This window comes from Shewanella sedimentimangrovi (assembly GCF_017354965.1).
Classification (GTDB): domain Bacteria; phylum Pseudomonadota; class Gammaproteobacteria; order Enterobacterales; family Shewanellaceae; genus Shewanella; species Shewanella cyperi.
Genome location: NZ_CP071502.1, coordinates 2,177,016 through 2,292,358, shown reverse-complemented (window position 1 = coordinate 2,292,358; position 115,343 = coordinate 2,177,016). Strand labels below are relative to the sequence as shown.

Here is a 115,343-nt window from a genome sequence, read left to right as displayed (position 1 = left end):
CACCTGGTACAGTTGGAATCGACCGGCCTTGACCGCCTCTATGACCTTGGGATCCAGATTCAGTTGCAACAGGTTGGCCTTGGGAATGATCACCCCTTGTTCACCGGTAAGACCACGGCGTTCACAGAGGCTGAAGAAGCCTTCAATCTTTTCATTGACTCCGCCAATGGCCTGCACATTGCCGAACTGGTCGAGGGCGCCGGTCACCGCCAGGGATTGGCGTATGGGCTGTTCGGCAATCGCCGACATCAGGGCGCAGTACTCGGCCAGGGAGGCGCTGTCGCCGTCGATTTCCTGGTAAGACTGCTCGAACACTATGTTGGCGTTGAGGTGCAGTGGTGCATCGCGGCCAAAAATGCGGTACAGACAGGCGGACAAAATCATCATGCCCTTGGCGTGTATGTTGCCACCGAGTTCTGACTTGCGCTCGATGTCAGCCACTTCACCGTCACCGTAATGCACGGTCGCTGTAATCCGCGCCGGCTCGCCGTAACTGTAATCTATGCTGTCAATCACGGTCAGGCCGTTAATCTGACCCACCTTTTCGCCGTCCGTCAGCAGATTGATAAAGCTGTCGTCGAAACTTTGGGCGGAAAAGCGTTCCGAGATGTTGTGTCTGTGTTCGGCCTGCTGCAATGCTTTGGTAATGGCCTTGCCATCAAGGTGGCTGGTGCCGCGATAGGCGGCGGCCTGAGCGAACAGCTGTACCATATCCTGTCCCGCCAGGGCCAGACGCTGCTGATGTTCACTGAGGCGTGAGCCATGTAAAAACAATGGCAGCAGTGCCGACTCGTCCAGCGTCACACCCGCTTCCTGCGCCAGAGCCACCAACCAGGAACCGTATTCCAGCTCATGGTGGCGGGTTAAATCCATTTCGTTGTTAACTTCGCCCAGCAGGGGGAAGCATTCATTGAACTGGGGTTCGTGCGCCTTGAGTTCGCTATAGATGCCGGCATGGCCCACCAGCACCAGAGTGGTGTGCAGCGGGACCTTGGGCAATTCATCGCTGACCCGGTAAAACCCCTGACTCAGCACCTGCAGCAGAAAATCCCACAGGCTTTCGCGGCGGCACAGGCTATCGGCGCTGAGAAACAGCCAATTATGTTTGGCGAGCAGGCCGGGTTGATATTGGCGCTTGCCGCCGACTGTGGTCATCTTGCCTATCAGATCCGCCCGGCGCAGGGGGCCATTAATGTAGGCATAGGCGGACTCCTGTTTGGCCAGGGATCCCACGTTGTCTCCGCTTGGCTCGCGCCATTGCAGCTCGGGTTCACCTTCCTGCTTCAGGGCAACCAGGTTCCTGGGTTGCCACCCTTGGGCATCACACAGGGCTTTGAACAGCGGTTCCCGGGCGACACCGGGGTAATCGGCAATAAACAAGTGCTGATCACGGATGCGGCTCGCCAGCTGAAAGGCATCCTGCAGCCTTTCCTGGGCAAGCAACAAGGCCCGGGATCCCGGGGTGAGTTTATCAATAGCAGGTAAGGTAAAACTGGGTGCCAATGCTGACACAGGAATATGGGATAGAGTCATGACGATTGCTGAATGCATTGAATAAGCCGATTCTAGCATAAGCCGCAGCCAGTTCTTCAATCCCGGATGCTTTTCATGACAAAGGACAGATTTGTTTATCGTCAATAATAAAAAGAAGCAGTTGCCGCAGGCGACCAGACATTGAGCAGTTGCACCGGCCGAGAGCGAAAAGGAGTTTACAGCGGACCCAGGGGGCGCTAGTATCCGCACTGTTCGGAGGGGTGGCAGAGTGGTTTAATGCACCGGTCTTGAAAACCGGCGTGGGTTTATAGCCCACCCAGGGTTCAAATCCCTGCTCCTCCGCCATATTCAAAAAGCCCGCTTATATAAGCGGGCTTTTTACTTTAACGGCATCGAAAAGTCGTTGATTGCAGCACAAATGAGCAATCGAGCCCGCAGTGTAAAAATTCAGTTTACAGTGACGTGACAGGCCGTTATTATGTCGCTCGTTCCGGAGGGGTGGCAGAGTGGTTTAATGCACCGGTCTTGAAAACCGGCGTGGGTTTATAGCCCACCCAGGGTTCAAATCCCTGCTCCTCCGCCATATTCGAAAAGCCCGCTTATCTAAGCGGGCTTTTTACTTTTCAGCCTTGAATAACCTTTTGATTTCCGTGCTTTTTTCTTACACTAGGCGACAAAATTTTGTCATTTGGCCGGCTTGGATCCGCGCTATTTCCCGGGGAAAGGTCAGAAGTTATCTCTTTTTATAAGTAAATTAGTTGTTTAGTATCAATGCAATCATTATGGCCACAATGATTTAGTGCTTTGCATGCATTGGTAGATGGGCTAAATTAGCTCACATGGGCGACAAGGGATTGGCGCCGAATGCTGCCTATCCCCGCAAAGCAAGATCAAATAGGGTGGAAAGACGTTGATTTCAGTATATTTGGTTGACGATCATGAGTTGGTGCGTACCGGTATCCGGCGGATCCTGGAAGATGAGCGTGGTATCAAGGTCGTGGGCGAGGCCGCCGACGGTGAGTCAGCGGTGCAGTGGGCCAGGCAAAACGAAGCCGATGTGATCCTGATGGACATGAATATGCCCGGGATCGGTGGTCTGGAAGCCACCCGTAAAATCCTGCGCTATCAACCCCATGCCAGAATTATCGTCCTGACGGTGCACACCGAAGATCCTTTCCCCACCAAGGTGATGCAGGCGGGAGCCTTTGGCTATCTGACCAAGGGGGCCAAGCCGCCCGAGGTCTTGCAGGCCATTCGTCAGGTGGCGGCAGGGCAGCGATACCTTTCGCCGGAAATCGCCCAGCAGATGGCGCTCAATCAGTTTAACCAGAGCGAAGAAAGCCCGTTCAAGTCCCTGTCAGAGCGCGAATTGCAGATCATGATGATGATCACCAATGGCGACAAGGTGAACGACATTTCCGAGCAGCTCAACCTCAGCCCCAAGACGGTTAACAGTTACAGATACCGCTTGTTTGCCAAGCTGGGGATCAATGGTGATGTGGAGCTGACCCGTCTGGCAATCCGTTATAAGATGCTCGATACCGGTCAGTTTTAATGGCGTAAACGCCTTTTCCGAATGACAAGCCCGTTTAATTCCAAGCAGTTTCTCAAAACCGTTTCATCCGGCGCCGGCGTGTATCGTATGTACGATGCCGGCGGTGCCGTTATCTATGTGGGTAAGGCCAAAGATCTCAAGAAGCGCCTGTCATCCTATTTCCGCAGCAATCTGCCCAACGTCAAGACCCAGGCGCTGGTGTCCCATATCGCCAACATAGATGTCACCCTGACCCACAGCGAGACCGAGGCGCTGATCCTCGAGAACGATTACATCAAGCAGTACATGCCCAAATACAATGTGCTGCTGCGGGATGACAAGTCCTACCCCTATATTTTCTTAAGTGGCCACAAACATCCCAGACTGGCCTATCACAGGGGCGCCCAGCGGGAAAAGGGCCAGTATTTCGGGCCTTACCCCAATGGCGGTGCGGTGCGCGAAAGCCTGAACCTGATGCAAAGGCTGTTTCCCATCCGCCAGTGCGAAGATTTGTATTACAAGTCCCGCTCCCGTCCTTGCCTGCAATACCAGATAGGTCGTTGCAGCGCTCCCTGTGTCGGCAAGGTCAGCGATGAGGATTATCAGGAGCAGGTACGCCTGGCGACCTTGTTTCTCAAGGGCAAGGATCAGCAAGTGATTGCTGCCCTGGTGGACAAGATGGAGCAGGCCGCCATCGCCATGAAATATGAGCTGGCGGCCCGTTACCGGGATCAGATCCAGGCGCTGCGCAAGGTCGCCGAGCAGCAGGAGGTATCCGGTCACAAGGGCGATATGGACGTGATTGGTGCCCATTACGCCTCGGGGCTGGCCTGTTTCCATATCCTGTTTATCCGCAACGGCAAAATCTTCGGCAGCCGCAGTTATTTCCCGACCGTGCCGGCGGAAACCGAACTGCCGGAGTTGCTGCGCGCCTTTATGTTGCAGTTCTATCTCAACGAGGATGCCAAGCGCACCTTGCCCAAGGAAGTGATCATCGGCGAGGAGTTTGAGGATCTGCACGAGCTGGAGCTGGCGCTGCTGCAATCCCTCGGCACCCGGGTGGAGATAAAAATGCGGGTGAGGGGGGACAGGGCGGGTTTCCTGCGTCTTGCCACCACCAACGCCAGCAACGCAGTCAGCAGCCGTCTGGCCCATAAGAGCACCATAGAGCAGCGCTTTGAGCTGCTGGAGGATGTGCTGGCGCTGAACTTCCCCATAGGTCGGATGGAGTGTTATGACATCAGCCACACCATGGGCGAGAGCACAGTGGCTTCCTGCGTGGTGTTCAACCGCGAAGGGCCGCAAAAGTCCGAATATCGCCGCTATAACATCACAGGTATCACGCCGGGCGATGACTATGCCGCCATGGCCCAGGCCCTTAGCCGTCGTTTTGACAAGATTGAACGGGGCGGAAAGGTGCCGGATCTGCTGTTTATCGACGGTGGTCTGGGGCAGCTGCGGGCGGCCATGAAGATAGTCATGCCCAAGGTCGCCGAACTCGACAAGCAACCGATACTTATAGGTATTGCCAAGGGCGAGAGCCGCAAACCCGGTCTGGAAACCCTGATCATGGGCGACACGGAGCAAGCCTTTGCACTGGAAGGGGATAACCCGGCGCTGCATCTTATCCAGCACATTCGCGACGAGTCGCACAGATTTGCCATCACAGGCCACAGGGCCAAACGGCAGAAGACCCGCAACAGTTCAACCCTGGAGTCCATTCCCGGCATAGGGCCCAAAAGACGCAAGGCGCTGCTGCAGTACCTTGGTGGCTTGCAACAGGTAAAAAGCGCCAGCGCAGCAGAACTTGCCAAAGTGCCGGGGATCAGCCCAGAAATGGCGCAAACGATCTTCGACTCATTGCGGGGGTGATAAAAATCAGGCAAGATTGGCGCTGCTTTTTGACTATCCGGTTGCCTTTACATGCCATTTAACTTGCCAATAGCATTGACCTTTTTCCGGCTGTTCCTGTTGCCGGTATTCGTGGTGATGTTTTATTTACCCTATAGCTGGGCAGCCTTTGCCGCAGCCTTTGTCTATTGGCTGGCTGCCATTACCGATGCGCTGGATGGTTATGCGGCGCGCAAACTCAAACAATCCACCCGCTTTGGTGCCTTCCTCGATCCTGTTGCCGACAAGGTCATGGTAGTTACGGCCCTGGTGTTGCTGGTGGCCGACTACGACAATGTCTGGTTGACACTGCCGGCACTGCTGATGATAGGTCGGGAAATCGTTATTTCGGCTCTGCGGGAGTGGATGGCGGAAATCGGCAAGCGCGGCGCCGTGGCCGTGTCCTGGATGGGCAAGTTCAAGACTGCAGTGCAGATGGTGGCCATCATTGGCCTTATCTGGAAGCCCAATGACTTGTTGATTGGTCTTGCCTGGGTGCTGTTCTACATTGCCGCAGTGCTGACCTTCTGGTCGATGATGAGCTATATACTGGCCGCCTGGAAAGATCTCACTGCCGAATAGCACATTAAAAGATCAATGAGTTTAATTAGTGTGCAAGCAGTTCACAGGCTCACAATAAGCAATTGACACTCAGGGTTAAATAGGTAGAATGCCAATCCGCAGTCAGGGCAAACCTGCTGCAAATGTTGAACAGGAAATTCCTGTGAAGACAATGCGACATTAGCTCAGTTCATAAAATGCGGGATACCTCGCAGATGTTATAGAAAAGCGCTGATTAGCAAACAGTGATGCGACATTAGCTCAGTTGGTAGAGCGATACCTTGCCAAGGTATAGGTCATCGGTTCGAACCCGATATGTCGCTCCAATCACTGCCCCGGCAGTGACAATTCTTAAGATGGCGCGATGGCAGAATGGCTATGCTGCGGATTGCAAATCCGTCGATCTCGGTTCGACTCCGGGTCGCGCCTCCATCTTAAATGAGAACCCGTCTGGGTAATCATGCTAAGCCCGAGTGGTGGAATCGGTAGACACAAGGGATTTAAAATCCCTCGCTGGTAACAGCGTGACGGTTCAAGTCCGTCCTCGGGTACCATTCAAATCAAACAGTTACACTCCAAGCAAATCTATATCAAGCATATATAACACCCCCCAATCTGATTAGTCTCGGGCATTTGTGTCATAAATTAATTGGCATTATTTGTGGCCGAGATCCACTTTAACATCAGCCCACTTTAACATCAGGCAACTGAGCCTCAGCCAACCAAGCATCGGTTAACTCAGCAAATTAAAGTAAATCCGGCATGTGCATTGTGGCCATGGTCTGTGTGGTGTGCACCCAAGGTTTGCGCTGGCCTGATGTAAGGTCCACTATCAGGTGAAAACGGAGGGAGAGCAAAATGTCAGAGATAGTCTTGGATTCTGAAATGACTTGCCCAGCATGTGGATTTAAAAAAGCGGAAATCATGCCCACCGACTGCTGCGTGTATTTTTACGAGTGCACTTCATGTCATCAGCTGTTAAAGCCAAATCCCGGGGATTGTTGTGTTTTTTGCTCATTCGGTTCGGTGAAATGCCCGCCGGTTCAGCAGGGGAATGAATGCTGTGGCTGAATAACAGACCAAGCTGAGCGTGGCAAAGCCACGTATGGGAAGCTGTTGGGGGAAAAGGTTAAATCTGAGGTTTAAGATTTTGCTCGCACAGCATCCTTGCCGTGTAAATCAATAAGATAAAAATCTGTCGCCAGCCAAACTATGTTTCAATCCTTCAAGTCTTTTCTACAGTATTCCACTGCTCGTTTATGGATTGAGTCGATGTCACAGCCGGCCAGCTCAGGCATGGCCCCGGATCAGCGGTTAAGGGCGTTTTTCAATGCCGGCGACGGTCTGAAACTCGGCTGGTTGTAACCGGCTATCTCTATGGGTTCGCCGGTTTGGGGATGACGGCCGTTTTTGGGCAGAAAGTATCTGAGTTCAAAGGTGCCCAGCGGCGGCAGGTAGACTTTTTCGCCCTCCATCAGGGCACCGCGGATCGCGCCGAGCAGCTGCTTGATGATCTCGTTGGCATCATTAGGGGATAGTTGCAGTTCAAGGGCAAGGCGTTTGCTTATATCGCTTTGTTTCATGGGAACTTCATTTGGAAATTGAGCCCGGCTTTATAACAATTTCTGTTTTCCAATGACACCCAAACGCCCGCGTTTGCTCGATTTAAGCACTATTCCCGTGCCGGTTGCAGACTTTTCCAACAGTCTCAGGGGGATGGCGTTTAACCGCGCCGCAGAGGGTGAATTAGGGCCCCAAGGGCGCGCACCGATGCCATAATCAAAGTCAGGCGAGTCGAGGGAGCAGGCGAATGAGCTTGAGGTTACTGTCTCCGGGAATAGGGTTGGCGGGGGCATTTTTTCTGGGGTATTTGTGCCTGTCCGCAGAAATTGTGTGGGCCGACAGCAATACCGTGGCTGCGGGAAAGGTATTGGCCGAGCATGCGCGGCTGCTGGCTCTGGCCAGTCAGGACCCAAGCCTTGAGCGCTATGCCAGGGAACTGGAGTCGGATTCCCTGTCAGCCCAACTGGAATACTTTGATGTGGCGGCCGAAGCCATTGCCGATTTCTGGCGTGCCAGGCAGGTTGGACTCCCGGTCGATGTGGCGGGCGGGGATAAACTTAGCCAGGCAGCAGGGTTGGAGCCTTTCCCCAACCAATTTATGCTGACGGTAAACCGGGTAAGGCAACTGCTTTGGCTCGACAGCCATGCAGATTGGCCACTGATATCCCCCCGTGGGTTGCTGAGACCCGGCGACAGCCATGGCAGTATTCCGCTGATTGGCCAACGTTTGTGGCTGCTGGGGGACTTGAAAACCGAGCCCGATAACAGCACATTCTATGATGACAGGCTTAAGCTGGCGGTTCAGCAATTTCAGGCCCGGCATGGCCTTAAGCAGGATGCGATTATCGGACCGCTGACGCTGCAATGGCTGAATCGCTCACCGCTGGAGCGGGCGCAAATTCTTGCCCGCAACTTCGTGCAGTTCGTGATGGACAGCAGTGCGCTGGGGGAGCGTTATCTGTTGGTCAACATCCCGGCTTTTGAGCTGGTGCTGGTGGATGGCGGTGAAGAAGTCCTGCGCTCGCGGGTCATAGTGGGGCGCACCTACCGCCAGACGCCCTTGCTGAGCGGTGAGATCTCCAACGTGGTGCTCAATCCCAGCTGGCGGGTGCCAAAAAAACTGATGCGCAAGGATGTGCTTCCCAAGGTCCGCAAGGACGGCAGCTACCTGCGCGAGAAACAATTTGATGTCTTTGATAGCCAAGGGCAGTTGGTTGAGCACTCAGATGCGGAATGGCAGCAGCTTGCCTCCAGTCAGTTTCCTTTCAATCTGGAGCAGCGACCCGGTACCCACAATGCCCTGGGGCAATTCAAGTTTCACTTTGCCAACGAAGCCAGTGTCTATTTGCACGACACCCCGGAAAAAGAGCTGTTTGAACACAGCGACAGGGCCCTGTCTTCGGGATGCATTCGGGTGGATAAGGTGCATGAACTGGCCAATTGGTTTGCCGACAACCTGATCAGGGACAGACGCATGTGGGACAGCATGTTGGGGGGCCGGGAGCGAACCCAATGGTTTTCCCTGACAGAAAAAGTACCTGTGCATCTGGTGTATTGGACGGCCTGGATGGACGGCGAGCAACAGGCACAATTTCGTAATGACATTTACCACTTACGCCAAAATACCCCCATGCTGACGGCGGCACACCCCTGAAGTCCTGACGCAGCGCGGCTCACAGCAGTAGCACAGAAAGCTTGATCCTGCCGCCAAATCAGGATACTTTGCGGTCGAAGTGTTCAAAAATAGTACTATGGTGGTATGAGTGTCTGATTTCTGTCCTGCCCGTCGGCAGTTGTTATTAGGGTTGGGGGGAGCTGCATTGGCTTCCATGGTGCCATCAAAAGCGATGGCCAGCCGCTCAACCAAGGGCAGCAGGATGCTGAGTTTGTACAATCGTCACACCGGGGAAACCCATAAGGGTGTGTATTGGATTGATGGCAAGTACCAAAAGGAAGCTTTAGAGGACTTCAGTTACCTTTTGCGTGATCACAGGCAAAATGTGGCTGCACCCATGGATAAGCGGGTGTTTGACTTGTTGTTTCAGTTACAGAATCGACTGGATACCAGCAAAACCATTCACGTGATTTCCGGTTACCGCTCACCCCAGACCAATGCCCTGCTGGCATCCAAGAGCAATGGGGTGGCCAAGAAGAGTTTGCACATGAAGGGCATGGCCATAGATATTGCCATACCCGGCGTACCGCTGAACAAATTGCGTGATGCCGCCTGTGCGCTCAAGCTGGGTGGCGTGGGTTATTATCCCGAATCGGGTTTTGTTCATGTGGACTGCGGCGCGGTGCGTCGTTGGTAAGAGCCTGATTTTCCAGTATCGCCGTGAGCTTGTGGCGAAAGTCCACAATCTCCCGGCGTTGCTGCCAATCGGCCAGCAAGGCTGACAGTTGTTGGTAGAACTGTCCCACACCGTTGGGACAGGCAATGGCCTGCATGGGGGCCTGCTTCGACAGCTTTTGCTCCAGGCGGAATTTTTCTTCACACAGCGCCATCAATTCAGCCAGGCGCACGTCCATCTGCAGGGGATCAATCCCCAGGCTGTCGAGGTTATTGGCAGTATCACGCAGAAGTTGATGCAGCAGTTTAAGGTTGCCATGCCATTGGCAGCACAGTTCAGCCGTTAGCCGCGGAAATTGCTTGTCCATGCGATACCTTCCTTAGTTGATTCCGCACAGCATACCAGTGTGGCAGTGACGAAATTGTGATCCCGCTCTTGCCGGCATCAACACAGATCAAAGGCGCAACCATTGGTCACAATTGGATAACACAGGATAGCGCAGCTTGGATGTTGTTAAGGGGCTGGACTTGTGTGCCGGGGCCTCGCGTGCTAGTATTCGCGCTCCCTGATCTCAGGGACCTGCGGCTGGCATTGGTCGAAAATGGCGTCGCAGTTTACTTTAATGACTTAAGTGAGAAAATCATGTCTTACACTATCGAAGCACAAACCCGCACTGAAATAGGGAAAGGTTCGAGCCGCCGCCTGCGTCATGCTGGTAAAGTACCTGCTGTTATCTATGGTGCCGGCAAAGAGCCAGTATCAATCGTTTTCGATCACAAAGATATCATCAACATCCAAACCAACGAAGATTTCTACACCAGCGATCTGACTATCGTTCTGGATGGCAAAGAAGTTAAAGTACGTGCCCAGGCTATGCAGCGTCACGTATTCAAGCCAATGATCGAGCACGTAGACTTCGTTTACGCTTAATCTTTGTGTCACGAAAAAAGCGCCCCGGGGCGCTTTTTTTGTGCCTGCGTTTTGCCTACAGGTCAAAGCTGTAATAGATGTCCAGTGATTGCCCCAGGGTTCCGGACACAGTCTCCAGGTACAGTTGTCGCAGCAGGTAATAACGTACCGTCATTTCATAGCCGGGATTGAACACCCCGACCCCGTACTTGACCATCAGATCCTCGCCAATGTAACCACTGATGGCCACCTTGCCTTCATCGTTGGTGTCCAGGCTGACATTGGAGAAGCCGAATTCCTCCATCAGCGAGGCGGCGGTATTCCCTATATTGCCAATGGCACTGCCGCCCAATTGTGAGCCCAGGGTGAGGGCGGCTCCCATCATCAGGGCATTGGTATCCGTGTTGCCCAGATTGGAGAACCCCTTGCCCTTGAGAATATAGGACAGGATTTCCGCCTGCTCCTTGACCGGGTTGGAAAACAGGGTGACCACAGGGCGGGCAGGGGTGCCGGTGATCTTCACCCCGGCGATCAGTTCTTCTTCCTTGATTTCCCGTATTGCGTCCACATCCAGGTTTGGCAGTTTGGGTGGTCCGGCAAATTGCAACTCACCCTGACGGATTTTCAGGGTCTGCCCCATGAACTTGTAGAAGCCGTTACTGATCCCCACATTACCGAACAGCAGTGGCGGCTTGAATGCCTGTTGTCTCAGCCTCAGGTTGCCCCCCAAACGTCCCATCAGCCCCAAGCCTTCGATACGCACATCCTTGCCGAGATCGATGGCCAAATCGGCCTCGATGGCATAAGGGTTACTGCGTTGCTCGCCAAGGGATACCGAGTCTTCAAACACCACATCATCGGACAGGGGCACACCGCCCTCGCTCAGTTGCACCAGGGTAATTTGCCCCGAGGGGATCTGTACCTGGCCTGTGAGTGCCACCTTGCGGGTATCGAAACGTATTTGCAGATCCGGTGATACATTCAGCAACGCCAAGGGGGGGACTATCACAGCCAGATTGTTCCCGGCCAGTTGCAGATCGCCATTGAACCTGCCGTCCTCCCAGGCCAGCTTACCCTTGAGGCTGGCGGGGCCCTGGCCCATTTTCCATTGTCCCGTCACGTCTGCCTGCTGTCCTTCCAGGGTCAGCAGCAGCTGTATTTCTTCAAGCAAGGTGGGGTTGCTGCTGGTGGCGATGGCGCCTTCGGTCAGAGCAATGCTGCCTGTGATCTCCGGAACGTTCAGGCTGCCGCCCAGTTGCAGTTGACTGTCCAATTTACCTTCCAGCGTTTCCAGCTGTGGCAAAAACTCCTTAATGGCGGTCAGGTTAACCCGGGTCAGACTAATGTTTCCCGACAGGGCCCGATCCGGGCTGACATTGACCCTGAGATCTGCATTCAGGCTGGCCAGTTGCTCTGACTGGAGCCCTAATGTGGCGACCAGCTGCCGGGGATCCAGGCTGGCATCAAGATCCAATGCCCGGTAGCCAAACTCCAGCCATTGGCCCTTGGGCCGCCTGAGCTTAAGCAGTCCCGGCGGCAGCGTTAATTTGAGATCGCCGCTGGGTTTTTGCCCCTTGGTCCAGCCAAGGCGACTGTCCAGGCTGGCCTGCCCCTGCCAGCTAAGATTGGCCGGCAACAGCGGAGCCAGAATTTGCCCGGGATCGCCGCGAAATTGCACTGCAAATCGCCCCTCGGCGCCGAATCGCCCCTCCTCAATCAAACACAGTTTGCCGGCAGCGTGGCCAAGACAGAAGGGATTGAGGCGTCCATCCTCCTTGGCCTGTTGCCAATCAAACACCAGTGGCCGGTCCAATAGCCAGGGCCCCAGAGGCGTGCCCAGGCTGAGTTGGCTTATCTCCAGCCTGTCATTGCCATTCATAGCCGAATACCGGTTGCTTGCCTTGGCGCTGATGGCAAGATCGCCCTCGGTCAGCAGCGCCAGACTTTGTTGTTGCAAATCCCCCTGAAGTTGCAGCTGCAGCTGCTTTTGTCGCATATTGCCAAGGTCCAGATCCTTGCCATGGGCGGAAAGCTCAAACCGCTGGCCACCAAAGGGGTGAGCCTGACCTTCGACAGCCAGGGCCGCCAGTCGCAGGGTTTGATACTTCAGGTTGCTGCCCTCTGCACTGAAGTCGAGCACGGGATCGCGCCGTTCACCCCGCAAATTGAAATCGAGCGCCAGGGTGGCCTCCAGTTCCGGCCATAACAAAGCTGCATCGGCAACCGCCAACTTGCCGGTAAATTGCCAGTTGTTGGTCAGGCCGCCATCCAAATCCAGCTGAGCCCCAAGGGCCTTGAGATGAAAATTTCCGGCCTCGATCTGCCAGTTTTGACTTGCAGAAATGTCCCCACTCAGGCTAAAGGGCAATTCATTGAGCATCCCCTGAACATCGGCCTCAGTCAGCGCCAGGCGCCATTGGCCGTCCATAAGTTGACCTTCGCTGGCAAACTTGCCATTGAGCTCACCCTGTAGCGGCATAGCCGGTATGGCGGGCAGGGACTGGGGCCGCAACTTGGACAGGGCCACCTTGGATTGCCAGGCGAGCCCCCGGGTGTAATCGAGTGTGCCCGAGAGTTTGAGATTGCCCGCCGCGCCATCGGCGTCAAATTCGCTCAGGGAGAGTTTTCCGTCGCTGTGGTTAAGCCGGCTGTCTATGGTGAGGGGCTCGGCGCCCGGCAGCTGCAGCTCGGCCTTGAGCCGGCCCTGCTGCGCCTGTAGATCGCCGCTTAACTGCAGCTGGGCGTGATTGAAACTGTAGTCAGGATTGGCTAGCGGCCAGCCAAAATGCCCATCGCTTATCGTGGCGCTGAATGGCAGCAGCTCCCGGGTTAAATCCACCCGGCCATCGAGTTGCAGCGCCAGATCGCCCACCGATTGCAGCGTCAGCTGCAGCGATTGCAGATCGCCATCAAGATTGGCATCGGCGGTCAACGCCAGCGGTAACCAGCGGGGATGGCGCAGTTCACCACTCAGCTTCAGTTGCAGTGGATAGGCTTGGGTCAGGGCAAATTGGCCGTCGACAGTCAGGTCAACGTCAGGGGCGTGGACGTCAAGCCGATAAACGCTGAACTGGCTGCCGCTGGCTGTGGCCGCCAGCGTCACGCGGTCGAGTCGTTGTTCAAAGCCTGCAATATCCAGTCGACTGTCGCTGAACTCGCCGCTGTCGAGCCGGATGGCCATGGGCAGTATGACTTCGGGGAAGGCTTGTCCCGGCTGCTCCGCAGCCTCAGTGTTTGCCGTCCGGGTGGGTGCCTGGTCGCTTTCCTTGTCACTTTCCTTGTCACTTTCCCTGACCGGGATAAACGCCTTGAGTCCCTGGCTTGAAAGCCTGCGGGTATGGATACCCTGCTTATCCCAGTGCGCCCCCAGTTCAAGTTCGGCGGCCGAGAATTGCATCTCGTTTACCTCAACCAGCACCTGCTTGAGGGTACCCCGCTGCAGTTCGATGGCTAGGGGCAATTGCAGCTCTGTTTGCGGCGCAGCCACCTCGTCGTCATCCTCAAGCGATACCAGAGCCTGCGTGTCCACCTTGACCTCAATGCCCGAGGCGTCGAGGCGATTGACGCACACCCGCCTTGCCAGCAGACAAGTGGGTTGCCAGTCAAGGGTCAGGTCGGTCAGGGAAACATCAACACCGGCCATGGACCAGCGGCTTTCACCCAGTTGCAGTTCACCGTTGAGGGTGCCGGAGCGGTACTCCACGGTGAGCCCGGTTACCAGAGCGTTGGCTATCCAGACGGACAGGGCACTGCCAAGGGGGGTGCCCACCAGCAGGGCCAGCAGTACCAGTGGCACCAGGGGCACATAAAGCAGTAGCCGCAGTGCGAGCTTCAGCCAGCGGAGCCGCCTTGGCGGGCTTTTGTCCGGTTTTGGGCCATCGGCCTTGGGCGCTGCAGTCTGAGACAAGTCTGTCATAACTCGGCCCCCATGGTCAGGTGGATACGCCAAGAGGAGGGAATGGTGTCGGTTTCGCGCACACCGAAGCCCAGATCCAATTTGATCGGACCTATGGGAGATATCCAGTGTACACCGCCGCCGACCGACATGGCGGGCTCAAATTGGCGCAGGTCAAAGGCGTTGCCACCGTCAACAAAGGTAGCCAGACGCCACTCCGGGGTCAGATAATATTGGTATTCCAGGCTGGCTACCGTCAGGAAACGTCCGCCCACCACCTGGCGGGCCGGCACTCCTTCGTCGGTCGTGTAATTGATAAAAGGCCCCAGCTCCTGATAGCCATAACCGCGGATACTTTGATCGCCCCCGGCGAAGTAGCGCAAAGATGGTGGCACCAGGGGTTCGTCTCCCTGTGGTACCCAGTTGGCGCCCAGATCCACCCTGGCCACCAGGCGGTGCTTATCGAAGAAGGTGTCTATCCATTTGAATTTGGCCATGGCCCTTGCCAGACGCACAGTGGAACCCAGCATGGGATCGGCATATTCAAGGCTGTAAAACTGCCGGAAGCCGCCCTTGGGATCCAAACTGGTGTCATTGCGGCGACTGTGCTGGAAGCTTATCCCGCCAAGCAGGTAGCGTGGATCGTATTGGGTGTCCGATTGGGTATAGAACTCACGCATATAGTCCACTGAATAGCTGTAATACCAGCGGTTTTGCAGGCGCTGCTGCCGCCTCACCCCCAGCAGGCGGGTACTGGACTCCAGCTGCCCTGTGTTGTTGTAGCTGTCGTCCGCCACATTGTATTCCTGGGTGACGCCGTATTTGTCCCGCAATAACCCCAGGCGCAGTATCAGCTGATCATTGAGTGGATGGCTGAGCGGCAGGGTATAGGTGGTCAGGAACTTGGGCCGGTCCGGCGACCATTCCACCGACGTTTCCTGGGAGTGCCCAAAACGGTTTATTTGTGGCGTGCGCCAGGTCACCCTGACCCTGGGTTCTATGGCGGCATCGCTGCTGGAGCCGATATCGGCACCCAGACCCAGCTCAATGGTGTGATCGGGTTTGGGCGTCAGTTCCACCCGGATAGGCACATGCTGCTCACTGGCATGGGCCAGTTCCGGCAACACCTTGATGCCGGAAAAATAGCCGGTTTCCTGCAGGGCACCGTTGAACTGGCCCAGCTCGCGGGTGCCGTAGGGGCTGTCACTGTCAAAGGGGACCAGCTGCTCCAACAATTGCGGTTCCAGACTGTGGCCATTGAAGCTGACCTCGCCGAAATGGTATCGGGTTCCGGAATTGAAATGCAGGCTGATAAAGGCCAGGTTAAGGTCGCGGTTGACCTTGATCTCCGCCTTGCTGAAGTCGGCGTCGAAATAGCCCCGTGACAGCGCCAGGGTGGAGAGTTCCGACTTGACCTCTTCATAGCGACCGTGATTCAGCGGATCGCCGGGTTTCAGTGGCTGTCCCTGCAGCCAGCTATCGAAGGCCTTGTCCTGCAGCATGTCGCCGAGAAAGCGGATATCCACCCAGGCAAGGCGTACCGGTTGCCCGGGAGTGAGTTTCAACGACAGGCGCCAGGGCTTTTTGTCTTTTTGTTGCAGCTGCTGTTCAAGCTCACCATGGTAATAGCCCATGGATTGCAGCGCCGCGAAGACAGCGTCTTCCACATTAAACAGAAATGCCCGCCGCTGCACTTCGGTCTGGGGCAGGGTGCCCAGATGGGCCAGGATATTTTTGCCCAGGCGTTCATCTGCGCCCTGAATATCCAACTCAAGATTGGTGTCAGCAGCCATGCCTTGCTGCCACGTTAAAGCGGCAGCCACTCCCAAGCCCAAACCACGCGTGCTGACCCAGCGCAAATTCCCTGTTCCCGTCCAATAGCCCAAGGCCGATATTGTCGCTATTTAGTGTAGGCCAGGCAAGGATATCATTGAATTCCCAGCGGGAAATGGTTACAACAAATGTCCGTTTACCGGAGATACAATAATGAAAATAAACTCAGCACTGTTGGTACTTTCGATGACATTCGCAGCCCTGGCCCAGGGGGCCGACAATCCACCCTTCGGCATCGCCATCCACGGCGGCGCCGGCACCATATCCAAGGCCAAACTGACACCGGAGCAGGAGCAGGCCTATCGCGACAAACTGGAGGAGGCGGTCAATGTTGGCCATAAGATCCTCGCCAAAGGGGGCGACAGCCTCAGCGCGGTGCAGGCGGCCATCAAGGTGCTGGAAGACAGTCCGCTGTTCAACGCCGGCAAGGGCGCCGTTTACACCTTTGATGGCACCCACGAACTGGACGCCGCCATTATGGACGGTGCCAGCCTCAATGCCGGTGCCGTGGCCGGGGTCAGGCACATCAAAAACCCCATTGACCTGGCGCTGGCGGTGATGCAGAAGTCTCCCCATGTGATGCTCTCGGGCCAGGGGGCAGAAGAATTTGCCCTGACCCAGGGTTTCAGCCTGGTTCCTGCTGACTATTTCGATACCGAGGGGCGCTACCAGCAGTTGCTCGATGCCAAGGACAAGATCAAAAAAGCCGAGGCCGAAGCCAAAGACTACCAGGCATCAAACGAGCAGCTGGATCTGGATTACAAATTCGGCACAGTGGGCGCCGTGGCGCTCGACAAGAAAGGTAATCTGGCGGCCGGTACCTCCACCGGCGGCATGACCGCCAAACGTTTTGGCCGTGTCGGCGATTCCCCTGTGATAGGTGCCGGCACCTATGCCGAAAACGGCGCCTGTGCCGTGTCCGCCACCGGTCATGGTGAGTATTTCATCCGCTATCAGGTGGCGGGGGATATCTGCGCCCGGGTGAAGTATCAGAATAAATCCGTGTTGCAGGCGGCCGATGAGGTGATAAACCAGCGCCTGGTCGAAGCCGGTGGCACGGGCGGGGTGATAGCCATTGATCAGCGCGGCAATATCGCCACCCCGTTCAATACCGAGGGTATGTACCGCGCCAGCCGCGCCAACAATGACGCTCCGCTGGTGATGATCTGGCGCGACAAGTAAAGCCAGATTGACACAATCGATTCTTCAGGCAGGCGAAGAACCGTGTTTTTTCCTACACTTGTTAAAGGAACAACCAACTGGGGAATGCTATGGACTCGATTAAAATCAGGGACTACATGGACAGGCATGCCGTGCTGCTGCACGCAGAGATGTCATTGGCCGCCGCCGTGGACAAGTTGCTTGAAAACAAAAAGAATGGCGCTCCTGTAGTGGATGATAAAGGCCATCTGGTGGGGTTTTTGTCACAGCAGGATTGCATGTCGGTAATGCTGAAAAGCAGCTACCACTGCGATATGACGGCCACTGTGGCCGATTGCATGCACACAGATGTGCTTTCCGTGGGGCCGGATGACAGCATGTTGAAGCTGGCGGAGCAGATGCTGGGGCCCAAACCCAAGATCTATCCCGTGGTGGAAGAGGGTAAGGTCATTGGCACCATCAACCGCACCGCTGTGCTCAACGCCATGAATACCTACATGCAGCAGTGTTATCTGAAGCAGGCCTGAGGTAGCAATTGTAGTCAGATAAGAAAGCCAAGCCCCGCATCTTGCGGGGCTTTTGCCAATTTAGGCATACCCAAATGGGCGCCGACTTGCTAGGATCGCTTCTTTTCAAGCGAGTGGGTTCCGGTTTTGGCAACGCAGCAACATCCTCTGTCTCAGGCCTTTCTCAATCAATGTTTTCAAAAAGATGCCGTCAGGATCAGGCGTGGGCTCAAGCAACTGAGCGCCATTAAAGCGCCCGAGGCCCGCGCGGCAGCCGAGGCCGAGTTGGTGCAGGCCGCCGAGGTGGCCTTTGCCAAGGTCAAACAACGGCTGGACAGCAGGCCAAATTGTCAGTTCCCCGAGGCCCTGCCGGTATCGCAAAAGCGCGATGAGATAGCCAGTGCCATCGCCGCCCACCAGGTGGTGATAGTGGCCGGTGAAACCGGTTCGGGCAAAACCACCCAGTTACCCAAGATCTGTCTGGAACTTGGGCGTGGCAGTCGCGGCCTGATAGGCCACACCCAGCCAAGACGACTGGCGGCCCGCAGCGTGGCAACCAGGGTGGCGGAAGAGCTGCAATCGCCGCTGGGTGAGGCCGTCGGCTTCAAGGTGCGTTTTGCCGATGCCATCAATGACAACAGCTATATCAAGCTGATGACCGACGGTATCTTGCTGGCGGAGCTGACCTCGGATCGTTTTCTCAATCAGTACGACACCCTGATCATCGACGAGGCCCACGAGCGCAGCCTCAACATCGACTTTATTCTCGGCTACCTGAAGCAGCTGCTGCCGAAGCGGCCCGATCTCAAGCTTATCATCACCTCGGCCACCATAGACGTGGCCAGATTCTCCAAGCATTTCAACGATGCGCCGGTAATCGAAGTATCGGGGCGGACCTTCCCGGTGGAAACCCGCTACCGGCCGCTGGTGAAGGATGACGAGCCGGATCTGGATCTGATGGACGGCATTTTTGCCGCTGTCGATGAGCTGATAACCGAAGGCCCCGGCGACATACTGATCTTTATGAACGGCGAGCGTGAAATTCGCGATACCGCCGAGCAGCTTAATCGCCGCAACTATCGCGATACCGAGGTCTTGCCCCTGTACGCCCGCCTGTCCTATGGCGAGCAATCCAAGGTGTTCAAGTCCCACACCGGCCGCCGTATTGTGCTGGCCACCAACGTGGCGGAAACCTCACTGACTGTGCCCGGTATCCGTTATGTGATCGATCCAGGTACCGCCCGCATCAGTCGCTACAGTTACCGCACCAAGGTGCAGCGCCTGCCCATAGAGCCGATTTCCCAGGCCAGCGCCAACCAGCGCCAGGGCCGTTGCGGCCGGGTCGGGCCTGGGATCTGTATCCGCCTGTACGAGGAAAGCGATTTCCTGTCGCGGCCCGAGTTTACCGATCCCGAAATTCTGCGTACCAACCTGGCGTCGGTCATATTGCAGATGCTGGCCATCGGCCTTGGTGATATTCAGGGCTTCCCCTTTATCCAGCCCCCCGATGAGCGTCATATCAAGGACGGCTTCCTGCTGCTGGAAGAGTTGCAGGCGGTCAAGTCCCGTAAGGGCGAGCTGGGGCTGACGCCCCTTGGCAAACAACTGGCGCACATACCGCTGGATCCCCGTTTGGCCCGCATGGTGATCGAGGCCAATGGCCGTGGCGCCCTGCATGAAGCCATGGTGATTACCTCGGCACTGTCGATTCAGGACCCCCGCGAGCGGCCGCTGGAGAAAAAGCAGGCCGCCGACGAGGCCCACAAGCGCTTTGCCGACAAGGATTCGGACTTTGTTGCCCTGCTGAACCTGTGGAACTACCTCAAGGAGCAGCAAAAAGCCCTGTCCGCCAGCCAGTTCCGCAAGCAGTGCAAGAGCGAATATCTGGCCTACCTGAGGGTGCGCGAGTGGCAGGATCTCTATGCCCAGCTGCGCCAAAGCGTGCACGAACTAAAGTGGCGCCTGAACGGCACTCCGGCCGACTATGACTCGCTGCACCGCTCCCTGTTGTCCGGCCTGCTCAGTCACATCGGTTTCAAAGACAACAACAATGAATACCTGGGGGCCCGCAACCGCCGCTTCTTCGTATTTCCCGGCTCGCCCTTGGCCAAAAAGGGCCCCAAGTGGATAGTGGCCGCCGAGCTGACCGAAACCAGCCGCCTGTTTGCAAGGGGCTGCGCCAAAATCGAGCCCGAGTGGCTGGAAGAGCTGGCGGCGCACCTTATCAAAAAGCAGCACAACGAACCCCATTTCGAGGCCAACCAGGGCGCGGTTATCGCCTATGAAAACCAGGTGTTGTACGGCCTGACCGTGGTCAACCGCCGCAAGGTGCAGTACGGTGGCATCAACCCGGTGGAAGCGAGGGAGATTTTTATCCGCAGCGCATTGGCCGAGGGCCAGCTCAAGAGTCGCGAGGCCTTTTTCGTCAACAACCAGAAGTTGTTGGAAGAAGTGGAAACCCTGGAGCACAAGTCCCGCCGCCGCGACATTCTGGTGGACGAGCAGGTGCTGTTCGATTTTTACGACGCCCGTCTGCCGGAGGGCATTTACAACGCCCCCAGATTGATGAGCTGGTGGAAAGAGGCCCGCAAAAAGACGCCGCACTTACTCGATTTCAACGAAGAAATGCTGCTGGCCCGCAGCGCCGGTCACGTGTCGGCCCTGGACTTCCCCGACAAGTGGCATCAGGGCAATTTAAGCTTTGCCCTGAGCTATCACTTCGAGCCCGGCAGCGAGGATGACGGTGTCAGCGTCCACATTCCGGTGGCGCTGCTGAACCAGGTAGAAGACGTGGGCTTCGATTATCTGGTGCCTGGGTTGTTGGAAGAGAAATGCACCGCCCTTATCAAGAGCCTGCCCAAGCAGCTTAGACGCAACTTTGTGCCGGCACCGGATTATGCCCGCGCCGCGGTGGCTTCCCTGCAGCAGGATGCGCCGCTGCTCGATGTCCTGTGCAAGCAGCTGCTGCGCATGAGCGGGGTGCGGGTCTCTCCCGAGGACTTCGTGGTTGCCGAGTTGCCAGCGCATCTGTTGATGCACTTCAAGATTGAAGACGACAAGGGCAAGTTGGTGGGGCAAAGCCGGGATCTCGACAGCCTCAAGGCCGGATTGCAGGGCGTGGTGGCCAAGGCCATTCGCCAGGTGGCCAAGAGCGGCATAGAGCAAAGCGGGCTGACCGAGTGGAGTATCGAGGCGCTGCCGGAGCAATTCCAGCGCCGCAAGGGTAACTACGAGGTCAAGGCATTCCCGGCGCTGGTGGATGAAAAAGACAGCGTTGCGGTGAAATTATTTGATGATGAGCATCAGGCGCAAAAGGCCCATGCGGCCGGTGTCCGGCGTTTGCTGCTTATCAATATTCCATCGCCAGTCAAACACTTGCAACAGGCTTTGCCCAATAAGGCCAAGTTGGCCATGTACTTCAATCCCTTTGGTCAGGTGCAGTTGCTGATTGATGACATTATTTTTGCTGCGGTCGAGCAAATTATTGCAACGAAAAATCTGCGTGTCAGGAGCGCCGAAGAGTTCGATGCGGCCCGGGATGCGGTGCGCATGGATCTCAACGAGACCGCCGAGGCCATAGCCCTCAAGGTGGAGCAGATTTTGACCCTGCACAATGCCATCCGCAAACGGCTCAAGGGCAAGATAAGCCTCGAGATTGCCTTTGCCATGAGCGATATCCAGCAGCAGCTGGACAACCTGGTGTATAGGGGCTTTGTGGCCGATTGTGGTTTTGGCCGCCTTTCGGACATCATTCGCTACCTCAAGGCCATAGAATACCGACTGGAGAAGCTGCCTGTGGATCCTGTGCGTGACAAGCTGCAATTGCTCACCATCCACAGGGTGCAGGAGGCATTGGCGGCCCAAAGGGCCAAGGTGCCGAAAAGCCAACCCGAGCCGGCCCAGCTGTTGGAGGCCCGCTGGCTGATTGAGGAACTGAGGGTATCTCTGTTTGCCCAGGTGCTTGGCACCTGCTGCCCGATTTCGGAAAAACGGGTACTGGCCCACATCAGTCAGGCCTGATCTTTACCCCCGGGTGATAGCTGTATCGCCCGGGGTAATACCTCTTAAGGGATGACACCTATCCCAGTTCATATCATTTCTGACGGCTTTTGTGCCGCTTATCCACCATACTCTGTTGTCACATCGTTAAATTGTTGAAAAAAGCGTTCGTCGCTACGCCTGTTACGTGATCCGCTTAACATCAGGAAAAATTTGATGATCTGGATCAAAGGTCAATCCTTTTACCGATAAAGGGGTATACAAGTTGTTAACGGGCAAGGCTTATTATTAAACCCGTATAAAATTACCGTGTATTGCCCAAGGGCGGGACGCGGTTAAAGGGCAAAACCAAGCGGGAATTGCCAAACGGAGGAGCCATGAGTGCCACACCCAATAGCGAAAAAAGCCTGGAATTGAAGATCTTCATCTTTCTCACCGTTTTCCTGGCCCCTGTACTGGCGGTCGCGCTGGTCGCCAGTCTGGGCTTCAGCATCTGGATCGGCCAGATTTTTACCGGGCCACCGGGAGCCGGTTGACAGTCGAAAGAACAACGTAACAACGGATAATAATCAATGAGCAATGAACTTCATGTAACCAGCCTGATAGTCCAGGTAAAGCCAGGTGAAATGGCTGCAGTACGCAGTCAGATCATGGCGATGGACAATGCCGAGTTGTCGGTAAACAACGAGGCCAAGCTGGTGGTGGTAGTGGAAGGGCCCCATCAGAAGGTGTTATTGCAAACCATTGACGCCATCAATGCCTTGCCGGGCGTGCTGACGGCCACCATGGTTTATCACCAAAGCGAAGTGCTGGAGGAAGGTGAGTAATGAAAATGAACAGACGTGAATTTATGAAGGCCAATGCCGCCATGGCTGCGGCAAGTGTCGCAGGCCTGGCTTTGCCGGCCGGTGCCAGCAACTTGATCACCAGCTCGGAGCAAACCAAGCTGGAATGGAACAAGGCGCCTTGCCGTTTCTGTGGTACCGGCTGCTCTGTGATTGTGGCGACCCGCGATGGCAAAGTGGTGGCAACCCATGGTGATGCCAACAGCGAGGTAAACCGTGGTCTTAACTGTATCAAGGGTTACTTCCTGTCCAAGATCATGTACGGCCGCGACCGTATACAAACCCCCATGCTGCGCATGACCAACGGCAAATACGACAAGCACGGTGACTTCACCCCCATCAGCTGGGATCAGGCTTTTGACATCATGGCCGAAAAGTGGAAAGCCACCCTCAAGGCCAAGGGCCCAACCGCCATTGGTATGTTCGGCTCAGGTCAGTGGACCGTGTGGGAAGGTTATGCCGCGGTTAAACTGATGAAGGCCGGTTTCGGCTCCAACAACATCGACCCCAACGCCCGTCACTGTATGGCTTCCGCCGTGGGTGGCTTTATGCGTACCTTCGGTATGGACGAGCCCATGGGCTGCTACAACGACATGGAAGCGGCCGATGCCTTCGTGCTCTGGGGCTCCAACATGGCCGAGATGCACCCCATTCTCTGGACCCGGGTAACCGACCGTCGTTTGAGTGCGCCCCACGTCAAGGTTGCTGTGCTGTCCACCTTCGAGCACAGATCCTTTGAGCTGGCTGATCTGCCCATGGTGTTCACGCCCCAGACAGATCTGGCAATTCTCAACTTCATTGCCAACTACATCATTGAAAACGGCGCAGTTAACAAAGACTTCATCAGCAAGCACGTTAACTTCCGTAAGGGCACCACAGACATAGGCTATGGTCTGCGTCCAACCCATCCGCTGGAGCAGAAGGCCAAGAACGTGGCCACCGCAGGTGACTCCACGCCGATTGATTTCGACACCTTTGCCAAGTTTGTGTCTGAATACACGGTCGACAAGGTCAGCAAGCTGTCCGGCGTACCGGAAGACAAGCTGATCGCCCTGGCCAAGCTGTATGCCGATCCGGACACCAAGGTGACTTCTTTCTGGACCATGGGTGTCAACCAGCATACCCGCGGTGTTTGGTGTAACAACCTGCTGTATAACATCCATTTGTTGACCGGCAAGATTGCCACCCCGGGCAACAGCCCCTTCTCGCTCACCGGCCAGCCATCGGCCTGTGGTACCGCCCGTGAAGTGGGTACCTTCGCTCACCGTCTGCCCGCAGACATGGTGGTGAAGAACCCTGAGCACCGTGCCATCGCCGAGAAGATCTGGAAGATCCCTGCCGGTATCATTCCCGCCAAGCCCGGTTACCACGCGGTTGAGCAGAACCGTCGCCTGAAAGATGGCGATATGAACGTCTACTGGGTGCAGGTGAACAACAACATCCAGGCCGGCCCCAACCTCAACGAGGAAGGTCTGCCCGGATATCGCAATCCCGATAACTTTATCGTGGTGTCCGATGCCTACCCAACCGTAACCACCCAGGCCGCCGATCTGGTACTGCCCGCCGCCATGTGGGTTGAGAAAGAGGGCGCCTATGGTAACGCCGAGCGTCGTACCCAGTTCTGGCACCAGTTGGTGAAGGCGCCGGGTGAATCCCGCTCCGATCTGTGGCAGCTGATGGAATTCTCCAAGCGCTTCACCACAGATGAGGTATGGACCAAGGAAATCCTCGATGCCAATCCGTCCTACAAGGGCAAGACCCTGTTCCAGGTGCTGTTCCAAAACGGCAGCGTTGACAAGTTCCCGCTGAGCGATCACGACAGCAAGTATCTGAACGATGAGTCCCAGCACTTCGGTTTCTATGTACAAAAGGGCTTGTTTGAAGAATACGCCGCCTTCGGTCGCGGTCATGGTCATGACCTGGCTCCCTTTGACCTGTACCACGAAGTACACGGCCTGCGCTGGCCCGTGGTTGATGGCAAGGAAACCCTGTGGCGTTACCGCGAAGGTACCGATCCCTATGTCAAACCCGGTAAGGGCTTCGAGTTCTACGGCAAGCCCGACGGCAAAGCGGTAATTTTCGCGCTGCCCTACGAGCCGCCTGCGGAGTCGCCCGATGCTGAATACGACATGTGGCTGTCCACCGGCAGGGTACTGGAACACTGGCACTCAGGTTCCATGACCCAAAGGGTGCCCGAACTGTACCGCGCCTTCCCGGATGCCGTCTGTTTTATGCACCCCGAAGATGCCAAGAAGCGTGGCCTGCGCCGCGGTGACGAGGTCAAGGTGATATCCCGTCGCGGCGAGATCCGCACCCGGGTTGAAACCCGTGGCCGTAACAAGCCACCTGTGGGTCTGGTGTTCGTACCTTGGTTTGATGCCAGCCAGTTGATCAACAAGGTGACCCTGGATGCCACGGATCCGCTGTCCAAACAGACAGACTTCAAGAAGTGCGCCGTTAAAGTGGTCAAGGCCTAAGGAGTAACAGCATGAAAACAATAATGACAATCTCTGCGCTGGCCTTGCTTGGCATGTCATTCGTGTCGGTTGCAGCCGAACCTGTGCAGGATGAAAAGTTGGCAACACTGCGTCAGGCGCCACTGAACGTGGAGCCCAAGCCGCCGGTAATGCAAAAGGTGGTTAACTCGGATAAGCGCCAGGTGCGTAACTACCCGATGCAGCCACCCGTCATTCCCCACAAGGTTGACGGTTACCAGCTGGATCTCAAGGTAAACAAGTGTATGTCCTGCCATGCCCGTGGCCGCATTGGGGATTCCCAGGCGCCCATGGTGAGCGTTACTCACTTTATGGACAGGGATAACAACTTCCTGGCGGAACTGTCACCCAGACGTTATTTCTGCTTGCAGTGCCACGTGCCGCAACTGGATGCCAAACCTTTGGTGGAAAACGAGTTCGTTGACCTTGAGCACCTGCTCAAGGCCAATGCCAACACCGAAGGCAAGCACTAGGAGTCCGCTATGTTGGATAAGCTGAAAAAAATCTGGCGGGTGCTCAATAAGCCCAGCGTGCACTTCAGCCTGGGGTTCCTGACCCTGGGGGGCTTTGTGGCCGGGATCATCTTCTGGGGGGGCTTCAACACCGCCCTGGAAGCCACCAACCGCGAAGCCTTCTGTATCGGTTGTCACGAGATGCAGAACAACGTGTACCAGGAACTGAAGACCACTATCCACTTCACCAACCGCTCGGGTGTGAGGGCGACCTGTCCTGACTGCCACGTGCCGCACAACTGGACCGATAAGATTGCCCGCAAGATGCAGGCGTCGAAGGAAGTGTGGGGCAAGATCTTCGGCACCATCAACACCCGTGAAAAGTTCGAGGCCAAGCGCCGGGAACTGGCGGAGCATGAGTGGAAACGCCTCAAGGCCAACGACTCGCTGGAATGCCGTAACTGCCACAACTTCGACTACATGGACTTTACCCGTCAGTCAGAGCGTGCCGCCAAGCAGCACTCCACCTCGCTGGCCAGTGGTGAAAAGACCTGTATCGACTGCCACAAGGGCATAGCGCACCACCTGCCAGATATGGAAGGGGTACCAGGTTGGTAACAACCGCTTGTTAAGCATAAAAAAACCGTGGCTTGCCACGGTTTTTCTTTTTCCCTGCTATGGAGTTGAAAGTAGAATTAGCACCAGAAAGGGGACTAGGGAGGGTTGTTTCTACTCGAAGTAGCGAAAGGCTAGGGGAGCTTTAAACACCTTACCCTTTGGAGTGTGTCGGCATTGCAGTATACAAAGAATTGATGGGATGCTACTGACACTTGTTATACGCTACCTGCACCATCTTCACGATGTCCAGATTCGGTCTGAAGCGGACATCGAACGTAGTTAACTGCCCTTGAATTAGTAGACGTGCTAATTTCATATGCGAGTTATCCTTAGGGCTGCTATTCCAGCCAAATCTGGCTCCTTAACATGGCTCGAGCTCATCCGCAGAAGTCAGCAATTTTTCGACCCAATAGATGAAATCAGACCGGACCTCTTTACTCTCCACAGATGTTCCTGACTCGAAGCTTTTCAGCATAAACCCATGCCCCGACTCTTTATCGATAGAGAAAATTTCCTCCTTTCGAGTATTGGGGTTATAGGCCAAGGAAACCATGGGGTAGAGACAAATGAAATCGGACTTGTGCTGAATATATAGCTTATCAATTGACAGGTTTTGCTCAGAGCTGAATTGGATCTTTTCAAATGCAGGATGATCCCCCTTTAGCATACTGGCGGAGTACATCAACTCATCACCACGCCATTGCTTATCAATTTTGTCAATACGGATTAATTCGCAATCTGAAATAAACTCAATATGCATCAGCAGCTCATCTAGAGTTTTAGATTGCTCCTCTCCACCCATTTTTCTTTCGTGACGATTTGAGGGGCCACGATGATGCTTATAATCATTAAGCTTAGAGACGAGGTTTTCCCTAGCATTTTTTGCGAATACCGATTCTTTCTTACCGCCAGGCTTGTACCAAACCTGAGAGAAAGACTGCGCAATAGGCACCTCCACAGAACTCAAGAGTTTACAGGCCTTTTGGAGGATCGTTTGAAAATCACCAGGCGACACACCTCGACGAACATAAGACTGAAATTCCTTAAGTAACTCTACCTTCTCAGAATTGTTTTCAATACCACCATATTTAACACTCAATGCAATTCCCACAGCAGACAGGAAAGACAGCAGCTGCTCCCCATATTTCATCTGCCGATCGTAAATTCCTGCGTACTCGTGCTCCAGGTATATATTTCTATAGGCATAAGCTAACGGGAATGGATACTGCGTTCTTACACGATATTTAATGTCGTCCTTTTGCTTTAGTGCAGCCTCAAGAGCATTGGCTGTAAATCGTGCATCTTCAAAACGGCTGCTGATATCTCTAGGATCATACCCATCAAACAGAGCCTTCTTGTACTCTCTGGCCTTTTCATATTCATTCTTTAGTGACGCTTCGAGCGCATTCATTTCCCTCACCAGATCGATAATCTTCGGGTCTGGAATGGGTACTTCCAAAGCTCGGATTGACTTGAGCGTCTGGGTAGGAATAACCGAGTAACTCCTCGCATTGCTAATACGACTCGCAACTTGATCAGAATTGAGGAACTGGCAGATAAAATCCATCGTGCCCATCGCGAGGCTGGAGCTCCGAATGATAAAGACGGTATCTTCCACCGCACAGCCTTGTTCTCGGTCACCCACTAAATAGGCGGCAGGATTGGCCCCTATACGTTGCAGTAAAATATCCCCTCTCTTGGCATATCGAATAGGTTTCGAGAAGCCAGCCAGATCCTTCTTAGCCAGATCATCTAAATCTATTTGACTTGTCCTTAGGTCCTTGCCCCTAATAACAGGTTGATCTCCTTCTTCAACCTGCGAAAGAGAGGTCCCTTGAAATACATCGGCAATGTTGCCGATCTTTGACCATTCCTCGGACAAATGCCCAATATTGCTTTTCTTCGCAGGGATATACTCACTGGGAATCAAACAATACTGATTGTCAGCAATAGCGCTATAGGCAGTATCAATGACCCCCTCTTCAAGATAGTCCGAGAGACTCATTCTAAGAATTGTTTTGATGTTTTCGTATGACAAACGATTTTGTCTTCTATGGCCATTCTCAAAGCACCCATCGGCTTTGACAAAACGAACTAATTCTTGTCGTCCGCTGTTTTTGAAAAACAAAATGGCACATCGTAAGCCTGTATGTGGCAACAAATTAGCAGGTAAAGAAATCACCAATTTTAACATGCCAGATTGTACCCAGCTCTTTCGAGCCTGCTCAGCATCACCTGTCTGAAACAGCAGTCCCATGGGGACTAGGTATGCAGCCCTTCCTTCAAGTTTTAGATGCTGAAGCCCCAACTCAATAAAATTGGCCGACATATCCTGATAAGCTATACCACGGAGAGCATCAGAGTACATATACCGTGCTTGGTCGCGGTTCAATTTTCTAACTGGAGGATTGCTAAGCACTACGTCAAACTGAGGTAAATCGCTGGCAAAAGCAAAGCTAGATCCTCGAATTTCATGATAATACTGATTAGAAAGCAAAGTCTTTAACCGAACTACGACCAGATTGAAGGCATTTTTGTCTCCCCCCCAAAATTGAAAGTCAGACAACCCTGTTTGCTGGACAGCATTCAGAAAGCCACCGGACCCCATACAGGGATCAAATAGCGTCTCCCCTGGCGACACTTCGACCAAATCAGCCATCAGTTTTGCTACGGAGCTTGGTGTTACAAATGTTCCACTTTTTCCATCTGGAATAGAATAAACAGCGTCCAGTAGTTCGAGTATCTCTATATCCAACTCGATGTACAAAGTACTTGCCTCATACAAGAAACGATGGAGAGCAGGATGTTCGAATGGTATATGATAAACGTTATTTAAGCTCCGATAGCTACCAAAAAAATCTTCTTCAAACTCGCCAACAATCCCCCTTAAAAAGGAATTTATCTCTCGAGTTGATGCCATCATTATCCTATCTTGATTACTATCCTTACGAAGAGCAATTAAGCATACTACCGCACCTAGAGCTATAGATTCCGGCCGAGATCCCGAGCTTCGCAACACTTCAAGATATCGTAAGAGAGCGGACAGCAACTCCTCATTATTCGACCTTTCGTCCATGATGACTCCTGTTGTACTACTAATTTTTATAATTTAGCAGATTAGATTACTAAAAATTCAATGCCCGCATTGGGTCGAAATTAGACTTACTATGACCAGCGTATAACGCTGCCCGCAACGGCGAGCGTAGCGAGTCCAGCAGCCGAAGGCTGCGTGTTGGCGGGCCTTGTTAGGAGTTGTTGTACTTTCTAATTCCAATCGAACCACCTATGAAAACCAAACCTAAAATTGCTGATAATGGCCAATAGCCCATCCATTGAATTGGCAGGCCCGATGGATCTTGTGGTAAGAGCCACATACTTGAAATCAAAACCAGAGCCAAGGTTATACCAATAAAACCAGCGTGTATTGCTTGATTAGAAGCTTTAAACAAAACCATGAACATTGAATGTAAAAAATAGGGTGCACCGTAGAAAAGAACACCATAAAAAAACAATCCAATAAAACTAGCTTGGTTTTCCTTGCCTGTAATTAAGGCATAGCAAGCAACTAACAAACTAAAAATTATCGGTATAGTTAGATATTTGGGAATAAGCTTCATGCCCCAATACTCCTAGCAGCTGTATAGTGCGCATGCGCGTTTTAGTCCTCGGAGGAGTAAAAAACGTGCATTGCTAACCTTTTGTATTTCCTACTGAATACGATAATTGGTCAAAATATCCATTGCAGCTAAACGCGCATGCGCAGTTATCAAACCTATTATCTAAATCGCAGTGAATTTAATTTACTGATTTTTAGTTAATTCTTTAAAATATCGTGGAAATAGTGCGCACAGTTTTTGGTCACTTGGGCTACCTTTCACCCAAAACTCAGATATGACTGTATAAAACCACTGTACAAGCCATGCTGCACTTCCGGTATCTGACTAATAGGTATCGCTTCACGCCTCTCATTGCATCATTGTGCCAATAGGGGAGATAAGCAGGTATGGCTACCGCACGGGCTGAAGTGATTTTCTTCATCCCTGAACCTTGTTTTATCTCCTTGAATCAGCATCTTGGCAGAGGTGGTTGCTGTTCGGCAAGTGATAATTTGATGTACTTCTTTGTCTTTTGTCTAAGGTCGCACATTTGCCAAAGTGGTACTCCCAGAATTAGCACTGCCGCACTAGAGGCTAAAGAATGCCGCTGTCCAGCGGCACAAAGTAGTGGGTCTCAAACCGGGGGCGCCTAGCCCACATCCGGGCAAGGGGCTTTGCTTGTCCGCGAACGACTTCTCTGTCTAACTGCCAGCTCGCCATCCATGGCTCGCGCTCATAGCGCTCTTACGAGCTTCGCCCTTGCAACCCCAAGGACACCCCACCGACGCTGAAAGCTCCTCGGCCTTATGCTGAAAATTGACTAACGCGCCAGACGCTCGGATTTATATCCATGTAAATCTATCCCAGCTCGGCTCCATGCCACGCGCTCGTGAACTTGTCACTGTGTGACACTCGCCCCTTATTCAACTGGCGCTGCTTCGGCATCCAAATCCCTCCATGGACAACAGCCAGCTCTGCATCCATGCCTCGCGCTCATTAACACGCTTGCCGTAGGCAAGCATTCGCCCTCGCCACGTCATTTTCAGCAGCGTCTTCGACTCTGGCTCCTGCTTCGTCTTAACTCCTGCATCCATGCAGTCGTCGGCGGCTCCGAAAGGGGAATTAGCGGTGCAACAGTCAGGCTTTGGCTTTTCAATTCAGAAATACTACGCAAACATCTGAAGCCGGAGAGGAACACCTCCAAACTAGCACTGCCGCACCAGTGACCGTCCGAGCCATGGTCGCTCAATCACATCCATGAGATCGCGACATTCGACCATCCATGGTCAGCAGATGTCGCCGGGGAGGCTCCAAGGACGGCTGATTTTAAACCAAGAGTCGCCGTGTCACGGGTGTGGTAGTGCGAAGGCGCACCGCAGGTGATTAACTGCATCTGATGTAGGAAGTTACTTTAAGGGCAATCCATGGCCTGTGTGGAAGCACGTAAGATGCATGGCTCTCAAGCCGAATTTGCAGATATGACGCTACATTTTGGCTGCAGAGCCTGAACGCAATACCGTGGCCATCGGCCACAAAAAATAAAACCCGCTGAATGCGGGTTTTATTTTTAACGGGCAGGTCAAAGCAGGGCCGCAGGCCCTGCGAAGGGGTTACCTGGCGTTTGTGCTCTCGAAAATCTTGTCGGCGGAGGCCGCCACGAATCCTGGGTAGAGCTTGCCGTCTTCCAGCGGGAAGCGGCGGGCGAATTCGTAGAAGCAGCTGGGGATCATCTTGCTGCCATCGGTGAATTCCACCAGGGCTTCGTCGGCCAGGGTGGAAGACTGCTTGAGTTTAACTTCTTCGCTGCCCTTGATTTCGCCGCCCGAGGTGTTGAGCACAAAGCCCGCGGACTTGAGTGCTTCGTTAACCGAGGCCAAAGTATCGAAGTTTTTCAGGGCGTTAACGGACACTGTGAAGTGGTTGGCGCGGAAGCCCCAGACAGATACCCAGGCGGCGTATTCGCTTTCCGCCAGCAGGGCTTCGTAGGTGGCCTGATCTATGGCCCAGTGGCGGCCGGAGTAGAGGAAGTTATCCGCAGTCACGGCGGCTTCTTCAACCTGATCAACCAGCTTGTGCACTATGGCCTGCAGCTCGGGGGAGCATTTTTCCAGCAGCAGTTCGGAGATGAACACCTTGGGCTGGGTGGCATCTGGGTGCTCGAAATGCTTGGCGTACAGTTTCTTGGCTTCGAAATGGTACTCGCCACATTCCACATAACCCAGGGCGAGGAAGTGGGCGGCCAGTTTCTCCAGGTTAATCTTCTCTATGTTGAAGGTACGCAGTGCAATGTGATCGTTTTGCACGTCGTCCTGCTGGGAAGAACCCAGCAGGGCGTGGATTTTCTGGGCCGAGGGCGTTACCGCCACATAGTCTTGCCACAGCTGGGAGAAGAGTTCGTTAATCTGGGTGTGCATACGACTTATCCTACAAATATCAAATTGTTAATGTGAAAATGTTAATAAAATCAATCAAATTCAATCAGATGCTCAGGCCTGGGCTCAGGGTGGCCGGCAGGCTGACGCTGCTGGCTTCCACCGAGGACACGGGGTAAGCACAGTAGTCCGCCGCATAGTAGGCGCTGGCCCTGTGGTTACCGCTGGCACCAATACCACCGAAGGGGGCGGCGCTGGATGCACCTGTGATGGGCTTGTTCCAGTTGACTATCCCGGCGCGGATGCGGCCGAAGAAGTGCTGGTAATCCGCTTCGTTATCGCCGAGCAGGCCCGCCGACAGACCAAAGGCTGTGTTGTTGGCTTCGTCGATGGCGGCATCGAAGTCTTCATAGCGATAGACCTTCAGCAGTGGGCCGAAGTGTTCTTCATCTGGCAGCGGTGCGGCCTTGGTGACATCGATAATTCCGGGGGTGACAAAGCCAAGGGCCGGATCGATCTGGGTCAGTTCCAGCAGGGATACACCACCTGCGGCCTGAATGTCGGCCTGGGCCTTGACCATGGCCGCGGCGGCCTTGGCGCTGATCATGGCGCCGTAGAAGGGTTGCTGCTCGGCAAAGGGTTGACCCACCTTGATCTTGCTCGTCGCTTCGACAAGTTTGGCCAGGATGGCATCACCCTTGGCGCCCTGTTGCAGGAACAGGCGACGGGCACAGGTACAACGCTGACCGCTGCTGATAAAGGCCGACTGAATGATGTCGTGCACGGCGGCGTCGATGTTTTCCACATCCTTAACCAGCAGGGGGTTGTTGCCGCCCATTTCCAGCGCCAGGATCTTGCCCGGTTGACCGGCATACTGCTGGTGCAGCAGATGACCCGTGTTGGAGCTGCCGGTGAAGAACAGACCGTCGATGCCGGGATGGCCCGCCAGCGCCTTGCCGGTGGCGACTTCGCCCTGCAGCAGGCTGATAACGCCCGCGGGCAGGCCCGCCTGTTGCCACAGTTGCACCGTGTATTCGGCAACCTTGGGGGTCAGCTCAGATGGCTTGAACAGCACCACGTTACCGGCGATCAGCGCCGGCACTATGTGGCCGTTGGGCAGGTGGCCGGGGAAGTTATAGGGACCGAATACCGCCACCACGCCGTGTGGCTTGTGACGGATAAAGGCGCGGGCGCCTGGCATGGGGTTTTCCACAGTGCCGGTACGCTCATTGTGGGCGCGGATGGAGATGGCAATCTTGCCTGTCATGGCAGCCACTTCGGTGCGGCTCTCCCACAGGGCCTTGCCGGTTTCCTCGGCAATCAGGCGCGCCATGGTCTCGCTGTTGGCAGTCAACTGGGCGGCAAAGGCCTCCACCACCTTCAGACGTTCTTCAAGGGGCTTGGCCGACCACAGATAAAAGGCGCTTCTCGCGGCTTTGACTGCGCCGGCCACCTGGGCTGCGTCGGCGCCCTGGCCGCGCCAGATGACCTCGCCATTGGCGGGGTTAACGGATTCAAAGGCGGTACCGTTTCCGGCCTGCCACTCGCCCTGAATAAACTGGCAAGCGTGGGTATTGTCAATTGCTGAGCTCATTTGGCCCCCTTGTCGAGATTTAAGTAACGGACCAGCTCGTCCTCGTTGACCTTGAGCAGATCGGCCATGGCCGGGCTCATGTACAGGCTGTGGGTGTCGGGGTCGAAGCGGCAATCGTCCGTGACCGTGGCGCGGAATTCGCGGCTCTCGCAGTTACACACGGCCAATTGGTACTGACCCTTGCGCAGTGCTTCATCCTGGGTGATGACCACCTTGGCCCTGTGGCTCTGGCGCACGGATTTGATTTGCTTAAGCTGGGCTTCCACCGTCGGACCGGCATCGAACAGGTCCACATAGCCGCGGTGCATAAAACCTTCGTTTTCCAAAAGCTTGAGGGCGGGAACCGTGTTTTCATGGACCTGACCTATGACCTTGCGGGCGGCTTCGGGCAACAGATCCACATAGATGGGGTAACGCGGCATCAGATCGGCGATAAAGCCCTTGTTGCCGACACCTATCAGGTAGTCTGCCTTTGAGAAGTCCATGTTGAAGAAGCTTTTGCGCAGCCAATGCCAGAAGGGCGGCTGGCCCTGCTCATCGGCGGCGCCGCGCATCTCGGCTATCACCAGCTTGGAGAAACGCTGTGGCTGCTCGGCCATGAACATGAAACGTACCTTGGACAGAAAGCGGCCATTGAGGCCAACCCGGAAGGGCTCCCGCAGGAACAGGGTGCAGATCTCGGTGGCACCTGTGTAGTCGTTGCCGACGGTCAGCACTTCCACCGGATTGAAGATATCCAGTTCCTTGCACTGATGCACAACTGTGCTCTTGTGGAAATGGTACAGGGGGTTGGACAGACCCACGGCGGCTTCGATGCCGGAGGCACCGAGGATTTCGCCGGTGGCTGTGTCTTCCAGTACAAACAGGTAACCCTGATCGCCCGGCTTTTGAATGTCTGCGGCGAAGCTTTGCTCCGAATGCACAATCTTGTGGGCCAACTTCTGCTCATCAAGTGGCAGAGAGGTAAAGCCCGCACCTGACTCCTGCGCCATGGTGAGCAGCGCAGGAAAGTCCGTGCCCGAAATTGGACGGATCAATAACATAATGGTGTTCTCTGAGCTTGAGAGCGGCCAGATCGGGGGATCTGGCCGCTGTTTGGCTTAAGCGGCCTTTGCTTCAGCGGCTTTGAATTAAGCTGCCTTGGCGGCGGCAACCAGTTTGGCGATGGCGGCCTCGAAGCGCACCAGACCTTCCTGGATATCTTGCTCAGGAATGATAAGAGAGGGGGCAAAACGGACCACGTTTTGACCGGCCATCAGCACCAACAGACCTTGTTCGGCGGCGGCGAGCATAAAGTCGCGGGCCTTACCGGCGTAATCGGCGTTCAGTGCGGCACCGAGCAGCAGACCTTTGCCACGGACTTCGGTGAACACCTGATACTTGGCGTTGATAGCCATCAGGCCATCGCGGAACAGCTGTTCACGGGCCTTGACGCCGTTGAGTACTTCCGGGGTGTTAACTGTGTTGAAGGCCGCCAGACCCACGGCACAGGCCAGAGGGTTACCGCCGTAGGTACTGCCATGGGTACCGACAACCAGGTGCTTGGCCAGCTCGGTGGTGGTCAGCATGGCACCGATGGGGAAACCGCCGCCCAGGGCCTTGGCCGTGGTCAGCACGTCCGGGGTGACACCCAGACCCATGTAGGCATACAGATCGCCGGTACGGCCGACACCGGTTTGCACTTCGTCGAACACCAGCAGCGCCTGGTGCTTGTCACACAGTTCGCGTACGCCCTTGATGAATTCGGGAGTGGGGTTGATGATGCCGCCTTCGCCCTGCAGCGGCTCAAGTACCACGGCGCAGGTGCGATCGGAGATCAGTGCCTTGAGGCTGTCGAGGTTATTGTACTCGGCGTGCACTATGTCGGCTGGCTTGGGACCGAAACCGTCTGAGTAGGCAGGTTGGCCACCAACGGATACGGTAAACAGGGTACGGCCGTGGAAGCCTTGTTTAAAGGCGATGATCTGTGACTTGTCGGCGCCATGGTTATTCAGGGCCACGCGACGTACCAGCTTCAGTGCAGCCTCGTTGGCTTCGGCGCCTGAGTTGGCGAAATACACTTTCTCGGCAAAGGTGTTGTCAACCAGTTGCTTGGCCAGCATCAGTGCCGGTTCGTTGGTCATGGTGTTGGACAGGTGCCACAGCTTGTGGGCCTGTTCGGTCAGGGCATTGACCAGGGCAGGGTGACAGTGACCCAGGCAGTTTACTGCGATACCGCCGGCGAAATCGATAAACTCACGGCCTTCCTGATCCCAGATGCGCGAGCCTTCGCCCTTGACCGGAATGATTGGAGACGGGGCGTAGTTGGGTACCATCACTTCATCGAATAAGCTTCTGTTGACTTGCATGCAAACCTCTGTTTTATCTGGGTCGAATGACCTGTTATTTAGTTATTTCTGTATTATATTGAGCAGAAGTAGCAAATTGCAGCGGCATTATTAACACTTTGTGTGTTATAAATGTCATTTTAACGGACGGATTTAGCAAATTGATAAGCAAAGAAGACGAACGCCTGCTGGCGCTGCTGAAAAATAACGCCCGCACCAGCGTCTCGGATCTGGCCCGGGCGCTCAATTTGTCGCGCTCGACTGTGCAGACCCGCATCGCCAGACTGGAGGAAACCGGGGTCATCAAAGGTTACGGGGTGGAGTACGGCGAGGCCTATATCAGCAATTTGGTGTCGGCCCACGTGTCCATCAAGGTGAAGCAGAAGTTCACCACCAAGACCAATATCGAGCTGAAGAAGATGCACATGATAAGCGAGCTATATGCCATCAGCGGTGAATACGATCTGATAGCCGTGGTGCAGGCCCAAACCACTGAGCAGCTCAGCCACCTGCTGGATGACATTGGCAATTTGGACGGGGTGGAGCGCACCACCTCGTCGGTTATTCTGGAAACCAAATTCAAACGTTAAAACGAAATAGAGAGCAAAGCGCTAACGCGGAATAAAAAGCAGAGCGCTAGGCGTTAAGAGAGCTGGAAGTTAACAGCTGGAAGTGAAGCGCAAGACGCGGGGCAGGACATCACTCCACCCCGTGGCAGCGTTTGATTTCCTTGATAAGCGCCTTGGCCAAGGGCGTGGCCGAATTGTTTTTGGAGGTGATCAGCACCACGGGGATTTGGTAGGAGTATTTTTCCGGCAATATCGCCCTGAACAGGCCCTTGTCGACCCAGTAGCTGGCGTAGTGCTCCGGCAGGTAGCCGATAAATTTCCCCGACAGGATCAAATGGGCTATGCCTTCGTCGTGGTAGGCGGTGGCGCTGTTTTGATAATTCAAATCGTCGTTGCGACTTTCCTTATCGCGGGTGTAGTTACTGGTGATGACTTCGGCATTTTGCAGCAGCTTCTGGCTTGCCCCGGGGTCGCAGTCAAACAAGGGATGGCCGACGCCGCAATATAAATAGTTGGTTTCGTTGTGCAGCGGCTCGTAATCGAGGCCGCGCAAATGATGGCGACTGACGCCTATACCCGCAAGGGAGCGGCCGTTCACCACAGAAGTTTCCACTTCGCGGGCCTCACAGACGTTGATATCGAACTGGATGTTGTTGCTCCTGGCCTTGAGCGAGGCTATGGCCCGGGCCACACCGCAGCGGGGATCGCTTACCAGGGTATCGATGATGGCTATGGTTACCCGGCCCGACAGCTGCTGCTTGGAGCTGGCGACCGTGCTGGCAAAGGCCTCACATTGCTGTAGCAGTTCCAGCGACGCCTGATAGGTCACCCGTCCGGATTCGGTCAGTTCAAAGCCGCTGCGACCGCGTTTACACAGTTTCAGCCCCAGGCGCACCTCCAGATCCGACAGGTGGGAGCTGATGGTGGAGCGACCAATATTGAGCCGGGATTCCGCCGCCGACAGGCCGCCACATTCCACTATGGCCACGAAAATCCGCAGCAGCCTCAGATCTACATCATGTACCTGCACTCAGTATTCCCCTTTTGGCTCAAGACATTGGTTTGAGACGTTAGCGCCATGCATTGGCTCGATACGCGTTATTCGGTCGAACATAGCCCGACCTATTAGTTTGATACTTATGTTTGATAAAAACGGAATGAATTACGAATATTATGCATTTATAAAACATCTGCAGCAAGCTAGCATGGGGGTAACAAAGGCAATTGCTGCCAACTAAAACAGAAAGATAGCACTGGCTTTTACAGTGATAGAACAGCTACTCAGGAGCATAAGATGAGCTTTAGATATGGTGTTGACCATCTCACTCTCGAAATCGTAAACGGCATTGCCGATGGCAGTATCCAGGCCGAGCTGTGCCAACAGGCCGTTGACAAAATCAATGCCAGCCGCCACAACGTCGATATCATGGCCAATTCAGACAAGGCCATTTACGGCATCAACACCGGCTTTGGTCCCCTGTGTGATACCCAGATTTCTCCCGCTGAAACCGCGCTGCTGCAGAAAAACCTGCTGATCACCCATGCGGTCGGCGTGGGCGAGCCCATTGCCAAGGCCATCTCCAAGCTGATGCTGATCACTAAGGTTCACGCCCTGAGCCAGGGTTTCTCAGGTATTCGCCTGGAAGTGGTTGAGCGTATGCTGGCCTTTTTGAAGTTGGATCTGATCCCTGTGGTGCCAGAGCAAGGCTCTGTCGGCGCCTCCGGCGATTTGGCTCCGCTGTCACACCTGTTCCTGCCGCTGATTGGCGAAGGTGAATTCTGGCAGGGTGAACGTGCCGTGCCCGCCATCGAGATGCTGCGCGAACATGGCTTGGCGCCATTGGAGCTGCAGGCCAAAGAAGGTCTGGCGCTCATCAACGGCACCCAGTTTATCCTGTCCCACGCCATCACAGCCCTGACCAAGATGCGTTATCTGCTGGACTTGGCCGATCTCGCCGGTGCCATGAGCATCGAAGGCATGCAGGGCAGCCAGTCGCCATTCAGGGCCGAGCTGCATGAAATCCGTCCCTTTGCCGGCAACATCGAAGTGGCGGCGCGCATGCGCAAGTTCTTCGAAGGCTCGCAAAACATGGCCGCCCATGTGGATTGTGACCGGGTGCAGGATCCATATTCGCTGCGCTGTATCCCCCAGGTGCACGGCGCGTCACGCAACGCCTTCTACCACCTGAAAGAGCTGGCCGAAATCGAAATGAATTCGGTGACCGATAACCCGATCGTTATCAGCAGCGATGAAGCCATTTCCGGCGGCGGTTTCCACGGCCAGCCTTTGGCCATGGTGCTGGATTACACCTCCATTGCCGCGGCAGAGCTTGGCAACATCGCCGACCGTCGTTGCTATCTGCTGCTGGAAGGTCTGCACGGTCTGCCGCGCCTGCTGACCAGTTCAGGCGGCCTGAATTCCGGCATGATGATCCCCCAATATGTGACCGCGGCCCTGGTAACGGAAAACAAATCCCTGTGCTTCCCGCCGTCCGCCGACAGCGTGCCCACCTCCATGGGCCAGGAAGATCACGTGTCCATGGGCAGCATCTCAGGAAGGAAGCTGAATCAAATCCTCGGCAACCTGGAAAAGATCTTCGCCATCGAGCTGATGTATGCGGCCCAGGCCATAGATTTCCGCCGCCCTAACACCTGCTCCGAAGTCATCGAGCACAACTATCAACTGATCCGCGCCAAGGTGGCCAAGCTGGAAGAAGACCGTCTGCTCAAGCCCGACATAGACGCCATCATAGCCCTGGTGAAGGCCCAGGCGTTTATCGTTAACTGAGGGGAGGAATAACAGAATGGAAACAGCAATGAATTTTCACGACCAAATCAAGCAAGGGATCCCAAGCGTACTGCCGGCCCCCAAGCCTTATCCTGCGGACGCCAACCGTGCCCCCAAGCGTAAGGACATCCTGAGCGCCGCAGAAAAGCAGCTGGCGGTGCGCAACGCCCTGCGTTACTTCCCCACCGAGTGGCATCAGGAGCTGGCGGCAGAATTCGCCCAAGAGCTGCAGGACTTCGGCCGTATCTACATGTACCGTTTCAAGCCTGAATACGCCATGAAGGCCCGTTCCATCTCCGATTATCCTGCCAGGTGCGAGCAGGCGGCAGCCATCATGCTGATGGTGGATAACAACCTCGACCCGGCTGTGGCCCAGCATCCCGAGGAGCTTATCACCTACGGCGGCAACGGCGCCGTGTTCCAGAACTGGGCCCAGTATCTGCTGACCATGAAGTACTTAAGCGAGATGGAAGCGGATCAGACCCTGCACCTGTATTCAGGTCACCCCATGGGCCTGTTCCCCTCGTCCAAGGATGCGCCGCGGGTAGTGGTCACCAATGGCATGATGATCCCCAATTACTCCAAGCCCGACGATTGGGAAAAATTCAACGCCCTGGGCGTGACCCAGTACGGCCAGATGACCGCCGGTTCCTTTATGTACATTGGCCCCCAGGGCATAGTTCACGGCACCACCATTACCGTGATGAATGCCTTCCGCAAGGTGCTGGACAAGGGAGTAAGCCCCAAAGGCAAGATTTTCCTCACTGCCGGTCTTGGCGGTATGAGCGGTGCCCAGCCCAAGGCCGGTAACATCGCCAACTGCATCACCGTGTGCGCCGAGGTGAACCCCAAGGCCGCCATTAAGCGTCATCAGCAGGGCTGGGTGGATGAGCTTATCGATAATATGGATGCGCTGATTGCCCGGGTCAAGCTGGCCCAGGCCAACGAGGAAGTGGTGTCCATCGCCTTTATTGGCAACGTGGTTAACGTGTGGGAAGCCTTTGATGAGCAGGGCATTTTTGTGCATCTTGGCTCGGATCAAACCTCTTTGCACAACCCCTGGTCCGGTGGCTACTATCCGGTGGATATCAGCTACGAGGAATCCAACCGCCTCATTCGTGAAGAGCCGGAGCTGTTCAAGACCAAGGTGCAGGCGACCCTCAAACGTCACGCTGCCGCGGTCAACAGACACACAGCCAAGGGCACCTACTTCTTCGACTACGGCAACGCCTTTCTGCTGGAAGCCTCACGCGCCGGTGGCGATGTGATGGCTCCCAACGGTATCGACTTCAAGTATCCATCCTACGTGCAGGATATCCTGGGCCCCATGTGCTTTGACTATGGCTTTGGTCCGTTCCGCTGGGTCTGTACCTCGGGCAAGAGTGAAGACTTGGACAAAACCGACGCCATCGCCGCTGAGGTGCTGATGAAGATCATGATGGAGTCGCCGGAGGAAATTCAGCAGCAGATGCAGGACAACATCACCTGGATCAAGGACGCCAAGCAGAACAAGCTGGTGGTGGGTTCACAGGCACGCATCCTCTACGCCGACGCCCAGGGCCGGATGGAAATCGCCAAGGCCTTCAACGACGCCATTGCCCGCGGTGAAATCGGTCCAGTGGTGCTCGGCCGTGACCATCACGATGTGAGCGGTACCGACTCGCCATTCCGCGAAACCTCCAACATCTATGATGGCAGCCGCTTCACCGCCGACATGGCCATTCACAACGTGATAGGTGACAGCTTCCGCGGCGCCACCTGGGTCTCCATCCACAACGGTGGCGGAGTAGGTTGGGGTGAAGTGATCAACGGCGGCTTTGGCATGCTGCTCGACGGCACAGACGACGCCGAGCGTCGCCTCAAGTCCATGCTGCTGTTCGACGTCAACAACGGCATCGCCCGTCGCAGCTGGGCCCGCAACGCCGAGGCCAACTTCGCCATCAAACGCGAAATGGCCAGAACGCCCAAGCTCAAGGTCACCCTGGCGAACCAGGTTGATGATGACATCATCAACAAGCTGAGCTTCTAATTGATTGCGGTTAAGGCTTGAGTGAGCCCGAGCCAGCAGCGGCTAGTCCGCCTGCAACAAAGTAAAAACGCCCCTCAAGGGGCGTTTTTTATGCTTTTGTGGTTAGAATCGTAGTTGCCATCGGCCCAGATAATGTCTCGTACTTAATTTCCTCGTGATGGCTAAAGGCCTTCGTGCTACGACTTGTTCTGTCCTTGTGCTGGCAGCAAATCATCGCTGCCTGATTCTGAATATCAAGGCTTAATCTATTTGGGCCTGCCATATCTCACCGCTTTCATGATCCAATTCGGACATGACTAATTGAGTTTCGTCCCCCGATACTGAAAAACTTCCATAACTCTTAGTGACCGGAGTATTCAGAGTGGCCAATCTTTGGCCTTTGTCGTCGTAAACTGCGATTCCTTCTGAGGTTGCCAAATAAAGATGATTACTTCGCAATTGCCACTGCGCCCAAGATGTGATTTTTGCATCTTCAATGAGCAGCGCTTCTTCCCCGGAGTTGACATCCAGCGAAAACAGACCAGGCTGATTGAATTTTGTCAGATACAGCGTACCAGAATCAGGATTTCCTTGGACGCTGTACCCACCATATTTAGATACCTGAGAGAGTATATTTGACTGGAGGTCCAATGCCCAAATCTGCCAATCGCCGGACTCTTCGGAACTAAACAGCAAAGTGTCGGCATTGGCATAATGTACGTAATGGATCTGTTTAATATTTGGTACTAAAGTTTCCCACTGACCGATATTCAAATCATATCTATACAGACCATTATTAATGCCTGCGATAAAATAGTTACCGTCCGGCGACCAACTCAGGTTAGTGAAACCACTAATAGGTTCGGGGAATTTAATAGTTTGCAGGTTAGAATCAAAGACAATTTTCAGCGTTATCACACCGTCTTTCTGAGTAAAAAAAGCAAGTTTTTGGGATTGATTGGCATAGCTTGGTCCGATTGGGAACAAGTCTGCTGTGGTGGCTGGCGACTTCTGTGTGAGTTGGTTCTGAATAATGGAATATTGGTAGAGATTGCCAATTTGCTGATATCTATCAAAAACAAAGGTATGAGTGTTGCTGTCGACTGAAGCGTAGCCTATATCCGGTGAGGTTAGCAGGGGCCTTATACTGTCCGTTAACCTATCATAAAGCTGAACCCCCTCATCCGTGACAGTCACCAACTGCTCATTATTAAGCCAGGACAAACTGCTTGGGTGAGGGAAAAGAACCTCTGCGTAATGACTTTCTTCACTTTGTAGATCCAAGAACTTCAAGCGGGAAGTGCTATCTAGCTGATATTCATATATGGCCAGTGTTTTCTTGTCAGGAGAAAGCGCAAGTATATAATCGCCACGTGCGTTACCTTTATGAGAAGGGCGCGTGAGCTGTTGTAGGCGTCCGGTTTTGATCTGGTATTGGTAGATGGAATAGGGTTCGTTGACGTCGTTTCTGTGGTTAAAATATAACTGTTTCAGTTCCTCATTGTACGCCAATACAGGTATGGACCTGGGGCTACAGTCAAAAATTGGGGTTATTTTTGCAGTTTTTATATTTATTGACACAATTTCACACAGTCTGTCATGTAAGTTATTAAAACGGCTGGCATAAACATCATTTTCTGATGTGAAAATTGCATGCAGGTAGTAGTATTCTCCGGTTGTTAAGGATCTTGGCGGAGTACGACCCTCTTGATACCAGATTTGCGCAATTGCTCCATGGGAAGACCTGTTGATAAATAGAAGACCATCATGAAAAGGGGACAATTGGGCTCGGAAAGACACGCCCTGCGGGCTGGCCCTAAGCTCCTGCATGCCTACTTTTCTGGATTCCATTGTATCTGTGGAAAAGTATGACAAGATTAAATAGCTGCATTGCAATAAGATGAGTACTGCGGAGAATGTAAATCCATTAAACTTGCCGATTAATGGATGACAGGCATTCTCCGGTTGCAATGAAGAATCTTTCTTAGTCTGAACAAGGTATTCCTCTGTTTTTACCTCGGCGGCAAAAGAATACCCTATTTTACTGATGGTTTTTAGATAAACTGGAGCAGATGAGTTTGGCTCAACAATTTTTCGCAATTCGCTTACAGCACGGTTGATAGCAGCCGCACTGACGATTCGCTTTCCCCATACTTCATCGATCAATTCATCCCGACTGATGGGTCTGTTCGGATTCATGCAAAAATAAGTGAGCAACTGAAATATTCTAGGCTCCAGCGGCTGTTCAACATCAGCCTTCGTTAGCGAGAACAATTCAGTGTCAAGGCAAAAGTCATCAAACCGGTACTTCATTTTCCCTCTTAGAACAGCAAGATAGCTGTCATTAGCATTTCATTATAAATCCATTTTTAAAGGCTTATTGCCATTATCTCGTTAGCTTATCAAGCTGGCTGGCAATTACAACAACTGGAGCTTTTAAAATGCACTTTCTTTCAAAGGGATATATGAATTACTGGCTTAGAATAATACCATTTGGTATTGTCTTTGGTCTCGTAGGTTGCGGTGGTGAGGATACAAAAGAAACCGTTAAACCAGTGATTCAGGAAAACCGCTGCGCCGGCAGTGTATTGGATGAAGACAGTCTCTGCGTAAATGTCGGACAACGTGAAGCGATACTATATAAACCTGCCAATAAGACAGGCAATCAGGGTATAGCGTTGTTTTTGCACGGAGCTCCCGGGCATGCAAAAAAAGTCATGGGTATCTTTGGTGCCAAAACGATCGCTGACAAATATAATCTGGTTGCTTTGGCTCCAAAAGGAAATGGCTCGGCATATGAATGGGACAGTGAAAATCAAGCCAGAGCCAATTCAAATAAAGATACCGCTTTTATTATAGAGTTGCTGACAAGGGTGAAGGCCGAGCACAATATCACATCTGACAACCTCTATGTGTTTGGTTACTCAGCGGGCGGGTTTATGGGGTACACTCTGGCCTGTGAAATCCCAGAGTCCATCACTGGCATGGTATCACTTGCCGGTCAATTCAGAGGGGCTTTTGACAGTTGCTCTACTTCTACACCAGTGCAGATCCATCATCTGCATAGTCGTTTTGACCAAGACGTACCTTATGTAGGACGTGAGGCTGGTATGGTTCAATCGGTGGATGACACTATTGCATTTTGGGTCGATAAGAATGCTTGTTCGGGCCAGACAAAGAAAAGTGAGTATCCTGGAGTAACCACTGATAGCAAATTTTCTAGCTCATTGAGCTATCAAGACTGTATGGAAAACGTCACTTTAACTATCTTGGATCAGGTGCCACACGAAGCCAGTTATTTGCCCGAAAAACTCCAAGCTATCATCTCTGACGTATTTCATAATTAGCTAAGCTGGCTTGTGATTGAAAGAGAGGACACATTGTCCTCTCTTTCAGGTAAATGGTTCAAGTACCGGATTGGATGGACCATTTTCATGGAACGTGAAATAGGATTGGCTGACTGGATTGGTGGGGATATCATTCCAAAATTTGCGCCATTGGCCAGTTCGCCATAACCGAATAATTAAACAAACACCATGAAGGGTGTTTTTATGCTCTCCAGTCTCTCTGCATTGATATCTCAGAGACACGGTAATTGTTGGTTTAAACATCATAGGCCCTGTCATCGTTGGTCAATTTCCGTTCTGGTCAAGGAGCATTTTTCCAACAGAGTCTTGGGGAAGAGGTCAGCGGTAGCCATGGCGCTGAATTGATACGAAAGGCGGATAGGTCAGATTTTCTAAGTAACGGCTGCTAACAATAATTGGTTTAAAAAACGCCCCTTGTGGGGCGTTTTTTATCCCTGCGGATCACCCGCCAGACCTTGCTGGCCTATTCCTGCAGGCGACGCTTGCTTCCCTAAAGCGCATTCAGCCCTTTGAACAGCTGTGCCTGGCGGCGTGACATTTCCACCTCGCGACCATTTTTCAGGGTCAGTTGCAGGATGCCACCTTCAAGGGATTCGATGCCGACTATGGCGTCCAGGTTAACAAGCTGACCGCGGTTGGCGCGAATGAACTTGTCCTCCGGCAGGCGTTCCTCCAGCTGAGCCAGGGAGCGCTTTATCATTGGCTGCTTGTCGTTGAAGTAGACCTTGCAGTAGTTCCCTATGGAGTCAAACAGCATGATGTCGCCGACTCTTACAAACCAACATTCATTGCCGTCTTTGATGAATATCTTGGCGTCGGCACTCAGTGTTTGCTGTGGGCCGGGCTGTTCGGCCACCTTCTGCAGCGCTTTTTGCAGCCGCTTTTCGTCAATCGGTTTTAGCAGATAATCCAGGGCATCTACCTCGAACGCCCTGATGGCATATTGATCATAAGCCGTGGTGAAAATGACCGCGGGCACAAAGGCCAGCCGTTCCAGCAATTCAAAACCACCGCCGCCAGGCATATCGATATCGAGAAAGATCAGATCCGGGCGCAGGGTTTCGATGAGCTGTTGCGCCTGGGTGATGTTTTCGGCCTCCGCCAGCAGTTCTACCTGCCGGCAAGAACCCAGCAAGTACTTCAGTTCTTCACGGGCCAATTGCTCGTCATCGACTATGATGGCTTTCATTGTGGAGACTCCGTTGCTTGTCCCGGGCTGGGGTAGCGCATTTGCGCCAGCACCCGATTTTCTCCCGGCGATGTCAGGCTGAGCTCTGCGGCATCACCAAAAATCAGCTTTAACCTTTGGCGGATGTTCTTCAATCCGAGACCGCCGCTGTCCTCGCTTTGCAATTGCCCCTCGTTTTCCACCCACAACCGCAGTTCCTGGCCTTGACGTTGGGCGCCTATGGTCAGGGATATTCCCCGCTCGGTACGCTGGATATTGTGTTTGATGGCATTTTCGACCAGGGTTTGCAGCGACATGGGCAATACGGGTATATCCATCAGCCCATTGTCGAGGGCGAAGCCGGCCCGGAGCCGCTCGCCGTAGCGGATCTTTTCCAGTGCCAGGTATTCTTCGACGATTTCCAGCTCCCGCGACAGCGGCAAGGTGTTTTGTTCTCCCAGGTACAGGGAGTAGCGCAGAAGGTTCGACATTGAACTGACCATGGTGCGGGCGATGTTCTGATCTTTAATGATCATGGCCCGTATGGAATTGAGGGTGTTGAACAGGAAATGGGGATTGAGCTGCTGTTTTAAGCCGGAGAGCTGGGCTTCCTGATAGGCAACTTCCAGCAGCAGGCGTTTGGTCTCGGCCAGTTCCTTTTGCCTCGAAGCAAGCCAACTCAGGTAAACCAGCGACCAAAACAAGAAAAAGCCCTGTTTGATGGCAAATACCACCAGGAATTGGGCTCCGGACTGAGAACGTATCCCGAAGCCGGTGATCGGGATCCAAATCGCTTCGGCGACCATGATCATCAGTGCGCACAGCAAGGTCAGCAGTATCAGCTGCAGCGACTTTTTCAGCACCCCGCCAGGCCTGTCGGCCGACGCCTGAAAGTAGCTCCGCAGTACAAAGTGCGACAACAGCAGACTGACGCAGCAGACCAGCAGGATCCAGCTGAGCAGCCAGAGGGTGTCTGAATCAGCCAACGGCCCCGAGACAACCAGCACATACCACAGCAGCCCGGCTATGCTCCAGCCGCCCAGCTGCGCCAGTACATAAATGCGTGGCTTCTCCGCCAGTTCAATGTTGTCAGTGGTCTGCCGGCGCACCCAGGCAAGTTGATAGCAAAGCAGCCAGGCATAGAGGAAAATGCCGTGGAACAGCATTTTCCTGGGCAGCTGTTCAGCCAGCAGCTCGAAAGAAAAGCCGTTCAGGTAGAACCAGAGATATTCCATTGCGGCCAATACAAGGATCCCGGCCCAGGGCAAGGCCAGCAGCAGGGGATAGCGCCAGGGCGGCGGGGGGAGCCGTGCCCGCAACGACCTGACGAGGGGGCGAAACAGGCAGTGCGTAATGGCGAAATAGCCGCTGCAGATATAGAGGTCCCAAGCGAGAAATCTCAGATCAAATCCGACATTGTCGACCCCATGAGCGGCAGCCCACCAGATCAGGGCCACCAGGCTCCAGCCCAAGCCTTGCCGGATAAGATAAGAGAGGGCATTTTCGGGGCGTGATAGTGATGTGGTGCTTTCGGCCATGTTTGCTGAAAAAGTCATAATTTTTAATTTGTTTGGCCTAGCATAACACAGAGAGTGGAAGGGCTTTTGTCACAAAACACGCTGAAACGGATATTCATCCCCGCTATTGACCGCTCCGTAGCCATTGTTAACCGTTGCTGTACTTTTTCGGGAGCGAACAAGAAAAGGCCTTAAGATGCTCACTGCAATTCATACGAGCGTAATTAAGGAAGAGAGATATGCATGATGAACGTTATCACGCCCTCGACAATTTGAGAGCCCTGGTGATGTGGCTCGGCATCTTGCTGCATGTGGCGGTGCAGCACATGGCCGGGCCAAGCGATTTGCCATGGCGAGACAGCCAAACCACGCCTTGGGCGGACTTGCTGTTGGTGTGGATCCATAATTTCCGGGTGCCGGTGTTTTTTATTTTGGCCGGATTTTTCGCCGCCATGTTGGTGGCGCGCAGCGACGTCAGGGGCATGATAAGCCACAGACTCAAACGTATCGCCTTGCCCTTTGCTCTGTTCTGGCCGTTGCTGTTTGTGGCCATGTCCTTACTGATCAATGTGTATATCCAGCTGATGAAAACCGGCCAGCCCGGCCTGGATCTGTCGCTGTTGGGAAAAGGTGCCGAAATCCGGACGCCGGGTGGCAATCGACCCTTTATCAATACCTTGCACCTGTGGTTTATCTACTACCTGTTGTTATATTGCCTGCTGGCATTGCCCGTCAGCCAGCTGCTGGCGCGACTGGGCAGCCGTTTCAAGCGCAATCTGAATGCTATTGGGGACACCCTGATTGGCCGTTGGTGGGGATTTTTGCTCTTGTCGGTACCTTTGGCACTGGTGGGCAGTTGCTACCCCTTTGGCATGGTGACGCCGGACGGCTCCTTCGTGCCCAATATTTATGAATTTTTGCATAGCGGATTATTTTTCCTGGTGGGCTGGCATTGCTATGGGGGCAGGGAAAGTCTGTTTGCCGCCTGGACCAGATACGTGTGGCGATTTCTTAGTGCGGCCATTGTGTTGTTCATCGCCTCCCTGGTCTGTTTCGAGATAGCCAAGGCGGGAGCATTGCCGGAATGGCAGGGGCGGGTGCTGATAGCCTATGTGTACAACTGTTCAACCTGGTTGTGGAGCTTTTTCTTTATCGGCTTGTTCCTGCGCTACGCATCTGGCCACAACCGGGTAATGCGTTACCTGTCTGACAGTTCTTACTGGGTTTATCTGGTGCATATGTTGGGCACCCTGGGGTTTGGGATCCTGCTGTATCAGGCGCCGCTGTCGGCATTGGAGAAGATGGCCCTCAATACTGTGCTGACAAGCTTGGCTTGCCTTGTCAGTTATCATCTGATGGTGCGTTATTCTGTCATCGGCAAATTACTGAACGGAAGACAATTTCCGCGCAATAACAGCCGCCACGCCCAGGCGGGGACTGTTGCCCCGGATTTAAACAAAAATAAGGGATAGTTATGGCAACTGAATATATCAGGAGCACCCATGCCATAGTGCACAAGGGCATGGCCAGAGCCGATGGCAGGCTGACGCTTACTGAGGAGGCCTTGTGCTTTGAACCTCTCAATAAAGGGTTTGGACTCGGGCCCTACCGGCTCCCCCTGGGGGACATCATCAAGGTTGAGACCTACAGTTTGCCGCCTTTTATTCCGGAGGGCATCAAGGTCAGCTTGAGCGATGGCAGCTATCGCCGTTTTGTCATGATGGATGCACAGGGATGGGCCAGGCTGTTGCAAGAAACCCTGGGGGCTTGAGTGTGTTTAATATTGATGTGAATGGCGGGCCCCCCTGACACCGTCTCTTTGGATACGGGATTGCTGGAGGAGCAGAGCAGTTAGCCGTCGTCAAAGTGCGGCTCACGGGTTCATTTCCAATGAGCAAGGCTTTCGGTTAAGGTAGAAACTCCGCTCTGGATCAGAAAATACCGGTATTGGGGGTGGGAAATGGGCTTAGACGCTGGTTTTCTGATTTCAATTTAAGGATGAATTATGAGGCACATTTGGACGGTCAATACGCTGTTATTTTCCCTGCTTGTCATCAGCAGCCAAGGTCATGGCCAAGATTTTAGTCAAGATTTTAGTCAAGTTAAAAAACCGCGCCTTGAAGGCCGCTATCTTGGGCAAAAGCCACCGGGTTTGACCGCTGAGCCCTTTGCCCCCAGCATTGTTAATACCCATGATTGGGGGGATGCGGGGCATTTTTCCCCCGATATGAATGAGTTCTACGTCATCCGCTGGCGGGTGAATAACGGGAAGAGAGAAACCCAATCTGTTAGCTTCAAAAAGGTCGACCACGGCTGGCAGCAGACAGCGACGCCATATACAAGTCACATACCTTTCGACTCGCCGGACGGAAAGACCCAATATTTTGGCGCCCAATACAGGGAGCTAACCGAGACCGGCTGGTCAGAAATGAAAAGCTTAGGGCCGGCGTTTGAAGCAATACGCATTATGGGGCTAACGGCCTCACGCAACGGCACCCTGGTGCTGGACGAGATGGGGGCGTCCGATGGCGACGGCGTAATCCGCTATTCGCGGCTGGTTGACGGCAAACACCAGGCGCCCAAACCGCTCCCTGAAGCGATCAATACCGGCAAGTGGAATGCCCATCCATTCATCGCTGCGGATGAATCTTACCTTATATGGAACAGTGAAAGAGAAAGCGGTTATGGCGATACCGACCTCTATATCAGCTTCCGTCAGCCGGATGGCGCCTGGGGAGAGGCGATTAACCTGGGGAATGAGGTAAACACCAAGGCCGAAGAAGGTGGGGCACAGGTGACCCCCGACGGTAAATATCTCTTCTTCAATCGAATGGTGCCGCAAGCAGGCAGCGATGGCGAGCCGCAGTCGGATCTTTACTGGATAGATGCGCAGATAATCGAGCAACTCAGGCCCAAGACGTTGTCCCTATAACAACCGGCCCATATAACAAGTGGCCCATACAAAAATGACCGTGGCTTGTTGTTAATGACTTTCAAGCACCTGTGCCAATAAAAAACGCCCCTTGCGGGGCGTTTTTTATTCCTGCTTGTCACCGGGCGGGCCTTGTGGCTTTTCTTCCTGGTTATGCTCTGCCGAATCAGTCTTAGAAACTTTATTCTGAGGATCTGCATCCGCTGCGGCTTGGTTGGCCTCATTTTGCGGCTGGCCTTGTTGTTCCTTGGCATTCTTCTTGGGATCGCCAAATTGGGGCAGCTTGAACTTGGCGCTGTACCTGAGTACCGCCAGGTTGCTGGCGATAACGCCGACAACCAGCAGGATGATCAGCCAGACTTCGAGGGATGACATGCCGGAGCCGTTCATCAGTCCACCTTCAGGCGGGCTTCACAGCGACGGATATCTTCCGGAGTATCCACCTCGGGCGAGTCGAAGGCGCTGATGGCGACCTTGATCTTGTGACCGTACTCAAGGGCACGCAGCTGCTCGAGCTTTTCAAGATCTTCCAGGCGGCCCAGCGGCAGGCTGTTGAAGGTGTGCACGAAGCGGCGGGTGTAAGCATACACGCCGAGATGCTTGTAAACCGGATACTCGCTCACGTCACGGCCGAAAGGAATACGGGCACGGGAGAAGTACAAGGCATACATGTCGTTGTCGAACACCATTTTGACGTGCTTGGGATCGTCAAGCTCCACTTTGTCGCTTATCTGGTAACCCAGGGTCGCCATCTCGAACTCGCCGGGATGGCGGCGGAACAGTTCGACTATTTGCTCGATGGAGATGGGGTCAATCAGGGGCTGATCGCCCTGGAGGTTGATCACCAGGTCGTCATCGCCGAGGCCCAGCTGGGTGATGGCATCTTCAATCCTGTCGGTGCCCGAGGCGGCGTGGGTGCCGGTCATGACCACCTTGCCGCCGAACTCTTCAACCGCATCCTTGATGCGTTCATCGTCGGTGGCCACGTAGATGGCACTGAGGCCCTTGGCCAGGGCGGCACGCTCGTATACGTGCTGGATCATGGGCTTGCCGTTAATCGGTGCCAATGGTTTACCGGGAAAACGGCTGGAACCGTAGCGGGCCGGGATTAACAGGGTGACATTCATTCAAAAATTCCTGTGCTTAAAGAGGACAGGGCCCAAGTGGGCCCTGAAACAGTGATGCCTGGGTAGAGCTTAGATGCGACGGAAAAGCGCAGTCAACATCTCGTCGGTGACTTTTTCCTGCCAGCCTTCGCCATAGACGTTGGCCCACAGGGGACCCATGCTCTTGGTGACCTTGACCATGGCGGCAATGGTGTCGTCCGGCAGATCTTTACAGATGTTCTTCGGCAGGGTGATGTTGTGCTTCTTCAGCATCTGGCGGAATTCGGCCACACCTTCGGGGTAGAACTCGTCCAGCACGTCAAAGGCGATACAGTTGCCTATGCCGTGGTGGTAACCCAGCACATAGGACAGGCCGTAGGACACGGCGTGGCAGGCACCCACCTGACTGTAGGCGATGCTCATGCCGCCCATGAAGGAGGCCATCATCAGCTTGTCGTCTTTTTCGGGGTGATCGCCCAGGTAGACTTCGCGGCACAGATCCATGGCCTTTTCGGCGTAGGCACGGGCGAATTCATTGAGGAAGGTACCTTCCAGCGATTCAACGCAGTGGATGTAGCAATCCATACCTGTGTAGAACCATTGATCTGTAGGGACACCGTCAATCAGCTCGGAGTCCATGATGATCTGATCGAACACTGTGTAGTCAGAGTTCAGACCCAGTTTGCGCTCGGGGCCACAAAGTACCGCGGTGCGTGAGGCTTCAGCGCCGGTACCGGACACAGTGGGGATACCCACGTGATGCACGGCAGGGTTTTTGATGAGATCCCAGCCCTGGTACATGGCGGAGCCGCCAGGGTTGGTCAGCATCAGGGATACTGCCTTGGCCAAGTCCATGGTGGAACCGCCACCCAGACCGATAACGCTCACCGGCAGTTTGCCGTTGAAAGCCTGTACTTCGGCGGTCAGGCCGTCAACTTGCTCAGTGGTAGGCTCTTCATCCACGTTGACCCACAGCAGCAGATCCTGGGACTTCAGGGGAATGCGGCCTTCCAGTGGCTTGCCACGGTGCACATCGTCCACCACGAACACCACGAAGTCGTCGGCGCTCTTGCGTTGAGCGGCCAGCACTTCGTCCAGTTGATTGAAGGAACCACGGCCGAAGATCAGCTTCTCAACGACTTTGAAATTCTTGAAACTCATGAAACACACTCCCTCGAATTATTGGGCAAATGCCTTCTTGATGTTGGCTATACGTTGCTGGATCTGTTCTTCGGTCCAGCTGAGTTTGATCAGCATGGAGATGGTCCGGCTCATGATGGCATCGGACTTGGGCACAGATACCTGGGTGTAATCGGGTTTGTCGGCCACCAGGCTGATGGGCAGGGCGGCTGGGGCCTGCAGATTGTGGATGTGGTGCCAGTTTTTCAGGTAGTGCCAGTTGTTGACGTACCAGTAGAAGCAACCGTCGACGCCATTGGCGGCCAGGGCCTTGTTGATTTCCTGGGCACGTTCTTCACTTGGCAGCATAAAGCTGAGGAAGCCGGCGTTGTCGCCTTCAGGGTCCGGGATCACGCGGAAGCTGACCTCGGGGATTTCCGCCATGGCGTCCTTGATCATCTTCTTGTTGGTGCGCTGGATGTCCAAAATGGTGTCCAGCTTACGCAGCTGTGCCAGACCCAGGGCGGCGTTCATTTCGCTGATGCGGAAGTTCAGACCCATGATGGGGTGCTTTTCGGCGCCGCGGTCGTTGCCTATGTGGTCGTGACCGTGGTCAGAGAACATGTGGCTGTGGTTGTAGATGGTTTCATCGTTGGTGATTACCGCTCCGCCTTCACCGCAGGAAATGGTTTTCACCGAGTCGAAGGAGAAGCAACCCACATGGCCGATAGAGCCGAGGAACTTGCCCTTGTAGCTGGCACCTATGGCCTGACAGGCGTCTTCCAGCAGGATCAGGTTGTGCTCATCGCAGATGGCCTTGATTTCGTCCATATGACCCATGGAACCGCACATGTGCACGAAGTTAACGGCCTTGGTGCGTGGGGTAATGGCGGCGCGGATGCCTTCGGGGGACAGACACAGGGTCTCGTCGATTTCGGCGAACACGGGGACGGCACCGGCCATCATGATGGCTTCGATGGAGGCCACAAAGGTAAAGGGGGGAACGATAACTTCATCACCGGCACCAATGCCGGCGGCCATCAGGGCCGTGGTCAGGGCACAGGTACCGCTGGAGAGCAGATGGGCGTGTTTGACATTGAGCTTCTCACACAGCAGCTCTTCCATTTCACGGCTCTTCCAACGACCATTGCGCATGCCATCAAAGTTGTAACGGAAGGTAAAACCGTTCTCCATCACATCTGCGACTTCCTGCTTCTCTTCAGGACCAAATATTTCAAAACCGGGCATGGAAGTGGATCTCCTAAATAGGGCATAGCGCCTGGGCGCAAAGATAAAAAAACTTAGGGATTATAACTGGCTTGCCAAGGGGCTGCGATGGTTTGCGGTGAAAAAATTGCGGAATTTGCCGGTCCCGGGAACGGAACCGGCGGGGGAAGGATTAATTGCCCTGGTTTTGGGCCGTTTGCCTGTCTGTGGTGACATCCAAATCCGTCAGCAGACCATTGTCTATGCCATAGATCCAGCCGTGGACGGCGACGTCCTGACCGCGCAGCCAGGCTTCCTGGATGACGGTGGAGCTGACCACGTTGGCCACCTGCTCAATGACGTTCAGTTCGCAGAAGCGATTGAAACGGGCCTGGTCATCCATGCCGGCCAGCTCCTGCTGGTGAATACGGTAGATGTCGCGCAGGTGACCGAGCCAGTTGTCGATAAGGCCCAGGCGCTGTTTGCCCATGGCGGCGCGCACACCGCCACAGCCATAGTGGCCGACCACCATCACGTGCTTGACCTTGAGCACCTCCACCGCGTATTGCAGTACCGACAGGCAGTTGAGATCGGTGTGGATCACCATGTTGGCGATATTGCGGTGAACAAAGACTTCACCGGGCAGAAGATCGATGATCTGGTTGGAGGGCACCCGGCTGTCGGAGCAGCCAATCCACAGATACTCAGGGTTTTGCTGTTTGGCCAATTGCTCGAAAAAAGATGGGTTTTCATGGCGGATGCGCTCGGCCCAGCGGCGGTTGTTATCAAACAAGGGCTTAAGTAGTTTCATTGTTTTCATTTTCGCAAAATTGGCTGATGTCGGCGCTAGTGTATCAGGAAATTTTTCCTGTCTGGTCTATCCAAGACAAAATCAGCATAAAGATATGAAAACTCAGAGGTTGGCAGATAAAACAGTCCTTGCTGAATAACAAGGCCGGCGGGTGCCGGCCTTGGTTTGTGTTACCGCCAGGAGCAGTGATTTTTGAGCTTAGGGCTCAGAAGCGGGCCACCACCTTGACACTGGCGTCGACCGCGGCCGCATCCATAAAGCCAATCATGTTGGGGTTGGCGGCGATAAGGCCCAGCACTTCGGCGTTTTCAACGACCTTGGGGGGTTGTCCCTGGCCGGAAAACACCAGTTTTGACCAATAGGCCTTGAGCTGACTTTCGGACTTGTTCAGTACCTTGTCGACAAACTGGCTGCGGATATCGCTGCCTTCCTTGAGATCCAAGGGCACCACAGGGCTGCCACCGGGAAAGGACTTGAGCTTGCCAAGGTAGATGCGCGAGATATCGGCGCTGGTCAGGGTGTCGTTGTTGCTGGGGTGCACCACCACAGCCACTTCGGCAAAGGCCAGTGGTGCCAACAGCGTCAGTGAGGCGGCCAGTAATTTAATGCTTTTCATTGTCTGTCTCCTCTTAGAACACCAGATCCACGCCCATCATCAGGGCCTGACCATCGGCCGTGGGGCCCTTGTCATTGGTAAAGTCGGTGTACTCCATCTTGAAGGCGGCCGACGGATGGAAGTCCCAGCGCAGGCCCACAGTGTAGTAGTTGCTGTCCTGTTGCTGGGTTTCCAGTGCTTGCTTGGTCAACGCCAGCAGTGGCAGCAATTGGGCCTGGGTTTGTGCCGGCAGGCCGGCTATCACGGGGGCCATGGCGTTATAGGAATCGTATTGGGGTTTGTTTTCATCCTGACCATAGGTCAGGTGGAAGGTCAGTTGGTTCCAGCGGATCCCGGCCGAGACATATATGGAATCCTGGTTGGTAAAGGCGTTGGCATCCTGATACTCAGAGGTGGTGTATTCGGCGAGGATAAACCAGTTGCCCGGGTCATATTTGCCGTGCACCCCCACCAGACTGACGGCATCATCAATGGCCAGGAAATCATTCAGGGTGGACTCGTCAAACAGACCGGTTTGGGCCCAGGTCTCCGCCAGCAAGGCCAGATCCGGATTGAGGTAGGTCACTTCCGGGGCGTAACCCAGATTGAGGCCGTATTCAAAGTCGCCGGTGGTGAAGTTCAGGTTCAGCACATGGGCCTTGGCTGAGAAGGGCGCAGGTTCGACGTCGGTTCCCGAGGGCACATAGTCGTCGATAGAGGAGGTAATGTACTTGTAGGTGACCCCCACATCGGTATCGCCCCATTGGGTGGTGTACAACAGGCCCACGCCCTCACCTGAGCTGAAGGGCAGGGAATAGACCCCCTGGGGCGGTTGGATCCAGTGGTAGGCATAACCCACATCTATGTAGTCCGAGTATTTGTAGAGGTTAAAGCGCTGGCGCCCGGCCATTAGCATCAGGTTGTCACTGATGTCATAGGACAGGTAGGCCCACTCGAACTCGGCGCTGTAATCCTCGCTGCCGCGGGCCAGCACCTGGGCCGTGGCTTTCAGGCCCTGGCCGAGATCCGCTGCCACTTGCACGGCAAACTTGGTGTGTTCGTTGAAATCAATATCTTTATCATAACCATACAGAGGTTCATCATCATCCAGGCTGCTTCCCGCCACTATGGAGGCAAAGCCGTTGATCTGCACCTCTGCCAACAGCGCAGGGCTGTGAAGCAGTGGCAGCAGGGCGAGAGCTATTGTTGTTTTTTTCATGTTTTTCAGTCCTGTATTTGGGAATACAAGTTAAAAGTAGCTGAAGGTGGCGGTTTTACTTTGATTTCAAGCAACAAATAAGCAACAAGAATGAAACATTGCTGGATGTGTGAGCGATTTCGCGGGCCCGAAGGTCTGACCCGCGTTGAAGGCTTGGAGGGGAGGATTAATGACCCAGATGACGGGCGAGGAAGGCCAGCAGGGCTTTGTTGACCTCTTCGGGCTGTTCCAGGCAGCTGATGTGACCGGCTTTTGGGATATGCACCAGTTCGCTGCCGGCAATGGTTTCGTGCATCAGGTAACTTTCCAGCACAGTTCTGGCCTTGTCTTCGGTACCGACCATGATAAGGCAGGGCTGGGTCAGTTGCTCGGCATCCTCACAGGTGTCACGACGGCCAAAGATCATCCTGCCCAAGCGCTCCAGACTGTCTATTCTGGCGGCGGGTATGGCCAGCAGCTCGGCGCGAAAATCCGCCATCAGGGCATCGCGCTGTGGTGATTGTGTGGTGGCAAAAAACAGCGGCACTATGGCATCGGCTAATGAGTCAGGAATGGCTTGCTGCTGCTTGATGATATCCAGCATGCCGAAATATTTGTCACGGGTGACTTCGGGTTCAAAGCCGATAAAGCTGTCGAGCATCACCAGGGTTTGCACCCGACCCGGCGCCAGCAGCGCCAACTCGGCGCCCCACATGGCCCCCACAGACAGGCCGATAATGCTGAACCTGTCGATGGCCAGGCTGTCCAGCAGTGCCAGCATGTCTCTGGCTATGTCTATCAGGCTGTGATGGTTGGCGGGCAGGGGGCCCGACTCGCCGTGGCCATAAAGGTCCACGGCTATGACCCGGTATCTTTGGCTCAGCAACTCAAGCTGTTCCCGCCACATGTGGTTGTCCCACAAATAACTGTGACCGAGCAGTAAAACCGGGCCGTCGCCCAAATCAAGATAACTGAGGTGGCTGCCGTGCAGGCCAAAGCGCTTGGGGGTGATGTTTTCCATCTGAAATTCCACTAACTGTTTGGGCGAGCCGCCGGGCCCGGCGGCGCGATAAAGTGAACATAATGTCGCACCAGGGCATCGAGGCGCGGCAACACCTGGGCCTTGAGTGCCAAGGGAGCTTGCTCCAGTGCCAGGGCGAGGTCATGACTGTCAAATTCGGCCAGCATGGGCACGGCAAGCGGGGCATAGCTCAGGTGCCATGGCTCGGCGCTGACTCCGCTCAGGCCCGACTGATAGGGAAAGAAAAAACCGTATTCGTGGGCATGGGCCTCAAGCCAGTCATGCAAAGCGCCGCAGGGGCCGGTTTGCTGATATTCCGCTGGCACCAGTTGCAAATCGGCCTTGGTAATGCGACTGCAATCAAAGACATCGAGATCCGTACCCCAATGATGCCGCGAGGTGCCGGGCAATGCCGACCAGAGCAAAATAGCTTCCATCAACTGCTGCGGATCCAGACTGGCTGGGTCAATGGCGGTGCCATCACGGTCGAGCAGTGGGCGCTTGCCCCCAGCCTTGGCATTCCAGATTGCCAGCTGGCGATCGAAACTGCGATAGCCGGAGGCAATGGCGATGGCTATGCCTTCGTTACGGGCCGCGATTGCCATGGCCTCAAAGGCCCGGGCGACCTGTGGTAACAGGCCGGCGCCGCCAATCTCGGTCAGCGCCGGGGTACCCAGGCCGTAAAGCTCAGGCTGACTCAGGGGCACAGCAGTTTTTCCAATATGCGCTGGTAGCAGCCCACCAGCAGTTCCAGATCTGCCACCTTCACGCACTCGTTTATCTTGTGAATGGTGGCATTGACCGGCCCCAGTTCTATGACCTGGGCGCCGGTTGGCGCGATAAAGCGCCCATCTGAGGTGCCGCCTGTGGTTTGCGGATCCGTATGGCTGCCGGTGACCTCGAAGATGGCCTCCCGGGTGGCTTCCAGCAGTGGGCCATCACCGGTGAGGAACGGCAGGCCATTGAAGGTCCAATGCAAATCATAATCCAGGCCATGGGCATCAAGAATGCTTTGTACCCGGCTGATAAGCTCCTCGGCGGTCACTTCGGTGGAGTAACGGAAATTGAACATCACCTTGAGCTCGCCCGGGATCACGTTGGAGGCGCCGGTGCCGCCATGGATGTTGGCAATTTGGAAACTGGTTGGCGGGAAGAATTCGTTGCCGTTGTCCCAGTGCATGGCGGCCAGCTCTGCCAGGGCAGGCGCGGCCCGGTGCACCGGGTTGTCCGCCAGGTGCGGGTAAGCCACGTGGCCCTGAATGCCCTTGACCGTCAGGTTGCCTGTGAGGCTGCCGCGGCGGCCGTTTTTCACCACATCCCCCAGCTTGTGGGTGCTGGAAGGCTCGCCCACCAAAGCCCAGGTGATCTTTTCGTTACGGGCCTCCAGGGTGTCTATCACCCGGGTGGTGCCGTTGATAAAGGGACCTTCCTCATCACTGGTGATTAGAAACGCAATGGAGCCCTGATGATCCGGATGCTCGGCCACAAAGCGCTCGGTGGCCACCACCATGGCGGCGAGGGAGCCCTTCATGTCGGCGGCGCCACGGCCGTGGAGATAGCCATCTATTATGGTGGGCTCGAACGGCGGTGTGTGCCAGCGGGCCAGATCGCCTGTGGGCACCACATCTGTGTGACCGGCAAAGCAGAATACCGGCCCCTCTGTACCGCGGCGGGCCCACAGGTTGGTGGTGTCTTCAAATACCATGGGCTCCAGTTCAAAGCCAATGGCGGCCAGGCGCTGCCCCATCAGGGTTTGGCAACCTTCATCCAGCGGGGTCACGGAGGGGCGCGCAATCAGCGCCTGGGTCAATTCAACAACTGGGCTGCTCATTTGCCGAAAATCTCACGATATTGGGCCTCGGAAAAACCGCAGGCTATTTGGGAGCCGTGCACCAGCACGGGCCTTTTGATCAGTGTGGGGTTGGCCAGCATCAATGTCTGGGCCTTGGCAGCATTCAGATTGGCTTTGTCGGCATCGCTCAGGGCGCGAAAACTGGTGGAGCGCTTGTTGAACAAGGCTTCCCATCCCAGGTCGTCAACCCAGGCTTCTAAGGTTGCGCTGTCCAGACCATCGTCGCGGAAATCGTGGAAGTCCATGGCCAGCTGGTTGGTTTCCAGCCATTTACGGGCCTTTTTTACCGTATCGCAGTTTTTGATACCATAAATTTTGGTGCCGGAGAGGGTCAAAGTGGGTTACTCCCTTGAATTGATGTCGAAAGCCTACGTGAGGGCATTGTGGCATTCTGCGTTTTCAGTCACAAGTGCCGGGGCGCTGGATTGGCTTTATTTGGACTACAGCATTTGCCTTTTGCTTCATGGGCGAGCAATGGCTCCGCAGAGTCTTAGTCATGGCTTTCTATTGAGGGGCTACAGAGGGACTTGAATGGAAGCTCGATAACTTAGTGCCTGGATTGCTAACTCTATGTCGTCAAACAAGATTGCCGCCGATGTGAATTAATCGTGTATGATAGGGTTCATCCAATGTCCGGCTTAACACCAATAAAGAGACGGAGTTAATCCAATATGTTACAGACAGCAATCGAAGAAAAAACTTGGATACTCGTGAAATATGCTCATGCACTTGTCCGTCCTCTCAGTATTGTGTGTATCTTGTTTGGTTTTACGGCAATTGCCGGCTATTTTGGGTCTGTCGAGGCGTTTTACAGGCCGATTACTAATGGACCAGCAACTAATCCATTGACAGCAATCTGCATGATTTTTATAGGCTTTGGACTCAGGGGTGATTATAACAAACCGCGCGTTCTGTTGTTGCAGAGAGCTTTGGCATTGATGGTGATTATCATCACATCTACCCGATTCTTCGATGTCTTGTTCAATGCCGATGTTTCCGAATCGATAACACCTTTTCAGCGCCAAGTGGCACTTGACCTGCAAATGGGCAAAAGCAATAACATGGGGATCAATTCCGCCATCATGTTTTTTTGCATTGCACTGAGCTTACAGTTATATGGTTTTAAGCGATTCATAGCCTCGCAATTTGTCGCTTTCATCGCGCTGGCCATACCTACAATCTCCTTTACGGGTTATGCCTATGGGATTGACCAATTTTACGGTCAAATGTCGATGCTGACGGCTTCCACAGGATTTGCGCTCGCAGTAGCCGCCTTGGTGATGACGGCCAATTTCGGCGCCGTGAAGGCCATTTTGAGTCCGTATGTCGGAGGCAAAATAGCCAGGTTACAAACCATAGCCGGCTACGCAATCCCAACTCTACTCGGCTATCTGCTGATTAAATCGCTCAATTCAAACGATGGGAATTTGTTCGGTGTTTTCGTCGTGACCATTTGCTGGTTCATTATCTTAATGGTTAGCATGTCGGCCATCTTCCAGGAAAAAATCGATCATGAGCGTCGTATAGGTGAATTTTTACTCACCCAGGCAGCCATGAATGATCAATTGACAGGGCTAGCGAACCGCCGAAAGTTTCTTGAGTTTGGACAAGAAGAACTGTGTCGTGTCCAACGTAACGGCGGCCTGTTCTGGCTGTTGATCCTGGATGTAGATTATTTCAAGAAGATCAACGATACCGCCGGGCATGATATGGGGGATCGGATACTGGTCAAATTTGGGGAAACCCTAAGAAATTCTGTCCGCACTGTCGACCTGGTCAGTCGAATTGGCGGTGAGGAATTTGCCATTGTACTGGTTGATACCAGCCGCCGGGGAGCCGAAAGGGTCGCTGACAACATACGTTCAAATATCGCAAACATTTACGTTGAGGGTTGGACGGATATACATGGACCTATTACGGTCTCGATTGGCTGTACGGCAAATGACGGCAGCCAGACGCTGGAGGAAAGCCTGAAAGCTGCAGATCAAGCACTCTACCAAGCAAAACAGAGTGGCCGTGATCGGGTCTGTTTTGCAGATGACAGCGAATGCCAATGATGCAAAAAATGAGAGAGTAGAAATAGCCAGATCAGCGGCGACACTTATTTTGCCAACCCGTACCCTTCTTGGCTGCGTGGTTGCATGAAGTTCCCCATGGTTTGCTACGCTGATTTTTCGCCGACGGAATGATAATAGGGGCTGTCGCACAAAGACTTAGGGCGGGGCGGGCTTTTGATTAACTCGCCCCAGAAATTCCTTAAACTCCATGCGCCTGCATGAGTGTTTTACGGGATAGTGTGTGCATATACTTCTGAAATCAAAGACATAAGATGCGGCTTATAGCTGCACTGTGAAGATCACGTCCTTGCCGGCAACGACCTTGCCCTGGGCCTTTTCCAGATACTTGATGTCTTCCATATTGGCCAGCACCACAGGGGTCAGCAGGCTGTCGGCATGCTCACGCAGGTAGTCAAGGTCGAAAGACAGTATGGGATCGCCGGCTCTGACCTGCTGGCCTTCCTCCGCCAGACGGGTAAAGCCATTGCCCCTGAGTTCCACGGTGCCGACGCCAAAATGGACAAACAGCTCAAGGCCCTGGGGGGATTCTATGCTGAAGGCGTGGTTGGTTTCGAAAATCTTGCCTATGGTGCCGTCGATGGGGGCGAGGATCTGCTCGCCCTGGGGCAGGATGGCAATGCCGTCACCGACTATCTTCTCGGCAAACACCACATCGGGCACCTTTTCTATGGGAAAAATTTCGCCCGAGACGGGGGCCAGTATGGCTATGCCACCTTCAAGGTTTGGCTGGCCGGAAATGAGGCGCCGGATGCGGCTGAAAAATCCCATGTATGTGCCCCTTAGTTGTTATTGGCTTTGCTTGTGAGTATGAGGTTTATCATACTGAATTAGTAGTGCTATTTGTAATTTGTTATGCATTGGTTGAGCTGCTCCAGACGGTCGGCCATCAGGGCCTGGCCCGCCAGCAGCAGGCAGCGCTGGTAATCAGCCTCACAGATGGCCGCTTTGACCTCCAGCGCCATGCCGGTGTTGACGCTGAGTTCGTCAAGGCCAAGGCCAATCAGCAATGGCACCAGACGCGGATCGCTGCCCAATTCGCCGCACAGGGAGACCCGCACATTCTGGGCCCGGGCGCTTTGCAATATCATGCTGATAAGTCGCAAAATCGCCGGCGATAAGGTGGGGTAATCCCGGGTCAGTTGCGGGTTGGCGCGATCGGCGGCCATGGCGTACTGGGTCAGGTCGTTGGTGCCTATGCTGACAAAATCCAGCATGGGCAACATGGAGGGCAGGTTCATCACCGCCGCCGGGGTTTCTATCACTATGCCGAGACTCAGCTCGCCGAAACCGCGTTCCTCCTCGATAAGCTCCTGTTTGCACTCCTCCAGCAGGGCAAAGACCCGATCCAGTTCTTCCACCTGATTGACCATGGGAAACATCAGCCGGATATGGCCGTGGTTGGCGGCCCGCAGTACCGCCCTAAGCTGGGTTTTGAGCATCTCGGGGTGGGCCAGACTGTAGCGCAGTCCCCGCAGGCCCAAAGCAGGATTGTCTTCGCTGGTGAGCGGCAGGCAGGGCAGTTCCTTGTCGGCACCTATGTCCATGGTGCGTATGGTGAACACCTGGCCTTCAAGGGCGTGGAGGGCATCGCAATACAGGCGGTACTGGCTGCGCTCATCGGGCAGCTCGCTGCAATGCATCAACATGAATTCGGTGCGGAACAAACCAATGCCATCGACCCCGGTTTTCGCCAGATGGGTAATGTCGTTGAGATTGCCGACGTTGGCCAGCAGGCTGACCTCGTGGCCATCTTTGGTCATGGCGGCCCGCTCGCGGTATTTCTCCAACCTGACACGGCGCTCGGCCTCAATCTTGGCACGGGCGTTGAGCTGCTCCAGCAGCTCGGCATCCGGTTGATGGTGCAGACAACCCTGTTCGGCATCGAGCACCAGGGCATCGCCGTTGGCAATGTTCAGGCTGTCGAAGTTGCAGGAGAGCAGGGCCGGCAGACCGGCGGCACGGGCCAAAATGGCGGTATGACTGGTATATCCGCCGCTTTTGAGCACCAGACCACTGATATTGTCCAGCGGCAGTACGGCGAATTCGGCGGGGGTCAGATCCGGCGCCAGTATGATGGTAGGGCGGGTAAGCTTGCCCGGCTCCAGTGCCGCCTTGCCATCCACTGCGGCAATAAGGCGGCGCCCCAGGCAGCGTACATCCTGGGCCCGGTGGGCCAGGTAGGGATCGTCCATGGCCTCCAGCTCGCTCGCCTGGTGGGCAAACACCCGCTCTATGGCCACTGCGGCGGAAAATTGCAGTCCACGGATGGAGTTGCGGATCTGTCCGGCCATTTCGGGGTCTTCCAGCAACAGCAGATCGGCTTCAATCAATTGATAATTGTCGCTGTGCTCGTCGAGTCCCTGCAGGCTGTCTGCCAATTGCTGGGCCAGGCGTTTAAGCCCGGCATCAAAGCGATTCAGTTGCTGGGGAATGCGGCTGAGCGGCAGCAACCGGTAATCCAGATTACGCTGCTCTGTGGCCAGGTGCAGGGCTTCGCCGAAGCTGATGCCCGATGATACCGCGATACCCTTAACGTCCATGGCCTATTCCCGTCAGCTTAAGGTGATGAGCAGTTCGGCCACTTCCTCGACCGCCCGCTCGGCCTCATCGCCCTGGGCAAAAACCCGCACGCTGACGCCATTGTAAAGACCCAGGGTCTGCAGCTTGAACAGGCTTTTGGCGCTGGCCTGTTTGCCATTGCATTCCACTATTACATCGCAATCAAAAGACTTGGCCGCCTTGACCAGCAGGGCGGCAGGCCGGGTGTGTATGCCATGTTTGGCTGTGATGGTGACTGTTTTTTCGTACATAGTAATTCTGGCTAGCCAAATAGGATGCGCTTATTGTCTGCAAGGTGACACTGTACTGCAAGTTCAGGGTGTCATTCGGTTTGTGCCGGATACTCGATTATCTGGTAGCCGCTGCGTTTAAGGGCGCCTATGGCCTGCTTGAGCTTGTCGCGTTTGACCAGAATATAGTCGGTATCAAAGGTGGAGATGGCAAAGATACTGATGCTGGCGTCGGCCAGGGTGCCGGACACCCGTGACAGTATGCCGGTCATGGAAAAGCCCAGCGGCCCCAAAATTTCGAAACAGCGCCAGTCTGTTTCGGTTTCCAGGCTGTCCAATTCCAGTTCCGCAGGGACCACCACGGACAATTCTTCGCGGGTCTTACCGATAAAAAACATCGGCTGGCTGAACACGGCGGCCGGCAATGGGGTCTCCGGGCTGAAGCTGTGAATGCTGTAGAGCTGCGGATGCACCGCCAAAGTCATGCGCACCTGAAATCCCTCTTGGAATGACCCGAGAACAGTCGTTGTTTGGACTAGGTTAACATAAATGTTACCAATAAAAAGAGGGACTTTAGTGTCCCTCCGGCTGGTTTAAATTTTAAACTGACCCAGGCAACTCGACATCTGGGTACTTATTTGTTGCAGGTGTTCTGCGGCCTTGGCATTGCCGTCGTTACCCGCCGCCAGCACCTCCATCAGCTCGGAAATATTGCTGATGTTGCGATTGATTTCCTCGGTCACCAGGCTTTGCTCTTCGGTGGCACTGGCCAACTGGGTATTCATGCCATTGATATGATCGATAAGGCTCAAAATGGCATTAAGCGCGTCGCCGGCCTGTTCGGCCTGGGCCTGCAGTTCCACAGACTGTGCCTGGTTGTCGGCGTTCGATTGCATCACTGAGGTGATGCCCGATTGAATATCACTGATGATGGCCTGGATTTCATTGGTGGAGTCCTGGGTGCGGTTGGCCAGGGCGCGCACTTCATCGGCGACCACGGCAAAGCCGCGGCCATGGCTGCCTGCGCGGGCGGCTTCAATGGCCGCGTTGAGTGCCAACAGGTTGGTTTGGTCCGCAATGGCGCGGATCACATCCACTATGCTGCCCACCTTGGCCGAAGCGGCACCCAGTTGTTCCGTGGTGACTTCGGCGGCCTTGAGATCGGCCACCAGGGTTTGGGTCTGGGTTACCGTATTGCCCATCAGGGTTTGGGTTTTCTGGGCCTGCTGCTGCACACTGGTGGCGGCATCGGCAGCCTGCTGGGTGTTACCGGCCATTTCGTGGCTGGTGGCCAGCATCTGGTTGATGGCGGTGGCCACGCTGGCGGTTTCCCGGTGAATATGTTCGCTGCTCTGGCCCGATTCCTCCACGGCCACCATCAATTGGCGGGCGTCCTGGTCAAGCTCGCGTCCCAGTGGTTGCATCTGCTCTACCAGTGCGGCAATTTTGGCCACGAACAGGTTGAACGCCCGTGCCAGCTCACTGATTTCGTCACGGCCATGGGTATCAAGCCGGGCCCTGAGATCTCCTTCTCCCTGGGCTATGTCTTCCATGGCGAGGATGGCGTCCTTCAAAGGTGCTGTGATGGAGATGTTCAGCATCACAAACATGGCCAGCAGCGGAATGGAAATGCCCAGCATGATCAGAAAGTAATGCCATATTGCCGTTTCCATCACGCTGTGGATGTCTTCGATATAGGCACCTGTGATTAAGGTCCAGCCCCAGGGGACAAACTGACGAGACTCGGTGAGCTTGTCTTCCGCACGTCCCGTAGCCGGGTTGGCAATTTCGTAGGTGCGCATGCCTTTTTCTTTGGCCCTGGCCTGCTGTACCAGATCGGCCACCGGATTGTCACCGTCTGCGAGGCGGAATTCCCGGATGGAACGCCCAAGCCACTGCTGGCCGGCACCGTGGGCAATGATGTTATCGTCTGGGCCCACCACAATGAAGTAGCCGCCATTGCCGTAATGGCTGTCACCCAGAATTTCCAGTACCGCATCCTTGGCCTGTTGCTCGCTCAGGACGCCTTCTGTTACCCGGTCTTCAAATCCCTTGGCGATGGACAAGACTGTATCCAGCTGACCGTCATTTTGCAGCCACTTCTGGGCTTCCAGATTGTTGTATTGCTCACGGATGGATAGGCCGCCGAACACCAGGGTGCCCAGGGCGGCGAGCAGCAACATCAGTATGAGGCGTTGCAGGACGGACAGTTTTCTCAGCAGTGCAATCATTATCACAAACCCTATGTGTTCACCGGCCAGGAAGGCCAATAAGACCCGGCATTCCTTGCCTTAATCAGTCGTTGCTGTTTTATGGATAAATATAGTGGAGATAAGCGGCGCCCGAAGGGCTCTTGGCCCCATGTATGGTCCCGGCGCCCGCCGGGGTCATGATAACCCTGATTTCACAGAAAGCTGTGAGCTGGATCACGGCCTGCAGCCAAAAAATCAATTGCTTAGCGCCTATCCCTTGCCGGTTGGCGAATAAATGGACTAATTGGTTGTTTTGGCTTTGATTTTAAATTCGATTGCGCGCACTATTAAGTATTATTTTTCTAAGGGTTTACGCCATGAATACGCCTCCGTCTATTGTGACCTCGGACGACATACTGCTGAAGTTGTGCCACTCGGTTTCCCACGTGCTGAGCAGTACCAGCGCCAGCAGGGTGACGCACGCAGCCATGGTGCAGAACATCAGTCGTACCAGGCTTAAGCCGGATCTCGGCTGTTTTTCCATTTTTGACGGCGGTTTCTCCGGCCTGGTGGTGATCAACTTTTCCGCCGCGGCGGCGGTGGAAATTTACCGCCGTTACATGATTAATATGGGCATGCCGGAAAGCGAATTGGCCGTGGCGCACACCTCTGATGAGGTAGGTAACGTGATGGGCGAACTGATGAACCAGATCCTGGGGGATTTCATCGGCAAGGTGTCCAAAGAATTGCAAACCTCCATCAGCCAAAGCCAGCCCAAGATGTTGACCATCAATAAGGAAATTACCATTTCCATTGATGCCAATCTCGATGAACCCGTGACCCGCAGGGTCTCTTTCCGTACCGAAAGCAATCACATCTTCTATCTTGAATTCGCCATGGACAGTACCGAATTTATCAAACTGGATGAATTTGAACTGGATGAAGAGTTTGATCCCGACCGCTTGCTGGAACAGCACGGCGGCAGCCAGAGTTCTCCCTGGTCGCAGATGGCGAGCAAGGGCGTGGTGGTAGGGGATGCCGACGATCTGCTTGATGAACTCGGGATCTGATCCTGGCTGGAAAAGCGATAAGATAAGTGTGTGACCGGCGGGAATGGCTTCCGCCGGGTGTCCTTTGTTGAGTGAATGTGTTGAGTGTGAGTCTTGCCTATGGCTGCCAAAGCAACTTCCATTGATATTGCCTATCGTGCCGGAGTATCCCAGTCCACCGTATCGCGGGCACTGCGCAACAGCCCCTTGGTGAGCCCAGAAACCCGGGAGCGCATCAAGGCCATAGCCAGGGAACTGAATTACAAGGTGGACAAGAATGCCAGCAACCTGCGCACCCAGAACAGCCATACCCTGGCGCTGCTGCTCTGTGAAGATCCCACCAATGATGATTCGCTGATCAATCCCTTTTTCCTGTCGATGTTGGGGTCCATTACCCGCGCCACAGCCCGCCAGGGCTATGATCTGCTGGTGTCTTTCCAGCAGCTGTCCGAAGATTGGCATGCCGATTATGAGGACAGCAACAAGGCCGACGGCATTATTTTGCTGGGTTACGGCGACTACATGGACTACGAGCAGAAGTTGGAAAAACTGCTGGCCCAGAACACCCATTTTGTTATCTGGGGCGCCGAGCACAACAACAAGTCGGTGCTGTCCATAGGCTGCGACAATGTTCAGGGCGGGGTGATAGCTACAGAGCACCTGATTGGACTTGGGCGCAAGGAGTTTGCCTTTCTCGGTGGTGCCTCCAGCCACTGCCCGGAGTTCAGGGACAGGTATCTGGGACATTGCAAGGCGCTGAAGGCCGCGGGTCTGGTGGTGGACAAACGCCGCCAGATAGATGCCATCAGCACCGAAGCCTCAGGTTACGAAGCGGCCCAGCAATTACTGAAAAAAGGCATGGTGTTCGATGCCCTGTTTGCCGCCAGTGACCTGATTGCCATTGGCGCCATCCGGGCCCTGAAAGAGCAGGGGATAGCGGTCCCTGAAGACGTGGCCGTGGTGGGCTATGATGATATTCCCGTGGCCAGCTTTGCCAATCCGCCGCTGACCACGGTTAAACAAAATACCCAGTTGGCGGGTGAAATTCTGGTGGAGAGTCTGTTGAAGTTGATCCTTGGCAAGGAGGTATCGACGCAACTTATCCCCACCAGCCTGGTGGTACGCCGCTCCTGCGGAGCAGGCGAAGTCTGAACCGGAACAAAACCCTGCTAAACCTCTGACATCAATAGTCAGCAATAAAAAAGCCAGTCAGTGACTGGCTTTTTGCATTCTATGACGGTCAGGGCTGCTGCGGATACTTATCCCAGACGGCACCATCTGTGATGGAGCGCACCAGCTTGACGTACTCGGCATGGGTCCAGGCCAGCGGCGTGGCGGAGTTGGTTCCCTGTCCGGTTTTATACTGGAAGCGGGTGCTGTTGCCAACGCCGTCCCATACCTGCTCGGGCAACATCAGCCCTTCGTTGGCGAAGCTTTCCATGCCCTGCACATAGGTCGACACCAGGGCCGCCCTGTCTTGGGCGCTGAGCTGTGCCTGCTCGGTCAGAGCCGCCAGCTCAAAGTGGCCCCGCTCGCCGGTGAAGAAGGGCCACACCCGGCCACGCTGATTGGCACTGTTGCTGCCGGATTCGGCGTAGTTGGCTCCGCTTTGGGTATCTTCGCCGTAACCGTCATTACCGTAACGGCGGAAACCCGGGAAGCTGCTGCCGTCTTTGGCGGTGAATTCGTACCTGATCCGCAAGTTATCTTCCAGGGTGTTGGAGTCCACAAGGGCGAGGGTGTTGTTGACCACGGGATCGGACGCAGGAGTTACCCCGTAACGCACCAGCTCCAGAAAGCCGCCATCAAGGATCTGACGTTGATCCAATCCCGGACGGCCATTGTTGTCAGCGAGCTTGTCGGCCGCATCGGGTTGGCCGTTGGGGCTCAGACGCACGTAATAAGGCTTGTCGGACAGGGTGCCCTTACGGGTGACCATGGTGTGTTCCAGGTTATCCCGATAGCCTTGGGCGGCCTTGCTGTAGCGCTGTGCCGAGGTCTTGTCACCGGCAAACTCGGCAATGGCCGCCGCGGCATTGAGGCCGGTGATGACCGCCGCCGTGGTAGAAGGTGAGAAGCCGGCTTGCTCTTCCCAGCGTTCCTGCTGGGTCTTGGGTGGTACTATGTTTATGTGGTTCCAGTCAATATTGACCTCACCACCAGTCACCAGGAAATCCGCCGCGCTTTTGAGCATATCGCTGTACCAGGAGCGGATCTCGTCGTCGCTGAGTACGCCTGCCTGCCACAGTTTCCAGCCCAACATGATGGGCATGGCGGTCTGGTCAAGCTGCACCCCTACCCATTCAGTCTGACCATCCACATGGGTCTTTTGCAGGAACCAACCCGGGGTGCCTTGGTAACCTGGCGTGTCGGCGCCGGCCTGAACCTGTTTCAGGTACTCAAAGGCAACCTTGGCGGTGGCGGTGTCTCCCATGGCCATGAACGCCATGGCGCACTGGTAAAAGTCCCGCGGCCACACCGCCTTGTATCCTGTACTCGGCTGTACGGCCGACACTGTATCGCCCCAGGGATTGGACAAAGAGGCGATCAGGGCCCCTGCATGGGTCTTGTCTTCCTGGGCCTTGAGCACCATGGCACTGGCGGTCAGCAATTTGCCGTTATCCGCGGTGTTGGCCACCATGGCGGGCAGACCCTGGAGGCTGGCCAGGTAATCCTGCCAACCGATCGCGGCGCCTTCACCCTTGAAGTTGGCCAGCAGCTGATCGTAGCCCTGTGCCAGGGTCGCTGCGGCCGTGGCGCTGCTGCTTTGCTCGTCATCTGCAAAGCCCAGCACCAGATCCAGGGTCAGGGTCTCGCCCGGCTTGATACTGGGGTATTGGCCTGTCATGGCGACGTTGCCGCCATTTTGGCTGCCATCGGCCGAGGTGGTTTGAAAGCGGTTTTTCAATTCACCGTACTGACGGATTTCGTCGAGACCGTCACTGCTGCCGACAAATCCCACCTGCTGCGCGGCAAAGGGCAGGGAAGACTTCAGGGTCATGACACTGGACTCTTGTGCCGTCTTGCGGGCCATAAAGCCACCGTCCACCACCCGGGCCAGATCCCCGTTGCCGCTGTTGTCTATGTGCGGGTTGGCATAGAGGAAAGGGGTGATCTCTTCAGTCAACGCACTGATGTGGGTACGCATGATGAGACTGTTGCGGTCAGGATCGGTAAAAATATGTTTTTCAATGCGATAGGCACCGTCTTTGTCCAGGTTCACAACCCGGTAAGCCAAAGACTGGGGGCGGCCTTCCGCATCGGTATCGAGATAGCTGATACTGCTGTCGGTATCCTGGCTTTCAAGGTCGGTAAAGCCCTGGCCCTTGATAACAAACTGCAGTTCCTTGAGCTGGGCATTGTGAATAAGGCCATACATGGTTTCGGTCAGGACGCCATTGGCGATGGAAAACCACACCTTGCTGATGGACTTGGGGGCAGCACCGTAGGGTTCATAGCTGGTGCCTATACCCGTCTTGCCGGCGAAAGCCCAGGTAGGGGCTGCGCCCGGGGCACCCGGGGCTACCTTGATGGCTGACTGTTCTGATTGTGTTTGTGTCTGATCAGGTGCCTGTTCGCAGCCACCGAGCGTCAGCGCTGCCGCGACAGCCAGGGACAGCGCGGCCAAAGATGGCCCGAAGAGGGCGCCGTGGCTGACGTTCTTGGTTTGTTTCATCTGTAATAACTCCTTTATTGGCTGACGGACCGGGGCTCTGCATCATCGGTTTTCACAAACCACACACTGATCCCCGCCAGCAGCATCAAGCTGCCACCCGTGACCAGGGCATAGATGGGTTCGCCACCAAAGCCGACTTTCAGGATTAATCCCAGTACGCTGGCGGCCAGCAATTGTGGGATCACGATAAAGAAATTGAATATGCCCATGTAGACCCCCATTTTGCCGGCCGGCAACACGGTTGAGAGCATGGCGTAGGGGATTGACAGTATGGAGGCCCAGGCGAAGCCGACGCCAATCATGGGCAGCCACAGCAGGGCGGGATCCTTGATAAAGAGGAAGCTGATAAGGCCTGCGCCACCGAGCCACAGGTTCATCATATGGGCGCCCTTGTTGCCAAGATAGCGTGCCTGCAGTGGGATCAGCATGGCCGCCAGCGCAGCGAAACCGTTATAGGCGGCAAACAGCACACCGACCCAATCGGCGCCGTCGTTATAGGCCTTGGACAGTACATCCTGGCTGCCAAAGTGATAACCGGTCACCGCCGCCGTGGTATAGATCCACATGGCAAACAGGGCGAACCAGGAAAAGAATTGCACCAGGGCCAGTTGATGCATGGCCTTTGGCATATGGAACAAGTCGTCGACCACGTTGAACACCAGCCCCAGACCGCGGCGCGATTGGTTATTGCCCAGCTTGATGGCACAGTAAAATTGCAACGGACCAAAGGCGAAAATGCCGATACCCAGGATATAAAGTTGCTTATCGAGATTGCCCAGATAGATGGCGCCGGTAAGCAGGGCGCCCAGCACCATCCAGATAACACCGGCCAGTTGATAGTCCTTGTGGGTGCGATGACGCTCCAAAGTCCCGGTACTGCCCTGGGGATGATCGCCGGCTTCAAAGGCCTTCAATTGCGCGGGAGAATATTCCGGGGTGCTGATGACGGTCCACAGTACCGCCAATAACAGCACTGCACCACCGAAGTAGAAGGCATAACGCACCGAATCGGCAATTTCACCTTCAGGAGCCGTATTGCTGATCCCGAAGAACTGGGTCAGCAGGTAGGGTAATGCCGATGCGACCACAGCTCCGACGCCGATGAAAAAGCTTTGCATGGCGTAGCCAAGGGTACGCTGCTGCTTGGGCAGATTGTCTCCCACAAAGGCACGGAAGGGCTCCATGGCGATGTTGATGGAAGCATCCATGATCCACAGCATGCCCGCAGCCACCCACAGGTAGGGCGAGTGCGGCATAACAAAAATGGCCAGAGTAGTGCATATGGCGCCAATCAGAAAATAGGGGCGGCGGCGGCCGAAGCGATTCCAGGTGTGATCGCTCAGGTAGCCGATAATGGGTTGCACCAGTAAGCCGGTGAGTGGCGCGGCAATCCAGAGTATGGGTATCTCATCAATGGAGGCACCCAGGGTTTGGAAGATGCGGCTGACGTTGGCGTTCTGCAGCGCAAAGCCAAATTGGATGCCGAGAAAGCCGAAACACATGTTGAAAATCTGCCAGAAGGACAGTGCGGGTCTGGTTTGCATCAGTGGGGAGCTGAATTTGGTCATAAGGCTTCCTGTTTATGGCGCTGTGCGCCTTATAGTTATCTGCTTAAGGCCGGCTTAAACGCATGGCCGGCTGAAACACTCGGCGGGGGCCTTCACCCGTCGGTGCCCGATTTCCGGAAAGGGTGATGGAAAAAATAGGCGGCTACCGTCTCCCTCAGACATTCGCCGCCAAACACCTTGAATTCCTTTGCCGGACCTATGCGGCAAGGGAAGGTACTCCAAACCCATCAAAGGTAGCCTGCGCCACCTGTGATGGAAACGACCCCACCTCGGACCGAGGTTGAAAATCAGCGGATTGATAGTACCCCCGCCTAAGTTTGACGGACAACTGCATACATACGTATTCATGGGTGCCATGCAACCTGGCGCTAACATCGCGGCCGGCATTGCAATGGGCTATGAAATTGTAAATATTTCTATTAAACAGGCAATTGCGTAGATTGCAATGGGTGAGCATGTTAGCCTCAGGTTAAAATTTTCAGCAGCGGAGGCAGCATGTATATACCACCGGCCATGGCTATGACAGACGAATCTCAGGTGTTTGATTTTATAGAACGCTATCCTTTTGGCTTGTTGATTTCCAATGGTGAGCAGCTTGTACCTCAGGCAAGTCATCTGCCGTTTTTGTTGGACCGGGAGGCACGGGCGGTACATTGCCATTTGGCCAGGGCCAATGATCATTGGCGTTTGTTGGACGGTCAACAGGTAAGATTGGTGTTCAGTGGTCCACATGCTTATATCAGTCCACTTTGGTACCGGAATCAGCCCTCGGTTCCCACCTGGAATTACAGTGCGGTACATGTGCTGGGGCGGGCTCGCTGTTTACCAACCTCAGAGAGCATCCCATTATTGATGCGTATGTGCGAGCGGTTTGATCCTGAACTCACTGGCCGGACTGAGGTGTTGGCGCCAGAATATGTGGAACGCCTGTCCAAAGCCATTGTGGCCGTGACCATCGAGATAGAATCCCTGGAGGCCAAGGTTAAGTATGGCCAACATAAAAAGGCCGCCGATCAGCAGGGTGTTTTTGATGGTCTCAGTTCCAGCAGCAGTGCCGAAGCCCAAGGGTTGGCTGCGGATATGATGCGTCTGGATATAGGTACCGGCAGGGACTGAACTCCCTTTTTTTGCATGGTCCCTTGCATAGACTCCTGCATGCTCTTTTGCATGGTTTAGGGCGCTTCCAGGGCGCCTTGGCCATGACTTGGCCAAGGCCTATGATATTGTCCATTCCCGGTTGTATCAGGGCCGGGTTTTACTTTTCTGTACCTAAGGCTGATTTTTCTCTCAGCCCAACAATTTTTCACTGCATTTCAATCTATTGACTATTCTTAATTCAGATTAGGGGACTATTGCTCCCGTCCATTGGCCATGTTCAAAGGGATTTCCATGGAAATGCTCAAGGATGTACCGCCAGCCAAGTTTTCAACAGTTTCCGCAGTGGCGGTTTGTTCGCCCGGGCAAGGGGTTAACGCACGCTCTGAGCAGCGGAGGCCCATCCGATGAAATGGTTCAGATATCATCTGCTTGCTGCTGCCCTGGTGCTGACTTTTGCCGCCCTTGCGCTGCAATCCTTTTCCATGGTCTTTCGTAACAATCTGCTCCATTCAGAGCAGCAGCATCTGCAGGCCGAGCTGACAGCCACACTGGCGGCCATAGAGCAGCATCTGCATGAGCGTTTGCTGGATGCCAAGGTGCTGCCGCTGACCATGGCGGAGTTGTTTCAGCCGCAATCTTCGGAGGTTTTGACTCAAAGGCTGGACCAATTGGTGCTGCTGAAGGGGGAATACAGCAAGATTTTGCTGCTTGGCGCCGATGGCAGTCTTGTGGCTCAAAACAGTATCGATCCCTTTGGCCGTCCGGTTTATGCCATGAGTATTGAAGCGGATTACCTGGCTGGGCTGGATTGGTTCGAGCAAATGAGCATGGGAAAACGCCTGGAGCCCGGTAACAGAAGCGGCACCCTGGTGGTGGGACCGGAGCAGTTTCTGCTCAATGAAGATCCGCTGCGCTTCGATATGCTGTTTGCGTCGCAGATCCAGGCCTCCGGCGGTGAGCTGCTGGGGTACTGGGTGGGGGTGATGGATTTTGCCCGGATTGAGGCGATACTGACCGACACCCTCAAGGGCATGTCCGCACGGGGGCTGGGCGATTCCCGACTCCTGTTGCTGGACAGCAAAAATAAGCTGCTTGCCGAATTTGCTCAGGATAACAACCGACACTGGCAACTCAATCGTGACTACACCAAGCTGAATCGCACCTGGGAGACCCGATCACAGCAGGATAAAAGCGCCGGTGTGATGTCAATGGGGGCGGCTTGGTTGTCCTTGAACGAGCCTGCGGATGCCCTGCAAGTTGTCGCCAGCCCCATCAATCTGTTCAATGAGCTGAACACAGGCTGGAGCCTGGCACTGGAAGTGCCTGAGACGGCGCTGCTGAGCCGATTCGGTTCCTTTAACCAACCCGGATTCATCGTATTGGCACTCCTGTGCTTGAGTCTGGTCGCCTGGTTGGCATTCCTATATCAGACCGTGCTGTTACCCCTGACCCGGATTGAGGCCAGTTTGCCGTCGCTGGCACGACTGCTGAATCACAATGACAAGCTCAATACCGACGCCTTGCCGCCCTTGATGAGGATCACCGCCTGGCTTGCCCGCGCCATTGATGCCTTGGAGACCCAATCCAGCCAGTGGCAGGAGTTTCAGCGTGAATTACAACTGCTGCGGGCGGTCAGTCACAGCCTGGATGCCTTGCCAAGGGCCGTGCTGCTGATGTCGGTGGAAGATCATGGCCGCATACTGTATGCCAGCAAGTGGCTTGAGGTCCTGACCGGTTACTCGCCCCATGAACTCAAGGGAAAGCCCCTGATGCAGTTGCTGGAGGACGGCAGTAACAGCCGTATCGAAAAACTGCTCAGCAGCGGCATCAGCTATGGCCGCAGTTGCAACGGCATAGTCAAGCAATTGCGCAAGGATGGTCATGGGTTTTACAGCCAACTGTCGGCATTTCCGGTTTGGGATCAGAACGGCGAGGTCAGCCATTATGTGGTGGCGTTGGATGACATTCATGAAGAAACCGACAAGCACGAACCTTTACCCAGTTATGAAACCCACACCCCATCGCCTTATATCCATGGCGATCTGTTCCTGCTGCTTGACCGGGAAGGGGAAATCCTCGATGCCAGTGACGCTTTGGCCCTGTTGCTGGGCTATGAGCACAGTTTGTTACTGCAGCAGGATTTTGCCGAACTCTCGCCCTATTGGGACCTCAGCAGCAACTTCCCCGAGCAGCTCTCCCTGCTGAACCATGAGGGACGGGTGCTCGATTTCAGTCTGTCCGGACAGTTCAGCAACCTCGATGGCCGGGAACTGTGTTGGCTGTGGCTGAGCACAGGGCGTGTTGAGGACTCAGCGTCCGACTCGCCGGTGCGGGAGACGGGATATCGCGCCGCATTTCTGCAGGCTCCGGTGGGTTTTGCCCGTATCGGTATTGATGGCACCTGGCTGGAGGTTAACGACAAATTTTGCGGCATTCTTGGCTGCAGCCGTGAACAAATCACCCTGATGGACAGCAGTTTGGCCATCAACCTGGAACAATTTGAGGATTGCCTCAGGTTCAGCGATCTGATGTTGACCAACGAACTTAAGTTTCATACCGACGAGAAACGCTTCCTGCGCCTGGATGACAACATTGTTTGGCTTAACGTGTCCGTTTGCCTTATCCGCGACAAGAACGGTCAACCGCGATATTTCCTGATGGCCTGCGAAGACATCAGCCAACGCAAGCAGTTTGAACTGGTGCTGACCGAAGCCAAGTTCCAGCGTGAGGAGCTGATTAAGGGGCGGGATCTGGCCTCGGAGGCGGGGGGCATAGGTAACTGGTCCATGGACATTGAGACGGGTGAGCTGCAATGGGACAGCCGCATGTACCAGACCTACGGGCTCGATAATGACGGCCGGCCGCTGACTCATGAGGATTGGAGCAATCAGGTTCATCCGGAGGATATTGAAGAAGCGGAGCTCAGGGTGCGCACCGCCATCGAAGAGCGCAGGGCCTATCACGCCGAATTCAGGGTCATCAATCGCAAAACCGGCAATATTCACTGGATTAAAGCGGCAGGGGACACCATCACTCGCAATGGCGTGGCGGTAAAGCTCTTTGGTATCAACCTTGATGTGACCGATGTGAAGTTGGTGCAACAGACCCTGGAGCGCGAAAGTGCCGAGGCGAACCAGGCGAGCCAGGCCAAGTCGCGGTTCCTGGCGGTAATGAGCCATGAAATCCGTACCCCGATGAATGGGGTCGTCGGCATGATAGATCTGCTGCGGGACACCGGACTCAGTTCAGAGCAGCAGCGCATGGCCAATACCATTCGGGATTCGGCCTTTTCACTGCTGGAAATCATCAACGACATTCTCGACTTTTCCAAGATTGAAGCCGGCAAGATGGAGCTGGAAATTGAACCCACCTCCCTGTTGTCAATTCTGGAGAAAACCGTTGAAGTGCTTTGGTTTAACGCGGCCAGCAAGAACGTGTTCCTGAATATCCTGCCGGATCTGAGTTTGCCGCGAGAGGTACTGCTGGATCCGGTGCGCATCCGCCAGATAGTGCTCAACCTGCTCGGCAACGCCATCAAGTTCTCCCACAACCAGCACCAACAGGGACTGGTGATGTTGCGCACCGAATTTCGGCGCAATCATACCCAGGAACATGAAGTGGTGCTGGAGGTGATAGATAACGGAGTCGGCATGACCCGGGAGCAGATGAACCAGCTGTTTGAACCCTTTACCCAGGCCGATTCCTCCACCACCCGCAAATATGGTGGCACTGGTCTTGGATTGACCATTACCAAATCCTTTATCGATTTGATGGGTGGCAAGATTGAAGTGGAGAGCGAGCCCAACGTTGGCAGCACCTTCAGAATAAGGCTGCCCTGCAGGCCTGCGGATCCCTACGGTGAGTCAGAGCAGGATCTGTATCAGGGGCTTAACCCGGGCCTGATTATTTGTATTGAAAACAAACAATATCTGGTCTCAGTGCTGCACCTGCTTGATCAATTGGAACTGGAATATCGGTGCATCAACCCACGCAACGTCAACGGCAACCTGTTCGATGCCAATTTGCTGGATGATTTCAGTGGCTTGCTGATAAGCGACTATTATCAGGCCTATAAAGCCCACAAGGCGGAACACCCGCGGACACATCTGCCCTATAAGTTGTTGATGATGGATGAGGATTCTATTTCTTCCAAGGGCGAAGAAAGTGAAGGTGTCTGTGTGCTCAGTTGTCATCCGTTGAAACCCTCGGATTTGTTGGCCGGCATGGCCATGCTCAATGGTCAGCCCAATAGCCTGTGGACACCCTTTGCCGGAACCGAGCGGGGCAAAATGGGTCGCAGCGCCTCGGAAACCGACATTGCCAAGGACAGCGAATTCCGCATTCTGGTGGCCGAGGATCATGAGACCAACAGGGAAGTGATCTCGCTGCAGCTGAAAAAAATCGGCTGCCGTTTCGAACTGGCGGAGGACGGTGCCAAAGCCTTGGAATTGTGGAAGACGGGCCGCTTCCGGGTGCTGCTGACCGACTGCCACATGCCCAATATGGATGGCTTTGAACTCACAGCAGAAGTGCGGCGGCTGGAAAAAGAGCAGCAGCTTGAACCCACACTGATCATCGCCATTACCGCCAACGCCATGTCCGGAGAAGCCGAAAACTGCCTGGCGGCGGGAATGGATGACTATCTGGCCAAGCCGGTGGAATTCAAGCTGCTCAAAAGCAAGCTGTTGGCCTGGCATGGCCGCAATAGCCTGAAACAGCGCCAGCAGCAGGTGGTCACGGAACAGGAAACGGTGGAGGACGATAGCCCCATCGACTATCGCAAACTGGCGGAAATCCTGGGTACCGATGATGAAGAAGTGCTGAATTCCATAGTGCAGTATTTCCTCGACGCTTTGGCCAGGGATATAGAACCCCTGTACCAGGCGATGGATGAGGGAGAAGCGGAGGAGATCCGGCGCTTGGCCCATGCGCTCAAGGGGGCCGCCAATTCTTCCGGCGCCAGCCGCTTGGGCCAGATATTCAGTGAATTGGAGCAACAGGCTGCGGCCAAGGATTTGCACCTGGTGCATGAATTCAAGACGCGGATTGAAGAGCAGGTTAGCTTACTGGCGGCCAAGGCCCAACCTCAGGGCGATACCCTGCAAGAATGATAAGGCCGGCCTATGGCCGGATGTGATTCACAGCGCATAGGCAGTGATGGGAGAAAGCGATGAAGGATTCAACGACGACCTTGGTTCTGTTTTTTGATGATCTCGACCTGGTGGAGCCGGTAGAAGCCATAGTGGGCGTTTATTTTGAGCGCGTTATCAAGGTCGATATCCGGGTTGAAAACAAAAAGCTCAGCAGCCTTTGTCAGGCGGCACATAAACGCATGTTGCTGGTCTACTGTTTTCAGGAAGTGTCCCATGCCGAGAGTCTGAAAAATTTTCTGCAGTCCAACGAGCATTTCAATACCCTGAGAACCGTGCCACACGCGTCCATGTTGCTGTGCGAAAAGAACAACAGAAACGATGCCTTCCAGCTGTGCTGTAACGAGACCTTTGACAGCTACGACACCATTCGTCCCGTGTATGACAATCACAAGATCATACTGACACTGTACAAGCTGATAGAGATCATCGAGTTAAAGGCCGAACTCAAGCGTTTTGATCAGGCCGGTCTGGATATGCAGTACGAAATGCAAAATACCGCCAGCCAACTGCAGGGATTGCATGAGTCGGTCAAGGTGGCCAGTAAACAACAGTCTTCCCTGATCACCAATATCATGCAGGATGTGGATGGGATCTTAAGTTCCATTTCCGAAAGTGCCTTTATGAAATCCTTCCGCAAGGTGTTCCATGCCTTGCCCGATGAGGAGATCAACAAGTTTATCCATGAACTGAGAAAGCACTCCATTAATCCCCAACTCAACCGACTCAAGGAAAAGAGTGAGTCTTTGTTCAATGAGTTGTCGACCCAACTGTTGGCGCAAAAGGCTGCCTTGGAGAAAAAGGATAACCTGCGAAAGGCCACCGTGGTGGTGGCGGACGATCAGGACGTGGTACTTAAAATCATCGCCACCATACTGGAGCAGCATGGTTACAAGGTGGAAAAGGCATCGAACGGGGTGGAGGTGCTGCTTAAGGCCAAGGTGCTGAAGCCGGATCTTATCCTGCTGGACATAGACATGCCGATATTGGATGGCATAGAAACCCTCAAGGTATGTAAAAAGACCCCGGTGCTGCAGGACATTCCACTTATCATGCTGACCAGCTATGCCGATGTGGAGCATTTTCAGAATGCGCTGCTGCTCGGGGCCGAAGATTACATTATCAAGCCAACCAATGCCGAAACCCTGTTGAAGAAGATACGCAGCGTGCTCAACTGAGCCGCTGCCCATGTAACTTATCCGGCCTGGTACAGCTCCAGCGGTAAGCCATCGGGATCGGCAAAGAAGCAGAAGCGTCTTCCCGTGACCTCATCGACGCGGACTGCCTCGGTGGCAACGCCCCTGGATTGCAGATAGGCCAGCGCCTTATTCAGATCGCTGACCTCAAATGCCAGATGTCTCAGGCCGCAGGCCTCTGGATAGCTCAACCTGGCCGGCGCTGAAGGGAAGGAAAACAACTCCAGCCGGGCGCCAGAGGGCAGGCTGAGGTCCAGCTTCCAGGAGTGGCGTTCGGCCCTGAAGTGTTCAGCCAGCACCTGCAACCCCAGCACCTGGGTATAAAAGGCCTTCGAGGTCTGATAGTCAGATACGATAAGGGCAACGTGATGAAGGCCCTTCAAGCCAGGCAGCATGGGGTATCTCCTTAATTATTGCGACGCGCCGACTTCCACAGGCAATCTGAAAACCGCTGAGCTGTAGGGCGGAAGCTTGAGTCTGAGTTTTCCCTGCATGAGTTCGGCCTGGATTGGCTGGCCATCTATGTCCGTCAGCAGGGACGACAGTAGCATGCTCTGTTGCCCATGATCTACTGGGATGAACTCCGGGCCAAGCTGCTGCTCCAACGCCAGAGGCTCGGCGCCAAAATGGCTCAAAACCAACAGGCTGTCGGGGCCGGATTGGCGGATAAAGCCAAACAGGCTGTTGCCCGGCAGCGGTAACAGTCGCAGTTCCCCCCGCAATGCAGGCTCACTCAGCGACAGTGTCAGCAGTTGCTGATAGTAGCGTCTGAGGCCGGCAATATCCGCGGGCAAGGCTTCGCCTGTGCGCTTGGCCTGCCGGTAACGCTGCAGGGCGGGGACGCCCACATAGTCGAAGATACTGGTGCGGCTGGGTTTGCCAAACCCCGCATCTTCACTGCCGTCTTCGCCCAATTCCTGGGCAAAATAGACCAGGGTCGGTGCCTGGGTCAGTAAACTGGAGACCACCATGGCCGGCAGGGCCTTGCGGGGATCGCCGGCAAACTCAGGACTGGCAATGCGCTGCTCATCATGGTTTTCCAGAAAGTGCAGCATATGGGGGGCGATGTCGGCTACCGCCTCATGGGCGAGACCGATACTGTCGGTCCCCTGACGGCCCTGAATAACCGCCTTAAGGGTGTCGTACATGCCCACCTTGTCGTAGAGAAAGTCCATCTTGCCAAGGTGCAGATAGTCCCGGTAGCGGGACGGGTCATACACCTCAGCCAGCAGCATGGCGTCGGGCTTGATGCGTTTGATGTCGCTGTTGAGGTAACTCCAGAATTCCACCGGCACCATCTCGGCCATATCGTAGCGGAAACCATCTACGCCTTTGGCCAGCCAGAAGCGGGCAATATCGCGCATCTTGGCCCAGCTTGACGGCAGCTTCTGGGGATCCTGTTGCCGCCAAAAGGCGTCATGCTTGGTTGTATTCCAGGTGGCAGCGTCGGCAGGCAGTGAAGGGAAGTCATGGCTGCCGTCGGGGCGCAATCCATAGTTTATCTTGACCGTTTCATACCAGTCATCGACCCGGGGTTGATGACTGCGACTGCCGTTGCCGGTCCACTTGGCCGGGGACTCGGCAAATTGACCGTCAAAGCCGGGGGCCTTAGCGCCGCCAAGGGGCAGGTCCTTGGGGCCGAAGTCCGGCACCTGGAAATCCGTGCCGGGCACATAGTAAAAATCATTGTGTTTGCTGTAGGCCAGTTGGCTGTTGTCATCGACCCCGAGGCTCTTCACCCCGTCGGGGGCCGTGACCGAGTCATAGCCCCTGGCAACGTGGTTGGGCACTATGTCTATGATGACCTTGAGGCCATGGTTGTGACTGCGCTTTATCAGCGCCTCAAATTCCTGCAGGCGTTTATCGGGATCGCGCGCCAGATCCGGATCCACATTGTAATAATCCCTGATGGCATAGGGGGAGCCGGCGCGGCCCTTGACCACATCCGGATCGTCCATTTCAATACCATAGGTGCTGTAATCCGTCACCGAGGCATGGTGCAGTACTCCGGTATACCAGACATGGGTAACCCCCAGGGCCTTGATGTCCGCCAGTGCCTTGTCGTCAATATCGGCAAATTTGCCAACCCCATTTTCGGCTACCGTGCCCCAGGGTTTGTTCACTTGCTTATCGTTGCCATAGAGGCGGGTAAAAATCTGGTAGATCGCCGCTTTTTCGGGGGCTGCGGCAATAGCCGGCGCAATGAAGCAGCACAAGGCCAAAGCCGTCATTGCCATCTTGCAGTTCGGGCCGCGCTTGGCTTTGCCCTTCGTGTGGGTGTTGTTCATCTTATTCTTTTCCGTCATCACAGTTTTCGGTTCGGGGCTTACCAGCTCAGCAGCGTCACCGGCGCGCTCAGTTGCAATTGCGCGGGCAGATTGAAGCTCTTGCCTTCAAACAGACTGTTAACCCGGCTTCCTGGGGGCAGGTATTGGGCGAAGCGCCCCATATCAATGGCTGTGGTATCCGGGTTTTTATTCAGCAACAGCAGCACATGCTCGGCCGCCTTGCCTTCATTGGCCGGGGCTTCACGGTAGAGCACATAAACGCCATTTTGGGGCACAAAGTGTTTCAGCTGTCCCTCGGCAAGTGCCCGCGATTGTTTACGGAATTGTGCCAGGGTGCGGACAAAGGCCAGTGCCTGCTGTTGCTCTGTGCTCAACCCCTTACCGGTAAAGGCATTGACCCTGTCATCGGCATTGAAACCCGGCATATCCCCCCGCACCAGGCCATCATGGCGCCCTTCAACCGGGCTGGTCAGCAGCACTTCGGTACCATAAAACAACTGTGGGATGCGTTTGACACAAAACACATAGGCCAGCGCCAGTTTGTACTTATCCAGATCTTCACCCAGCACACTGTAGAGTCTGTTGGTATCGTGGTTGCCCTCAAACAGCACCAGGTTATGGGGCGCGGGATAGAGATTATCGTTGACCAATGCCTCATACAGCTCTATCCAGCCCTTGCCCCAATCTTCCTTGGTGTTGATGGCCCTAAGCAGGGTGTCATTGAGGGGGAAGTCCATCAAGGCAGGCAGTTCGGAGACATAGCCGTCGGGATTGATTTTACCTTTTTGCCAGTAGCTGACTATGTTGGGATTGGTGCTCCACTCTTCGCCGACAATATTAAGGCCGGGATATTCCCCTCGCACCTGGGCTGCCCAGCGGGTGAGGAACGCCTTGTCCGAGTAGGACCAGGTATCGGTTCTCAGCCCCGAAAGCCCGGCAAATTCAATCCACCAGATACTGTTTTGAATCAGATAAGTGGCCAGCTGCGGGTTACGCTGGTTGAGATCCGGCATGGAATCAACAAACCAGCCGCTGGCAAAGTCCTGCTGGTCTGCATCGGTGGCGTAGGGGTCCTGCGCTGTGGTTCGCCTGTGACTTGTATATACAGGTTCATCGGCATAGTTAATCCAATCGGGGAAGGGCAGATCCTGCATCCACCAGTGGCCTGAGCCTATGTGGTTGAGCACCACGTCCTTGATCACCCCCATGCCCTTTTGTTCTGCGGCCCGGACCAGTTCCCGGTACTGCTGATTGGTACCAAATCGCTGATCTACGTTATAAAAATCTGTTATTGAATAACCGTGATAGGAATAGGCCTGCTGGCGGTTTTCCATCACAGGATTAATCCACAGCTGAGTGACGCCAAGGTCTGACAGGTAATCCAGATGCTGGGTTATGCCCTTGAGGTCGCCGCCATGACGACCATCCTTGTTGTCCGGATCGGCGGGATCGCCCAGTGCGGCAACATTGTCATTGCTGCTGTCACCGTTGGCAAAACGATCTGGGGTAATGAGATAAATCAGATCGCTGCCATCAAAACTGGCGCGCTCAGCCGAGCCGACCTGGCGCTCCAGCAGGGAATAGCTAAGACGCAGCTCTTTACCGTTCAATGTCAGCACCAGGGTGATGTCTCCCGGGCTGGCCTGATCCAGATCCAGATCTGCGAACAGATAATTGGCACTGCTGCCACTGAATGTTTTTTCAAGTTCGGCCCCATGTGCATTTTCCAGCCGCAGCTCGGCCTGGCCAATGCCCTTGCCGTGCAGCATCAATTCCAGCTTGGGGTTATGCATGCCGGCCCACCAATTACTGGGCTCGATTTTAAGTTCGGCAATATCGGGCGCTGCGATTGCCCCAAGGGACCAGCACAGGGGAAACAGGGTGAAAAGGAGTGGCTTCTTGGTCATCGGGCTAGGCTCCTGAGAAAATCTGTGTGAGAAGGCATGGCAGCGACGGTGGCATCGACCACCTTGCCCATGTCTTTGAGGTACTGGGAGAGATCGGCGGCCGCGGGAGTGTCGGCCATAGGATGATAATGGGCAGGCAACAGCCCCTGACCCAGGAACACCTGCTGCCAGGCCGCTTCACTGAAGAGCTCATCCTGATGACGGAACACCTGGCCACCTTGGGCAAACAGGTCCAGCTTGTGCTTCAGGTGTGCGGGGATTTCCATGGTGGCGCAGTGTTGCCAGAAGGCAGAGCTATGGCCATGACGGCTACGGTTAAGATGGTAATGCAAAATGATAAAGTCACGAATTTGTTCAAATTCGGCCCGGGATTGACGGTTATATTCTTCGCGGCAGGCACCGCCATCCATATCCGTTGGAAACAGCCGGATAAAGCGCACCAGCCCGGAATGGATAAGATGAATGCTGGTGGACTCCAGTGGCTCCAGGAAACCGCTGGCCAGGCCCAATGCCAGGCAGTTTTGTTGCCATTGCTGTTGCCGGCGACCGGTGCGGAATTTGATGAGCCTGGGCTCGGCCAATATGGGGGCATCCAAATTGGCCAATAGGCGCGCCGTGGCTTCATCCTCACTCCAATACTCGCTGCAATAGACCATACCGTTGCCGGTTCTGTGCTGCAGTGGAATGCGCCACTGCCAGCCTGCTTCATGGGCGATGGACCGGGTATAGGGCTGCAGAGGTTCGGTGCGCTGGGTCGGTACCGCAATGGCGCGATCGCAGGGCAGGAAATGGCCCCAATCCTCGAATTCGGTGGCCAGTGTCTTGCCGATAAGCAAGGCGGCAAGGCCGGTGCAATCAATAAAAAAGTCTGCACTGAGTGTTTGACCCGAATCCAACACCACAGAGGCGATGCGGCCATCCTGCTGCATGACCTGGGTGATATGGCCTTCAATCCGGGTGACGCCCTTGTTCTCACTGTACCGGCGCAGCATTTGGGCGTACAGACCGGCGTCAAAATGATAGGCGTGTACCAAAGGTGCCAGGGGGGAGCCCTGCAGCTGGGCGTTGGGCGAGAATCGGTTGGCCTTGGCAGCCTGATAGTTCAGGGAATAACGCCAGAAATCCGTGCTGTCGCCTGTTGCTTGTTGTCTGAGCCACAGCTGGTGGAAGTCGGTGGCGCCGAGGGATTTTCCGATACTGCCAAAGGCATGCATGTAGCGCTCGCCCTCGGCACCCCAGTTTTCAAACTCGATCCCCAGTTTGTAACTGCCCTGGGTCGCGGCAATGAACTCGGCCTCAGAGATCCCAAGCAACTGATTGAAGTGGGTCAGGGGAGGTATACTGGCTTCGCCTACACCTATGGTGCCCACCAAAGGTGACTCCACCAGGGAAATGCTCAGCTTTGGCAGCATGCGACTGAGCAATGCCGCCGCCATCCAACCGGCGCTGCCACCACCGACGATCAGCAGCTTGTGAATGCCATTGTTCATGATCCGGTTCCTTGTAGCTGGTTCTGTTAAAAAAATGCCCCTGTCACTGAAGTACAAGGGCATTTTTCAGTCTAGCAAGCCTGGGGATTAGAACTTGTAGTTCACACCCAGCATGTAGTTACGACCATAGTTCTGGTAGTCGCGAACGAAACGCTGATCATCACCTGTGTAGGAGATGAAAGGCTCGTTGGTCAGGTTGTTCACCTGGAACAGAACCGACAAGCCGTACAGGGCTTCGATGCCACTTTCAGAGAAGTCATAACCCACCTGGGCATCAACCACGGTTTCGGCCTTAACGTTCACATGGGTACGTTTCAGGCTGATTTCCGTTACTTCACCCAGGAAGTCTGAGCGGTAACGTGAGCTGATACGTGCCTGGAAACCACTGTTTTCGTAGTAAACCGTGGCATTGAAGGTCTTCTCAGACAGGCCTGGCAGTGTAGTGGGTTCACTGTCGGCTGTTTCCTTGACTTCGCTTTCATTGTAAGTACCGCTCAGGTACATACCGAAACCTTCCATCTCGGGTACGAAATAACCGAAATCCAACTGCACAGTGGCTTCGATACCGCGAACGTAACCACCGTTACCATTCTGTGGTTGAGTCACCTTACCGATGGGATTACCTGTTTTTTCTGGGAACAGCTCACCGAAGTTAAAATCGCTACGCTGATCGTAGACGTAGTTTTCCAGATCCTTGTAGAACATGGCTATTGCGAAATAGCCCTGATCGGCAAAGTAATTTTCGTAGCTGATATCATACTGACGGGCCAACCAGGGGCGCAGCTGTGGATTGCCGCCACCACCGGTCCAGTTCGGATTCCCCGCTGATGGGATCTCAATGTAGCTGTAGGCGACGTTGGCATTCATCTTGTCCATGCGGGCACGGGTCAAGGTGCGGGCCGCTGCCAGGCGTACCACCTGATCTTCTGCCACTTCGAATGCCAGGTTCATGCTGGGCAGCCATTCCAGATAGCTGTCACCGGCGGTAACTGGAGTTTTCTCTACTTTTTTGGTTTCAGGATTAACAGTCGCCGCTGTGCCGTTGGAGCTTTGGTCTGTGTGTACTGCCTGCAGGCCGACGTTACCGGACAGCGGCAAACCAAAGACTTCGGTTTCCAGGTTGGCTTTGACAAAACCGGTGGTGACTTCCTCATTAACCAACCAGGAGTTGGTGGCACGGCCGAGATCAACCTTATCGGCGTTGGTTTCGATGTAGTTGCCATCGTTGTAGAAAGCCAGGGAGTCATAGCTCAGCATGTCACCCATGCCGAAAAACGCCAGAGAGGTTGGATCAAGCAGGTACTTCGCCGGAATCGTCAGCATTTCAGGATAATCTTTCAGGGTCAGATAGAAACCCTGGTCCAGCTTGGACTTTTCGCGCTCGGTGTAGTTGACACCGAATTGCACGCTGCGCACGGCACCGCTGTCGAGCACATACTCGGCGGCCAGACGCATGGACTTGAGTTCATCCTCAATTTCGGGTTTGTTGATAAAACCGTCCTGGCTGTCCGGGCCAACCGGGTTACCCCAGCTGAAGGCACCGCCAAGCTTGATCAAATTGGGGTCGGCATAATTCAGATCATGGGTAAATTGATAACGGCCATCGCCTTGATAGGTGAAGCCCAGGGTGTCGGTGGCACCATTGCCATTGCCACGGCCGGTGCCGCTGTAGCTTTCCATACCTATGTCGGTACGGTTGGCCTTGGACAGGGCGATATCCGCCTCCAGACTCCAGTTGTCATTGACTATGTACTTGTTATTCCAGCCCATGGACAGGGCGTCGGCGTCGCGGGTATTGATGTCGTTACGCACTACAACGCCCGCATTGTTGATAACGCCCTGGGTCACCAGACCGTTGTCTTCGCTAATGGCAGTGATACCGCTATTTGCCCAACCTCCGCCCCACTGGCCAGGTATTTCGATGCCTCGCAGCAGTTGTTGGTCCTTGAACTGGGAGTAATACACATCCAGTAAGCTGTGGAATTGATCGTTTGGCTGGTATTCCAGCACCATCAGGAAACCGTCACGTTCCAGCTCGCTGGAACGGACGAAAGGCTTGGCTCCACCCAGTACATTTGGTTTGGTGTCATCATAATCCAGGTTTGGATAACCCCACGCCTGCCAACGCTCTTCCTGGTTGGGAGACTGCATGCGGGCATAACCGAAAGCAAATCCCAGGGTGTCATCGAGGAATTGATCCACATAGGAGATACTGGCGCGATAACCTTTATCAGTGCTGTCGCTGTTAAGCGCGCCCAGATCGTTCAGTTCGCCGCGGGCTGAAACGGCAATGGTTTGTTCACCGTGGGCAAGGGGGCTGATGGTGCGCATGTCGACGGTGCCGCCGATGGATTGGGCCATCAGGGTTGCATCGGGCGTTTTGTACACCACAACCTGGTTAAGAAGTTCAGATGGGTACTGGTCAAACTCAACACCACGGTTATCGTTGACCGAGGCCTGTTCACGGCCATTGAGAGTGGCTGTTGTAAAGTCTGGGCCCAGACCACGGATAGAGATTACGTTGGCGCGACCGTCAAGACGTTGCGCAGCAACACCGGGCAAACGTGCCAGAGATTCAGCAATACTGACGTCGGGCAACTTGCCAATATCTTCGGCCGAAATGGCCTCAACCACCGAAGAGTTGGACATCTTGGTGGCTTGGGATTCTTGCAGTGAACGGCGGATACCGGTCACCTGAATAACTTCAATGGATTCGTCTTCAGCTTTTTGGTTGGCAGCATCTTCTGCGGCGAGCGCGCCGTAGGAATACATGCTGGCACCGGCGGCTACCAGTGCCAACGTCAGTAGGCTCGGTTTATATTGGAACATTCATCTTTCCCCTTTGTCGCTATAGCTCATGTCTTAGCTTATAAGTGTTGGGACAACAGTCATTTGTAGTAGTGTATTTGGCGTTAACGCGCTTACCTGACTGCATAAGTGCCGTTTTTATAACCAAATTGTTGCACAACGGTGAAGATACTACTCCCGCCATTTGGGCTTGCTCAATCGTGTGCATACGTATTCAAAAGGCCCATGGAGCAGGATTGTGACGCCGTTATGGTTAAAAAGAGGGCTTTTTCATACGAACAAGTGCTTGTTACTCATTGTTTAATATAGGAATAGAACATTCTGTCCGCCAGCTGCGATGAGGAATGATCTCTGCATACGTATGCAGCCGTATTGAAGGCGGTTTCCCAGTTCACGTATCCTCGTTTCAATCCTAAAAGGCGTCAAACCGCTTACCTCGGGGCAACAAAGTTGTAACCCTGACATCAGTGCAGATGCCGGCCATAAAAGTAAAAAAGAGGCGAGAATGAATGAGTTAGCCTGGTGGCGCGGTGGCGTCATCTACCAGATCTATCCGCGCAGTATGCTGGATACCAACGGCGATGGCGTCGGCGATCTCAAGGGCATCATTGCCAAGCTGGATTATATCGCCAGCCTGAACGTGGATGCGATCTGGATCTCGCCCTTTTTCAAGTCACCAATGAAAGACTTCGGTTATGACATCAGTGACTATCTGGCCATCGACCCATTGTTTGGCACCATGGAAGACTTTGATGAATTGATTGCCAAGGCCCATAGCCTGGGACTCAAGGTCATCATAGATCAGGTGCTGAGCCACACCTCGGATGCCCATGCCTGGTTTGAAGAGAGCCGCCAAAGCCGGGATAACCCCAAGGCTGCATGGTATGTATGGGCCGATCCCCGTGAAGACGGCACCCCGCCCAACAACTGGCTGGCCATTTTCGGCGGCTGTGCCTGGGAATGGGAACCCCGTCGCCAGCAGTACTACCTGCACAATTTCCTGAAAAGCCAGCCGGATCTCAATTTCCACTGTGAAGACGTGCGTCGTGCCGTGCTGAACAATGTGGAGTTCTGGCTGAAAAAAGGCGTTGATGGTTTCCGCCTCGATGCCATTACCTTCTGCTTCCATGATGCGGAGCTCAGGGATAATCCGGCCAAGCCCAAAGATCAACGTCAGGGCAGGGGCTTCTCGGAAGACAACCCCTATGCCTACCAATATCACTATTACAACAACACCCGTCCCGAGACCGTCGGTTTTATCGAGGAGTTGCGGGCGCTGATCGACCGCTACCCAGGTACCGTGACCCTGGGGGAGGTGTCTTCTGAAGACTCTCTGGCCACTATGGCCGAATACACCAAGGGTGATGGCCGCCTGCACATGGCCTACAGCTTCGAACTGTTGACCAAGGATTACAGTGCCGGTTATATCCGCAGCACGGTGGAAGCCCTGGAAGCCAGCATTGGTGACGGTTGGCCCTGTTGGGCCATAGGCAATCATGATGTGGAGCGGGTACTGAGCCGTTGGGGTGGTGCCGATGCGCCTGCTGATATGGCCAAGATGCTGAGCGCCATGCTCGCCAGTTTGCGTGGCAGTATCTGCAGCTATCAGGGTGAAGAGCTGGGGCTCACCGAAGCCGACATTCCTTTTGAGGCCCTGCAGGATCCCTTTGGCATTGCCTTCTGGCCCAACTTCAAGGGCCGTGACGGCTGCCGCACCCCCATGCCCTGGCAGGCGCAGGCAAAGGAAGCCGGCTTCAGCAACAGCAAACCCTGGCTGCCTTTGGCTCCCGAACACTTGCCCAAAGCTGTGGATGTGCAGGAAAGCGCCGAAGGTTCAGTGCTGAACCAATTCCGCCGCTTTATGGCCTGGCGTAAACAACACCCGGCTTTGGTGGTGGGTGATATCAAATTTATCGACAGCAAAGAGCCTTTGCTGCTGTTCATCAGACAATGGCAAAATGAGCAATACCTGGTGGCCTTTAACCTCGGTAGCTCCGAAGAAAGCCACGAGCTGCATGGCTTAAAGGTGTCAGAAGGTCTCCAGGGCCATGGGCTGGTCGCGGGGCAACTTGTGGGGGATAGCCTGAGTCTGCCGCCCTATGGCAGCTTTTTTGCCAAGCTGAGCTGATTAAATCTAATTATTGGATGAAAAAATCTGATGCATGATTAAGCCTGGAGACGGGCTTAATCGTTGACCAGGCGCCGGGTTTTCATCAGTATCAGTCGAAGATGGAATACTTTATACATAGCGACAGCGGTCGAGGTTGACCCCTGAAGCCGGCCTGGCGTCGCAAATAACGATAACAACAGAAAGAGAGGAAGCTATGGCAAGCAGTATCAACACCGGGGCTACGGTCCAAGTGACGGCAACAGACGGCAAATACGGTTTTGCCCTGACGTCGCTCACGTCGCTGTTCTTTATGTGGGGTTTTATTACCTGCCTGAATGATATTTTGATCCCGCACCTCAAGGGCGTGTTCTCACTGAACTATACCCAGGCGATGCTGATCCAGTTTTGCTTCTTCGGCGCTTACTTCCTGGTGTCGGTACCGGCAGGGCAGTTGGTGAAAAAACTCGGCTATCAGCGCGGTATTGTCACCGGTTTGGTGGTTGCGGCCATAGGTTGCCTGTTGTTTTACCCCGCGGCAGCGGCCATATCCTACGGCTTGTTCCTCGGTGCCTTGTTTGTGTTGGCGTCCGGCATCACTGTACTGCAGGTGGCTGCCAACCCCTATGTGACGGCACTCGGCAATCCCGAAACCGCCTCAAGCCGTCTGACCCTGACCCAGGCCTTCAACTCTCTTGGCACCACAGTGGCGCCTTTTTTCGGTGCTGTGCTTATTCTGTCTGTGGCCAGTGGCGCAGCCCTGGACGCCCAGGCCGAGGCCGATGTGGTCAAGCTGCCTTATCTGTTGCTGGCAGGCATGCTGGGCCTGCTGGCACTGGTGTTTTCCAAGTTGTCATTGCCCGTCATCCACAGCCAGGAAGACGCGGTTGCTGAACCTGTCCGCAGCGCCTTGAGCTACCGTCACCTGGTGCTCGGCGCCGTGGCTATTTTCGTATATGTGGGCGGTGAAGTGGCCATCGGCAGCTTGCTGGTGAACTTCCTTGGTGATGAAAAGGTGGCCGGCATGGCTGAAGCCGATGCGGCCCATTACATCGCCTATTACTGGGGTGGTGCCATGGTGGGGCGTTTTATCGGTTCTGCCGTGATGCAAAAAGTGGCTGCCGGTAAGGTGCTGGCGTTCAACGCTCTGATGGCGGCGGCGCTGGTGATGCTTGCCATGGGCAGCGAAGGCCAGCTGGCCATGTGGTCGATTCTGGCCGTGGGGCTGTTCAATTCCATTATGTTCCCAACCATTTTCAGCCTGGCACTGCGGGATCTCGGTCCTGCCACTTCACAGGGCTCAGGTGTGCTGTGTCTGGCCATTGTCGGTGGCGCCATCATCCCGCTGTTTCAGGGCATGCTGGCCGATGTGGTCGGGCTGCATCTGTCCTTCGTACTGCCGGTCCTTTGCTACGGCTACATACTGTTTTATGGTCTGCGCGGCTCACGCCTGGACTGATATTGCAGGCGCTATTGCCGAGTTTGAAAGGGGCCCTGCGGGGCCTCTTTTTATTTTGGCGGATTTTTCACGCCGTTTGCGGCTTTCGGGGCAGGTTCGCCTTGCGCCCGCCGGCGTTAACGCCTAAGATCCGGCGGTTTTCTTCACCCGGATCCTGCCATTATGTTATCTCCCTTGTCTGCGTCTTCCTGCGAATTGGTGCTCGGTGTTCTCAATCAGGTATTGATTGAAGGTGCGCCCCTGGACAGAGCCTATTCCAGGCACTTCTCAGGACTGCAACTGGCACCTGCCGAGCAGGCCAGGATCGCTCTGGTCACGGGGGATCTGCTGCGGCGTCTGAATCTGTTTTGCTATTTGGCCGACATAGAGCCGGCAAGGGTGGAGCGTGAAGGTTCGCGGCTTATCAACGCCTGGCACCTGTTCCATGAACTGCCACTGCCGAAAATGAAGTACGCCTTACCGGTGGATGCGGCCGAATTCGCAGGTCGTCTGGCACAGGCTCGCAACCAAGGGCCACTGTGGGATGGTTGTCCCGCCTGGTTGGATACCCTGGGCCAAGCGGAGCTGGGTGAGGCCTGGCCGGCAGAGCGCGCGGCGCTGGCGCTGGCACCCAAGCGCTATCTGCGCAGCAACGGTCTCAAGTGCGATCCGCAGGCGCTGATGGCCCGTCTCAAGGGCGAAGGCGTTGATACCCAGCCGGTGGCCGGTGTGCCCTCGGCGCTGGAAGTGACCTCGGATGCTGCGCTGTTTCGCACCCAGAGTTTCGCCGATGGTTGGTTTGAGCAGCAGGATGCTGGTTCGCAGCTGGTGGCCGATGCCCTGGATGTGGCGCCCGGTATGCGGGTGATCGATGCCTGTGCCGGTGCCGGCGGCAAGACCCTGCATCTGGCAGCCAAGATGCAGGGCCGTGGTCGTCTACTGGCCATGGATGTGGAGCAATGGAAGCTGGATAACCTGAAGCAGCGTGCCCGCCGCGCCGGCGCCCACAACGTCGAAACCCGCCTCATTGCCGGCAGCAAGACCATCAAGCGCCTCAAGCTGTCCGCCGATCGGCTGCTGCTCGACGTACCCTGTTCTGGCCTTGGGGTACTCAAACGTAACCCCGATGCCAAGTGGCGTGACACCGAAGAACGTTTACCTGTGCTGATGGAGTTGCAGGAACATATTCTCGGCAGCTACAGCCGGATGTTGAAAGTAGGTGGCATACTGGTTTACGCCACCTGCTCGATACTGCCATCCGAAAACCGCCGTCAGGTGGACAAATTTCTTGCGGCACAAAGCAACTTCCGCCTGTTGGATGATGAGTGTATTACGCCAGCAAATCAGGGTTTTGACGGCTTTTATCTTGCGCGCATAGAGAGAATCGCAGAGTAGCAACCAAGGGGCCGCTGGTTTATCCCGGCTGCCCCTGCAGGGTTAGCAAAAGGCGCCGCGATCCCCCCGCATCCCTGTGCTCCCCGAGATACACGCCTTGCCAGGTACCCAGTGCCAGTTGTTGCCGGTTAACAGGCAGCAGCAGGCTGGTACCAAGGATACTGGACTTGATATGGGCCGGCATGTCATCCGGGCCTTCATCCAGGTGTCTGAAGTAAGGCGCGTTTTCAGGGACCAGGCGATTAAAGAAACGTTCGAAATCACCCCGGACATCGGGATCGGCATTCTCATTGAGACTGAGGGAGGCCGAGGTGTGCAAGAGTTGCAGATGCAGCAGGCCACAGCTCACCGCAGGCATGCCTTGCAGCGCGGCATTGATTTCCGCAGTGATCAGATGAAAGCCCCTGGCTCGCGCTTTGAGATTAAGTGTGTGTTGCTGCCACATTGAAAACTCCTTTTGCTGTCAACGAGGCGCCAGTGTAGGCGCTGTCCCCGGGGACGGCAAGACTGACGCCGCCGCGCTTTTGCGGTAAGATCGCCCCAGACTTTTTCTATTTAAGTGCCCCCAGACGGGGCGCAGCAAAAGAGGTAAACCATGGCCCGCGCCTGTGCACGACATATTCTGGTCAAAACCCGCGAAGAGGCAGAAAAGCTCAAGGCCCGTATCACCAAGGGCGAGGATTTCGGCAAGTTGGCCAAGCAATATTCCCTTTGTCCATCAAAGCGTCGCGGCGGCGATCTGGGGGAATTCGGCCCCGGACAGATGGTCAAGGTATTCGATGACGTGGTGTTTAAAAAGCCGGTGCTGGAAGTTCATGGTCCGGTCAAGACCCAATTCGGCTTTCACTTGATCCAAACCATCTACCGCAGTTGATCCCATGGCCGATGTGCCATCTCTGGCTCCGGACTACTATCTGGGCAATTTTCTCAGCCTGTTGGGGGGACTCGACAGGTATCGCGATCTGCTGAGTGACAGCGAGCTGGGGTTTCTTGCACGCTTCGACCAACTTGGCCATGACGCCCGCTGCCTGCTGGTCAGACTGTTGTTGCGCAAGGGGCAATGGTTCAGGATAAGCAAACTTCGCTATCCGGAACTGGATGATTTGCCCTCGGCACTGAATGAGCTGCGCCTGGCGGGCTTTATCGAAACCGGGCTGGCCGCGCCCCATTCTGAGCTCAATGCCTTACTGACTCTGGCCGAGTGGCGCACGGCGCTGGTCTCTGAGGACCCCAAGTCCGCGCCCCTGGGCGTAAGCAAGGGCGTAACCTTGGACGTAAACAAGGGCGTAACCAAGGCCGAGTTGGCAGTTTTGATAGAACAGAAAGGCCTGTGGTCGAGCCTGGCCGAATATTGGCGCAGCGATTGTCTCTGGCTGCGGGACGATCCCATGGCCCTGTTCAAGTTGCTCTATTTTGGCAACAGTTATCAGGATCTCAGTGAATTTGTGCTTGGTGATATGGGGCTACGGCGCTATGAAAACTATGCCGTAGACAAGGCCCTGCGCAGGTTCGATACCCGGGCCGACATAGAAGCGGCGCTTTTGCTGAGCCAGCTCAGTGAGCAGCTTGAGCTGAGCGGCCGTACTCTGGAGCGCGATGAACTAGAGCTTATGCTGGCCCAGTGCCCCCATCCCTTGGCTACTGGGGGAGGGCTGGAGGATAAACGCCAGCAGTTAAGGGGGCGCATTGCCCGGGAGCTGGAGCGCAGGGGGGCTGATGACCTTGCCCTGACAATTTACGGGGAACTGGCGCAGACGCCGGCTCGGGAGCGCTCGGCACGTTGTCTGGAGAAACTGGCACGCTTTGAAGAGGCCCTGGCTGTGGTGGAGGCCATGATAGCCAATCCCTGGGACGAGCAGGAGTTGGCGGCGGCAAGGCGCATGGGGCCGCGATTGGCCAGGCAGCTTGGTAGGCCTTGGCTTAGGGCGCCGGCTTCGACTATTCCAGGGCAGCAACTGGCGCTTCCTCCCTTTGAAGGCAAGGTTGAGCAGGCCGCCATCGCCTGGTTCGAGTCGCGGGGCCTGCGGGCCTGGCATTTGGAAAATGCCTTTGTCTGCGGCATTTTTGGCCTGGCGCTGTGGGATATTATCTTCATGCCGGTCAAGGGCGCCTTTGACAATCCGTTTCAATCCCGGCCAAGGGACATGTACCGCCCCGGCTTTGTGGCGGCCCGGCAAGTTGCCCTGGAAGAGCGCCTGCAGCGCCTGCGGGAAGGGGAACTGTCGATATTGACCCGGCATTTTGAAACCAAGCAGGGCTTGGTTAACGATTGGGTCAACTGGAAGCAGTTTGACGGCGAGGTGCTTGCGGCTGTGCTTAGCCACCTGGATGGGGCGCTGCTGACGGATTTGCTCGAACGTATGCTTAAGGATCCGCAATTTTACCGCAGCGGTTGGCCGGATCTGCTGGTGCTGAAACAGGATGGGCTGGCCTTTGTGGAAATCAAGGGCCCGGGTGACAGGCTACAGGACAGCCAGCGTCGCTGGTTTGACTGGTTCCAGGCGCGGCAACTTGACGCTTCGGTACTGCATATCAGTTGGCTGACAGGGGACTAGTATCGCCGGGCAGCTCCAGCTCCAGGCGGGCCAGAAGCAGCTCTTCACCTGTCAGGGTGCGGGTATTGGTCCCCTGACATTGGGGACAGATCATGCTGCGGTTGTGGGCGGGTCCGCTGGCGCCGCAGTCATTGCAGCCCAGGGTCAGGGGCACTATCTCCAGTTCAAGCTCGGCCCGTTCACAGAGACTGCCCAACTTGAAGCCGTCAAAGGCGGTGGCGAGCAGCGCCGGTTCGACGCCGCTGACTTCCCCCAGCTGAACCTTCACATGGGTGACACCAATGGCGCCTTGTTCCCGCGCCAGGCGTTCACACTGCTCAAGCAGCGCCGCCACTATGGAGAACTCGTGCATCAGCAGATCCTCGGCAGCAATTCACCCTGGGGCAGGTCGAGGTAGCGTCGTCCCCCCCAGGCGGTGGTCAACACCACTCGGCCCGCGTGATCCTCGCACACTTCACCTATGATGGCGGCCTTGCTGCCGCCGTCAAAACGGCGCAGCACTTCCAGGGCGCCTTCGGCATCGCGCTTAGGCAGCGCCAATACGAAGGTGCCTTCGTTGGCGAGATCTGTGGCCTCAAAGCCATAGAGTTCACACAGTCCCTGCACCTCGTCGCTGATCGGCAGACGGGCTTCTTCAAGGGCTATGCCGACACCGGAGCGAACGGCCCATTCGTTGAGCACGGCAGCGATGCCGCCGCGGGTGGCATCGCGCATGGCGTGCAGCTCAAAGGGAAGAGCCAGCAGTTGCTCGACCACTTGCCACAGGCTGGCGCAATCGCTAATCAGATCCGACTCCAATTGCAGACCTTCCCGGGCCATCAGAATGGCGGCGCCGTGCCTGCCTATGTCGCCGGACACCAGGATGGCATCTCCCGGCTGCAGTTTTGCTGCCGACAGGCCCGGACGCAGCACCCGGCCGACACCTGTGGTATTGACAAACAGTCCATCGGCGCAGCCCTTGGGCACTACTTTGGTATCGCCGCAAACGATGCGGGCACCGCTTTTTGCCAGCTCCGCTGCCATGCTTTGGATAATGGTTTTCAGTTTGGCCAGTTCAAAGCCTTCTTCTATCACCAGGGCCAGGCTCAGGTACTGGGGTTCGGCGCCCATCATGGCCAGATCATTGACCGTGCCGGCTATGGCGAGTTTGCCTATATCACCACCGGCAAAAAACAGCGGCGATACGGTGAATGAGTCTGTGGTGAAGGCGCAGGGGCCGCTCAGGTTGAGTACGGCGGCATCCTCTTCGGCTGCCAATATGGGATTGTCAAAGGCGGTAAAAAACAACTCACGGATCAGTTTGGCCATCTCCAGGCCGCCGCCACCGTGGGCCAGTTGGATCTGTTTAAGGGACGTGCTCTGTTTAAAGGACATTCGGCCCTCCGCTGTATCTGTAATAGGCATTGCAGGCACCCTCAGAGCTGACCATGCAGCTGCCAAGGGGCGTCTGGGGGGTGCAGCCACGACCGAATACCCGGCAATCCGTGGGATCGGCGAGACCTCGCAGTATGTCGCCGCACTGGCAGGCCTTGTGATCGTCAATTTGCACTATGGGCAGGCGCTCACCGTAAACCCGCTCCGCGTCCCGGTGTTGATATTCGTCTCTGAGTTTCAAGGCAGACTTGGGTATGGGGCCGAGGCCACGCCAGCGAAACTCGTCCCGCACTTCCATCACCTGATTGACCTTGGCCTGAGCCGTGCGGTTACCTTCGGCCGTGACCGCGCGGCTGTACTGGATTTCCACTTCGCTGCGGCCCTCGTTTTTCTGCCGCACCAGGCGCAAAATGGATTCCATCAAATCCACGGGCTCAAAGCCGCTGACCACCACAGGGGTGTGATATTTGTCTGCGGCAGGTCGATAAATGTCGGCACCGGCAATCACACTGACATGGGCCGGTCCGATAAAGGCGTTTACCTTGGTGGCGGGCTCTGCCATTACGGCGTCCATGGCCGGAGGCACCAGCACGTGGTTGATGTGGAAAAGCAGGTTATCCAGCCCCAGACGTTCGGCCTGTTCCAGCAGCACTGCGGTCATGGGGGTGGAGGTTTCAAAACCTATGGCAAAATAGACGACGGTTTTGCCGGGATTGTCACGGGCGATGGCAAGGGCATCGAGTGGATCATAGAGGGCGCGGATATCCAGACCCTTGGCCCTTTGCTGCGCCAGGCTGCCATGGGAGCCCGGCACCCGCATCATGTCGCCCAGGGTCAGCAATATCACTCCCGGTTGGGTTGCAAGAATCGCCGCCTGATCGATGCGCTCCTTTGGCATAATGCACACAGGACAACCGGGTCCATGGATAAAACGTATGTTGCTTGGCAGCAGGCCAGGCAGACCATATTTCATTATGGTGTGGGTATGGCCGCCACAGACCTCCATAATGTTCAGTGGCTCGCTCAAGTGGGCTGCGTCCTTGGCAATGGACACGGCCAAGGCGGCCATGGTGTCCGGATCACGGAATACCCGGTACAAACTCTTGAGTTCAAGCATTTTCATCGCTCTCCATGCTTGAAACTATATCCTTGTATGTTTCTATGCTTTTCAGTGCATCTTCTTTATCAATTTTATTCATAACAAAACCGATGTGGATCAGCACGTAGTCGCCGATGGTCAATTCATCGGCCAGCAAATGACAACTGACTTTGCGCCGTACGCCGAGGGTATCTACAGTGACCGCGGCTTCATCGGGATGCAGTGCCACCACCTGTGACGGGACCGAAAGACACATCAGCGCTCTCCCTGCCGTTGCAGGCTATTGGGCTGGTCAGCGAATCTTTGACCGTGATCCTGTGCCAACCAGTCGGCCAGTTCGGCCATACCGCGGCCATCCTTGATGGAGATCTGGATAACCTTAACCTTGGGATTAATGGCGTGAAGCGACGTCAGCGCCTCATCCAGACTGAAATCGAAATAGGGCAGCAGGTCGCACTTGCTGATCAGCACCAGATCGGCGCGGCGGAACATGACCGGATACTTGGCTATCTTGTCATCACCTTCGGGTACCGACACCAGCACTATGTTGCGATGGCAGCCTATGTCGTAGCTGGCGGGGCACACCAGATTGCCGACGTTTTCCACAAAGGTGATATCGACCTGGTTGCCTTCAAGGTGGTGGAGGGCGCCATGCACCATAAAAGCGTCCAAATGGCAGGCGCTGCCGGTTTGAATTTGCACCGCTTTGATCCCGCGAGCCAGCAGGCGGTCGGCATCGCGACTGGTTTCCAAATCCCCTTCAATGACCTGAAAACTCAGGGGCGTGAACTGACCAAGGTATTCCAGTAAACTGGTTTTGCCGCTTCCCGGGCTGCTCATCAGGTTATAGGCGCTCATGGCACCGGCTTCGAAGTGGCGGCGGTTATGAACGGCCTCACTGTCGTTGCGTGCCAGGATCCTGTGGATACTGCTGAGGGTTTTCGGATCCTGCAGTTGGGGATTCTGTCGCAGCGTGTCCTTCATGCTGTCCTGTGTCAGGCTGCAGCCGCAATCTTTACACATTTGGCTTTGTCTCCTTGCTCTGGGGCGTGCCCCGGATATTCAGTGTCTGTCTTTCGGCACCCGAGTGCCTTGATTCAGGTCAGGCTTTCGCCCTTATTGCCGTGCAATGCCGCCCACAGTTGCCCCAGGGCGATACCGCCATCATTTACGGGCACCTGGCCCCAGGGCAGCAGGGTTCGACCCCTTTGCTGCAAACCGGCCACACAGGCATCGGCCAGGGTTCGGTTCTGGAACACGCCGCCGCTGAGGACCACGGGCAGGTCGGGATAGTGGTCAGCCAGTTCGAGCACGGCCCGTGACAGGGCCAGAATAAACTGCCGGGCCAGATCGGCCTTCAACCGGTCAGCACTGACATCTGTGCCGGCGCGAAGGGCATCTATCATTGCCAGGATCAGTCCATGGCCGTCGAGCACAAAGCCCTTGTCATCGGGGGTTATCGCCAGGCGCAGAGAATTGGACGACCCATTCTTGTGCTGTGACTTGGCAGCCAGGGCTTCGAGATACAATCCTGCCTGGCCTTCAAACAGTATGGGCCCTTCGAAGCCGAGCAGGGCCGCTGCCGCATCGAATAAGCGCCCCATGGAACTGCATTTGAGCCTACTGGAGCGGGTCAGGCGCAGCAGGTTGGCCCGCTGCAGCTCCCCGAGCCTTTCCAGCGCCGGCAGCTTGAGGGTGTGAATGCTGTCATCAACCAGCTCGTCGGCAAGCAGGCCAAGCAAGACGCGCCAGGGCTCGGTGGCGACCTTGTCACCGCCGGTGACGGCGAAACTGCGCACATGGGCCAAACGCCGGTAGCCCGACGGCCGACACAGCAGGACCTCACCGCCCCATATTTCCCCGTCATCTCCCAGGCCGCTGCCGTCGAAACAAAATCCCAGCACCGGGGAGCTGATATCGTTTGCCGCCATGGTGGCCAGCACATGGGCGTGGTGGTGTTGCACCGGCAACAGGCCTTGCCCCGCTTGTGCCCTGGCATGGGCCCAGCGACTGGAGCTGTAATCGGGATGGCGATCGCAGGCGATGCCCGCGGGGGCTATGCTGTACAAGCGCTGAAAGGTCGCCAGGGTACGTTCGAAATAGGCCTCGGCTTCGACGCTGAACAAGTCGCCAATGTGGGGGCTCAGAAACAGGTGCGAGCCCAGATTCAGCGCCAGGGTATTTTTTTGCTGCGGTCCCACGGCCAACCAGTCGCCGTCGGTTTCCCGCTGACTGTCAAGCCGACTCTCAAGGCACAGGGGGGCATAGCCACGGGCGAGGCGGATCACCTGCATCTGCCCGCCGGCCCATTGCACCACGCTGTCATCGCAGCCATTCACTATGGGGCGGTTATGATCGAGCACAGCGTCCACCACCTTGGCCAGACGCGCCAGCACCTGCTCTGAGTCCGTGATGATGGGATCTCCGCTCTGGTTGGCGCTGGTGGCAACCAGGGGAAAGCCACAGCGTGCCAACAGCAGCTGGTGCAGCGGTGTGTAGGGAAGAAATAATCCCAGTCTGTCGATGCCGGGGGCCACTGCCTCACAGACAAGCGACTGTTGTGGCTGTTTATGCAGCAGCACTATGGGTTTTTCACGGCTGCACAGCAGTTGCCATTCCTCCTGCGACCCGATAGCGAGCTGTTTGGCGCAGTCAAGATCGGGCACCATCACGGCAAGGGGCTTGGCTGGCCGGTGTTTTCTTTGCCGCAGCAGGGCAACCGCATCTGCATTGCGGGCGTCACAGACCAGATGGAAGCCGCCAAGGCCCTTGATGGCGAGTATGTTTCCGGATGCCAGCATATCTGCCGTGAGATCCATGGCGCGGCTGCTGTCATCACACAGCACTTCTCCCGAGACACTGAGCAGGCTCAAGTGCGGTCCGCAATGGGGACAGCTGACGGGCTGGGCGTGGTAGCGGCGGTCCATGGGATCCCGATATTCACCTTCACACTCGGGGCACATGGCAAATGCGGCCATGGAGGTATTGACCCTGTCATAGGGCAAGGCCCGTATCAGGCTGTAGCGGGGGCCGCAGTGGGTGCAGTTGGTGAAAGGGTAGTCAAAGTGGCGATCTTCAGGATCGCGGATTTCCGCCAGGCAGGCTTCGCAACTGCTCTTGTCCGCCGACATCAGCACAGTGGCCTTGTCATCCGCCTGACTGGAGCGGATCTCAAAATCCTGGGGCGGCCATGGAGGCATGGGCAGTGGGCTTTCATGGATAAAATCAATTCGCGCCAGGGGCGGGGGGCAATGCCTGAGTTGCTCAATAAACCGCGCCAGCTGGGTGGGCTCACCATAAAGGTCGATATGTACCCCACTGGCGTCATTGAGCACATGCCCCCGGAGGGCCAGTTCCCTGGCCAGGCGGTAGACATGGGGTCGGAAACCCACCCCCTGAACTATGCCGCCCACATGCAGGCTTATGGCTTTCATGGCGCAGTTTCCCGCTGCTGGCTTGAGCGGCGGGCAGGGCGGTCAAATAAGGCGCCCACCGCCAGTAGACTGCCGCCGAGATCCAGCGCCGGATTGACCCTGAGCCTGACGTTTTTTCCCAGACGCAAGGTCAGCCGCTGGGCCAACACAGGATTATTGAGATCCTGTCCGGCCAGTACCAGCTGTTCTATGCCCAGTTGCTGATCCAGGTGCTCCACCCAGTTGGCCAAATAATCCGCCAGTGAGTCCAATACCCCAAAGGCCAGACGACTGCTGTCCTTGTCTCCGGCAAGGCGGAAGCTTATCAGGGTGCCGAGCATGCGGCGCCAGTCTATGGTGCGGCCCTCGCTGCCCCACACCAGGGGGAAATCGACTCTGGGGGCATTGTGTCCCCTGTGGTGGGTGGCGCTGGCGGCCAGGGCGGCTGCCAGTTGTTGCTTGCTTTGGCGGTAGCCCAGCCCCAGCACACAGGCGGCCGTGGCAAGCAGGCTTTGCAACGAATCAGTGCGGGGACTGGTCCCATGGCTGAGGTTCAGCTCAGACAATGCCAGACATTCGTAAGGAAACTGTTCACGGAATTTCTGTATCAGCTCGGGAGCGCCGCTTAGCAGGGCCTGATAAAGCTGTAATCCCGTCGCCGGCAACGGGCTCAGGGACAAAAAGACCTGTTGCTCTGCCTGGGCGTCATAACCCTGCAGCTGCATGGGGCCTTGATGACCAAGGTAAAGCACTGCGCTATTGGCAAGAGCCTTGCCCCGGCGCAGCAGTGTCCCCTGCAGCGCCAGCCGGGCGGGATCCTTAATTTCGGCCCCATGGGTAAGGGGTTCAAGTTGCAGTTGCTCCGGGCCGCACGAACGGGCGCGCCAGGCCCCGGTATCCGACTCGGTTTGGGCAAACAGGGATTCACTGAGCGTCAGCTTGAAGCTTTGGCTGCGCTGCACCGGCATCCAGGTTCCCGCCAGCTGACAGACCTCATCCCGGGCCCCATCCTGTGACACATGCACCCAATCCATACCGGCCCGGGCCAGCGCGGCCGTCAGCAGCAGCTCCAGACGACTGGCGGCGAAGCGGCAACGATACCAGTGTAGGTTCAGTAACTCGTGTCCGGGCAGGGGCGTGAGCCGAACCCAGGGTTTCTCCAGGGCCGACAGCGCCAGTTGTTGCTCTGCATCGGCCAGCAAATGTTTTGTCAGCACCTTGGGATCGCAAATAAGCAAGCTGGCGCAGTCAGCGTTTTCCGGCGCCGCCCGGTAAGCGTACGTCACACCGCCAAGGACTGCGCTTTTGCCATCCGCCAGCACGGCCACGGCTGTTGCCAATTCATCCGCTGTGATGGCCCGGGCCCCCGGCGTCAGTTGTTGCTCGCCATGGCAGCAGGGGCAGCTCAGCGATAATTGCCGGGGCAAATCATCTTGCACCTGACTGAACCAGGGCAGGCAGTGGCTGCAAAATCCAAGACCTGCCCCCATGTCTTCCATGGGGGGGATAGGCACGGTTGCTGTCAAGCTGTCGGGTGTTTCGACAAGCTCCAGCCCCGGCTTACCCAGCGCCAGCGAGACCGGTAGCTCCCGGGCCAGGAGATCGGCCAACTGCTCCAGTTGTTTCTGACTGCCACTGGCATCCAGCAGGTAATGAGACTGGCCGCTCACATTGTGATACCCGATCGCCAAATCCAGTTCCGCCGTCGCCAGCAGTCGATTTAAATAGCTGTGATAGAAAGGGACCGGCCTGTGGCAGGGAAAGTAAAATCTAAGAGTTTTCATGAATTGGGATCTGCCCTTGCCAGGCGCTTGGGATCAGCTCTTCTATGGGGCGGTGTTGGCGGCGCTCCACCTCAAAGCCAAGGCTTCGAAGGTGCTTGAGCACCACCTCTTCCATCAGGGGTACCACGCCGAGCAGCTCGGGACTCAGGCCCAGACGCATGGGTTCCAGGCGGGTAGGGGTCACACCCAGCACCCAGGTTTTTGGTCTGTCCCCGAGCATTTCCATCATGGTCAGGGTTTGCAGCATCTCCACTTCGTGGGCGCTGCCCTGCCAGTCAATTTCGGCGGGTGCTTTGTCGAAGTCAAAGAAATACACCTGCCCCGGATTGGCTCCGGCGGCGTTGACCGTATCCACCAGCAGCATTTCATCAAATTGGCTGATGATGGGGGTCAGCCCCTGGGCCAGGGTGCCGCCATCCAACAGGGTCAGACTGTGGAGTGGGTGGCTGAAGCGATAGTTTTCTTCCATGTAATGGAGGAAATGGACGCCAATACCTTCATCGGCGAACAGCACATTGCCTATTCCCAGCAACAAAAACTTCATGGTGCCTCCCCGCTGCGCCTTGGCTTTTAACCACTCAGTGCCTGTGATAGTCGTAACCGCTGACTATGACTTCCACCGAATTGTGCTTGAAGCGGATGCCTGTCCACACCGCCATGTAAATGTGTAACACCAGAAAAACGATGAATACCCAAGCGACATAGTGGTGCCAAAGTCGGACGCTCGCCAATCCGCCCATCACACTTGTGATCCAGGCGGCAAAATCCGACAGCATACCGCCCATTCCCAGGTGATAAACCTGGGCATAGAGGGTCAGACCCGTGATGCAGATGAAGATCGACGCCACCGCTATGCCTGTGTACACCAGCAGTTGCAGTGGGCCGTAGACACCGGCTTTTTTCAACTGTCCAATCCAGAAATAGGACTTCAGCTGGGCTATCCAGCTCTTAAGCGAAAAAAGATCACGGACACTGCGTCGCTCAACGTCGTATTTACTGAAGAAAAACAGGTAGGTACGCACAGCTGTAACAGCGCACAGCAGGAAGCCGGCGATAAGGTGGCCAAAGCGGATCCATCCCTGAACCAATACATCCGAATTCTCCGGCGCCACCAAAAACGGCCAGGCGAGATAAAAGCCGCTGATGAGCAGTACAGTGATGGCTGCGGCCCTTAACCAGTGGGCAGCTCTCAGGGCTCCGGTAAATACCAGGGTACGTTTGAATTCTCTGACTTCCTGAATGTGCTTGTCCATGTGCAAAGCCTCCTAGATTGCGTTGGCCGCGACCCTGAATTCACCCAGATCTGTGCCCTTGAAATCCATCACGTGCACCGAGCAGGCCATGCAGGGATCGAAAGAGTGAATGACCCGGATCACTTCCAGGGGTTTGGTCGGATCTTCCAGCTTCAGGCCTATGAGCGAGGTCTCATAAGGTCCTTGTTTGCCCTGGCTGTCCATTGGGCCCGCATTCCAGGTGGTCGGCACCACCGCCTGGTAGTTCTCAATCTTGCCACCCTTGATCCGCACCCAGTGGCTGAGCATGCCCCGTGGTGCTTCTATCATGGCGTGGCCGCGATATTCCTTGTCCGGATCTATCTCGGGCTTGGCGTAGGTACTTTCGTCAGACACCAGGTTGGTCAGCAGGGCATCAAAGGTGCGCAGACCCTCATGGGCCACCAACTGGGTTTGCAACATACGGGCAGCGGTGCGGCCCAGGGTGGTAAACAGGGCACCAATTGGCAGACCTGTACGTGCCAGCAGGCCGTTAACGGCCTCGACCACGGCGGTGTTGCCGCGGGCGTAGCTCACCAGCAGGCTTGCCAGTGGTCCCACTTCCATGGGCTCGCCCTGATATCTGGGGGATTTGACCCAGGAGTATTTACCGTCACCATCGAGCGTCGGCAGCTTGCCGTAGACAGTGTCCCGTTCCACAAAGCCTGTGTACTGGGGCACTGTGGTGCCGTCGAAGGGATGTTGGCTTGCCGGGGCGCTGTACCAGGCATGGGTGACATCTTCGGCGATCAGGCTGGGATCCAGATCCTGTACGCCATTGATATCACCATTGAGGATCACCCCGGCATTGAACAGGTAATCACCGTCCGCCAGCAGGAAATCATCCGTGGCCAGGAAGTTTGTCAGTGCCACACCGCCAAGCACGCTGGGCTCAGTGCCATAGGCTTCGGCGGCCATGATGATGTCGGCCTGATAGGCCCGGTCAATAAAATCGGCCACTATGGCGTGTTTTTGTTTCCATTCCTGCAAGCGCGCCGGGCTGAGCATATCGCGCACCGAAGTGACGCCACCGACCACCAGCGACTGGGGATGGGGCTGCTTGCCACCGAATATCGCCAGCATTTCTGCCGCCACCCGCTGCACTTCCAACGCCTTGAGGTAGTGTGACAGGGCAATCAGGTTTTGCTCGGGGCTGAATTTGTAGGTGCCATTGCCCCAATAGGCGTTGGCAAAAGGCCCAAGCTTGCCGGTGGCAACAAAACCGGCCACCTTGTCCTGCACCGCTTTGAGATCGCCTTCACCGGCGGCAATGGGATGGGGACTGTATTTCATCGCTTCCCTGGCCGCTTTGGCAGGATCCGCACTCAGGGCGGATACCACATCAACCCAATCCAGCCCGTGCAGATGGTAGAAATGCACCAGATGATCGTGCATATACAGGGAAACCTGCATCAGGGTACGCAACAGCTTGGCGTTGAGCGGGATCTTGGTGCCCAGGGCGTTTTCCACCGCCTCGGTGGCACAGCGGTAATGGGAGTAGGTGCAGACACCGCAGATCCTTTGGGTTATCAGACCCGCGTCGAGGGGACTGCGCCCCTTGAGGATCACTTCGATGCCGCGCCACAGGGTCGATGATGACCAGGCCTTTTGAATAACATTGTTTTCATCCACCTCCACTTCGATGCGCAAATGGCCCTCGATGCGGGTGATGGGATCTATGACTACGCGCTTGTTCATGATTATTCCTCAATACCACGGGCGAATATGCTGGCGACGGCATGGGCACCAATGCCAACCGCTGCCGCGCCTAATATCACGCTGCCTATGGTGTCAGCGGTGGCATCCAGTCCGTGCAGTGTTTGTCTTCCCAGCGGCCGTTCAAAGTCAGCCATCTCATCCCAGAAATTGGGTTCGGAACAGCCCATGCAGCCATGACCCGCCTGAATGGGCCAACTGGTGTGGTGATTGAATCTTTCGGTGGGGCAATTGTTATAGGTGTAGGGGCCCTTGCAGCCAACCTTGTAAAGGCAAAAGCCCTGTTTGGCATTGTTGTCACCAAACTGCTCGACAAATTCACCGGCATCAAAGTGACCGCGGCGGTCGCAATTGTCATGGACCCTGGCACCGTAGGCCCATTTGGGCCGGTTGTAGATGTCGAGCGCCGGCAACTTGCCGAACATGATGAAGTACATCAGGGTGCCGACGATATTCTTCTCGCTGGGGGGACAGCCGCCGAGATTGATCACTGTCTTATCCACCACCTGATGCACGCCCTTGGCACCTGTAGGGTTGGGGTAGGCCGCCTGAACGCCGCCGAAGGAGGCACAGGTACCAACGGAAACTATGGCTGCCGCTCCGGCAGCGGCTTTGCGGACCAGCTCAAGGCCGGTACGGCCCTTGCACCCCAGGGTCAGGAAGGCACCGTTGTTGGCGGTGGGTACGGCACCCTCAACGGCCAACAGGTAATTGCCCTTGTAGGTTTCCAGGGCATGGTCGAGGTTCTCCTCGGCCTGCCAACCGGCGGCGGCCATCAGGGTTTCATGGTACTCAAGGGAGATCTGATCGAAAATCAACGAGTCCAGATTCGGGGTATCGGCGCGCACCAGTGACTCGGAGCAGCCGGTACACTCGGCCATGTGCAGCCAAATCAAGGGCACCCTGTCGGCCAGCTCTGCGGCTTCGGCCACCAGATTGGAAAAAGGCAGAGGCAGTGCCAACATACTGCTGACACCGGCACTCCACTTGAGAAAGTCGCGTCGGCTGAGTCCAAATTCGGCCATCTTGTCGGCGAGACTGTGTGGGTGACGTTGTGGCAGGTTGCGCAGGCTTTGCAGCCGACGTCTTCCCAGTTCGTACAAGGCTGAATGTGTGTCCATGATGTGACCTTTTTATTCCTTTTGGGGTATAGAGGACGGTAACTTCCCTGAGTGTAGGCAGCGACGGCAAAGGGGATCTTGACCCAGGTCAAGCTTTTGCAATTGATTTTTGACACGGGCGCCGGATTCTGAAGCCCTGCGGAAACGCCCAACCCCTGTTATGGTCAAGGAAAAAGGCTTAAGCTAGATAAAGGACTGCAATATTAGGGACTTCATTATGTTCAAAACTCTGTTTGCGGCGCTGTTACTGCTGCTGGTCGGCGCAGCCCTGGCAGAACCCGGGCTGGATGCCGTTATTCAGGATGCCAATGGCCAGCCGATGGCGCTGACTCAATACTCGGGCAAGGTTGTGTACCTGGATTTTTGGGCGTCCTGGTGTGGTCCTTGCCGTAAATCCTTCCCCTGGATGAACGATCTTTCCCGGCGCCATGGCGATGACCTGGTGGTACTGGCGGTGAATCTGGATCCGGATCCCGCCGATGCCGAGGCTTTTATCCAGGAATTCAAACCCAGGTTCACCATAGGCTATGATCCCGAGGGCAAGCTGGCGCGCCGTTTTGACCTGCTCGGCATGCCGTCAAGCTTCCTGTTTGACCGCCAGGGGCAGCTTATCTCAACGCACGTGGGCTTTTTCACCGAAAAGGCCAGGGATTACGAGGTCGAAATTGAGGCCTTGGTGTCCGCAGCGGGAGTGAAAAAACCATGAAGACCAAGCTGCTTTCGCTGTTGCTGCTGTGTGCCTTGGGCGGCTGTGCCAATTTAGGGGTACAGCCCTGGGAACGAGGTGTGCTGGCCAAACCCGAGATGGCGCTTGATCATGAGCAGCTGGATCTGGCGCTCGACGATCATATTTTCTTCAGCAAGGAAGGGGTTAGCGGTGGCCGCGCCTTTGCCGGCGGAGGTTGTGGATGCAATTGAGCGGCAAGGGAGTGGCGGCGGCCCTGACCGTCGCCAGCGTGCAGATGTTGAGCCTGGATGCAGTGGCACAAGAGCAATTAACCGGGCAATCCCTTTCTGGAAAGAGCAACTCTGAAAAAGACGTCGACAGTACCGGACTCGACTGGCTGCCCGATTGGATAGCCAAACCCTTGGCCCCCTGGCGTTTTGATGGCGCCATTCTCTGGTATCGGGAGCAGGACAGGGTTCAGGCCATAGAGGGCATAGTTCAGGGAAGGTACGACTATAGCGACAGCCTCAGCGTGACCGCCAAGATGCTGCTGGACAGTCTCAGCGGCGCCTCCGCCACGGGTGCCTTGCCGCAACCCACAGCGCAGACCTTTACCCGGCCATCGGGTGGTGGCGAATACAACATCGCCGCCGGACAGACACCCCTGGATGACACCTTTAAAGACACCCGACTGCAGCTGTCGGCGGATTGGAGTGAAATAATTTCAACGGAAAAACGCATTCACGGCGGGGTCTATGGCTCGAAAGAGTTTGACTATGCCTCCCTTGGTGTGAATGGTGGTGCTGAGTGGGGTTTCAATAAAGACAATACCACCTTGTCCCTGTCCATGGCCCTGGGGATGGATGTGGTGGACCCGGTCGGTGCCGTGCCCGTTGCCGGAGCGCCCATGGCCATCCGCAAGGATTTCAGCGGTGAGGACACCTTTTTGGCGGCCTTTGCCACAACCCGTATTCCCGGGGTAAGGCGCAAGTACACCTCGGAATTGCTCTTTGGCCTCAATCAGGTAATCAATCGCAGCACCCTGGTGCAACTCAATTATGGTGTGGCCCTGAGTCAGGGTTACCTGACCGATCCCTATAAAATCCTGTCTGTGGTCAACGAACAGGGGCTGGCACAGGAATACAGGTATGAGAGCCGGCCGGATTCGCGCTTGCGCCATAGCCTGTTTGCCCTGCTGAAGCACGCGATGGACAAGGGCATTTGGGATGCTTCCTACCGTTTTACCCTCGATGACTGGGGCATGCAGTCCCATACCCTGGAAACCCGTTTGCGGCGTCAGTTCGGTGATATTTGGGGCTTTAAAGGACTTTACGGCCAATTGCACTTGCGTTGGCTGCATCAGGGGGAGACGGATTTTTATCGCAGCTTTCTGATGGAAGGCGAGGCCTTGCCGCGCTATATGAGCGCCGATTATCGCCTCGGCGACATGGACACTTACACCCTGGGGGTCAAGCTGGGTTACCGCCTCTCGGGTGGGCGCGAGCTGGCCTGGCGTTTGGGCTGGTATCACCAGGTACCCAGGGGAAGTCAGCCGGCCTTGCCGGCACTGGCGGGGTTGGATCTGTATCCCGTGGTCGATGCCGCGATGTTACAGCTAAACTATCAATGGTAAGCATATCGCTTTCAAATTGAAGGCGTCGCACTTTGGTAAAAGAGCGAAATTGGACCTGGGACAGGGTGCTATGAGCAGTAAATGTGTGGTTAAAGATGGCGTCAAATGGCATCACAGGGGCTTCATGGGGCCGGAGGATGTCCCGGTGCCCGGCATGGCTGCCACCTTCAGAGCCATGGCCAGCCCCTGTGAAATCCTGTTCTATGGTTTGGAAAGCCAGGAGGAAGCCCAGAGGCTGGGCAAAGTGGCGGTGGATGAGGTGCGCCGTATCGAAGCCAAGTACAGTCGCTTCAATCACGACAGTGTGCTGTCTCAACTAAATCGAGACGCCGGTGAACGCCAGCCTTTGGATCCCGAAACCTTTGGTTTGCTGTCCTTTGCCAGGGAGTGTTATCGCCATTCCGATGGCCTGTTTGATATCAGCAGCGAGCCTCTGTCGCGGCTGTGGCGTTTTGACAGCTCAAACGATGTGCCCGGCGCCGAAGATGTGCAACAGGCCCTGGCCCATGTGGGGTTTGAGCGGCTGAAGTTCACCAGCACCAGCATATTGCAGCCCAGGGACATGACCCTGGATCTTGGCGGCATCGCCAAGGAATATGCCGCCGATCGGGCGCTGAAGCTGATGCAGGAGCAGCTTGGCAGCAACGGCGTTGAGCCGGCAATCCTGGTTAACCTGGGGGGCGATCTTGCCGCCAGCCCACACGAGTCCCATTGGCGGGTCGGCATAGAAGATCCCGACAATCACCAGGCGGCCAAACTCAGCATCCAGTTTCCCGGTGGTGGCCTCGCCACCAGTGGCGACAGCCACAGATTTATAGAGCGTCACGGCAAGCGTTACGGCCATATACTGAGTCCCCTCAGCGGTTACCCCATTGAAGGGGCGCCCCGTTCCGTGACGGTAATGGCGGCCAACTGTACCGTGGCGGGTATGTTGGCGACCCTGGCCATGCTTAAGGGTGAGGATGCGGAAGATTTTCTTGAAGAGCAGGATTTGCCTTACTGGGTGCTGCGCTGATTCGCTGCCGTGGCAAATCAATCAGCCAATGCAAAGCCCCGCCAGTAAAAAGCCAGCCAGTAAAAAGCCAGCCAATAAAAAACGCACCCTAAGTGGGTGCGTTTTCTGTTTTAAGCCGGTTTTGTTTACAGCGGCTTAGAAGCTGGCGCTGCGCGGTGCGCGCGGGAAGGGGATCACGTCACGGATGTTGCCCACTCCGGTCACATAGGACACCAGGCGCTCAAAGCCCAGGCCGAAGCCTGAGTGAGGCACAGTGCCGTAGCGGCGCAGATCCCTGTACCACCAGTAGTCTTCCTTGTTCAGACCCATTTCTTCCAGGCGGGCATCCAATACATCGAGACGCTCTTCACGCTGGGAGCCACCGATGATTTCACCTATGCCGGGAGCCAGTACGTCCATGGCCGCCACAGTCTTGCCGTCTTCGTTAAGACGCATGTAGAAGGCCTTGATGTCCTTCGGATAGTTCTTCACTACCACAGGGGCCTTGAAGTGCTCTTCGGCAAGGTAACGCTCGTGCTCGGACTGCAGATCTATGCCCCATTCCACAGGGAATTCGAAGGTCTTGCCACAGTTTTGCAGAATAGTTACCGCGTCTGTGTAATCCACCTGGGCAAAGTCGCTGCTGACGAAGTTTTGCAGACGCTCAATTACGCTGCTCTCGACGCGCTCGGCGAAGAACGTGAGATCGTCCATGCGCTCAGCCAGCACAGCCTTGAAGGCGTACTTGAGCATGGCTTCCGCCAGACCGGCCACGTCATCGAGGTTGGCGAAGGCCACTTCGGGTTCCACCATCCAAAACTCCGCCAGGTGACGGCTGGTGTTGGAATTTTCGGCGCGGAAAGTGGGGCCGAAGGTGTAAATCTTGGACAGGGCACAGGCGTAGGTTTCGCCGTTCAGCTGACCGGATACCGTCAGGAAGGCCTCTTTACCGAAGAAATCCTGATCGTAATCTACCTTGCCGGCTTCGGTGCGGGGCAGGTTTTCCATGTCCAGGGTGGATACGCGGAACATTTCACCTGCGCCTTCACAGTCGGAAGCGGTGATGATGGGGGTAGAAACCCAGATAAAACCGTTTTCGTGGTAGAAGCGGTGGATGGCCTGGGACAGGCAGTTACGCACCCGGGCCACGGCACCTATGATGTTGGTGCGGGGACGCAGGTGGGCCACTTCACGCAAATGCTCAATGGAGTGACGCTTGGCGGCCATGGGGTAAGTATCTGGATCGTCCACCCAGCCGGTCACTTCCACTGCGCTGGCCTGCAATTCGAAGGCCTGGCCGGCACCGGGGGATTCCACCACAGTACCAGTCATCACCACAGAGCAACCTGCGGTCAGCTTGAGCACTTCATTGTCGTAATTGGCGAGGGTATTGGGAACTACGCCTTGGATGGCGTCGAAACAGGAACCGTCATACACGGCCAAAAAGGAGATCCCGGCTTTGGAATCCCGGCGGGTACGGACCCAACCACGCACCGTGATCTCGGTGCCGGCGGCGAATTCACCCTTAAATACAGAAGCGACAGATGCAATGCTCATTGTTGCTCATTTCTCCAACGAAACGTTTTCTATGATAATTTTGGGAGGTTTATATTACCTTTCCGGTGGCTTTTCTCAAGCTGAAAAAGGTATGCTTTGAGAATAATCACGATTCACTGTGATGCCCGAAAAATCACAATGGAGGTGATGGATGAAAAAGGTCAAGATCTTCCAACTGCTGCTGGCGACAATGTCGATCGCCGGCTGGAGCCTGGCCATCTATGCCTTGCTGCTGTTCCATGAGGCCAGACCCGACAGGGCCGTGGGCTATTTCTTTTCCAAGGGCGCCCCGGTACGCCTGGGTTGGGATCCCGAGCAGACTGTGCTGCTGGAGCACATTATCTGGATCTGCGCCGCCATCAGTTTTGTCAGTATGGCGTTCAATTGGTACGTGGCCCACCACAGTCGCCTGGGCTATTGGTTCAATATCCCGCTGTTGTTCCTGTCGTCCCTGGCCGCGGGACTCTATATCAGCTTCGTGGTGTTCTAGCAGCCTATTATCCAGGTGACAGGTATTCTCGAGCCCGGTGCTCCAACGCCAAATGTGTTGGTCTTTAAGCTACTGGTCTCAACCCTTAATGCCACCGTGCTTCAGATGGCGGCAAAGTAAATCAATCATGGCCGCGGTGGCGCCCCAGATAAAGTACTGGCGCCAGGGCATGAACATCACCTGATAGTGTTTTCCCTGGCGTTGGAAACTGCGTTTGTGCCTGTGTGCATCGTCCAGGAAATAACTCAGTGGAGCCCGGAAGCAGGCAGCGACTTCCCCGGGATCCAGCACAAGTTCAAAGGGTGACTTCACCAGGGCCACCACAGGGGTGATTTCAAAGCCGGTAAAGGTGCGGTGTGGCGGAAACAGCCCCAGCACCTCCAGATTGTCGCTGTGCAGGCCAATTTCCTCCGCCGCTTCCCTCAATGCCGTGGCCTTGCTGTTGATATCCTCAGGCTCCACCTTGCCACCAGGAAAACTGATTTGCCCCGGGTGGGCCCGCAGGTGATTGGGCCTTTGGGTGAGGATCAGATGCAGCTCGCCATTATGCTCCTCCAGCGCCATCAATACCGCGGCTTGGCGCAATTTGCCCGGCGCCGGTGCGGAAACGATCTCATGGACCAGGGGCTGCAGGGAGAAATGCAGCCTGAACTGCTCCGCATTCATTTTCCAGCCCCGGCCCGTCATCAATCAGGTCTCGCTTCTGGCGTCTGGGTCCAGAAAATGCTCCAGCAGCGGCAAAATCTTGCTGACCTTGTCGAAGCTTTCCTGGTATTCACTTTCAACCACCGAGTCGGCCACCACGCCGCCACCGGCCCAGCAATGGATCTCGCCATCGGCCGCCACCAGGGTGCGTATGGTGATGCTGGTGTCCATGGCGCCGCTCTGACTCAGGTAACCCATGGAGCCGCAATAGAGGCTGCGCCGCGAAGGCTCCAGCTCCTCGATGATTTCCATGGCGCGGATCTTGGGTGCCCCCGTGATGGAGCCACCGGGGAAGGCCGCCCGCAACAAACTGGCGGCACTTTGGCCTTCGGCCAGTTCGCCCTCGACCGTGCTGACCAGATGGTGCACCGCCGGGAAGCTTTCAATGGCAAACAGACTGGGCACCCGAACGCTGCCGGGGCTCGCCACCTTGCCCATATCGTTGCGTAGCAGGTCCACTATCATCAGGTTTTCGGCCCTGTCCTTGGGCGAGGCCTTGAGGGTCTCGGCGGCCTTCGCATCCAAAGCCGGATCCTGCTGTCTTGGCAGGGTGCCCTTGATGGGCTTGGTCTGGATTTTCCTGCCATCGAGACGAATAAAACGCTCCGGCGAAATCGACAATATGCTGCCCTGGGGCAGGCGCATAAAGGCGGAGAAGGGCGCGCCATTGGCCCGGCGCAGCGCCTGATAGGCCTGCCAGGCATCGCCCTCGAAGCCGGCGCTGAATCTCTGGGTCAGGTTTATCTGATAGCAATCGCCGCTGTGCAGGTAGGATTGCACCGCATCGAATTTCTGCCGGTACTGCTCAAAACTGATTTGCTTGGCAAAGGGCCGGGTCAGTTTGAAGTTGTCAGGCACTGGCTCGGCCTGCGAACGTAAGCTTTCGAGCCAGGCAAGAGTCTCGTTCAGGGCCGCTTCGCCAAGGTAATGCACCAGGGTCCAGTTGTTGCTGTCGTAATCGCGTACCAGAACCCAGTCATAGAAACCTATATTGAGCAGCGGCAGGGCAATGTCATCCTTGGCCCGGCTCGGCAGCTTTTCTATGGTACGGCCCAAATCGTAGCTGAAGGCACCGGCGGCGCCGCCGGCAAAGGGTGACGCGCTGCAGGGCTTGGCGTGCGGGAACAGCGCAGTCTGCATTTGTTCCAGCAGTGCCAGGGGATCGGTGCCGGCGAGGGTAGCGGGCAGGGGAGCCTCGAACACGCCGTCACAGTGCCACAGGTGAGCTTCGGTTTCGGTGGCGCTGAGGCTGGCCACAGGATTGGCGCAAATCAAATCGCGGCGGGCATCCTCGTGGGGGGCATCGGCAGAGTCCAGCAACAGGGCCCAGGGCAGGTGTGCCAGGTGGGCAAACAGCGCCGGTGTGCTGTCATCCCAATTGAGGGTTTTCACGGCGAGGGGGGCAGAGACATGACGTGACTGTGCCAGCTTGAACATCGATAAACCTTATTACAATGTGATGTAGCCCAAAAAGACCCGAGAGGTTATCATACCGGCCTGAAAAGGATTAATAAAACTATTATACGGGGCACACCCGTCATG

91 protein-coding genes and 5 tRNA genes (1 of these 96 only partly in view) are annotated in these 115,343 nt (G+C 55.4%); 43 read left to right on the top strand and 53 right to left on the bottom strand.

The window, feature by feature from the left end; genetic code table 11:
• On the bottom strand, positions 1-1,533 hold the 5' portion of the coding sequence (locus JYB85_RS09925; protein ID WP_407695856.1) for a S16 family serine protease. Its footprint begins 195 nt before the window's first position; 1,533 of the gene's 1,728 nt are visible here — the first part of the coding sequence; its start codon is at positions 1,531-1,533; its stop codon lies off the left edge, out of view.
• 215 nt (positions 1,534-1,748) lie between these two features.
• Between JYB85_RS09925 and JYB85_RS09920 the strand changes: the two genes are divergently transcribed.
• The 9 genes from JYB85_RS09920 (at position 1,749) to JYB85_RS18985 (ending at position 6,550) form a co-directional block, all read left to right on the top strand.
• Positions 1,749-1,839 (top strand) — tRNA-Ser (locus JYB85_RS09920).
• Between the two features lie 147 nt (positions 1,840-1,986).
• Positions 1,987-2,077 (top strand) — tRNA-Ser (locus tag JYB85_RS09915).
• A 327-nt stretch (positions 2,078-2,404) separates the two neighbouring features.
• A complete protein-coding gene (uvrY, locus tag JYB85_RS09910) occupies positions 2,405-3,049 on the top strand; it encodes a UvrY/SirA/GacA family response regulator transcription factor (RefSeq protein ID WP_207319903.1) in 645 nt (214 codons plus the stop codon).
• Positions 3,050-3,070: 21 nt separating this feature from the next.
• Positions 3,071-4,900 carry an excinuclease ABC subunit UvrC gene (gene uvrC / locus JYB85_RS09905; protein ID WP_207323992.1) on the top strand — a complete coding sequence of 610 codons (1,830 nt, stop codon included), beginning with the start codon at positions 3,071-3,073 and terminating at the stop codon, positions 4,898-4,900.
• A gap of 51 nt (positions 4,901-4,951) precedes the next feature.
• On the top strand, positions 4,952-5,500 hold the full coding sequence (gene pgsA, locus JYB85_RS09900) for a CDP-diacylglycerol--glycerol-3-phosphate 3-phosphatidyltransferase (protein ID WP_207319901.1): 549 nt from the start codon (positions 4,952-4,954) through the stop codon (positions 5,498-5,500).
• 229 nt (positions 5,501-5,729) lie between these two features.
• Positions 5,730-5,805 (top strand) — tRNA-Gly (locus tag JYB85_RS09895).
• A gap of 32 nt (positions 5,806-5,837) precedes the next feature.
• Positions 5,838-5,911, top strand: a tRNA-Cys gene (locus JYB85_RS09890).
• 35 nt (positions 5,912-5,946) lie between these two features.
• A tRNA-Leu gene (locus JYB85_RS09885) sits at positions 5,947-6,033 on the top strand.
• A gap of 304 nt (positions 6,034-6,337) precedes the next feature.
• On the top strand, positions 6,338-6,550 hold the full coding sequence (locus tag JYB85_RS18985; protein ID WP_228730075.1) for a GDCCVxC domain-containing (seleno)protein: 213 nt from the start codon (positions 6,338-6,340) through the stop codon (positions 6,548-6,550).
• Between the two features lie 236 nt (positions 6,551-6,786).
• Here the strand turns inward: JYB85_RS18985 and JYB85_RS09880 are convergent, their stop codons facing one another.
• Positions 6,787-7,062: an HU family DNA-binding protein gene (locus JYB85_RS09880; RefSeq protein WP_207379183.1), complete on the bottom strand. Its 276-nt coding sequence runs from the start codon at positions 7,060-7,062 to the stop codon at positions 6,787-6,789.
• 227 nt (positions 7,063-7,289) lie between these two features.
• Between JYB85_RS09880 and JYB85_RS09875 the strand changes: the two genes are divergently transcribed.
• Both JYB85_RS09875 and JYB85_RS09870 read left to right on the top strand, forming a co-directional pair.
• The gene (locus tag JYB85_RS09875; RefSeq protein WP_207379182.1) at positions 7,290-8,696 is read left to right on the top strand and encodes a L,D-transpeptidase family protein; all 1,407 of its coding nucleotides are present in this window, start codon (positions 7,290-7,292) and stop codon (positions 8,694-8,696) included.
• Positions 8,697-8,805: 109 nt separating this feature from the next.
• Positions 8,806-9,354 carry a DUF882 domain-containing protein gene (locus tag JYB85_RS09870; protein ID WP_207379181.1) on the top strand — a complete coding sequence of 183 codons (549 nt, stop codon included), beginning with the start codon at positions 8,806-8,808 and terminating at the stop codon, positions 9,352-9,354.
• Here the strand turns inward: JYB85_RS09870 and JYB85_RS09865 are convergent.
• Complete coding sequence (locus JYB85_RS09865; RefSeq protein ID WP_207379180.1) at positions 9,278-9,700, bottom strand: hypothetical protein; 423 nt, start codon at positions 9,698-9,700, stop codon at positions 9,278-9,280. The two genes, JYB85_RS09870 and JYB85_RS09865, sit on opposite strands and share 77 nt — an antisense overlap.
• Positions 9,701-9,975: 275 nt before the next feature.
• Between JYB85_RS09865 and rplY the strand changes: the two genes are divergently transcribed.
• Positions 9,976-10,263 (top strand): 50S ribosomal protein L25, encoded by a 288-nt coding sequence (gene rplY, locus JYB85_RS09860; RefSeq protein ID WP_207382029.1) that lies wholly within the window; start codon positions 9,976-9,978, stop codon positions 10,261-10,263.
• Between the two features lie 55 nt (positions 10,264-10,318).
• Here the strand turns inward: rplY and tamB are convergent, their stop codons facing one another.
• The gene (gene tamB / locus JYB85_RS09855; protein WP_207379179.1) at positions 10,319-14,158 is read right to left on the bottom strand and encodes an autotransporter assembly complex protein TamB; all 3,840 of its coding nucleotides are present in this window, start codon (positions 14,156-14,158) and stop codon (positions 10,319-10,321) included.
• Positions 14,155-15,930, bottom strand: a complete 1,776-nt coding sequence (locus JYB85_RS09850; RefSeq protein ID WP_207379178.1) for an autotransporter assembly complex protein TamA — start codon at positions 15,928-15,930, stop codon at positions 14,155-14,157. Before JYB85_RS09850 ends, tamB begins: the two co-directional genes overlap by 4 nt.
• Positions 15,931-16,123: 193 nt before the next feature.
• Here JYB85_RS09850 and JYB85_RS09845 point away from each other — a divergent pair, with 193 nt between their 5' ends.
• The 8 genes from JYB85_RS09845 to JYB85_RS09810 all read left to right on the top strand — a co-directional run bounded on the left by JYB85_RS09845 (position 16,124) and on the right by JYB85_RS09810 (position 26,046).
• Positions 16,124-17,152, top strand: a complete 1,029-nt coding sequence (locus tag JYB85_RS09845) for an isoaspartyl peptidase/L-asparaginase family protein (RefSeq protein WP_207379177.1) — start codon at positions 16,124-16,126, stop codon at positions 17,150-17,152.
• Positions 17,153-17,241: 89 nt separating this feature from the next.
• On the top strand, positions 17,242-17,658 hold the full coding sequence (locus tag JYB85_RS09840; RefSeq protein WP_207379176.1) for a CBS domain-containing protein: 417 nt from the start codon (positions 17,242-17,244) through the stop codon (positions 17,656-17,658).
• A 126-nt stretch (positions 17,659-17,784) separates the two neighbouring features.
• Positions 17,785-21,657: an ATP-dependent RNA helicase HrpA gene (hrpA, locus tag JYB85_RS09835; protein WP_207379175.1), complete on the top strand. Its 3,873-nt coding sequence runs from the start codon at positions 17,785-17,787 to the stop codon at positions 21,655-21,657.
• 356 nt (positions 21,658-22,013) lie between these two features.
• Complete coding sequence (locus tag JYB85_RS09830) at positions 22,014-22,172, top strand: periplasmic nitrate reductase, NapE protein (protein WP_207379174.1); 159 nt, start codon at positions 22,014-22,016, stop codon at positions 22,170-22,172.
• Between the two features lie 36 nt (positions 22,173-22,208).
• Entirely contained in the window at positions 22,209-22,463 is a 255-nt protein-coding gene (locus JYB85_RS09825; RefSeq protein WP_207319890.1) for a chaperone NapD, read from the top strand.
• A 5-nt stretch (positions 22,464-22,468) separates the two neighbouring features.
• Positions 22,469-24,958 (top strand): nitrate reductase catalytic subunit NapA, encoded by a 2,490-nt coding sequence (gene napA, locus JYB85_RS09820; protein ID WP_207382028.1) that lies wholly within the window; start codon positions 22,469-22,471, stop codon positions 24,956-24,958.
• Between the two features lie 11 nt (positions 24,959-24,969).
• Entirely contained in the window at positions 24,970-25,449 is a 480-nt protein-coding gene (locus JYB85_RS09815; protein WP_207379173.1) for a nitrate reductase cytochrome c-type subunit, read from the top strand.
• Positions 25,450-25,458: 9 nt separating this feature from the next.
• Positions 25,459-26,046: a cytochrome c3 family protein gene (locus JYB85_RS09810; RefSeq protein WP_207319888.1), complete on the top strand. Its 588-nt coding sequence runs from the start codon at positions 25,459-25,461 to the stop codon at positions 26,044-26,046.
• A gap of 361 nt (positions 26,047-26,407) precedes the next feature.
• On the opposite strand, the gene JYB85_RS09805 is transcribed toward JYB85_RS09810, so the two are convergent.
• The 6 genes from JYB85_RS09805 to JYB85_RS09780 form a co-directional block, all read right to left on the bottom strand.
• Entirely contained in the window at positions 26,408-29,122 is a 2,715-nt protein-coding gene (locus JYB85_RS09805) for an N-6 DNA methylase (RefSeq protein ID WP_207379172.1), read from the bottom strand.
• A 169-nt stretch (positions 29,123-29,291) separates the two neighbouring features.
• Positions 29,292-29,663, bottom strand: a complete 372-nt coding sequence (locus tag JYB85_RS09800) for a hypothetical protein (protein ID WP_207379171.1) — start codon at positions 29,661-29,663, stop codon at positions 29,292-29,294.
• A gap of 1,589 nt (positions 29,664-31,252) precedes the next feature.
• On the bottom strand, positions 31,253-32,056 hold the full coding sequence (locus tag JYB85_RS09795; RefSeq protein WP_207379170.1) for a DUF1338 domain-containing protein: 804 nt from the start codon (positions 32,054-32,056) through the stop codon (positions 31,253-31,255).
• Positions 32,057-32,120: 64 nt separating this feature from the next.
• Positions 32,121-33,608 carry a succinylglutamate-semialdehyde dehydrogenase gene (astD, locus tag JYB85_RS09790; RefSeq protein ID WP_207379169.1) on the bottom strand — a complete coding sequence of 496 codons (1,488 nt, stop codon included), beginning with the start codon at positions 33,606-33,608 and terminating at the stop codon, positions 32,121-32,123.
• The gene (gene astA, locus JYB85_RS09785) at positions 33,605-34,651 is read right to left on the bottom strand and encodes an arginine N-succinyltransferase (protein WP_207379168.1); all 1,047 of its coding nucleotides are present in this window, start codon (positions 34,649-34,651) and stop codon (positions 33,605-33,607) included. Before astA ends, astD begins: the two co-directional genes overlap by 4 nt.
• A gap of 87 nt (positions 34,652-34,738) precedes the next feature.
• Positions 34,739-35,956: an aspartate aminotransferase family protein gene (locus tag JYB85_RS09780; RefSeq protein WP_207319879.1), complete on the bottom strand. Its 1,218-nt coding sequence runs from the start codon at positions 35,954-35,956 to the stop codon at positions 34,739-34,741.
• Between the two features lie 140 nt (positions 35,957-36,096).
• Between JYB85_RS09780 and JYB85_RS09775 the strand changes: the two genes are divergently transcribed.
• A complete protein-coding gene (locus tag JYB85_RS09775; RefSeq protein ID WP_207379167.1) occupies positions 36,097-36,525 on the top strand; it encodes an Lrp/AsnC family transcriptional regulator in 429 nt (142 codons plus the stop codon).
• Positions 36,526-36,634: 109 nt separating this feature from the next.
• On the opposite strand, the gene JYB85_RS09770 is transcribed toward JYB85_RS09775, so the two are convergent.
• A complete protein-coding gene (locus JYB85_RS09770; RefSeq protein WP_207323959.1) occupies positions 36,635-37,534 on the bottom strand; it encodes a LysR family transcriptional regulator in 900 nt (299 codons plus the stop codon).
• A gap of 264 nt (positions 37,535-37,798) precedes the next feature.
• On the opposite strand from JYB85_RS09770, the gene hutH reads away from it, so the two are divergent.
• Together hutH and JYB85_RS09760 are read left to right on the top strand one after the other, a co-directional pair.
• A complete protein-coding gene (gene hutH, locus JYB85_RS09765; RefSeq protein WP_207379166.1) occupies positions 37,799-39,292 on the top strand; it encodes a histidine ammonia-lyase in 1,494 nt (497 codons plus the stop codon).
• 28 nt (positions 39,293-39,320) lie between these two features.
• Complete coding sequence (locus tag JYB85_RS09760) at positions 39,321-41,321, top strand: urocanate hydratase (protein ID WP_228730074.1); 2,001 nt, start codon at positions 39,321-39,323, stop codon at positions 41,319-41,321.
• 240 nt (positions 41,322-41,561) lie between these two features.
• Here the strand turns inward: JYB85_RS09760 and JYB85_RS09755 are convergent, their stop codons facing one another.
• Entirely contained in the window at positions 41,562-43,613 is a 2,052-nt protein-coding gene (locus JYB85_RS09755; RefSeq protein ID WP_207379164.1) for a winged helix-turn-helix domain-containing protein, read from the bottom strand.
• Positions 43,614-43,741: 128 nt separating this feature from the next.
• On the opposite strand from JYB85_RS09755, the gene JYB85_RS09750 reads away from it, so the two are divergent.
• Complete coding sequence (locus tag JYB85_RS09750) at positions 43,742-44,647, top strand: alpha/beta hydrolase family esterase (protein WP_207379163.1); 906 nt, start codon at positions 43,742-43,744, stop codon at positions 44,645-44,647.
• Positions 44,648-45,158: 511 nt separating this feature from the next.
• Here JYB85_RS09750 and JYB85_RS09745 read toward each other — a convergent pair.
• Both JYB85_RS09745 and JYB85_RS09740 read right to left on the bottom strand, forming a co-directional pair.
• Positions 45,159-45,857, bottom strand: coding sequence for a LytR/AlgR family response regulator transcription factor (locus JYB85_RS09745; RefSeq protein ID WP_207379162.1), 699 nt, complete (start codon positions 45,855-45,857; stop codon positions 45,159-45,161).
• Positions 45,854-47,392 (bottom strand): sensor histidine kinase, encoded by a 1,539-nt coding sequence (locus tag JYB85_RS09740; RefSeq protein WP_207379161.1) that lies wholly within the window; start codon positions 47,390-47,392, stop codon positions 45,854-45,856. Before JYB85_RS09740 ends, JYB85_RS09745 begins: the two co-directional genes overlap by 4 nt.
• Before the next feature lie 200 nt (positions 47,393-47,592).
• On the opposite strand from JYB85_RS09740, the gene JYB85_RS09735 reads away from it, so the two are divergent.
• The 3 genes from JYB85_RS09735 (at position 47,593) to JYB85_RS09725 (ending at position 50,285) form a co-directional block, all read left to right on the top strand.
• Positions 47,593-48,825, top strand: coding sequence for an acyltransferase family protein (locus JYB85_RS09735; protein ID WP_207379160.1), 1,233 nt, complete (start codon positions 47,593-47,595; stop codon positions 48,823-48,825).
• A gap of 2 nt (positions 48,826-48,827) precedes the next feature.
• Positions 48,828-49,124: a PH domain-containing protein gene (locus tag JYB85_RS09730; RefSeq protein WP_207379159.1), complete on the top strand. Its 297-nt coding sequence runs from the start codon at positions 48,828-48,830 to the stop codon at positions 49,122-49,124.
• Positions 49,125-49,358: 234 nt separating this feature from the next.
• Positions 49,359-50,285 carry a TolB-like translocation protein gene (locus JYB85_RS09725; protein WP_207379158.1) on the top strand — a complete coding sequence of 309 codons (927 nt, stop codon included), beginning with the start codon at positions 49,359-49,361 and terminating at the stop codon, positions 50,283-50,285.
• A 105-nt stretch (positions 50,286-50,390) separates the two neighbouring features.
• On the opposite strand, the gene JYB85_RS09720 is transcribed toward JYB85_RS09725, so the two are convergent.
• The 11 genes from JYB85_RS09720 to JYB85_RS09670 all read right to left on the bottom strand — a co-directional run bounded on the left by JYB85_RS09720 (position 50,391) and on the right by JYB85_RS09670 (position 59,528).
• Positions 50,391-50,660: a DUF2897 family protein gene (locus JYB85_RS09720; RefSeq protein ID WP_207382027.1), complete on the bottom strand. Its 270-nt coding sequence runs from the start codon at positions 50,658-50,660 to the stop codon at positions 50,391-50,393.
• Positions 50,661-50,674: 14 nt separating this feature from the next.
• Complete coding sequence (gene kdsB, locus JYB85_RS09715; RefSeq protein ID WP_207379157.1) at positions 50,675-51,412, bottom strand: 8-amino-3,8-dideoxy-manno-octulosonate cytidylyltransferase KdsB; 738 nt, start codon at positions 51,410-51,412, stop codon at positions 50,675-50,677.
• A 69-nt stretch (positions 51,413-51,481) separates the two neighbouring features.
• Positions 51,482-52,552: a 3-deoxy-alpha-D-manno-octulosonate 8-oxidase KdnB gene (gene kdnB / locus JYB85_RS09710; protein WP_207379156.1), complete on the bottom strand. Its 1,071-nt coding sequence runs from the start codon at positions 52,550-52,552 to the stop codon at positions 51,482-51,484.
• Positions 52,553-52,570: 18 nt separating this feature from the next.
• Positions 52,571-53,758, bottom strand: a complete 1,188-nt coding sequence (locus tag JYB85_RS09705) for a DegT/DnrJ/EryC1/StrS family aminotransferase (protein WP_207379155.1) — start codon at positions 53,756-53,758, stop codon at positions 52,571-52,573.
• A 151-nt stretch (positions 53,759-53,909) separates the two neighbouring features.
• Positions 53,910-54,527 (bottom strand): carbonate dehydratase, encoded by a 618-nt coding sequence (gene can, locus JYB85_RS09700; protein WP_207319869.1) that lies wholly within the window; start codon positions 54,525-54,527, stop codon positions 53,910-53,912.
• 205 nt (positions 54,528-54,732) lie between these two features.
• Entirely contained in the window at positions 54,733-55,143 is a 411-nt protein-coding gene (locus tag JYB85_RS09695) for a type 2 periplasmic-binding domain-containing protein (RefSeq protein WP_207319868.1), read from the bottom strand.
• A gap of 13 nt (positions 55,144-55,156) precedes the next feature.
• Positions 55,157-56,341 (bottom strand): porin, encoded by a 1,185-nt coding sequence (locus JYB85_RS09690; protein ID WP_207379154.1) that lies wholly within the window; start codon positions 56,339-56,341, stop codon positions 55,157-55,159.
• 166 nt (positions 56,342-56,507) lie between these two features.
• Positions 56,508-57,341, bottom strand: a complete 834-nt coding sequence (locus JYB85_RS09685; RefSeq protein ID WP_207379153.1) for an alpha/beta fold hydrolase — start codon at positions 57,339-57,341, stop codon at positions 56,508-56,510.
• An 11-nt stretch (positions 57,342-57,352) separates the two neighbouring features.
• Complete coding sequence (locus JYB85_RS09680; protein ID WP_228730073.1) at positions 57,353-58,048, bottom strand: M15 family metallopeptidase; 696 nt, start codon at positions 58,046-58,048, stop codon at positions 57,353-57,355.
• Positions 58,039-59,172: a succinyl-diaminopimelate desuccinylase gene (dapE, locus tag JYB85_RS09675; protein ID WP_207323948.1), complete on the bottom strand. Its 1,134-nt coding sequence runs from the start codon at positions 59,170-59,172 to the stop codon at positions 58,039-58,041. The genes JYB85_RS09680 and dapE overlap by 10 nt, the downstream gene beginning before the upstream one ends.
• Complete coding sequence (locus JYB85_RS09670; RefSeq protein WP_207379152.1) at positions 59,169-59,528, bottom strand: ArsC family reductase; 360 nt, start codon at positions 59,526-59,528, stop codon at positions 59,169-59,171. Before JYB85_RS09670 ends, dapE begins: the two co-directional genes overlap by 4 nt.
• A gap of 336 nt (positions 59,529-59,864) precedes the next feature.
• On the opposite strand from JYB85_RS09670, the gene JYB85_RS09665 reads away from it, so the two are divergent.
• On the top strand, positions 59,865-61,250 hold the full coding sequence (locus JYB85_RS09665; RefSeq protein ID WP_207379151.1) for a GGDEF domain-containing protein: 1,386 nt from the start codon (positions 59,865-59,867) through the stop codon (positions 61,248-61,250).
• A gap of 279 nt (positions 61,251-61,529) precedes the next feature.
• Here the strand turns inward: JYB85_RS09665 and crr are convergent, their stop codons facing one another.
• The 5 genes from crr to JYB85_RS09640 form a co-directional block, all read right to left on the bottom strand.
• Positions 61,530-62,039 (bottom strand): PTS glucose transporter subunit IIA, encoded by a 510-nt coding sequence (gene crr / locus JYB85_RS09660; RefSeq protein WP_207379150.1) that lies wholly within the window; start codon positions 62,037-62,039, stop codon positions 61,530-61,532.
• A gap of 68 nt (positions 62,040-62,107) precedes the next feature.
• A complete protein-coding gene (gene ptsP, locus JYB85_RS09655; RefSeq protein WP_207379149.1) occupies positions 62,108-63,811 on the bottom strand; it encodes a phosphoenolpyruvate--protein phosphotransferase in 1,704 nt (567 codons plus the stop codon).
• Positions 63,812-63,823: 12 nt separating this feature from the next.
• The gene (locus JYB85_RS09650; protein ID WP_207319862.1) at positions 63,824-64,081 is read right to left on the bottom strand and encodes an HPr family phosphocarrier protein; all 258 of its coding nucleotides are present in this window, start codon (positions 64,079-64,081) and stop codon (positions 63,824-63,826) included.
• A gap of 71 nt (positions 64,082-64,152) precedes the next feature.
• Positions 64,153-64,551, bottom strand: coding sequence for an ACT domain-containing protein (locus JYB85_RS09645; RefSeq protein ID WP_207379148.1), 399 nt, complete (start codon positions 64,549-64,551; stop codon positions 64,153-64,155).
• A gap of 102 nt (positions 64,552-64,653) precedes the next feature.
• A complete protein-coding gene (locus JYB85_RS09640; protein WP_207379147.1) occupies positions 64,654-66,291 on the bottom strand; it encodes a methyl-accepting chemotaxis protein in 1,638 nt (545 codons plus the stop codon).
• Between the two features lie 338 nt (positions 66,292-66,629).
• On the opposite strand from JYB85_RS09640, the gene JYB85_RS09635 reads away from it, so the two are divergent.
• Entirely contained in the window at positions 66,630-67,322 is a 693-nt protein-coding gene (locus JYB85_RS09635; protein WP_207319859.1) for a DUF3334 family protein, read from the top strand.
• Between the two features lie 99 nt (positions 67,323-67,421).
• Positions 67,422-68,453, top strand: coding sequence for a LacI family DNA-binding transcriptional regulator (locus tag JYB85_RS09630; RefSeq protein ID WP_207379146.1), 1,032 nt, complete (start codon positions 67,422-67,424; stop codon positions 68,451-68,453).
• Between the two features lie 88 nt (positions 68,454-68,541).
• Here JYB85_RS09630 and JYB85_RS09625 read toward each other — a convergent pair whose 3' ends face one another.
• Both JYB85_RS09625 and JYB85_RS09620 read right to left on the bottom strand, forming a co-directional pair.
• Entirely contained in the window at positions 68,542-70,977 is a 2,436-nt protein-coding gene (locus tag JYB85_RS09625; protein ID WP_207379145.1) for a glucan 1,4-alpha-glucosidase, read from the bottom strand.
• Between the two features lie 14 nt (positions 70,978-70,991).
• A complete protein-coding gene (locus tag JYB85_RS09620) occupies positions 70,992-72,545 on the bottom strand; it encodes an MFS transporter (RefSeq protein WP_207379144.1) in 1,554 nt (517 codons plus the stop codon).
• Between the two features lie 495 nt (positions 72,546-73,040).
• On the opposite strand from JYB85_RS09620, the gene JYB85_RS09615 reads away from it, so the two are divergent.
• From JYB85_RS09615 to JYB85_RS09605, 3 genes are all read left to right on the top strand, one after another.
• Complete coding sequence (locus JYB85_RS09615) at positions 73,041-73,661, top strand: FMN-binding negative transcriptional regulator (RefSeq protein WP_207379143.1); 621 nt, start codon at positions 73,041-73,043, stop codon at positions 73,659-73,661.
• A 386-nt stretch (positions 73,662-74,047) separates the two neighbouring features.
• Positions 74,048-78,754: a PAS domain S-box protein gene (locus JYB85_RS09610; RefSeq protein ID WP_207379142.1), complete on the top strand. Its 4,707-nt coding sequence runs from the start codon at positions 74,048-74,050 to the stop codon at positions 78,752-78,754.
• Between the two features lie 59 nt (positions 78,755-78,813).
• Positions 78,814-79,971 (top strand): response regulator, encoded by a 1,158-nt coding sequence (locus tag JYB85_RS09605; RefSeq protein WP_207379141.1) that lies wholly within the window; start codon positions 78,814-78,816, stop codon positions 79,969-79,971.
• 17 nt (positions 79,972-79,988) lie between these two features.
• Here JYB85_RS09605 and gloA2 read toward each other — a convergent pair whose 3' ends face one another.
• The 5 genes from gloA2 to JYB85_RS09580 all read right to left on the bottom strand — a co-directional run bounded on the left by gloA2 (position 79,989) and on the right by JYB85_RS09580 (position 88,503).
• A complete protein-coding gene (gene gloA2 / locus JYB85_RS09600; protein WP_207379140.1) occupies positions 79,989-80,384 on the bottom strand; it encodes an SMU1112c/YaeR family gloxylase I-like metalloprotein in 396 nt (131 codons plus the stop codon).
• A gap of 15 nt (positions 80,385-80,399) precedes the next feature.
• Positions 80,400-82,220, bottom strand: a complete 1,821-nt coding sequence (locus tag JYB85_RS09595) for an alpha-amylase family protein (protein WP_407695890.1) — start codon at positions 82,218-82,220, stop codon at positions 80,400-80,402.
• A gap of 95 nt (positions 82,221-82,315) precedes the next feature.
• Positions 82,316-84,184, bottom strand: a complete 1,869-nt coding sequence (locus tag JYB85_RS09590) for a glycoside hydrolase family 13 protein (protein WP_207379138.1) — start codon at positions 84,182-84,184, stop codon at positions 82,316-82,318.
• On the bottom strand, positions 84,181-85,674 hold the full coding sequence (locus tag JYB85_RS09585; RefSeq protein ID WP_207379137.1) for a tryptophan halogenase family protein: 1,494 nt from the start codon (positions 85,672-85,674) through the stop codon (positions 84,181-84,183). Before JYB85_RS09585 ends, JYB85_RS09590 begins: the two co-directional genes overlap by 4 nt.
• An 87-nt stretch (positions 85,675-85,761) precedes the next feature.
• Positions 85,762-88,503 (bottom strand): TonB-dependent receptor, encoded by a 2,742-nt coding sequence (locus tag JYB85_RS09580; protein ID WP_207379136.1) that lies wholly within the window; start codon positions 88,501-88,503, stop codon positions 85,762-85,764.
• Positions 88,504-88,987: 484 nt separating this feature from the next.
• On the opposite strand from JYB85_RS09580, the gene JYB85_RS09575 reads away from it, so the two are divergent.
• From JYB85_RS09575 to JYB85_RS09565, 3 genes are all read left to right on the top strand, one after another.
• The gene (locus tag JYB85_RS09575; RefSeq protein WP_207379135.1) at positions 88,988-90,610 is read left to right on the top strand and encodes an alpha-glucosidase; all 1,623 of its coding nucleotides are present in this window, start codon (positions 88,988-88,990) and stop codon (positions 90,608-90,610) included.
• 196 nt (positions 90,611-90,806) lie between these two features.
• A complete protein-coding gene (locus tag JYB85_RS09570; RefSeq protein WP_207379134.1) occupies positions 90,807-92,048 on the top strand; it encodes a sugar MFS transporter in 1,242 nt (413 codons plus the stop codon).
• Between the two features lie 159 nt (positions 92,049-92,207).
• Complete coding sequence (locus JYB85_RS09565; protein WP_207382025.1) at positions 92,208-93,422, top strand: RsmB/NOP family class I SAM-dependent RNA methyltransferase; 1,215 nt, start codon at positions 92,208-92,210, stop codon at positions 93,420-93,422.
• A gap of 19 nt (positions 93,423-93,441) precedes the next feature.
• Here JYB85_RS09565 and JYB85_RS09560 read toward each other — a convergent pair whose 3' ends face one another.
• On the bottom strand, positions 93,442-93,867 hold the full coding sequence (locus JYB85_RS09560; protein WP_207323935.1) for a secondary thiamine-phosphate synthase enzyme YjbQ: 426 nt from the start codon (positions 93,865-93,867) through the stop codon (positions 93,442-93,444).
• 150 nt (positions 93,868-94,017) lie between these two features.
• Between JYB85_RS09560 and JYB85_RS09555 the strand changes: the two genes are divergently transcribed.
• Complete coding sequence (locus JYB85_RS09555; protein ID WP_207379133.1) at positions 94,018-94,296, top strand: peptidylprolyl isomerase; 279 nt, start codon at positions 94,018-94,020, stop codon at positions 94,294-94,296.
• A gap of 4 nt (positions 94,297-94,300) precedes the next feature.
• The gene (locus JYB85_RS09550; protein ID WP_207379132.1) at positions 94,301-95,977 is read left to right on the top strand and encodes a VRR-NUC domain-containing protein; all 1,677 of its coding nucleotides are present in this window, start codon (positions 94,301-94,303) and stop codon (positions 95,975-95,977) included.
• Here JYB85_RS09550 and JYB85_RS09545 read toward each other — a convergent pair.
• The 11 genes from JYB85_RS09545 to hyaA all read right to left on the bottom strand — a co-directional run bounded on the left by JYB85_RS09545 (position 95,955) and on the right by hyaA (position 107,755).
• The gene (locus JYB85_RS09545; protein ID WP_207379131.1) at positions 95,955-96,329 is read right to left on the bottom strand and encodes a hydrogenase maturation nickel metallochaperone HypA/HybF; all 375 of its coding nucleotides are present in this window, start codon (positions 96,327-96,329) and stop codon (positions 95,955-95,957) included. The two genes, JYB85_RS09550 and JYB85_RS09545, sit on opposite strands and share 23 nt — an antisense overlap.
• Positions 96,329-97,351, bottom strand: a complete 1,023-nt coding sequence (gene hypE, locus JYB85_RS09540) for a hydrogenase expression/formation protein HypE (protein WP_207319839.1) — start codon at positions 97,349-97,351, stop codon at positions 96,329-96,331. The genes JYB85_RS09545 and hypE overlap by 1 nt, the downstream gene beginning before the upstream one ends.
• Positions 97,341-98,468 (bottom strand): hydrogenase formation protein HypD, encoded by a 1,128-nt coding sequence (hypD, locus tag JYB85_RS09535; RefSeq protein ID WP_207382024.1) that lies wholly within the window; start codon positions 98,466-98,468, stop codon positions 97,341-97,343. The genes hypE and hypD overlap by 11 nt, the downstream gene beginning before the upstream one ends.
• The gene (locus JYB85_RS09530; protein ID WP_207379130.1) at positions 98,461-98,706 is read right to left on the bottom strand and encodes a HypC/HybG/HupF family hydrogenase formation chaperone; all 246 of its coding nucleotides are present in this window, start codon (positions 98,704-98,706) and stop codon (positions 98,461-98,463) included. Before JYB85_RS09530 ends, hypD begins: the two co-directional genes overlap by 8 nt.
• The gene (gene hypB / locus JYB85_RS09525) at positions 98,706-99,473 is read right to left on the bottom strand and encodes a hydrogenase nickel incorporation protein HypB (protein WP_207379129.1); all 768 of its coding nucleotides are present in this window, start codon (positions 99,471-99,473) and stop codon (positions 98,706-98,708) included. The genes JYB85_RS09530 and hypB overlap by 1 nt, the downstream gene beginning before the upstream one ends.
• 74 nt (positions 99,474-99,547) lie before the next feature.
• On the bottom strand, positions 99,548-101,884 hold the full coding sequence (gene hypF, locus JYB85_RS09520) for a carbamoyltransferase HypF (protein WP_207379128.1): 2,337 nt from the start codon (positions 101,882-101,884) through the stop codon (positions 99,548-99,550).
• Positions 101,881-103,647 (bottom strand): Kae1-like domain-containing protein, encoded by a 1,767-nt coding sequence (locus JYB85_RS09515; RefSeq protein WP_207379127.1) that lies wholly within the window; start codon positions 103,645-103,647, stop codon positions 101,881-101,883. The genes hypF and JYB85_RS09515 overlap by 4 nt, the downstream gene beginning before the upstream one ends.
• The gene (locus JYB85_RS09510) at positions 103,634-104,191 is read right to left on the bottom strand and encodes a HyaD/HybD family hydrogenase maturation endopeptidase (RefSeq protein ID WP_207379126.1); all 558 of its coding nucleotides are present in this window, start codon (positions 104,189-104,191) and stop codon (positions 103,634-103,636) included. The genes JYB85_RS09515 and JYB85_RS09510 overlap by 14 nt, the downstream gene beginning before the upstream one ends.
• A gap of 34 nt (positions 104,192-104,225) precedes the next feature.
• Positions 104,226-104,900 (bottom strand): Ni/Fe-hydrogenase, b-type cytochrome subunit, encoded by a 675-nt coding sequence (cybH, locus tag JYB85_RS09505; protein WP_207319833.1) that lies wholly within the window; start codon positions 104,898-104,900, stop codon positions 104,226-104,228.
• Between the two features lie 12 nt (positions 104,901-104,912).
• The gene (gene hyaB, locus JYB85_RS09500; RefSeq protein WP_207379125.1) at positions 104,913-106,616 is read right to left on the bottom strand and encodes a nickel-dependent hydrogenase large subunit; all 1,704 of its coding nucleotides are present in this window, start codon (positions 106,614-106,616) and stop codon (positions 104,913-104,915) included.
• 2 nt (positions 106,617-106,618) lie between these two features.
• Entirely contained in the window at positions 106,619-107,755 is a 1,137-nt protein-coding gene (hyaA, locus tag JYB85_RS09495; protein WP_207379124.1) for a nickel-dependent hydrogenase small subunit, read from the bottom strand.
• A gap of 217 nt (positions 107,756-107,972) precedes the next feature.
• Here hyaA and JYB85_RS09490 point away from each other — a divergent pair, with 217 nt between their 5' ends.
• The 4 genes from JYB85_RS09490 (at position 107,973) to JYB85_RS09475 (ending at position 111,070) form a co-directional block, all read left to right on the top strand.
• Positions 107,973-108,461 (top strand): TlpA disulfide reductase family protein, encoded by a 489-nt coding sequence (locus JYB85_RS09490; RefSeq protein WP_207379123.1) that lies wholly within the window; start codon positions 107,973-107,975, stop codon positions 108,459-108,461.
• Complete coding sequence (locus JYB85_RS09485; RefSeq protein ID WP_207379122.1) at positions 108,458-108,673, top strand: DUF4266 domain-containing protein; 216 nt, start codon at positions 108,458-108,460, stop codon at positions 108,671-108,673. The genes JYB85_RS09490 and JYB85_RS09485 overlap by 4 nt, the downstream gene beginning before the upstream one ends.
• Positions 108,664-110,055 (top strand): DUF3570 domain-containing protein, encoded by a 1,392-nt coding sequence (locus tag JYB85_RS09480; RefSeq protein WP_207379121.1) that lies wholly within the window; start codon positions 108,664-108,666, stop codon positions 110,053-110,055. The genes JYB85_RS09485 and JYB85_RS09480 overlap by 10 nt, the downstream gene beginning before the upstream one ends.
• A gap of 70 nt (positions 110,056-110,125) precedes the next feature.
• Entirely contained in the window at positions 110,126-111,070 is a 945-nt protein-coding gene (locus tag JYB85_RS09475) for an FAD:protein FMN transferase (RefSeq protein WP_228730072.1), read from the top strand.
• A gap of 135 nt (positions 111,071-111,205) precedes the next feature.
• Here the strand turns inward: JYB85_RS09475 and asnS are convergent, their stop codons facing one another.
• Positions 111,206-112,606, bottom strand: coding sequence for an asparagine--tRNA ligase (gene asnS, locus JYB85_RS09470; protein ID WP_207319827.1), 1,401 nt, complete (start codon positions 112,604-112,606; stop codon positions 111,206-111,208).
• 151 nt (positions 112,607-112,757) lie between these two features.
• Between asnS and JYB85_RS09465 the strand changes: the two genes are divergently transcribed.
• Positions 112,758-113,096, top strand: a complete 339-nt coding sequence (locus JYB85_RS09465; protein WP_207319826.1) for a hypothetical protein — start codon at positions 112,758-112,760, stop codon at positions 113,094-113,096.
• 78 nt (positions 113,097-113,174) lie between these two features.
• On the opposite strand, the gene JYB85_RS09460 is transcribed toward JYB85_RS09465, so the two are convergent.
• Together JYB85_RS09460 and pabB are read right to left on the bottom strand one after the other, a co-directional pair.
• Positions 113,175-113,762, bottom strand: coding sequence for a CoA pyrophosphatase (locus JYB85_RS09460; RefSeq protein ID WP_207379120.1), 588 nt, complete (start codon positions 113,760-113,762; stop codon positions 113,175-113,177).
• A 24-nt stretch (positions 113,763-113,786) separates the two neighbouring features.
• Positions 113,787-115,238 (bottom strand): aminodeoxychorismate synthase component I, encoded by a 1,452-nt coding sequence (pabB, locus tag JYB85_RS09455; protein WP_207379119.1) that lies wholly within the window; start codon positions 115,236-115,238, stop codon positions 113,787-113,789.
• Between the last annotated feature and the right edge of the window lie 105 nt (positions 115,239-115,343).

Bases quoted from the DNA above. Each gene is read 5' to 3' on its own strand.
- JYB85_RS09735 (WP_207379160.1), top strand. From the start codon at position 47,593: ATGCATGATGAACGTTATCACGCCCTCGACAATTTGAGAGCCCTGGTG.
- JYB85_RS09555 (WP_207379133.1), top strand. From the start codon at position 94,018: ATGGCCCGCGCCTGTGCACGACATATTCTGGTCAAAACCCGCGAAGAG.
- JYB85_RS09485 (WP_207379122.1), top strand. From the start codon at position 108,458: ATGAAGACCAAGCTGCTTTCGCTGTTGCTGCTGTGTGCCTTGGGCGGC.
- JYB85_RS09635 (WP_207319859.1), top strand. From the start codon at position 66,630: ATGAATACGCCTCCGTCTATTGTGACCTCGGACGACATACTGCTGAAG.
- JYB85_RS09460 (WP_207379120.1), bottom strand. From the start codon at position 113,762: ATGAATGCGGAGCAGTTCAGGCTGCATTTCTCCCTGCAGCCCCTGGTC.
- JYB85_RS09810 (WP_207319888.1), top strand. From the start codon at position 25,459: ATGTTGGATAAGCTGAAAAAAATCTGGCGGGTGCTCAATAAGCCCAGC.
- JYB85_RS09795 (WP_207379170.1), bottom strand. From the start codon at position 32,056: ATGCACACCCAGATTAACGAACTCTTCTCCCAGCTGTGGCAAGACTAT.
- astD (WP_207379169.1), bottom strand. From the start codon at position 33,608: ATGAGCTCAGCAATTGACAATACCCACGCTTGCCAGTTTATTCAGGGC.
- JYB85_RS09465 (WP_207319826.1), top strand. From the start codon at position 112,758: ATGAAAAAGGTCAAGATCTTCCAACTGCTGCTGGCGACAATGTCGATC.
- astA (WP_207379168.1), bottom strand. From the start codon at position 34,651: ATGTTATTGATCCGTCCAATTTCGGGCACGGACTTTCCTGCGCTGCTC.
- JYB85_RS09595 (WP_407695890.1), bottom strand. From the start codon at position 82,220: ATGACGGCTTTGGCCTTGTGCTGCTTCATTGCGCCGGCTATTGCCGCA.
- JYB85_RS09805 (WP_207379172.1), bottom strand. From the start codon at position 29,122: ATGGACGAAAGGTCGAATAATGAGGAGTTGCTGTCCGCTCTCTTACGA.
- JYB85_RS09665 (WP_207379151.1), top strand. From the start codon at position 59,865: ATGTTACAGACAGCAATCGAAGAAAAAACTTGGATACTCGTGAAATAT.
- JYB85_RS09550 (WP_207379132.1), top strand. From the start codon at position 94,301: ATGGCCGATGTGCCATCTCTGGCTCCGGACTACTATCTGGGCAATTTT.
- cybH (WP_207319833.1), bottom strand. From the start codon at position 104,900: ATGGACAAGCACATTCAGGAAGTCAGAGAATTCAAACGTACCCTGGTA.
- JYB85_RS09685 (WP_207379153.1), bottom strand. From the start codon at position 57,341: ATGGAAAACATCACCCCCAAGCGCTTTGGCCTGCACGGCAGCCACCTC.
- JYB85_RS09695 (WP_207319868.1), bottom strand. From the start codon at position 55,143: ATGAAAAGCATTAAATTACTGGCCGCCTCACTGACGCTGTTGGCACCA.
- hypF (WP_207379128.1), bottom strand. From the start codon at position 101,884: ATGAAAGCCATAAGCCTGCATGTGGGCGGCATAGTTCAGGGGGTGGGT.
- JYB85_RS09605 (WP_207379141.1), top strand. From the start codon at position 78,814: ATGAAGGATTCAACGACGACCTTGGTTCTGTTTTTTGATGATCTCGAC.
- JYB85_RS09845 (WP_207379177.1), top strand. From the start codon at position 16,124: ATGAAAATAAACTCAGCACTGTTGGTACTTTCGATGACATTCGCAGCC.
- JYB85_RS09880 (WP_207379183.1), bottom strand. From the start codon at position 7,062: ATGAAACAAAGCGATATAAGCAAACGCCTTGCCCTTGAACTGCAACTA.
- JYB85_RS09490 (WP_207379123.1), top strand. From the start codon at position 107,973: ATGTTCAAAACTCTGTTTGCGGCGCTGTTACTGCTGCTGGTCGGCGCA.
- hypE (WP_207319839.1), bottom strand. From the start codon at position 97,351: ATGTCCTTTAAACAGAGCACGTCCCTTAAACAGATCCAACTGGCCCAC.
- uvrC (WP_207323992.1), top strand. From the start codon at position 3,071: ATGACAAGCCCGTTTAATTCCAAGCAGTTTCTCAAAACCGTTTCATCC.
- rplY (WP_207382029.1), top strand. From the start codon at position 9,976: ATGTCTTACACTATCGAAGCACAAACCCGCACTGAAATAGGGAAAGGT.
- asnS (WP_207319827.1), bottom strand. From the start codon at position 112,606: ATGAGCATTGCATCTGTCGCTTCTGTATTTAAGGGTGAATTCGCCGCC.
- JYB85_RS09570 (WP_207379134.1), top strand. From the start codon at position 90,807: ATGGCAAGCAGTATCAACACCGGGGCTACGGTCCAAGTGACGGCAACA.
- kdsB (WP_207379157.1), bottom strand. From the start codon at position 51,412: ATGAATGTCACCCTGTTAATCCCGGCCCGCTACGGTTCCAGCCGTTTT.
- can (WP_207319869.1), bottom strand. From the start codon at position 54,527: ATGAAACTACTTAAGCCCTTGTTTGATAACAACCGCCGCTGGGCCGAG.
- JYB85_RS09830 (WP_207379174.1), top strand. From the start codon at position 22,014: ATGAGTGCCACACCCAATAGCGAAAAAAGCCTGGAATTGAAGATCTTC.
- JYB85_RS09650 (WP_207319862.1), bottom strand. From the start codon at position 64,081: ATGTACGAAAAAACAGTCACCATCACAGCCAAACATGGCATACACACC.
- JYB85_RS09760 (WP_228730074.1), top strand. From the start codon at position 39,321: ATGAATTTTCACGACCAAATCAAGCAAGGGATCCCAAGCGTACTGCCG.
- JYB85_RS09590 (WP_207379138.1), bottom strand. From the start codon at position 84,184: ATGACCAAGAAGCCACTCCTTTTCACCCTGTTTCCCCTGTGCTGGTCC.
- JYB85_RS09475 (WP_228730072.1), top strand. From the start codon at position 110,126: ATGAGCAGTAAATGTGTGGTTAAAGATGGCGTCAAATGGCATCACAGG.
- JYB85_RS09875 (WP_207379182.1), top strand. From the start codon at position 7,290: ATGAGCTTGAGGTTACTGTCTCCGGGAATAGGGTTGGCGGGGGCATTT.
- JYB85_RS09690 (WP_207379154.1), bottom strand. From the start codon at position 56,341: ATGAAAAAAACAACAATAGCTCTCGCCCTGCTGCCACTGCTTCACAGC.
- JYB85_RS09825 (WP_207319890.1), top strand. From the start codon at position 22,209: ATGAGCAATGAACTTCATGTAACCAGCCTGATAGTCCAGGTAAAGCCA.
- napA (WP_207382028.1), top strand. From the start codon at position 22,469: ATGAACAGACGTGAATTTATGAAGGCCAATGCCGCCATGGCTGCGGCA.
- JYB85_RS09610 (WP_207379142.1), top strand. From the start codon at position 74,048: ATGAAATGGTTCAGATATCATCTGCTTGCTGCTGCCCTGGTGCTGACT.
- JYB85_RS09580 (WP_207379136.1), bottom strand. From the start codon at position 88,503: ATGTTCCAATATAAACCGAGCCTACTGACGTTGGCACTGGTAGCCGCC.
- pgsA (WP_207319901.1), top strand. From the start codon at position 4,952: ATGCCATTTAACTTGCCAATAGCATTGACCTTTTTCCGGCTGTTCCTG.
- JYB85_RS09585 (WP_207379137.1), bottom strand. From the start codon at position 85,674: ATGAACAATGGCATTCACAAGCTGCTGATCGTCGGTGGTGGCAGCGCC.
- JYB85_RS09575 (WP_207379135.1), top strand. From the start codon at position 88,988: ATGAATGAGTTAGCCTGGTGGCGCGGTGGCGTCATCTACCAGATCTAT.
- JYB85_RS09515 (WP_207379127.1), bottom strand. From the start codon at position 103,647: ATGAAAACTCTTAGATTTTACTTTCCCTGCCACAGGCCGGTCCCTTTC.
- crr (WP_207379150.1), bottom strand. From the start codon at position 62,039: ATGGGATTTTTCAGCCGCATCCGGCGCCTCATTTCCGGCCAGCCAAAC.
- hyaB (WP_207379125.1), bottom strand. From the start codon at position 106,616: ATGAACAAGCGCGTAGTCATAGATCCCATCACCCGCATCGAGGGCCAT.
- JYB85_RS09510 (WP_207379126.1), bottom strand. From the start codon at position 104,191: ATGAAGTTTTTGTTGCTGGGAATAGGCAATGTGCTGTTCGCCGATGAA.
- JYB85_RS09560 (WP_207323935.1), bottom strand. From the start codon at position 93,867: ATGTGGCAGCAACACACACTTAATCTCAAAGCGCGAGCCAGGGGCTTT.
- JYB85_RS09480 (WP_207379121.1), top strand. From the start codon at position 108,664: ATGCAATTGAGCGGCAAGGGAGTGGCGGCGGCCCTGACCGTCGCCAGC.
- JYB85_RS09750 (WP_207379163.1), top strand. From the start codon at position 43,742: ATGCACTTTCTTTCAAAGGGATATATGAATTACTGGCTTAGAATAATA.
- kdnB (WP_207379156.1), bottom strand. From the start codon at position 52,552: ATGAGTTTCAAGAATTTCAAAGTCGTTGAGAAGCTGATCTTCGGCCGT.
- JYB85_RS09840 (WP_207379176.1), top strand. From the start codon at position 17,242: ATGGACTCGATTAAAATCAGGGACTACATGGACAGGCATGCCGTGCTG.
- hypB (WP_207379129.1), bottom strand. From the start codon at position 99,473: ATGTGTAAAGATTGCGGCTGCAGCCTGACACAGGACAGCATGAAGGAC.
- hyaA (WP_207379124.1), bottom strand. From the start codon at position 107,755: ATGGACACACATTCAGCCTTGTACGAACTGGGAAGACGTCGGCTGCAA.
- JYB85_RS09850 (WP_207379178.1), bottom strand. From the start codon at position 15,930: ATGGCTGCTGACACCAATCTTGAGTTGGATATTCAGGGCGCAGATGAA.
- JYB85_RS09630 (WP_207379146.1), top strand. From the start codon at position 67,422: ATGGCTGCCAAAGCAACTTCCATTGATATTGCCTATCGTGCCGGAGTA.
- JYB85_RS09530 (WP_207379130.1), bottom strand. From the start codon at position 98,706: ATGTGTCTTTCGGTCCCGTCACAGGTGGTGGCACTGCATCCCGATGAA.
- hypD (WP_207382024.1), bottom strand. From the start codon at position 98,468: ATGCTTGAACTCAAGAGTTTGTACCGGGTATTCCGTGATCCGGACACC.
- JYB85_RS09720 (WP_207382027.1), bottom strand. From the start codon at position 50,660: ATGTCATCCCTCGAAGTCTGGCTGATCATCCTGCTGGTTGTCGGCGTT.
- JYB85_RS09620 (WP_207379144.1), bottom strand. From the start codon at position 72,545: ATGACCAAATTCAGCTCCCCACTGATGCAAACCAGACCCGCACTGTCC.
- JYB85_RS18985 (WP_228730075.1), top strand. From the start codon at position 6,338: ATGTCAGAGATAGTCTTGGATTCTGAAATGACTTGCCCAGCATGTGGA.
- JYB85_RS09745 (WP_207379162.1), bottom strand. From the start codon at position 45,857: ATGAAAGCCATCATAGTCGATGACGAGCAATTGGCCCGTGAAGAACTG.
- JYB85_RS09780 (WP_207319879.1), bottom strand. From the start codon at position 35,956: ATGCAAGTCAACAGAAGCTTATTCGATGAAGTGATGGTACCCAACTAC.
- ptsP (WP_207379149.1), bottom strand. From the start codon at position 63,811: ATGGACGTTAAGGGTATCGCGGTATCATCGGGCATCAGCTTCGGCGAA.
- JYB85_RS09730 (WP_207379159.1), top strand. From the start codon at position 48,828: ATGGCAACTGAATATATCAGGAGCACCCATGCCATAGTGCACAAGGGC.
- JYB85_RS09725 (WP_207379158.1), top strand. From the start codon at position 49,359: ATGAGGCACATTTGGACGGTCAATACGCTGTTATTTTCCCTGCTTGTC.
- pabB (WP_207379119.1), bottom strand. From the start codon at position 115,238: ATGTTCAAGCTGGCACAGTCACGTCATGTCTCTGCCCCCCTCGCCGTG.
- dapE (WP_207323948.1), bottom strand. From the start codon at position 59,172: ATGAGCAGCCCAGTTGTTGAATTGACCCAGGCGCTGATTGCGCGCCCC.
- JYB85_RS09865 (WP_207379180.1), bottom strand. From the start codon at position 9,700: ATGGACAAGCAATTTCCGCGGCTAACGGCTGAACTGTGCTGCCAATGG.
- tamB (WP_207379179.1), bottom strand. From the start codon at position 14,158: ATGACAGACTTGTCTCAGACTGCAGCGCCCAAGGCCGATGGCCCAAAA.
- JYB85_RS09640 (WP_207379147.1), bottom strand. From the start codon at position 66,291: ATGATTGCACTGCTGAGAAAACTGTCCGTCCTGCAACGCCTCATACTG.
- JYB85_RS09625 (WP_207379145.1), bottom strand. From the start codon at position 70,977: ATGAAACAAACCAAGAACGTCAGCCACGGCGCCCTCTTCGGGCCATCT.
- JYB85_RS09740 (WP_207379161.1), bottom strand. From the start codon at position 47,392: ATGACTTTTTCAGCAAACATGGCCGAAAGCACCACATCACTATCACGC.
- JYB85_RS09815 (WP_207379173.1), top strand. From the start codon at position 24,970: ATGAAAACAATAATGACAATCTCTGCGCTGGCCTTGCTTGGCATGTCA.
- JYB85_RS09705 (WP_207379155.1), bottom strand. From the start codon at position 53,758: ATGCCCGGTTTTGAAATATTTGGTCCTGAAGAGAAGCAGGAAGTCGCA.
- JYB85_RS09755 (WP_207379164.1), bottom strand. From the start codon at position 43,613: ATGAAGTACCGGTTTGATGACTTTTGCCTTGACACTGAATTGTTCTCG.
- JYB85_RS09545 (WP_207379131.1), bottom strand. From the start codon at position 96,329: ATGCACGAGTTCTCCATAGTGGCGGCGCTGCTTGAGCAGTGTGAACGC.
- JYB85_RS09800 (WP_207379171.1), bottom strand. From the start codon at position 29,663: ATGAAGCTTATTCCCAAATATCTAACTATACCGATAATTTTTAGTTTG.
- gloA2 (WP_207379140.1), bottom strand. From the start codon at position 80,384: ATGCTGCCTGGCTTGAAGGGCCTTCATCACGTTGCCCTTATCGTATCT.
- hutH (WP_207379166.1), top strand. From the start codon at position 37,799: ATGAGCTTTAGATATGGTGTTGACCATCTCACTCTCGAAATCGTAAAC.
- JYB85_RS09615 (WP_207379143.1), top strand. From the start codon at position 73,041: ATGTATATACCACCGGCCATGGCTATGACAGACGAATCTCAGGTGTTT.